Here is a 115,343-nt window from a genome sequence, read left to right as displayed (position 1 = left end):
CTATCTACTACCCAGGATTCACCATTGGCGGGATGTTCGGCGAAGCTGGCGCGATGCTCGCAATGCTCATGCTGATGTTTGTGACGCCATTCGCCAGCACCAGCTTCTGGCTAACGCTGGTCGCATTCCTTTGCCTGCTGACTGCGCATGGCGTGTTCTGGATAGCGATACAACCCTTGAACAAGGTTTGGCTCAAGGGACAGAGACTTCAGGGCGCAGGAGCCGCTCTCTTTGGCAGCACAGATGCGCGCCAAACGTCAATCGACTGCGATTGGACGACCCTACGAGATTGATGGGAGTATTCCCATGTAGCACGCGCGGTGCTCGCTATGTTCGGCCTTGTTTTGCTCGTCACGGCAGTCACCATTTGAACGCCGTGCTAGTACAACATATCGTAAATAGGTTTAATAATTATCGGGCTGCAAATATGGCTCCAGTAGGGTGACGATCACCTCGGCCATCTCGTCGAGTGTGCCGGTGCCGGGCAGAGGTTCCCAACGCCCACTATGGGTACGAAAGGCGGCGCCATAACGATTGCGGCTGAGCTCGGTCAGCCGAGCCACCACTGTCGGCTCCTCGTCGTCCATACGTTTGATCAGCAGGTGACGCCCGTAGGCCTGCGTGACGATCTGCTCGTGGCCGAGCAGGGTGCGTAGTTGCCGCTGCAGTTCGGCAGCGTAATGTTTGGCGGGTAAAGCTGGCATGTCGATCCTCGATTACGATGCGCCGGTTTGCAGCGGATAGCCCCGGAAAGTCCATTTGAACGGGCGTGCCGTCTGATTGTGCGCGCGGACAAACTGCTCGGTGCGCTCGCGCAGGTGCGCGGTGCTGGTGTGACTCGCATGGCGCAGCACTCGGCGCGTGTAGCGGGCAAACCAGAGTTCGATCTGATTGACCCAGCTCGCGTGCAACGGCGTGAAGTGGAAGTGGAACCGCTCATTGTGCCGTGCGTTGAACGCCTGCCAGACGGCCTGTGCGCGATGTGTGTTCAGGTTGTCCCAGACGACGTGCACCTGTTTGCCCGGGTACGCGGTTGCCACGCGCTCCATGAAGGCCACCAGATCGTCCTGGGTGCGTCGCTCGCGGCAGTCTGCCAGCACCTGTCCGGAATGCACATCCAGCGCGGCAATCAACGCCTGGGTGCCGTGGCGAACATATTCAAACTCACGCCGACGCAGCCGCCCCGGCGCGGGTGCACGTCCCGGGTGCTTACGCTCGATGGCCTGAATGCCGGTCTTCTCGTCAATACTGAGCACCACCGCGTTTCGAGGCGCCTTGCGGTACAGTTTGCAAATCCCCGTGACCTTCTCGCGAAAGGCCGGGTCTGGGCTGTGTAGCCATTGTTGGACCCGGTGCGGACGCACGTCGCCGGCCTGCAGAATGCGCTGCACCTGGCTGCGGCTGATCTGCCCGACGACGCCGCGCTCCACGGCGCGCGCCACAATCTCGTCGAGCGTGGGCGTGACCCGTCCCTCAGGTTCCTGCGTTTCACACGCCAGCCGTTGGACCCGGTGCGGACGCACGTCGCCGGCCTGCAGAATGCGCTGCACCTGGCTGCGGCTGATCTGCCCGACGACGCCGCGCTCCACGGCGCGCGCCACAATCTCGTCGAGCGTGGGCGTGACCCGTCCCTCAGGTTCCTGCGTTTCACACGCCAGCGCGATCAACTGCAGTCGCGCTTCCTGCGTGATACGTGGCGGACGGCCACTGCGCTCCCCTCGCGAATGCCTTTGGCACCTTGCTGGGCAATGCGCTTGCGCCACAGGCAGACCGTTTGCACCGATACGCCCAGTTCCTGCGCAATGACCGTATTGGAGTGGCCCTCGTGGGCCCACAACGCGATTCGCGCGCGCATCACATCCGCTGCGCGGCCGTCTTCCGCTCGACCAGCGATAGCAGTTCCTGTCTTTCTTTGTTCGCCAGCTTCACTGGCGTTGCATGGCGGCCTCGATTCATCCCGCCATGATAGCCGAGCCAATTAATTATTCAACCTATTTGCGGGATGTTGTACTAGGAGCCGAACTCGCCCTTCTTTGGCGGACGGGAGCTGGCTGTCGCCGAGAGTGGGAATGGCAACTCATTTCCGGCGATGCTTCCATGCTCGAGCCGGCTCCCTTGAGCGACACGACTCGAAGCGAGGGCTTCCGTCTGTCGCCTGGCACGGCTGCGGCTTATAGAGATGTACTGCGGTTGAGCTCGCCGCGCTCCCCCGAAGATATCCGTGGCTTCGGCCGATGTTAAGGAAGCCGCGATTTGCAAGGCGCTAGAGCGCTGGGCAGCTCTGATGATCCCCTACCAGGAGGCATCGCGGCAGCGCATGACACAAAGAATTCTGGCGCTGATTCCTGTTTCCATGCGTGCGGACGTTTTGGTGCTGGTAGGCCTTCCGTTGCGTCACCTCACTACCTATCCTGAATCTATCCTGATGAGTAGGGTCGATCTTCGTCCACGTCGGCTAGTCAAAAGGATCAGCGTTACTGGTAGCGGAGGCCATGAGTCTAAATGTGCACTTTTGTCTCTGCTCTGGCAGTCACCCAGGAGGGGATATGAATTGGCTCGGCTTGCTACTCGCGACGTCGCTGGCAATGATGCTGCCATCTGCCGGCGCTGTGGGGTGTCAATATGATATGCAATGCAAAGGGGAGAGGATCTGCCAGCAAGGCGTGTGTGTTGCACCCGAAGCGGAGGACCAGGCCATCGACAAAGCGCCTCCTGCAGCGAGGAGGCTTCCCCCGCCACGGAGCCTCGCTATTGCTGCACGGTCGCGGGCAAACTGAGGCTGTACCGGAGCTCACGCTCGGAAGGCGACTTCATCAAGCTGGGGGATGCTTGCCAAGGCTCGACCGCTTCCGGCAAGCCCGTTCCAGGCACGGCATGCAACTGACGTGTCCGGAAAACCTGCATAAGTGTCCACTCGACAGCCCAATGTTGGCGTTCAGTATCTAGCGAGGCTCTACCTCAGACCGACGAGTGGCATTGGTGACTGCGTGGCGCTGAGGGTAAGGTGGCTCCGGTCGAGCCGGCTGGGACAAGCCCAGCGATGTACGAGTTCAAAGCTTCAATGGGGTCCGATGACCCCATGGACGGCCGGAGCCAGAGTGATCGCGAAGGTCTGCGCGATCACTCCTACTCGAGAGCGAATGCATTATGCATCGACCGAATGCACATGAACGTCTACGTGCCGCAGTTGCAGCGCGTAGGCGGCGTGGTGTGGTACCTGCGCGGCCATCCTCGCTCAGCGCTTTGCCTCGACGGCGACGGTGGCGCCGGTGGCCTTCGTGGCAAGCAAAACCGCAGTGAAAATTGCCATAGGCTTGCCTAGCTTGCGATAGGCACCCGCATCGCGCGTGAACGCCGCCAGGCTTCGGTACGCGTCATCGAGTTACTGCCACGCTGTCGTAGGGATATACATGGCCAAGCGCGTACATGCGCTTCCGGAACGCGCCGGTAGCCCAGTTCGATCCACGCGCGCGCCCAGTGATGATGGCCTTGCCGCGAAAACTGCCGCCTTCAGTCATGACTGGGGCGCTGCGGTCGAGGAAATGCTCGAGCTCGGGGTCTTCGTTGCCGGTGCTTTCCACCACCACCGATTCCCTTGCCAGCGGGCGCTGCCAGTATTCGCCCGGGCCTCGTCCAGCGGTTCGCTGCTTGCTGCCGGTTCAAAGTCCGCCCACTGCCTGCACTCCCATTGCCCCGGGTGCGTTCCGGCAAAGGAGGCGACCCGCCAGAACTCGCCAGCCTGCTTCACGGCCGCACGCCTCGTGCAATTTTTTCAAAAGACGGCCCGGAGCTACACGCGGCGCCGTGGAACCTGCCGTCAGCCATTGACCACTTCGCCGCCGTTGATGTGCAGGATCTGCCCGGTGATATAGCTCGCCGCATCGGAGGCCAGGAATACATAACCCGCGGCCACTTCGAACGGCTGGCCGGGGCGTCCCATCGGCGTCTTCTTGCCGAATTCAGCGACTTCTTTGGCTGTGAACGTGGAAGGGATCAGCGGCGTCCAGATCGGCCCCGGTGCTACGCCATTCACGCGAATGCCGCGCTCGACCACTTGCAGCGCCAGCGAGCGCGTGAACGACACGATGGCGCCCTTCGTCGCCGAGTAGTCCAGCAGGTGCGCGCTGCCGCGATACGCCGTGACCGAGGTGGTATTGAGGATGGCCGCCCCTTTCTTCAGGTGCGGGAGCACGGCGCGGGTGAGGTGGAACATCGCAAAGACATTGGTGCGGAAAGTGGCTTCCACCTGCTCCGCCCCCACGTCCTCGATCGATTCCTGCGGATGCTGCTCTGCAGCATTGTTGACCAGGATGTCGAGCTTGCCGAAATGCTTCAACACCTTTTGCGCCACGCCGTCTGCGTGGGCGTTGTCCGCCAGGTCGCCGGCGATGGCCAGGCACTTGCGACCAGACTCCTCTACCAACGCCACGGTTTCCTTCGCATCGCCGTGCTCGTCCAAATAGGAGATGGCGACGTCCGCACCCTCACGCGCAAAGGCGACGGCAATCGCGCGGCCGATGCCGCTGTCCCCGCCGGTCACGAGTGCCACTCTGTCGTTCAGGCGGCCGCTGCCGACATAGTCATCCGCCCCGCTATCGGGCTGCGGATGCATAGGGCTTTCAAGGCCGGGCTGGCGCTTCTGGTGCTGCGGTGGCAGATCTTTGGGGGTAGACATGGCGCGCTCCTCGGCATGACCGGATGCGCTGCCTCACGCAAGTTCCGTGCCGCACACTGGCCGTTGTTGCACCTCGGCATAGGGCCCTGCCGGGCCGTAACCGATGCATCGGGCGGCAAGACTTACACCTCCGCCTGCATGGGGTATTGCGCTGCGCACCGTGTTGCAGGCACCCTGCATCGCCAGGTGACGATGGACAAGGCGGCATGTCTTTTGCGGCAGAGGTGACCATGGGCAGTCGCCCCAGCGCTCGCAATCGAGGATGCCGCCGGGCCGGCGCGGACATCGGAGGCAGAATATGTTCAGTTTCCGCAGTCACAGCAGCAGGGAGAGCGATCAACAACGTCAGCGCAACCAGGAAGCGGACCGGGAGCGCCAGCGCGAGGACCACAACCCCTGCCGCGGTTCGGAAGAGGCAGGGCGAAGATTGGCGCGGCGAGCGCGAATCACGCGGCGGCTCTGGTACCAGCAGGATAGCAGGACAGGAGCGCGGGCAATGGGGCCGGCTCAAGTACGGCGCGGCCGACATGGGTGGGGGCCATCCACCCAGATCACCATCGGCGCCTATCACGTTCGCGGTCGCGGTTGCCCACGGATTCCGGCTTGCTCACAGTGCCAAGGCACGCAAGCTGCCCGGCTACGTCGGCAGCCTTCCCTGCCGCGTCCGGCGGGCCGTGCGATAACGCGGCCCGTTGGGCTATTGCGCCGCCGCCCGTTGCGAGAGCAGTTTCAAGAGCCGCGCTTCGTCTGCACGCAGGCGGCTGATGGTGGCAATGCGCGCGCAGCCGCGCAGCTCGTCATTCATGAACGCCTCGATCACGTCGGGGTGGACATAGCACTTGCGGCATACCGCCACCGTATTGCGCAGGCGCTGCGCAACGGCCCTGATTACCTCCGCCACCTGCTTCTTGCGAGCGGTCTCGCTGCTGTCCGCGCCGGCCGTGCGCAGCATTGCCAGCGCATGCACGCTGCCGGACCAGGTGCGAAAGTCCTTGGCGGTGAAGTCTCCGCCGGTTGCCGCCTGCAGATAGGCATTGACGTCAGCCGAGCCGACCTCGCGGATCTCCCCGTCGCTGTCGCGGTACTTGAACAGATGCTGGCCGGGCAGGTCGGCGCAACTGCGCACGATGCGGGCCAGGCGAGGATCATTGACCGACACGTTGTGGGTGATGCCGCTCTTGCCGATGAACTGGAAGCGCAGGCGGCTGCCACGCACGGTGACGTGGCGGCGGCGCAGCGTGGTGAGACCGTAGGTACGGTTCTGCTGCGCGTAGCGCGGGCTGCCAACGCGCACGAGCGTGGCATCGAGCAGCAGCACCACCGCCGCGACCACTTTCTCGCGCGGCATGCCGTTGCGCCCCAGGTCGCGCGCCACGCGCGCGCGCAGCCGCGGCAGCGCGGTGCCGAAGGTCGCCAGACGCGCGTACTTGTCGGAATCCCGCAGCGCACCCCAGTCGGGATGGTAGACATACTGCTTGCGGCCCCGCGCGTCGCGTCCGGTGGCCTGGAGATGCCCCGCCGGGTCTGCGCAAATCCAGACCGCTTCATACGCCGGAGGAATCGCCAGCGTCGCGATGCGTGCTAGCGTTGCGACGTCGCGCACCCGCTTCCCGTTCGCATCGCGATACGCAAATCCGCCACCAAAGCGGCGGCGCATGATGCCCGGCGCACTGTCATCGACATAGCGCAATCCGGCCTCGTGCAGCACCGTACGCAGGGTTTCGTCGGTACCGGACGGCGGCAGGGTACTCTCCACGACAGGCGCCTCCTTCTCGCGAGTGGTGCGCAGCGGATGCCCGAAGCAACGGTGCTATGGGTCTTCGCCGCGCGGCCCGGCTTTCATCGCGGATACCGCCGTGCCTTCCAAATGGGGCGTCTCCGGCCGCACGGCATCTCCCGAACCGTGCCCGGCTTCCGGCCCGGCAGGCTCAAGCCCCGTCACTGACGGATCGTCGTGCGGCGGCGCGGCGGACGCTGGCGCAGGAGGTTCCGCCGCCCGTTCGGTCGCCACCGGACCCGCACGCGCCCCCGTGACCATCTCGCGCAGCCAGTTCACCAGCAGGCTGCTGTAGGCGCGCTGGCTCTCCTCATCGCTGAGGCCGTGGTCGGCGCCCTTGATCACGCGATAGGTCATCGAATTCGCCTGCACGCAGGCATCCACGTAGCTGGTGACGGCAGCATGCGGCACGATCTGGTCCTGCTCGGACTCGATGACCAGCACATCGCCCTGGAACGTGGTGCACGCGCGCAAGGCGCGATTGGTATCGGCCGCCACCACCTGCCGGCGGTACGCCACCAGGTCCTGGTCACGATGCAGCTGGCGCTTGGGCAGTTCCCAGCCTGCGTCCATGTACAGTGCCGGTGCGCGTAACGCCATCCAGCGCAGCGGACGCAGCGTGCTCAGCACCGCAGCCAGATAGCCGCCGTAGCTGCTGCCGACCACGGAGATCGCGTTGCGGTCCACCTCGGGCTGGCGCACCAGCACATCGTAGGCGGCCACCACATCGGCCAAGTTGCGCATGCGGCTGACGGTCTCGTACTGGCCGCTGGTGCCGGCATGCCCGGTCAGGTCGAAGGTCAGGCACACACAGCCCAGCCCGGCCACCTTGCGCGCGCGCGCCAGGTATTGCTGCTGGCTGCCGCCCCAGCCGTGCACGAACAGCACGCCGGGCAGCTTCGTGGCCGGCGTGATCAGCGTGCCGGCGATGCTGCCGCCTTCGGACTGGATTTCCACATTCTCTTCATGCGTTGCCATCTGCGTCAGGCTCCAGTAATGCGTATTTGGTCAATGCCCCGACGTGGCGGTCTTCGCCCTGGAAGTAGATCTCCGCGCCCGGCGGAACTTCAGCGTCGACGCCATAGATTTCGCGGGTCGAGGCCACCACGCGCCGGCGCTTCGGATCGGCCTGCAATGCCGCCAGCGCAGCCAGTTCGGCACCGGTGGCGCCACCAACGCGCCATGATTGCTCGAGCACGCCAAGCAATGCATGGCCATTGGCCCTCGCGCCATTGCCACCCGCTGCGCGCCCGGCGGCCACGTCATAGTTGCAGCGCGAGAGGAACATGCCCGGAAAGCAGGCCAGTGCCGCTTCGTGATAGACCATTGCCGCGCGCACCGCCGCCAGCGCGCGCGCATGAAAAGGCTGTGCGAGCAGCTCCTCAAAGCCACCCCGCACCACGGTCAGTGTCGAGCCGCCATAGACGGGGTGGCCACGGTTGTTGCTGGTCAGATCCTGCGTGCCGCAATAGCTGGCGCGCAGGCCGCTCACCTCGATCTGGCCCACACTCCAGGTCTGCGGCTCGTCCAGGTCGCGCTCGAGCACGATACCGTGCGTTTCGAGCGTCGTCCGGTCCATTTCCGCCAGTGCGCGGTCGAGCGCGGCAGCGTTTGCCACCACCTGCTGGCCCAGCCCGCCGATCCCGCAAGGCTCTTTCAGGCGCACCGGTCCGTCTTCGAGCAGCCGGCGACCGGCAAGCGCCGCATCTTCGCGGGAGAAGGTGGTAAAGCCGGGCAGCACGGCGTCCTGCGTGCGTTCCGCGAATCCGCCGCACCAGCCCTCGGGCGCAGCGGCTCCTGGCGCGACCAGCCCGTGCGTGATCGCCTTGGTCGATACGAAGGCAAACGGCACCACGCCGCCGAACAGGTCGGCTGCGCCCTGTATGCCAAGCCTGGCAGCCTGGTCGAGCCCGACCACCGTATCCAACGGAACGAAGTAGAATGGCAACGCCTTTGCCTCTGGCGTACGTTCCGCCCCACATGTCTCGAATGCCCCCGCGAATGCATAGCCGGCCACCGCAGCGACCTTGCGCGCGATCTGCGCAAGCGTCACGCACTGATGGCTGCCGGCATCGGCGTAGTTGGGGCAGCCGTACAGCACCACGCGCCGGCACATTGCATCGTTGCGTTGCTTGCTGATGTCTGGCACGGTGGTCTCCTCGCAGGGTATGGACGCCCGCTTCAGTGGGCGGGGATTTCGCTGCCGCCACGCACAACGTCGCCGCCACTCGTGGGCCGCGCCGCACGTGCCCTGTGTTTGGCCACGTGGTTCTCGCGGGCTTCGTCCAGCGAGTGGCTGCACTTGAGCCCGCCTTCCTCGTCGGCAAGTTGCGCCAGCTGGCGATAGAACGTGATCAGTTGGCGCAACTCCTCCTCGTCGAGCTCTTCGATCGAGACCAGCATGTTGCTGGCTTCCTTGTGCGAGGCCAGCAGCTCGTTGAGCTTCAGGTGGACGGCCACGGCGTCCTTGTTCTGGCTCTGCTGGATCAGGAACACCATCAGGAAGGTGATGATGGTCGTGCCGGTGTTGATCACAAGTTGCCACGTTTCGGAGAAGCCGAAGAAGGGCCCCGTGATCGCCCACGCCACCACGACGCCAACCGCCAGTACGAATGCCGTGGCCGAGCCCGCCTGCCGCGTGGCCGCCCCGGCAAAGCGGTCAAAGACATGAAGTACGGGATGTCGCCTGTGCACTGCTGCGGGCGCGCTGTCGATCCGATGCAGTGTGAATGCTGGCTTGCTCATCTTCCGCTCCTGGCTGTTGGCTGCCGCCGCCGGCAACGCGCTGCTTGCATTTTATGGAGCGCGCCGCCAATGGTTCAGCGGGCGCTGTCCTACAACGCAGGCTGCACTTGCACACCGCCCTCCGGTGCGAGGTCGCGCGTTTCTACACTGCCCGTAAAACCTGCGGACGGCGCGCAGCCCATGATGTGGAGCTCCCGCCAGCGCTGACGGGCATTCTGGCGGCAGGAACGCTTCTTGCGCTTTCCTTGCAAGCACCGCCGGCGTGCTGGCGGCCGTGTTCAATCCTACCGACTGGAGAACGCCATGATGCAATCCCCCTCTACTGTGCCCAGCGCGCCCCGGCGCGTTGCCGACGTCATGACCCGCGGGCCGGCCTATCTCAGTTCGGATGAAACCATCCTGCTTGCGGCACAGCGGATGGCTGACCTGCAGGTGGGCGCGCTGCCGATCTGCGATGGCCGCCGGCTGGTTGGCATGCTGACCGACCGCGACATCACGATTCGCTCCACTGCCAGCGGTCAGACGCCGGGCGCATCGCGCGTGGGCGATGCCATGACCGCCGATGTCAAGTGGTGCACCGAAGACGAATCGCTCGAGATTGCGCAGCACAAGATGGAAGCCGCGCGCGTGCGCCGGCTACCCGTCGTCGACCAGGATCATCACCTGGTGGGCATCGTGTCGCTCGGCGACCTGGCCAGCAAGACTGGCGATTCACGCGATTCCGGCCGCACGCTGGCCAGCATTTCCACCCCTCCGCCCCGGCGCGATAGCCGCTCAAGGAGAAGCCATGACTAGACCACGTTCTGCTGATTCAACCGAATCGCCGGACCAGGCCCTCGACACGCAGGTGCGGGAGAAGCATTCGGCTGGATCTTTCCCGTCGGCGCAATGGTAGAGGTGGCGGACCGGCGCGTCTTGCTGAATGGTTGCGTCGCCAGCCGCCGTCCAGCGGCGCGGGTGCTATGCCGGCCGGCCGAGCGCCCGTCCGGGCAGATCAACCACAAGGTCTGAGCTCTGGCGCTTGTCGTTTTTTTGGTGCTTCGCTGGATTGCGGATGTCGGCGGGCGCAAACAGACACGATATGGCTGCCCGCGATCTCTGGCTAGGTTTGCACATGGCCGTCGGTGGTGGTCACGAAGACGGCGTAGCCTTCCAGCTCGCGCCGAGCATCTGTCGATAGCGCTCGATTTCAGGATCGGGGGCCGGCGTACCCGGTTGCGGGCCCGAGTGCGCGCTCGCCTGCCTGTTTGCCTCGCCGGTTGTCTCGACACTGCCGCTGTACGTAGTTTCAGACTGAATAGCCGCAGACAGTTCCGGAAGTACGGGCCGCGCGTTGGTCAATGCCGGCAGCGATGCCGGAATCATAAAACTGCCGCCTGGTAGTTGCGCTGCATGCGGAGGCGTGTCCGTTCAGTACCCGAAACGGGGCCGCGCCGTCCGTCACAGACTGACACGCAGCCATTGCATGATAGGCGCTGGCGGCCTGTACGCCGCATGTTCAGCAAGTGAGGAAGGAGATAAGTGGTGTCAGGCCGACACCGTGCCATGTCGCAGCAGGGCGCGCCGCTAGTGGCGGCGCGCAGCCGGGCCTCATCTGTGTAACAGCCGGAATCACGCAAGGAGTGTTCCCGGCAGGGAGCCGCATCCGTTGCAGCGCTGCAGCACCAGGATTTACAACACCCGGTAAGAACCACATGCTAGCCGCATGAACGTGCCTGTAGGACCAGCGCCGATTTCCGTCGCGCCACGTACCGCATAAGCTAAATCCCATCCATGTCCAATCAACAGGCACCGCCATGCCCAGGACCACCCGTGAGAAGCTGGACAACGGCCGCGCTGCCGCCGTCCGGAAACGCCCGCCGGCCAAAAGGTCCACAGGCACCCGATCCGCTGGCACGCTGGGCAAGTACCAGCGCATGCGCGATTTCAGCGCAACGCCAGAACCGAGCGGCACACCGGCCGCGAGAAAACGCACGAGCGGCACGCGCAAGCACGAACACACCCTCTCCTTCGTGATCCAGAAACACGCCGCGCGACGGTTGCACTATGATTTCCGCCTGGAACTGGACGGCGCGCTCAAGAGCTGGGCCGTACCCAAGGGCCCGAGCCTGGACCCCGCCGACAAACGCATGGCCATCCATGTGGAAGACCACCCGCTGGACTATGCCAACTTCGAAGGCGTGATTCCGCCGGGCCACTATGGCGCCGGCACCGTCATCGTCTGGGACCGCGGCGTGTGGGTGCCTGAAGCCGATCCGGACGCCGCCTACCGCGCCGGCAAGCTGAAGTTCGAGCTGCGCGGAGAAAAGCTGCACGGACACTGGGCGCTGGTACGCATGCACGGCAGCCGGCAGAAGGAGCAGGACGCCTGGCTGCTGATCAAGGAGCGCGACGAAGACGCGCAGCCAGCATCGGAGTTTGACGTGGTGGAAGCGTTGCCAGACAGCGTGCTCGCCGGGACGGCACGCAGCGCCACACGCAAGACAACGAAAGCCGCAGGCAAGACAACCGCCAGTGGCCACAAGAAATCCGCGGCCGCGCTTGCGCTTCCGCGCGGCGCCAAAAAGGCAACGCTGCCGCTCGCGCTGGCGCCGCAACTCGCAACGCTGGTCGAGAACCCCCGCAGACGGCGATGCGTGGCGCTACGAGATCAAGTTCGACGGCTACCGCCTGCTGGCGCGCATCGACGGCCGCGATGTGCGGCTCTTCACGCGGCAGGGCCACGACTGGACCCCGAAGCTGAAGGCGCTTGCGAAGGAAGTCGGCTCGCTTGGGCTGCCGGACGGCTGGCTGGATGGCGAAATCGTGGTGATGGGCAAACACGGCGAGACGGACTTCCAGGCGTTGCAGAACGCTTTTGAGACGGCGCATGCCGACACCATCCAGTACTTCGTGTTCGACCTGCCGTTCTACGCCGGCCATGACCTGCGCAAGGTTCCGCTGGCGGAGCGGCGCGCGCTGCTCCGCCGTCTGTTCGAAAGCAATATGGCGCCGCGGCTGCGCTTCAGCGAGGAATTCGAAGCAAGTGCCGCCGACATGCTGGATGCGGCCTGCCGCATGAAGCTAGAGGGCGTCATCGGCAAACGGGCCGACGCGCCCTATGTCAGCGCGCGCACCAATACCTGGATCAAGCTCAAATGCACGCTGCGCCAGGAGTTCGTGGTGGGCGGCTTTACCGACCCAAAGGGCAGCCGCCAGGGCATCGGTGCGTTGCTGCTTGGCATTCACGATGCCAGCGGCCAGCTGCGCTACGCGGGCAACGTCGGCACCGGCTTCGACACCCGTACGCTCGGCAACCTGCGCACGCAACTGAATGCGCTACGGGCGGACAAGCCGCCGTTCCATGCGCTGCCCGCGTCGGTGAAAGGACATTGGGTGCGACCAAAACTGGTGGCCGAAGTATCGTTTGGCTCCTGGACGCGCGAAGGGCGCGTGCGGCATTCCGTGTTCCACGGGCTGCGCACCGACAAGCCCGCGGCCGGCATAGCGGTCGAACAGGCCAGGGAGCCGGCCGGTGTAAAGCGCGGTAAGGGCAAGCTCACCGCCGCAACCGGCAAGGTGGCGATCAGCCACGCCGATCGCGTGATCGACGAATCAACCGGCATCACCAAAGGCGAGCTGGTTCGCTACTACGACCGCGTCGCACCGCTGATGCTGCCGCACCTGCGCGGACGCCCAATCGCCATGGTGCGCGCACCGGGCGGCGTGCAAGGGCAGCAGTTCTTCCAGCGGCACGGCGACACGCTGCATGTCGAAGGGATCAACATGCTGAACGCAAGCTTATGGCCTGGCCATCCGGCGCTGCTGGAGATCGTGTCGGCACCGGGGCTGATTGCGGCGGCGCAGCTCAATGTCGTGGAGTTCCATACGTGGAATGCGAACAAGCGCAGCATCGATAAGCCGAACCGCATCATCTTCGATCTCGACCCCGGAGAAGGCGTGCCCTGGCCGCGCATGCGCGAGGCGGCCGCGCTGGTCAGGGCACTGTTCCTCGAGCTGGGCCTGGCCAGCTTCGTGAAGACCAGCGGCGGCAAGGGCCTGCATGTGGTCGTGCCAGTCACCCCACGCGCCGGCTGGGACGAAGTGAAGGATTTTGCGCACAAGGTGGTGCTGCATATCGCCGCAACCATCCCGCAGCGCTTTGTTGCAAAGAGCGGCGCGCGCAATCGCATTGGCAAGATTTTCATTGATTACCTGCGCAACGGCGTCGGGGCCACTACCGTGGCCGCGTTCTCGGCGCGTGCGCGCCCCGGCCTGGGCGTGTCGATCCCGATCGCATGGGATGAACTGGACGGGCTGCGCAGCGCCGCCCAGTGGAACGTCGGCAACGTCGGCCCGCGTCTCGAGGAACTGGAGTCGCACGATGCCTGGGACGGCTATGCCGACACGCGGCAGGTCATCACGCGTGCGGCTTCAGGCCTGGCGCGCGGCTGACGCTACGGCACGCTTCTTGCCACTTCCTGGCAAGAACGCCCTTTTTCGCGTCGGACCAGGAGTGGAGGGACACCCCCATGCCATACCGATTCAGCCGACTGCTTGCGGGGACTCGCCTGCTAGCCCCCACGGCCCACAGGCTTCGCGCCCGATGTGTCCGTTGCGGCATTTACTGTTGCCAGGCGCACCGTTGCCCGCCATCGGCGGCCAGGCACACGCCACGCTGGCGCCCCCGCACTGGAAGAGCAGCAGGCCGCCGATGCCAAGAGGGCTAAGGAAGCCGACAAAGCCAAACGCCAGACCAAGGAGGCGCTTGACGTCTGAACGCCATGGATACGCCCGCCATCACGAACCGCCCGCTGATCCTCAATGTGGAGGATCGCGATGGCCCTCGTTACGTCAAGAGCCGAATCCTGCACCGCGCGGAGTTCTCGGTACTCGAAGCCACCACCGGCCAGGCGGCCCTGTCGCTTGTACGCCAGCATGCGCCAGCACTCGTGTTGCTTGGCATGAGGCTCCCCGATATCGGCGGCCTCGAGGTCTGTCGGCTTCTCAAGAGTGATCCGGACACCGCGCGCACGCTGATACTGCTGACATCGAACGGGCTGGCCGATGCACGACAGCGTGTGCTGGCGCTCGACTGCGGTGCAGACAGCTATCTTGTGGAGCCGGCGGAACCAGAGGAAGTCCTGTCCAGCATCAACGCACTGCTGCGCCTGCGCGGGGCCGAGGATGCGTTTCGGCGCACGACGCAGACACTGCACGAAAGCGAGGACATGTTCCGCCAGCTGGCCGAATCCCTGGCCGATGTGGTGTGGATCCTGGACCCCGGCGAGAAACGACTGCTGTTCGTCAGTCCTTCGTTTGCCGCGCTCCTAGGCCACGCGGCCGAGGAAGTCTTGGATAATCCAGGCCGCTGTCTCGACCGCGTGCCACTGGCAGACCGGCCGCGAGTGGAAGGCGCATTCGCGGACATGCTGCGCAATGGCAGGATGGATATCGAATTTCAGCTGACACGGCCGGGCGGCGAGATTCGCGAAATCCGCGGACGCGCGTTCCCGGTCCGCAGCCGCTCCGGCGCGGATGGCCGCTCGCTGCGCGTGGCAGGCATCTGCCAGGACGTCACAACGCAGAACCGCGCATTGTGCGCGCTGCGCGACGAGGAACGCCGCAAGGACCAGTTCCTCGCCATGCTGGCGCACGAGTTGCGCAACCCGCTGGCACCGATGCGCAGCGCCGCCGACCTGCTGCAGCAGCTCTCGCCCTCGCGCGAGGACATGTTCCGCGCGCGCGACGTGATCGGGCGCCAGCTGCATCACCTGACACGGCTGGTTGACGAACTGCTCGACATCTCGCGCTTCAACCAGGGAAAGATCACGCTGCGGCAGGACCTCGTGGAATTGCGCTCGGCACTGAATACTGCCGTGGAAACCGTGCGCCCGCTCCTTGAGGCGAACGGCCACATGCTGCGCCTCTCGCTACCGGAGCAGCCGCTGCCGGTGCGGGGGACCTGGTGCGGCTCACGCAAATCTTCAGCAACCTGCTGCATAACGCGGCCACATATACGCCCGCAGGCGGGCAGATCTCCGTGGAGGCCACTACGCAGGAGGGCGATGTGACCGTGCGCGTGCGCGACAACGGCGCCGGCTTATCCGAGGCCATGCAGCGGCGGCTGTTCGACCCGCTGGCACCGGACGACGCCACCGGTGACGAAACAGGTGCCGACGCGCAGCGTGGCTCCGCCTTGCGGGACGGCCCCGGTATCGGTCTGACGCTAGTACAGAAGCTGGTGCGCCTGCATGGCGGGCGCATCCACGCGGAAAGCCCCGGCCCCGGCGAAGGCAGCACGTTCATCGTGGTGCTGCCGGTGGAACCCTGGCAGTGCTGGCATCCGCCCAGTGGCATGGGCGCGCCCCACAGAGGCCCGCGGCGCACCGTCATGCTGGTGGACGACAACATCGATGCACTCGAAGCGATGAGGATGATTCTGCAAACGCTGGGCCATACTGTGGTTACGGCTTCGGACGGCCAGAGCGCGGTGGCGCGCGCGGCCAGCGTGCGCCCCGACGTGATTCTGCTCGACCTGGGCATGCCGGCGATGGACGGTTTCGAGACCGCGCGGCGCCTGCGCGCCCTGCCCGAACTGAGCGGCGCAAAGCTGGTGGCGCTGACGGGCTTCGGCCAGCCCGAAGACAAGCGGCGCACGCTCGAAGCGGGGTTCGACCTGCATCTGGTCAAGCCCGCCGACCTCGACGAGCTGACGCGCTTGCTCGACGGGCTCGAAGGGCTCGACGCCTGAGCGTGCCGTCCGCCACTCGTCACCAAAAGCAAGGAGCCAACCCCAAGGCAGCGGGACGTTCGGGATGGCGGGCAAGATCGTGAAAAACCTTGGTGTGCAGATATTCGGTAAGCGTAGGGAACAAATCGGACAGGGGCATGAGAGCCAAGCGAGGATCGAAAAATGATCCGGACGGCGGCCGCTCAAATCTCCACACGTGTCAAGACCTTGCGTTGATCAATCGCGGCCTTCCTTGCGCTGATAACTTGGGTGGATTGGTACGCTGCCCTCCCGCCTCCCCTCCTACACTTCCTCCTCGAGCGAGCGACCGACCTTGGGCCTGGACAGTTCCTGGTCCACAAATCGCCCCGTCTCATGGAGTGCAGGCACCTACAGTGCGCGCGACGACGGACTACCGCCTCGGCGCGTCCCGGGCGTCGCAAAGAAAGCTCAGGGTATCGTCATGCTTGATCCTGACGTGCCATTCTCCAACGCAGTATTTGGCGTCGGAGAACTTCTCCCGCCATCGGCGCGAGAGCGTCTCGATGCATGCACGCCCTTGCGGTGGCATCTGCGGCGCGGCGGCCATCTGTCGCAGCATCTGCAGATAACTGGGATCTCCCCAGCGGGGCATGGCTGCGACGTGCGCGTTCCAGACAAGCACCACCGGCACAATCGGGAGAATTCGACTCGAAGATCATCGGACCGGGAAAATCTTGGAGATACATAGCCAAGAAGACCGGCGTTTCCCCTTACCTCTGCACCTTGCATCCGACCATGAAGGCCACTCTTCGCGTCGAATGAGCCCGGCGTTGGTCTTTGTCCCGTCCCGCGCTGTTAGCGCGCGCGCTCTGCCGCCGGGACGCCCTGCTCGCGGTCCGGCGCGCAGAAGATCACGTCGACGGACTGTCCGATCGTTCGAAAAGCGCTCGGCGCCCGTATTCCGGCTCAACACCAGCCCATCCGCGTCCTGCCTTGCCGCGCTACTTCATCAGGCGTGGTGTCAGGCCTCAGCCCGCGCGATAGCGGTCGCGCAGGTCGCGGATCTGGTCGTGGTTGCGCAGCACCCCTGGTACTGGCGCTCCACCAGCGCGCGAATGTCGAGGCTCAGTTCCGTTTCTTGCAGCGCATCGGCGTACTTTTTCTTGGCCACGTCCTCGCCCTTCTCGGCTTCCTCCAGGATGGCAAGGTCGTTGCGATCAGCCACCGCGGTGCGCAGGCTGACCCAACCGCGATGTAGCGCGCCGGTCACGCTGCCATGCTCCTCCGGCTTGCCGCCGAGCATAGTCACCTGCGCCTGGAGTTCCGATACTGCCGCGGCAATCTCAGCGGCACGGCTGGAAAACAGCGACTTCAATTCGGGGTTCTGCGCGTCTTCGGCTGCCTTGAGAAAGCCTTGCTGGCCATCACTCGAAACTTCAATCAGGTCATTTAATACGGAAATATTCTTGTCAGCCATGTCAGCTCCTAGAAAAGGCGGACGATTTGGAGATGCAAAACAGAATGGCGCCGTGAAGACGACAATTCGTTAAAGCGGACCCGGTACCTGGCTCTCCTGTGCGCCCTGCACTGGCCACCCCTCAATGGTACGAATGCGCGCGTTCGCATGCTGTAGGGAGATTGCGCGAATGCTTGTCGGCGCCTGCCTACAGCAACGGCACGGCTTGCTGCACAAATTACATCTCCATGTAAAACGCACGTGTCGTGCCAGGAAAAAGAAGGTGCCAAGGCCACGGACGCGCAAAGGCGAAAGTGCGCGCGACAGGCCGCCGTCGGGCATCTTGCGGATGCCGCTGCGGTGCCGGCACGCTATCTGCCTTGGATGAGGCCTCCCGGTTTTTCTCTGCCGAGCCTCATTTCAGGATTCGCCATGCCAAAGACGCCTACTTCCGACAAGACTTCGGCCGCCAGGCGGCCCAACAGCAAATCGGGCGGCAACGCAGACACGAAACTCATGTCCACCAGCAGCGGTACTGCGCCGGATAGCGTCACGGGAGCCTCGACCAGCGACGTGACGCGCACCGCAAGCCGCGCGGCTACCGGCGCGGAGGCCGCTTACGACCGTGCCGTGAAGGAGCGGCTATCTCCCCAGCCCAAGATGTTGGGCTCCGACACGGTCGGCAATGTGGTCTCCAATGAGGACCGCGTGCTGAGCACCAACCAGGGCATGCCGGTTGGCGAGGACGACAACTCGTTGCGCCTTGGCACGCGCGGGCCGGCCCTGCTGGAAGATTTCCTGCTGCGCGAGAAAATCACTCACTTCGACCATGAGCGCATTCCCGAACGCGTGGTCCATGCGCGCGGCGCCGCTGCCCACGGCTATTTCGAGTTGCACGAATCACTGGCCGACTACACCACGGCGGATTTCCTGCAACGCACAGGCGCACAGACGCCGGTGTTCGCGCGCTTCTCCACCGTAGCGGGCTCGCGCGGCTCCGCGGACCTGGCGCGCGATGTGCGCGGCTTTGCCGTCAAGTTCTATACGCGGCAAGGCAACTACGATCTGGTCGGCAACAATATGCCGGTGTTCTTTATCCAGGATGCCATCAAGTTCCCGGACTTCGTCCACGCGGTCAAGCCCGAGCCGCACAACGAGATTCCGCAAGCTGCTTTGGCGCACGACACGTTCTGGGATTTCGTGTCGCTGCAGCCGGAATCCATGCACATGGTGCTGTGGACCATGTCCGGGCGCGCGCTTCCGCGCAGTTTCCGCACCATGGAGGGCTTCGGCGTGCACACCTTCCGGCTGATCAATGCGCAGGGCCGAGCCACCTTCGTCAAGTTCCACTGGAAGCCGGTGCTGGGCGCCCATTCTCTGGTGTGGGACGAAGCCCTCAAGATCAATGGCAAGGACCCCGACTTCCACCGGCGCGACCTGTGGGAATCGATCGAGAACGGCGCCTTCCCCGAGTATGAACTGGGCGTGCAACTGGTGCCCGAGGAAGACGAGCACCGGTTCGGCTTCGACCTGCTTGACCCGACCAAGCTGATCCCCGAGGAACTGGTGCCGGTGCGCCGCGTGGGCAAGATGGTGCTGAACCGCAACCCCGACAACTTCTTCGCGGAGACCGAACAGGTCGCATTCCACCCAGGGCATTTGGTGCCAGGCCTGGATTTCACCAACGATCCGCTGCTGCAGGGCCGGCTGTTCTCTTACCTGGACACCCAGCTCACACGGCTGGGCGGACCCAACTTCCACGAGTTGCCGATCAACCGGCCGCTTTGCCCGGTGCACAATAGCCAGCGCGACGGCTTCATGCGCCAGACCGTGGTAAAGGGGCGCTCCAGTTACCAGCCCAACGCCGTGGGTGGCGGCTGCCCATTCCTGGCGGGCGAGACCGACGCCCACCTGGGCTATGCGGAAGGTGCTGCGGACGGTGCGGCCAAGATTCGCCGACGCAGCGAGACCTTCTCCGATCATTTCTCCCAGGCCAATCTGTTCTGGCGCAGCCAGTCCGACATCGAGAAGGCTCAGATCGTCGATGCCTACACCTTCGAACTCTCCAAGGTGGAGATTTCCGGCATCCGTGTCCGCGTGGTCGGTCAGTTGGCCCATGTCGCGCCCGAGCTGGCCAGCGGCGTGGCCAGCAAGCTTGGCATTGAGGTGGAGCCCGTTGGCAGGCCGGTCGAGATCGATGACTATGGCATCGAGGCTTCGCCCGCATTGAGCCTGGCGTCCCAGCCCAAGGGGGACATCCGTGGCCGCAAGATTGCGGTGCTGGTGGCGGATGGCGTCAGCGGCGCGGCGCTGGCCTCGCTCAAGGCGCGCGCCGGGGCAGCCGGGGCATCCGCCAAAGTGATCGGTCCGCGCGCCAATGGTGTCACCTCCGCGGAAGGCGAAGCGGTCGCGGTCGATCATGCGCTGCCGGCCGTGGGTTCGGTGCTGTTCGACGCCGTGTACGTGCCCGACGGCGATGTCGACGCGCTGCGTGCCGATCCCGCCGCCCTGCTTTTTGTCTGCGAGGCCTACAAGCACTACAAAGCGGTCGGTGCGGGCGGCACCGGCGCCGTGCTAGTTGCGGCGGCCGCGCGGGCGGCCGGTATCGAAGGCGGTTTTGCCGGGCCGGGCGTGGTGCTGGGCAAGCACGACGCGAGAGCCCAGCACGATGCGTTCCTGGACGCTGTCGGCCAGCATCGCTGGTGGGCGCGGCCGGACGCTGCGCGCATTATGGCGTGAAGGCAGGCGCGTTGCGGGAGCTGCCCGCGCTGCTCGTCTCGCCGCCGGAAAGGCTTTGCCGATCGAGTGGAACATCGCCTGCCGCCGCAGGCGCTGCTGCTGCGCCTGGACGAGCTATGGCAGGTCCAGGATACGCCGGCCCGGCTGTTCAAGCTCATCACCGATAGCGTGGCGTATCGCGCCTTCTGCTCACCTGCGATCGGGGCGCGGTGGCCGGTATCGGCCCAAGCTAAAGACTGCTCAGCGCGCCTGAAGATGTTCCAGCAGACGAGAGAGCAGCCAAGTTTCAGGAATGCTTCGTGAATGTCAGCGCGGCGCTCGAAGCGATTGCGACGACGACGGAAATTGTGGGGCCATGCCCTGATCGGCGCGAACCGAAAACGACGTCACCCCACAGCTGCCGCTCGTTGACGTGATTCCACCGATTCGCGGTGTGCGTGGCCGACCACTTCAGAAGCCCAAAGTCATCTACGCCGATCGCGGCTACGATTCCGAACTGCATCGTCAGAAGCTACGCGAGCGCGGCATCAAGCCAGTGCTCCCGAAACGCAGAACCGAACATGGTAGCGGTCTCGGCAAGTTTCGCCGCTGCAAACCGGTTTCCAAGAGGTCATCCGCCTCCTCCTCGTGGCACAGGCCAGGCAACGTCGTGCTCCTGAGAATAGGGTCGTTCGGCGTTTCATGCCATGAATGCATCTCCGCGGGGAGGTGCGCGGCATCCGTGATGCGATCAGAGCCAAGTCCGCGGCGAATCAGCAGTTGAACTGCATGGGGGTGCCACTACGGCGCAGAGCGACGGCGACGGTCGCGGATCCACCTTCGTGGTACGCCTGCCGCTCGCGGCGGCGCGCGCCAGCCATCCAGGTACAGTTGAAAGACACGACGTTCGTGAGGCGACGCCCGCTCACTCGGCGTTGCCCTGGTCGTAAGCGACAGCCGTGACGCGACCGCGTGCGCCATATTCGAACTGTCACGACACGACGTGCAAACTGCCAGCGATGGGGAGAAAGCACTGCAGACTGCCCACACGTTCCGGCCGGACGTCGTATTGCTCGACATCGGGGCGCCGGATATTGACGGCAAAGCCGTCGCACAGGCGCTGTGTGCCCAGCATTGGGGCGAAGAATCCGACCGGATCCGGTACCGGTACCGGTACCGGGATGCTAGGAGCGGAAACCTGGGTCGAGGGGCGGCGTAAGGACATGACGATGATCTGCACCGCGCGACCGGGCTACGTCTCTCCGTTCCGTCGGATAACGCTCACCTCCCCATTTCGTTCGAGAATTGCCGCGACCACGTTCGACATGTTGCAGGCCCCGAGTGTCTGGCGGACGCATTCCTGAATATCGGTCTCCGTGATCAGCGCAGCAGTCATTTCGCGTTCGTTGAACTTGCCATTCCGGAAGACTTCCCGTTCGATGCCCACGACCAGTCGCTCCAGCGGGCGACAGTACAGGCACGCCCATGCCAGCAGCCGATGCAGGATGACGATCACGAATGACGCAACCATCGTGGCGAAAAACGGGGATGCACCGACGATCGCCCGGCTCAGGGTGGCTCCCAGGAGGATAACCACCACATAGTCAAACGGCGCCCGCTGGCCGAACGAGCGGCGCCCAGACAGACGGATCAGCACGAGGGCAATGAAGAACACGACCAGGGCTCGCATCCCCATCTGCAGCACGTCGAGGGTGTTTCCTTCGCCGAACAGTACAACGACGGCATTCATGTCGCTCTCCTATGAAACGACTCCGCGAGAGGTCCACGCCCTGCACGTGCTTTCCCATCACCGTTAAGGGGCCCGTGAACTTCTCCATCGGCGTTTTGACCAGAAAATGCTCCACATTTCATCGACATCCCTTCATGGCATCGCTGGTCACCGCTTCGTGTGCGGCATGGGAAGACGACCTGCCCACAGTCCCATTCAGCTGAGCGGCGTATGGAGCGCATACAGCCTGCAATGCTCCAGGTAGCCAATTTCATGGCGGCTCATCAACTCGACCACGCTACGCCATAACCATGTCGGCGCATCCAGCGATTTTGGCTGGTTCGGCCGGAGTTCCGTGAGCCAGCGCTTCCGGGCCGTTACGTCCATCTGCCTCGCGTGCGCTTTTCCGACGACAAACGCAAGGAATTTTGCAGCCTTGATAGCGTCGGCCTCGGTTAGTCGGTCGGCCTCCAGCTTCAGGTCCTGTGGCAACAGTTCGCGCACGACAACGGCGCGGCCATCTACGCGGGCGGCCGCCATCCGGTCGCCCAGAAAAGGGAAACATGCCTTGCGCCTTCCACCACCCGCCTGGCATTGTTGCGCGGCATGCGAAGCCCGGCGTGTCGTGGCGCCGCCGCGGTGACGGCTTCCTTGATGTCAACCAGACAGGGGGCGCCTCCATCCGGACATGCGGCCCCGACGTCAAGCAATACCGCATACCGGCGCCTGCCGAGCGAACTGCATCCCTTCACCCAATACGCCGCGTCGAGGACCTTGATGCTCGCGTCCTGGCCGGGTTCGCGGCGCAGGACCGATCCGAGCAAAGTGCCGGCCCCAGTCTCGAAGAGGGCATGGATCTGATCCTTTTCTTCGTTTGAAAGTGGCCAGAACCGTTTGCCCAGCGGGATATGGGGTTTCGCCTCGCCGGTCTGCTGCCTGGCCAGCTGGCGCCACGAGCGGTGCAGCGCTTCTTTCATCGCGACCCGGACGACCGCTGGCCGCGGTTCGTTGCTCGTTTCTTTGCTTCGACGAAGGGCGAATGCCTGCTGATACCCGTCAATGAGCGCCCCCATCATCCGGGCGGTGAACACGCCCGGCAGATTGGCACTGCGCGCGGCAGTCGCCAGCGAAAGGCCGAGCCGAATCACGTCGTGTACCGGATTGCCAATCACTGTTTGGTCGAGATCCCGGATCTGGATGGCAACGTCTCCGGTGGCATCCGCCACCGGGCCGAGATTGCCAATATGGCAGTCGCCGCAGATCCAGATGCCTGGGCCGTCCGGCAGAGATCCCGGTCGCTGGCTCTCCAGCCATGCGTAAAAGTGTGCCGTGTTCCCGCGGACGTAGGCGTGCGCCGAGCGCGCCATCTTCCACTCGCGTATTTCGGCGAGCCGCCCTTGCCGCCCGTCGGGTGGCGGATAACGTCCAGATTTATGGTTTCCGACCACAATTGCCTCCGCTGATCTGCAGTTCGCCCGCACCTCAGGCGAGGCACAAAACGTGCCACCCGCAATATATTGTGACTGCGGACTTCGGATTACCGGAATTCGCGCCGGCGTCTTCGTGATGTCCGCCGACGTAAGTCGCTTCGAGTACTAATCTAAGGATCCGGTGACGCTAATGAACATTGGCTGTCAGTCCAGCAAAACGTCTCGGCCATGCCGTGAAAGTCAGCCAGCCAGACCATCGCCTGGATTGCCCCCACGAGCCGACGCAGCGGGTATCGCCGGCAAATGACAGAGGGGAATAGGACAGCGCCCGACGGCATTTTTTACAAGCCTCTCCTACGCTTTAGACATTTCCCTCAAGAGAAAGCTGAGATGCGACGAAACATTATGATTTGTGCAGCGCGCGCCGGTTGGGTCTTGAATACATGTGGTGCGGCCACTGCGATCCTGGAATTTGAAGAAGCGGACTAAGCCTTAAGTGTCGGAAGCGCCATTGCTGCCCGCAATGGAGTAGACCCGATCATAGAGGAACCTGGCGGCCTGCAGCGGTATGTCCGGCAGCCACTCCTGTTGGCGGTGCGTGACCGAAGTTGTTTTCTAGGAGATCGCAATGACACACAAGGGCAATTTCCACGTCATACCTCATGGCACAGGCTGGGACGTCAAGCAGGAAGGGGCGTTGCGTGCACGATCCCACTATGAAACCCAGGAAGAGGCGATCCAAGCTGGGAGTGCGCTTGCCCAGCGCGAGAAAGTGGAATTGCTGGTGCACGGTAGCGATGGTCATATCGTCTTCAAAACCGGTCCCGACAACTGAACGCCACGATCGTGACGCCACGGACTCCACGGACTCGTGTTCAAGAACGCACATCTGCAACGCATGCCCTCTGGCAAGGTGAATACCCCGCAGGCCGGACCTCTCCCCTTCGCCCTCTAGATCCACCAGGCATCGGCGGGGCGTTTTTCTTGTCAAAAGTGGTCAGGGACCCCTCATACCAGTGCGACTATTTGCCGACGACCTGCAGTCCGTCCACTACGGATTGCACACCCTCCACGGTGCGGACCGCGTTCAAGGCTGTCAGCTTCTCCGAATCGCTTTGAACTTTGCCATCGAGATGCACGACACCATTTTCAGTGCTCACTCGAATTCCGGCAGGTCTGAGCCCCTTCGCGGCAAGGAGCTCAGATTTGACCTTCGTCGTGATCGCGTTGTCGCTGCGCTTCGTCGCTAAATCGGTAGCCGACGATATGCTGTCCGAGTCGGGACGCCCCGGCGTTCCGGGTGGGCCGTTCATGGGCCGAACGCTATCTGATGCGGCAAGTGTGGGTGCATCCGCAAGACTCGTGGCACCGCACACTGCAGCGAGCAATCCAACAACGCTAGCAAGGCATACCTTTGGGACTGATTTCATGACTGTCTCCTACTGGTACTTCGGCGGGCCGCAGCGCTTAGCGAGCTGCTCACACCGCTCCCCCGCGCGCTCTATACACTGTCGCAAGAGCCGCTGAACGGCGGCCTACGGCAGACCCATTGGGGCGAACCTGCACGAGCCGCTTGCCTCAGCCGAGAGCCGGTGTGCTCCCTGCCTGCTGGCGCAGGACCCGACTGGCACGTATATGGCTGCTTGTCTGGTGTGGCCCTCGTTCGTCGCGAAACCAAAACCAGCCTTCGACGGGGGGCGACGGCAGCCATCGCCATGGTCACGCCCGTGGACCTCCTCGCGGCGGGGCTAACGCGCGCGGGCAAGTCAAGTCGTACTTTTCCCCGCCAATTCAGACCAGGCAAGGAGCGTCGCCCCCGCAACCGGGAATGCCTGCTGAGCCTCCGCGAAGTATTGGCAGCAGCCGAATGGCGAATCCTACTCGCTTCAAGGCCCAGACGCGCGCTTGCGAACAGGTTGCACAGCCTCTACGATCTGTTCCAGCGTGACTGGTTTCGTCAGGAACCCAATGAACCCCGCCTGCTGCGCCCGCGCGGGTTCGCCCGCATGCGACTGCCCTGTGCAAGCGATCACCGGAACCCCCGCCGCGTGCGTTGACGCACGCAATGCCTTCAGCAATTCGTAGCCGTCCATGCCAGGCATCTGGATGTCAGTGATTACCACATCGAAGTCGTCCGTCTCTGCGGCCGCCAGAGCCTCCGCCCCACTGGAGGCCACGCGGATCATGGCCTCTTCCGCCGTCAGCAGGTGGCCCAGCGCGTCGAGCAGGTCCTGATTATCGTCCACAAGCAGAATCCGCAGCCCCTGCAGTAGCGGGCCACTGGGACGGCCGGCGACGGTAAGTGCGGGGTCCGGACGCATTGGCAACGACACAGTGAAGCAGGCGCCGTGGCCCGGCCCCGCCGATTCAGCCCTGACGGTGCCACCCTGCAGTTCTGTTAGCTGCCGCACGAGGGACAGGCCAATACCCAGTCCCTGCCCGGCGTGCCGCCGCGCGCCCTGGCCCTGGCGGAACATCTCAAAGATATGATCCAGCGCGCTCGGTTCTATACCCTCGCCGTCGTCCTCGATTTTGACCTGCGCCCAATTAGCGTCCACCGTGACCCCGATGACCACGTGCCCGCCACGGCCCGTGAACTTGACCGCATTGCCGATTAGATTCCAGAGGATCTGCTCGACCCGGACCGGGTCGGCCCAGATCACGCAATCGCTGGCTGCGGCATCCATCGCCACCGCGACGCCACGCTGCGCCGCTGGCTGCCGGAAAGCCGCCATGACTTGCATCGCGATGGCGCGCAGGTTGATCCGCGAGGCCGCCAGCGTGAGCTTGCCGGTGCGCAGGCGCGAAAGGTCCATGAGGTCGTTGATGATGCGTGCCTGAGTGCCGACAGCTCGTACTATCGCCTTTGCGCCTTCCTGGATGCCGCGCGTCTGCTGAGCCTCCTTCAGGCGCAGCAGGGTCTCGGCCCTGAGCTGGATCACATTGAGCGGATTCTTCAGCTCATGGCTGACCATGGCCAGGAAATCGTCCTTGGCGCGCATCAGCGCCTCCGCCTGCTCGCGGGAATTGCGCTCCTGCGTGAGCTGCAGTTGCTGGATGTGCTCGGCATCGCGCTGCGCGGTCAGGTCCTGCGAGATCTTGGCGAAACCCTGGAAGTCGTTGCTGGCAACGGGTGTCACGATGCCGCTGCAATACAGCAGCGTGCCGTTCTTGCGCGTCATCCAGCGCTGGTCTTCGGCCCGACCTTCGCGGCTGGCGCGCGCGCGTTCCGCCGCCGGGATGCCCTGCTTGCGGTCGGGCGCAGAAAAAATCACGTCGGCGGACTGGCCGATCATCTCGCTGGCGGCATAGCCGAACAAGCGCTCCGCGCCCGTGTTCCAGCTCACCACCAGCCCATCCGCGTCCTGCACGATGATCGCGTAGTCACGCGTGCTTTGCGCGGCAAGCTGCAACTTGGCGAGGCTGTCGCGGGCGCGCTCCTCCGCGGCGCGGCGGGACGTGATATCGACAAAGGTCACGACCGCCCCGTCGATGCGGTCGTCCACCGTGCGATACGGGGCTACGCGGGTCAGGAACCAGCGGTTGTCCACGCTGCAGACCTCGCGCTCGACCGTGCCCAGCGTCTCGAACGCGCTGCGCGCGTCATCCGCCAGCGACGGATATTGCAGCCGGTGCGTCAGGTCGAGCAACGGCCGGCCCAGATCGGTGGGAATGATGTTGAAAAGCTCCACGACCTTCGGTGTATAGCGCTTGATGCGCATCTCGCGGTCCACGAACAGGCTCGCAATCTCGGTCGCGGAAATCAGGTTCAGCAGGTCGTCGCTGACCTTGGCGGCTTCCTCGATCCGCTCGCGAAGCTCCGCGTTGAGGGTCGCTAGTTCCTCGTTGATCGATTGCGCTTCTTCCTTGCTGGCTTCCAGCTCCTCGGTGGCCGAGCGCAACTCCTCGTTCATGGCCTGCAGTTCTTCGTTGGAGGCCTTCAGTTCCTGCCCGGAGGTTTCGGACTCCTCGATCGTGTCCTGCAACTGATCCCGGGTGTAGCGGAGCTCGTCCTCCATATGCTTGATCACCGCCTCCAGCCCGTCGGGCGCATCGGCCTTCGCCACGTCAAGGCGGAAATCGGCGATCGCATCCTGCACCTCGTCGAACATGACCAGCACGAAGCTGGTCCCCACGCTCGGCTCGCGAAATGGCCGCACGGTCATATTGACGAACGAGGTGGCCTGGCCGTCGGCAGCGGCCAGCCTGACCCGGCGCGCTTCCACGCTGCGACCCGTGCGGACGGCCTGGAACAGCGCAGCCTGCAACTCGGTGCGCAGCGGCGGATGCACCAGCGCCAGCAAGTTGCGGGTGGGTTCGCCACCCGTGTAGCGCAGGAAGTGCCCGGCGTGCTCGGACATATGCACGACGTCCGAGTCTTCGTTGATGATGACGCTCGGCGGGGCATATTGCTCCAGCACGCGCTGATGCAGCCCGGCAAACGTGAACGGCCGCACCACCGCGCCGTGCCGCGCCGCGCTTGGCTTCGGCAACGATGTCGGCGGCTGCAAGGCGACCCGCCGGTACGGCGCGAACGTGTTGCGCGCCAGCGCCTTGACCTGGTAGATCCGTTGCCGCTTGTCCACCGGCACGAAAAGGCGCTCAAGCCCATCGGCCGATTCGGAACTGCCAAGCAGCAGGTAACCGTTCGGCTGCAACGCGAAGTGAAATGTCTCCAGGACCTGCTTCTGCGCGTCGCGGTCCAGATAGATCAGCAGGTTGCGGCAGGAGATGAGATCCAGCCGTGAGAATGGCGGATCGCGCAGCACGTTATGCAGCGCGAACAGCATCGACTCGCGTACCTGCTTGTTGATCTTGGTGCCATCCTGGGCCGGCAGGAAAAACTGGCGCATCCGCGCTGGCGAGATATTGTCCACGGCGGCAGCGCTGTAATGACCGGTGCGCGCCAACGAAATGGCGCGCTCGTCGATGTCGGTGGCAAAGACCTGGATGCCGGGCCGCACCCTGCCCTCCAGCCGCTCCAGTTGCTCGTACAGCAGCATGGCGATCGAGTAAGCCTCTTCGCCCGTCGAGCAGCCCGCCACCCACGCCCGGACCTGCTCGTTCTCGTCCTTCTGCTCGAACAGACGGGGTATCACGACTTCTTGGAGCGCGGCGAACGCCTTGCTGTCGCGGAAGAATCCCGTCACGCCGATCAGCATGTCCTGCAGCAACGCCTGTGCCTCGGCACGGTCCGTGTCGAGCATGTCGCGGTAGTCGGTCAGGCGGGTCAGCGCGTGGATATACATGCGCCGCTGGATGCGCCGCATCACGGTGGGCCGCTTGTAGTGCCGGAAATCATGGTTCGTGCGGGTGCGCAACATCAACAGGATATCGCTCACCGCCTGTATGTCAGAGCGAGCGACGTCGCCATCGCCAGCGCCGGGGGAATCGTTGGCGGAGGGCACCTTGCCGCTACAATCGAGCGGGGCGCGCGACAGTTCCTCGAGCTTGCCGGCAATGGCGGCCGCGTCCAGGGTTAGGTCCACCACCTGGGCATCGATGACGCTCTGCGGCATTTCCGGATGCTTGGCATCCGCCGGGCGCTGCGCGATGACGATACCACCCTGGGCCCGGATATGCCTGGCGCCCAGTGTACCGTCCGTGCCGGTACCGGACAGCACCACCGCGACGGCGCGCTCCCGGTAGCTGGCCGCGAGGCTCTCGAAAAGCTTGTCGATGGCAACCGGATGCGCGGGGCGGCGCGTTGCCGACGACAACTCGAGCCGGCCTGGACTAACGGTAAGGACGGTGCCAGGCGCAATCAGGTAGACGTGGTCGGCCTCCAGCGACATGGGCTGGTCGACTTGGGTCACCGGCATTTGGGTGGCGTTCTGGAACACCGCCGCGGCGTTGCTCGGCTGGTCAGGTGCGAGGTGCATCGCCACCACAAACGCGGCCCCTGGAGCCTCTGGCAAGCCGGCCAGCACCTGCAGGATAGCTTCAACACCGCCGGCGGAGGCGCCGATTCCCACGACCGGCATATGCGAGGCTACCGGAGATTGCGCATCCGCAGCGGCTGGCGCATCATCTTCCGACCCCGGTATCACGGCGTGGGTGTCAGTCATTGTGATCTCGACCTCAAAGGAATATCAATGTGATTTTCCCCCAAATAAGTGCTGGCGTGAAACCTCCCTGTTTGCGAAACGCCGGGATCGCAACCTAAGGAATGCACAAAGACCCACAACCTAGACTGCGATGCATTCTCTATTCTTCCCCAGGTGGGCCGCGCCTCGCACAAATGTGCGTCTTGAGACGCATTGGTCAATCGCCTAGAGCCGTTTGCGCAGAGCCGGAAGGGCCATGTACGCATCGCGGCGGCGGCGTCGGTGGCCTACCCGTTCCCGGTCCACTCGATTGGAGCGTTCCGGCAGTCGTAGTCGGGCGTCACCTGCACGTTGGGCGACGCTGGCGCGGAGAGGCGGTAGCCGCTGGCGGTGGATGGCGAGTTGGATTCCGCCATGATCAGCACGCACAAGGGCTTGGACTGGGACAAGGAGGTGGGGGCCAGCCTGACCGCGCTCGGGGTCGACGGGGCGGGTAGGACGTCGGAGTTAGACCTTGTGCTGGAGCCGCGCCGGCCGCAATCTGCATTTTGGCGTGCGAGAGCATGCTCAAGACCGACCGTCGCGACAGCCTGAGCCTGGCCCGCCTGCATCGGGCCGGCGAGCTGACAGCGTTCTGGATACCAGGCGAAACGCAAGAGGCATTGCGCGACCTCACCCGTGCGCGCGACGACATGAAGCATCTGCAACGGCAGGCCAAGCAAAGATTGCTGTCGTTCCTATTGCGGCATGGCCATCGCTATACCGGCAAGTGTCGCTGGGCCCAGGCGCATTGGCGTTGGCTCGAAGGGGTGAAATTTGCGCAACCGGTGCAGCAAATCGTATTGCAGGAATACATGGATACGGTCAAGGCTTGCAGCCAACGTGTAGCGAGCCTGGAGCAGGAAATCGACCGCGCGGTGCAAGACTGCCCGGTGCGGCCGGTGATCGAGGCATTGATGGCCTTGCGGGGTGTCAGCCTGATTGCTGCGGTAACCGTAGTCGCCGAGCTTGGCGATCTGCGACGCTTCTCCGAAGCGCCGCAACTGATGGCGTATCTGGGCCTGGTGCCAAGCGAGCATTCCAGCGGCAAGCGAGAGCGACGAGGCACCGCCGGGCCTGGCCTAAACACACTGGGGATTTAACCGATCATGAACAGGAAACAGAGCACTTGACACGGTCAGTACATATCAGTGTCCTGAGTCAGAAATTCGTAGACAAAATCGCCTGATGCTGGCGAGGATGTCATCGGCTGACTTCGTCCACACGAAAGGGTTGGGGTTGGCGTTGTTCAGGTCAACGTATTGGCGGATGGCTTGCTCAAGTTGTCGGGTTGAGCGATGCGTGCCGCGGCGGATGTATTGTTCGGTGATGGTTGCAAACCAGCGTTCCACCTGATTGATCCGTGAGGCAGAGGTCGGTGTGAAATGAACGTGGAAGCGCGGATGGCGAGCGAACCAAGCCTTGATCGCGCTTGGGCGCCCAGGCCGCTGGCGACGAGTTGCTTGGTCGCCGCGGCGCCTCAGAACATGAGCCACGCGTAGAAGAAGAAGGTATTGTTGTCCGCTGCGCGTCTCAATGTTCCATCGTAGTTGGAGTGGCTACCATTGAACTTGGTATAGCCCGTATATTGAAGACCGAAGCGAACGTTCATCTGGGGGTCCCACACAAACTTGAACTTCGGCCAGTAGTTCAGCTCGACGATATAGCCCGTCGTATCCGGCGTCCCGGATGTCGTGCCATACCGTGCGAAATCGGGGACGCCCGTCACCTTGAACGCGCCGGCAGTGATGCCGTAGGTGCGCTCGAACAGATAGGTGACCTTGGCCCGGGCCGAACGCAGTGTGGAATTGGGGTTGTCATTGCTGCCGTTAGGGAAGCCAGACCGCCAGTCGGTCTTCTCGTGGATCAGGGCAGCCTGCGCGCTGACGATATGGCGGTCGTCCTTGCTGAAGAACTGGTATTGGGCATCGAATCCGAGATCGCGGAACCGGTCCCCGGCTTTCGCGCTGTCCGGCACTTCCACTGTCACTATCAATCCAAAGTGGCCGATCGTGAAATTTTGATGCTCGCTGCCGAAGGTATAGGCGATGCGCCAGTATGGGTTGGCGCCATTAAGTGAAACTCTTTGATTGTCCGGCGTGCCGGCGCGGAGAACCGATAGCGCGCCTTTCGCCGTTTGATAGGAAGTCGCCTCCGGGTAAAGCGAATCCAGCAGGTAGGCATAGCCGCCAATCCCGGCTACCCGCACGCCCGACTCCAGGAACGTTGAGGTGCCTCGGCCTGGCGCCGCGATACTCGGGCTCCAGTACGGAAAGCTCCATGCAGGGATGGTGTTGAAGACGTCCTGAACGGTGGGGTTGTTATGCAGGGTCAGACCGAAGAGCGTTGGTTTCTCCTCCGACCCGAACAGTTTCACCAGGCGCAGATCGGTACTGTCGAGCGCGCTATGGCCGGAGAACGTCTGGTTATCCGTGGTGCTGACATTGTTGTAGGTCCACTGGATGAAGGCCCCGGCGTTATCCGTGATCTTTCCGCCGGAAAACAGGCTGACGGCCTCCGCAACAAACTCGTTGTTCTTGCCGAAGAGCTTCTCGCCGGTCGACTTGTCGGTATTGTCATTGATCGAATTGCGTGAGACCACTGCCATCAGGGCAAGCGGCACCTTTTCGCGTTCCCCCAGGGTGTAACCTGTAAGTTTGAACTTCCGTCCGAATGGTGTCAGCTCTGGATAGACCGTATGGCAGGCGGAGCAGTTCAATCCGGTTTGTCTGGCAAAAAGGGGATTGGCTTCCGTACGCTGAACGAGGCAAAGACTGGCAATCGCCCATAGTATGGCGATGGCGCCCCTGATGCATGCGCGATGGGTGTGCATTCCGCTGCTCCAGTTCTGGGCTTGGCTCCAGCTTGCAGGCAAATCTTAGGTCGGCCGGTCACGATCTTTTAGGTTTAGGGGAGATCTACTCCCGTGTGGCTGGGTGTGTCACTACGGATCTCGCAACTAATTGCGCCGCCTTCGGAGCGCGCCGCCGCCTCTAGAGCCGAACGCGCTGACCTGTCCTACCGCGGCGGTAGGGAACCAATCCATGCTGCCTCGCGTTACTTGCCTGCCCCAATGCAGGCGGGCGATATCCAGATTAGTCAACTCGGGGCCCCACTTGGCGTTCAGACGAATCGGAGCGGAGCGAGCGACAGGAATCAACATGGTGCACAGCGATGTGCACGCCGCTTCCTGATGACACAGAGTCGCGATCTACCGCCGGATGAAGATTGTCGCCTCGGTACCAGACCAAGCCACGCCGCGAGGTGGCGGCCCTTTGAATCCCTTGGCCTCGCCAGCGGCCAGGCAACCATCGCCGTCGTGGGAAATACCATCCCTGCAGCTCTGGAATCGCACTGCAGCGGCACGCATAGCCGTCGATGATGGCGCAGCGCGTCGGCAACGTGGCCGTAGCCGAACACCGGCGGCGTCAGGCCGTCTGCATTGCATGGCGACGATGCCGCGCAGAGCGTGCCTTCGGCACGGTTCGCCGCTGACTGCCGGACGGATCGCCACCGCCGCCGCCGTCCCCGGTGCCGATGGCAGGCATACCGTCGGCCCGAACAGGACCAGGCCGCCTTTCTGATTGCTGATGGCGTTGTGGGGGATCGACAGCAACATGGTCCCGGTGAGGTCGGCGGCGTCCGCGCTGGCGGCCGAACGGCGTAGTTGGGGTCGAATGCCCGGGCGAGATATTCAGGAATGACGTGGCAGCCACCACACCATGGGATGCCCGCTGTAACGCCGGCGGAACCCCAATACTGTCCCTTGCGGAAGAAAATAGCATCACGTTGCACCCCCAGCGAACCCATGATCCGCCGCACCGTCTCGTTGGCTAAGTGAACGCCGTGTCGCTCGCGCCGCTTTTCGCAGGCCAGCGTCGGGCAATCGGCGGCCTATCAGTGCGAGCTGCTCTTTGTATGATGGGGGCCACTTCGGGAGATGGAGCCGGCCGGACACGACGGAGGCTTTTTTAGCGTGGAGAAGGACCGGGACCGGCCACACGCCGCCTTCCGGCACATTCGCCAATAGCAGTCGTCGCAAGCGACCGGGCCAGTCACGACACCGGGGTTACCAGAAATACTGCTACCCCGCGAATGTCCTATTATGTCCTATAGGGAATTCGGACTTTGCGTGCACTTATCAAACCTTGGAATCTTTGCTTTTTCTTAATATCGGCTGGAGCCTCGAACCCTGCGTGATCGCCGCAGTCGATCTGAATCAGTTCGCCGAGACACGTTCCAGGGTTGCGCGGATATGAAGCCAATGGGATCGGCAAACTGCTCAGCTTCGTGCATCGTGATGGCACGGGCAGCAAGCAGGTGGACTGGCAGGTCCGCGTCGGCGGCGGCGCGTTCTCGTTTGGGCAGGGCGCCGGGCAGGAACTCTACGTGCTGGCCGAATACGTCGACCTAACGTGGGTCGGCGCAGGCATCTGGGTGCCGCGCAGGCTACGCCCGCCCAAGTCCCCTTTTGGAGCGGACCCTATGAAAACGATGACGTGCAGGGAACTCGGCGGGAAATGCGACGAAAAGTTGTCGGCCAGTTCTTGGGACGAGATGGTCAATGTCATGACGAAGCACGTCTTGGAGAAGCATCCGGACGTAGCAAAAATGATGGAGAAAATGCACAACGAAGATCCGACGAAATGGGGCAAGGAAATGAGGCCAAAATGGGATGCGGCTCCAGAAACCTAATGCAGATATCGTGGAGATCTTGGCGGGACTCCTTGCCGCTTGACGTCGGTTCACGGTAGGGGCATTGTCGCAGGCCACCGTCCGGCCGAAATCGGCGTAATCTCCGGGATTACCATGCGTGCCTTAGCTTCGCGCATCCTTGGCGTCGGCGTTGGCCTGGCTGTCCACGCTGGCGCGACAGCAAGCCCCCATGGGGCCATCGGCTCGCAAGCGTTGGACGCCCGGATCAAATCAAGGCGCTCCGCGGCACGCCATTGCGCCAGCAGGCCCTCGGCCGTTGCCTGAATGACCTTGAAGCGGTCAATTTCGCGCAGACTCATGGTGATCAACCCTCGATCCTCCCTGGCGCGCTCCCGTCCGATAAAGGCGTTACGCGTATAGGTCTATCGAGAGGAAATTCTGATGTGTCTGGAAGCGGACATTCTAAATAGCCCCCGCGAGTACGCCCCCGATCAGGTCTGTACCTGTCACATGTGCTCATCGGTAAGCCTGCTGCCCGAGCTCTTGGGCGAGGCCGATGAGAATTCCTTCGGGGCCCCGGATGTAGCAGAGCCGATACGTGTCTTGGTACTGGACCACTTCGCCGACGAGCTCCGCGCCGCGTTTGCCGAGCCGGGCGAGCGTATCGTCGATGTCCTCCACGGTGAACATGACGCGTAGGTAACCGAGAGCGTTCACCGGGGCGCTGCGGTGATCGGCAACCACAGGCGGCGCAAGGAATCGGGACATCTCGATCCGGCTGTGACCGTCCGGCGTACGCATCATGGCAATCTCGACGCGCATGTTGCGCAATCCAGTTACGCCATCTGCCCAGTCTCCTTCGATTGGGGCGCGCCCCTCGAGCTCGAGGCCAAGTTCGGTGAAAAACTCAATGGCGGCATCGATGTCTTCTACAACGATGCCGACGTTGTCCATACGCTTGACCGTCATGATGTCTCCTTGAGTTCTAACGAATGAAAGGGACGGACTTCCCGGTCCCGGGCAAGCGGCACGGCACAGAATGCCTGCCATAGCGGTCTAACGATGAGGATCTCATTCAACATCATTGGCCAATCGAAAGAGGAAATTATGAGGTTGGTGCCGGGGCGATGGGGGCAGAGCGGTGGCCGCAACAGTTGGCGCGCTGCCCGTGAGCAGCCCACCTGAAACCCCGGGGCGGCCTGAAGTACGTAGTGATAGGGCAAGACACTGACAGCGTGTTTATGAGGGTTAGAGCCCAGCTTCTTGTCGTCGGGGCCTATGCGCAGTGACGACAGCGCGGGTAAGTCGCGCAAGCGGTCGATCTGGTCTTCCTGCAGTTCAGCTTGAGTTCACGTTCCATGGCATGGCCTCGCGTGTGGCGGCGAGCATCGGGATGCGAATCGCAATCCCAATGTTCCCTACGTCCATATCTATCCACGATCTGATAAAAGCCATCGCGCTGCCGCGCAGCGTCATCGCAGATCGCGAATTCCGGGTTCAAGATATCCGGCTACTTCTCCCCGATGAAGTTTCGTATTTCCGCGGCCGGTGGATCGCAACCCAGAGATTGCCTATGCGATTTCTGAACGCGCGCGACCTGCTCGATGGCGCCAGAGGCTGACGAACACAGGCCGCGCGACGCTATCGGCTGTCGCTACCTGTTGGCGGAGATCGGCGTCGACATGACGCGTTTTCCCGATGCCGGCCATCTGGTGTCTTGGGCGGGCCTGTGCCCGCGCAATGACGAGAGCGCCGGCAAACGCCTCAGCACACAGGTGCGCAAGAGCGGCACCTGGCTCAAAACCGCTTTGGTGACCGCCGCCTGGGCCGCGGTGCGCGTCAAGACCAGCTATCTGCGCGCCCAGTTCCTGCGCATCAAGGGCCGACGCGGCGCGGCGCCAAGAGGGCCTCCTCGCCGTAGCTGCTTCCATGCTCACCGCCGCTTACCACATGCTTCGGGATGGCGTTGAGTACGCCGACCTTGGCCCTGGTTACTTCGACCGCCATCATGCCGAGAAGACCATCCGCCGCCTGCTCAAACGCCTTGCCAATCTCGGGTGTCATATGGATCCGATTGCTCATGCCGTCTAGCGCTATTGGCCGCCACCATGACCTACCGAATTGATGGACTCGAGCCGACGCTGACGGTATGCCAGAGACAAGGCAGGTGCAGTCCACTTGGTAGGACGGTGTCCGACGGCATTTTTTACAAGCCTCGCCTACGCTTTAGGCATCTCCCTTCAAGAGGAAGTGAGATGCGAAGAGGCATTATGGTTTGTGCAGTGCTCACCGGTTGGGTCGTGAAAACATATGGTGCGGCCACTGCGATTGAAGCAGGCGAAGCTTTAAGTGTCGGAAGCGCCATAGCGGCCCGCAACGGAGCAGACCTGATCATCGAGGATCCGAGCGGCCTGCTGCGGTACATTCGGCAGCCACTTCCGTGGGCGGCGTCACGGAGGTTGTTTTCTAGGAGATCGCCATGACACACAAGGGCAATTTCCATGTCATACCTCACGGCAGAGGCTGGGACGTTAGGCAGGAAGGGGCGCTGCGTGCACGATTCCATTATGAAACCCAGGAAGACGCGATCAAAGCGCTCTTGCCGAGCGCGAAAAAGTGGAGTTGCTGGTGCATGGTAGCGATGGCCAAGTCCGCTTCAATAGTGGCCCCGACAACTGACCGTTAAGATAGATTGTGATGCCACCAGCCCCTCGTGTGTGAGGGATGGGTGAGAGAGGACGGAAGCTACGGGGGCCACTTTTGACGGCCCCGCCGATGTCAAGACTGTCAGCTTCAGATGAGGGACCCCTCATACCAGCGCGGTTATTCCGACCCACTGATTGCACACCATCCAGTGCACGGACCACGTAGGATCGACGGGGCGAGGTGGACGGACCGCAGGCTCTCTGAATCGCTTTGAACGTTGCCATCCAGATGCACTACCCCATTTTCAGTTCTCACTCGAACACTATCAACATGACCTCGTTCGCTTGCGTTCGCGGCGCGATTGCCTATTAATGTGAAAGGGAGCTTGCCGCGCACGCAAAGTGCCAACGATTTCTCGATAGGAGGTGCAACCATGACTACTCGACGAACATTTCTAAAGGGCATATCAGGCGTCGTAACGGTCGCGGTGGCCGGGATTGAGACCCCCGCAGGCGCGCAAGCGGCGAAGCTTGACGAAAACGATCCGCAAGCCGTTTCGCTTGGATACAAGCACGACACAGGAAAAGTCGATAGGGCTAAGTTTCCAAAACACGAGGTAAGTCAGAAGTGCAGCAACTGCCAATTGTTTCAAGGAAAGGCCAGCGATGCATGGGGACCGTGCCCCATCTTCGGCGGCAAACAAGTTGCGGCAAACGGCTGGTGCAACTCTTATGTAAAAAAGGCTTGAGAAATCCATGAGGAGTGATCTTTTAGCCCGCATACGAGCGCGCGGCGGATGACGCGTCGCTTCTCCACCGGGCCGCGTTAGCGGCGCCCGCCGGCCGTGCGCAACGGTGCCAGGGAAAATCCACGCGTCACGCGGCAGTAGCTCTGTCTGCCGCAAATCACCATCTCGGCCGTCCAGCCAGGCAGATGACATTGGTAGCGCATTGGCACACAACGAGACGGGTGCGTAGGAGCGAAAGATGCTGACTGGTTCCGGCAGGGAGTCCAATCACGCAAGCATCGACACCATCGCCGGCGGGAGGCACGCTATGACGAGGCCGGTGAGTGTCAGCACGTCCGCGATGCGCGTAGCGCCATGGTCCGAAGCCTGCGGCTCGATTGCGTCGCCGGAGTCCGCGAGATTGTTCATTCGCATTCGAACTCCGGTAGGGTAAGGCCTTCAATGAGGGGGACTAGCAATTTACGCGCCAGAAACTATGCAGCGGTAGTCCTCTGACTCGCAACGCGCAGTAGGCCCTCGGCAGAAATGTGCAATCGCAGCATTTTTGACTGCCACCTCCTTTCGGGCGGCGCGGCTGGTCCTTCCAAATGCTGCCGTCAAACCGACGGCTATTGCTTCGGAGCTGGGCTCGGCGAGTCGCCTTTAGGCCCCGAAGGAGAATCAGCGGTGGGGGCCGGCGCGGCGTCCTGCTGACGGGGCTTCTTGGCGGGGAGTGCTTCTTCTGCTTCGGCTGGGACATCTTCATGCGGCCTGGAGTGCCCATGTCGCTAGCCGCAGGAGTATTCCCGCGGGCGGCGCCAGCAGCAGTTCCCCCTTCAGGAGGCGCACTGGGGTTAGGTGCATTTTGCGGCGCTTGCTGAGCCATTACTGGCATCGCAAGAACGACCGTCAATGCAAGGATACGGGAAAGGAGAAGAGCGTTTTTCATTTTGGCCTCTTGTCATCAAAATACAGGTGTGCTCAGGAAAATTCTCAGTTGCGAAGGCAGTCCCCTTTCCCCCTTTCCGGATACGCATTCACCGCGTTGCCGCCGGCAAGCCGTGCTGTCGGACTCACCGACCGGAGAGACGCCGGGCCATCGGCCTCTACTGCCACTCCGGCGGTACCGCCGAGTCAATCACCCCTTCCTCCCGTCTATCCTGCGTCGCAACATGGTTGAGCGGCAACATGTCGTCACAATCTAGGATAGCGATGCCTCGCTTTCAAGTACACAGTGCATGGCAGTTCGGCAATGGCGCAGGGAGGTCCGGAAGGCGTAAGGCGATCCAGGGCGCCACACGAGGGTGGACGCCGATCTGGCGAAGGCTGTCTTAAAATTTTCATGTCACGCCTTGATAATTCGTATAGGGCGGTATTGAATGAACATTCCCGGAACGCGCGGTAGGCGTCCGGTGGTCAAGGACCTCGCAGCGAGGTCGAAGCCTTCACCGCACGGGCCAAGCGCCCGGCGCGACGACGGTCATTGACGCTTCCCAGCAGACCTAACATTTCAAACATCGGAGACAAGGATGCTGAGCCCTCATGAAGTGGCAACCCTCATGCTGATCAACGACGTCCAAGATCACACTGAACTGGATCGCGCGGATCTTGACACCCTCCTCGAACACCAGCTTGTCAGCCTGGAGAGATTCGAATCTGGGCACCGACGGCCCTGCATCACCGCCCGGGGCGGTGCCGTCCCCAACGCCATCGCGCGAATCCGCTAAGCGGCTGGAGATGCCGTACGCGCCTCGCATGACAACGCGACAGGCGAGTGCTTCGCTTGATGCCCGTACTGATGGTGGCCTTAGCGCCTGAACTCGCGCGAGTGTTCGCCTCCAATCGATCCATGAACACAACCTGTCGCAGAAGCGCATCGTCGTCCAATATCCCAGGACGCGCGTCGGGTCGAATTTCAGGAGCTTCATGATGAATCCGTCCCCCGAGCAAATCGCCGCCGCGCAACAAGCCAGTCTCGCCATCCTGTTTGGTTTGACGAACAAGGCCTTCACAGGCTTCGAGAAACTGCTCGACCTGAATCTGCAAGTGATGAAGTCCGCGCTGGCGGAAGCGCAGGAAAACACGCAGAAAGCGTTATTCGTGAAAGATCAGCAAGAGCTGCTCGCACTGCAAATCAGTCTGTTACAGCCGATCGGCGAGCGGGTGCTGTCGTACAGCCGTCATCTGTACGACATCGCGTCGGCCACGCAAGCCGAAGTCGCCAAGGTCGCCAAGGCGCAATACGAAGCACACAACCGCAGGATGCAAGAGCTCGTCGACAACCTCGCGAACAGCGCGCCGGCGGGTTCGGAACCCGCCGTTGCGGCACTGACGTCGGTGATCAGCGCCAACAACCAGTTGTCCGAAACAATGTACCAGACCGTGAAGCAGGCGATCGAAGTTGCCGAACATAACTTCAACGCTGCTAGCAGCGCTGCGTCAAGAGGGGCTAAGCAAGGAATTGATGACGCGTCGCGCGCCGCCAGGAAGTAACGATCGGCTCTCTTCGGGTGCGCCCGCATCCGGTGTAACCGGCACCGGGGATTGTTAACGAAAGGATTAGGCATACCGAATCGATCGTTCCGATGCGGCGTCGCGGCGGCTATGCCGTTTCAGGGAAGACGAGGTGGTCCGCGAGTCCAGGCAGCAGGGCCCGTCGGCGCGATCGGCTGCGGGGGCGCGGCCGAATTACTTCCGTGGCGCCCATGCCGTCAGCAGGACGCAGCGCCGTCCCCCCACCGCTGATTCTCCTTCGGGACCCAAGGGCGATTTGCCGAACCCCGCACCGAAACGGTCTAGAAGCTGATCGCGAAGGATGGCAATGGCGCGGTTAGCATGCCCGCGAGACGCGTGCAAGCGGGCCATGGGATCGCTTCGCCACGCATCTTAAGCCGGGGAGAGCCTGCGTGTAGATCGTTCAGTTCCTTCTCAGTCCTGACATATGAGGCCACGAATGTATGGCGATAGCGGTAGTGGCACCATGACAAATTTTGACGCCTTCCCAACTGAAGAACGAGAGGCCTTTTCGCGCGCGTGCCGCCGTTGTGGCTTCATTGCGGGCGATTTCGCAGTATGGGATTCGATAGATGGCGCCACGGGGAAGTCCGGCTCATTAGCGTACGTCTGGCCAAGACTAGCGTGTGCATGCTGTATGCGGCCGGCCTTCGTGAGTTTTGGCCGGTGGAGTTTGAGCATGACCTGAGGGCCGAAATCTACGACTCTGCGCCCGACTGAAGCGCAAGGAAGTCATCCTGTCAGATGCATCTATCCGAATGCACGTAGCCCCTGAACTGGACGCTTTAGGCACGTGTAGAGTTTAATTTACTCCTCAAGGATGGACAGGCCACCGACGAATGGATCGGCGGGATCATTGGTATCGGACGGGGTGATGAAGCTATCATCACATTTGATGGGTTGGAGATGGGTGACAGGGCCGAAATCTCCCGAGCGGAGATCGCCGGGATTATTCGTGCAACGAAGAAATGAACACTGGCCTTGCCCAATTGCGTCATACCATACCTGCAGCTCTCCCCGTTTGCTAAAGCAGCCGCGAAAGCTGCAGCCGGCCCGCAATTCCGAGCTGTATTGACTCTCTACGCGGAATCCAGTGGGTCGCTGTCGAACTATCGCGTCATGCAGGACGAAGCATTGCTGAAGGTCCCGTAAACACTCCTGGCGGCGGCGCTTGGGTTGGCTCGTTCCCGGTTGTAAATAGAGGCGACCGAGGTCTGAGATATTGCTTAATACGAAGGCTAATCGCGGCCGATTGTCAGGCGGCAGTTTCTGCTGATCCGGCGGATTGCGGCCAGTGCCTATACGGGCGGTAAGGCTACCGCGCCACCGTGCGCGGGACGAGCGGCGCGGGGAGATAGACCTTTACCCTTTGGGCGGTCTTCTTGCAGTGCCCGCTCACCGACGTCAGCCGGGATCGACAAGCGTTCCTATAAGCCGTAACAACTCGGCATGCTGTGGTCCGTGCGCGCCGCATACGAGGAAATCGCCGACGGCAGTTTCGGATGTCTGGCCCCCCGATGACAGGTTGGGCTCATGTCGGATGAACACGCGTCCTGAATCTAGGTCGCGAACTAGTGACCACCGGTCGCCATTGGAACTCCGATAAAGATCCCGTGCTCGCTGCGTCATAGACCTACCCCTCAATTTTGCCTGGCGACAGCGCCAAGGATGCATCTATTCGATGCCGTGCGCTAGAGGTAATGTGCAAACGCACGGCCAAACTGAACCCAGGCTCGTTGTGGTCTGGAGTCCCGTGATTGCCTGCCTGCCCCCTGGTAGGACTCGATGGCGCGCGGGCCCAGACAGGGAGCGTAGAAGTACGCGGCAAAGCGCTTTCGGGACCGCTCCGGAATGGTATGTCACAGTTGCGGGCAAGATCACTGCTCCGCGCTGGTAGGGCATGGAGCTGATCAGCTTTTGCTGGCGGCCGGCGAGTGGCCCGCGTGCCGCTGGCGATGCTGACCCTGCTATGCGGACTCAGCCACACGTATTCCGCGACGCGGCGGGTAGCCCCGCGCCGTAGGAACGGCCTGCGCGTAGACCGAGATCTTCGAGCGGCCAGGCCGGGCCAGTTGGCACGTCCTTTGCGGACGCGAACGGTCGCATACCGGCGGCCAGTGGGCCGTGTATCACGGTCCTTGCTGGTACTGCCGCTTGGCCGTGCCTGTACCGCGCTAGGGGCAGGTTCGGTACAAGAGGTCCAGCGGAGCCGTGTCATTGTTCGCGGTGTGCCGAACCTTCGGTTGATTCGATGAAGCGACCTGGAAGGACCTCGACTGTAGGCGGCGAAGCTGCTTCCCCTCGGAGCGAGCCGAAGCGGTGCGCATATAACCAGGTAAACTCTGCGCCCAGCAGGAAAATCTGGGCTGAATAATACACCCACAGAAGCAATACCACCAAAGAGCCTGCGGCCCCATAGGCGTTGGCCACGCCGCTCTTTCCGATATAGAGACCGATCAAGACCTTACCGATCGCAAAGAGCACGGAGGTGACGAAGGCACCCAGCCATACGTCTCGCCAGTGCACTCTGGCGCGCGGCATGACCTTGTAGATCATGGCGAACACCGTAGTCACCAGAGCGAGGCTGACGAGGAAGTCCACGGCATGCGCGATTGCCTCTACCTCGCCGAAAAGAGGCCACCAAACGCCGCCCAGCGCCGCCACGCCGGCACTGGCGAGCAACGAGACGATCAGGAGAAAGCCGATGCCTAGGATCATGCCGAATGACAGCACGCGGGCGCGCAGCAACTCCCAGAGACCGGCATACTTCTGGCGCTCCGGCACCCGCCAGATTCGGTCAAGGGCGCTCTGCAACTCGGCGAAGACGGTCGTGGCGCCCACCAGCAAAGCCACGAATCCCAGCAGCGCCGTCAAGGTGCTGGCGCGGGGTTCGCTGACCGCCAGCAACATGGCCTCCACGGCCTGCGCACCGTCGGTGCCCAGTAAGTCCTGCAACTGGGCAGCGACCGCGCCACGCGCCGCATCCGCTCCGTAGACAACACCTGCGACCGATATCACGATCAATAGCAGCGGGGCGATCGAGAACACAGTGTAGTACGCAATGGCGGCTCCCATGCTGGGCGCGTAATCCTCGCGCCACGCAGTGACCGTGTCCTTGAGCAGAACTAAGCACTGTCGGTATATCAGTCGGGGAATTGGCGTCATGATCGGCTCCTTCGGAACACGAAACAACAGGGCAGCGCCCAGAACAAGGACGTCCAACCGCCTTTCCCTCACCATCGACTACCCCACCATGCCTAAGTAGCGGCGTGCATCCTACGTGTATGCAAGCGGGCGAGCGCGTGGCGCCATATTTGTGGGGGAGACTGGGACGACGGTTCGAAAATTTGGTACGCCGGCTGAACCGGGAGCCCGGCTCCGATCCCACATCGGACGATGGCATCCCTCAATGCCCGTGAATGCGTTCCGCCTGTCGCCGCGAAGCCCCCGGCTTGGTGCGCTCTCCCGGTCGTAGGGTCGTAGCATACGAACCGGCGTCGTTCGCCGGAAACTGCTGTCATGAGAGTGGTTGGCTCGTTCGATTTTGAGGCTGCTCCCCGCAGGGATGGGACAAAGCGCTTGCTGACCGCCCGACAAAACTGGATGCAATTGGCTCTCCATCGCAATAATGGTCGCCGTAGTTCACGAGGAAGCGCTGGTTGGGCGATTGCGACCTTTGCAAGCCGGCCGCGCCCCCACACACAGGGCAGACGCTACATTGAGCGAGGCAGCCCGGATTGCGGAAGTACGTGCGCTTGCTGTGAGCGCCAAGCCATCTGTTGCCGCTTGGTCAAGCCACCGCAAATCACCAGGAGGATCGCACGGACCACCCATGCATCGCGTCGGACGGATCACGAACGAGTCCTACGGTACAACCCTTGCTGCCTTACACCGTTCTGACCAGGAGTCCACTGTCGACGGGGGTCGCGTAATTATTCGGGTTTTCTGCGGTGAATATCGCGATCGGGCGAAGTTCGTGGCGAAGAATGGGAAAGCAGCATCAGACAAGCCAACGCTATCACCACACGCCACATTCGTCCACTCGCAAGCGCTTCAGTCAAGCTCTGCATTACAGCCTGGACCAAAGCGATATTCGTGTTTCTGTCGGAGAGAGTATTCGCCTGCGGCGTGATATGGGTTCCGCCATTGGGCTGCCGTGTCTTGCGTTCCATAGAGAATCCCCTCAGAGATCCAGGGCCCCGTTTTGAGTGCCTGTTGATGCACTGAAAACGCTTGAAACTTTGAGAACCTATCCCTTCGAGGCTTCGAGGCTTCGCGGATGCCTTCGCGCGTGTTATTGAGGCTACTTCTATTTTGCTCTCATCTCCCCCAACGCGATCGGCCCCGGTCGTGCGGGAATAGCTCACCGGCCCTCGTCCCACTTCGGCGGGTGGTGAGGCTATGGCGCTTGCACGGATACAAGAAGTGCTTTTGATCAAGCGGCAACGCCGATGTTGGTCAAGAGCGATCCTGACCACACGGGCCTGGTGGTTTCCGCCCGCCGCGGGGAGACTCATTCAGTCCCGCCCGACACAAAATATCAAGATTTGACATGACTTTTTTAGTACCGCCTCCGCCGGATCAGCGTCCACCCCACCTGCGCCGCCATGGCCCCCTTACGTCTTGTGGCTACTGCACCGCGTGCTGGAACGCTAGGTGCATGTTTCGGTGATCGCCAGGCGCGACCACACCCCAAGCATGTTTGCCGCACCGCGGCAAGGGCGCTCGGCAGTTAGCTGGTGGCGGGAACGCGGCATATAGATTTGCAACACTTAAAATACAAACTCGGCTGGATTTGCCGAACATTTCTGCAAACGGAGGACCTCAAAGCTCCCTAGTGCGAGCGGGACTCCGGAGCAAGGTCTCCCCGGATGGGTGAGAATGACAGTCGCAGGAACGCTGGTGTATCGATACGGATAGTCGCATCTGCAGAGTCGCTGGCGCGTAAATTGCTGGCTCCCTTCGTACAAGGCCCGCCAATGGCACGAGGCGCGTCGTCGACGCCCTGACGCATCGGCTTGCTGTAGTGAAGGAGAAGAATATGCAACGTATGCTGCTATTTGCCAGCATCTCCGCTCTGCTAGGTGCGGCAGGCCTTGCCGTGGCCCAGCCATCAGAGGTACGTACCGACCAGGGCCCCAAGGGAAGCAACATCACTCCCGGTCCCGGCCGGCCGCCCGGTAACACGCCGGGCGGAGCCACGTCCACCAACCCCGGTGGGCTCGCCAAAAATCCCCACGATGTGCCGGCAGTACCCTACACGGCAAGCCAAAGCCGGCATCGGAGAGCGCCGGGAAGGCCGACAGAGATGGCCTCCACGGGTGGGAACGCAAAGGCACCGGTGGGGGCGCTATCGACCAGACCAGAGTTCCGGATGCCAAGGCCCGCTAAGGTCAACATCAACCCCTTGGCCTGCCCGCGGTCATTTCCGACCAAGCATTTTTCTACGCATACCGGCGCCACGGCCCATGCAGCCGGAATCAGCGACTTCTGGCCTACGGAGTTCGAGCATAGCGTGGCCACAGCGTCGCCGGGGAGCCTTGGATAGGTGTACTACACGTCCTCCCCGATCCAGCGGGCTCTGCCGCCTGCGGATTGACTGGGCGTGGGGGATCGCCGATAGCTCGTGCGGCAAGGACGCGGAGCATCGACATCGATGCGAGCGGGATATCGTCGAGGGCTTCAAATAAGCGGGGACCCGCCCAAAACAAGGGCAATTCCCGCCGCGTGGGGCCCTCAGCCACGGCCAGCAGGATTCCGCCAGCGCCGACCCCGGACTCTCACTCTGAACCCAAAGTGATTCCCGATCCCGGCGGCATCAGGCCAGCCAAATTCCCCAGGGGTGGCTTCGACGGCCGCTTTACGTCATGGTGCGGATTCCAGCGTGGCTTCCGTCATCAGTTTCACCCGGCTAACCTCCGCCAGGAGACCTGAATGGAACCGAATGACGATGCATTTCACCGTGAGCCGGCCGACCACGGGAACCGGAACGCCCTTCTCGAAACCGCATTGGACGACTTCCTACAGCGCGTCCACTCGCTATCTGGAGCGTCATTGCAACAAGCGAAGCAGGATCTTCTAAAAACGGTGGTAGGGGTGAATTCGGTGGGGTCTATCGCCGAACGATGGGGAATTGGGTGATCCCAATGCAATGAGCGCGTTACCGCGCTGATCACGGATCAGCCGGCGAGGGCAATTGGGCTTGCGCTTGGCCTTAGCATCATACTTGGAGCCCGCTGCTTCCTCGATCGTCATCCATCGACGATTAGGCAGCCTCAAAGTCGGTATCGAGAATGCCCCATAGCCACCGGGGCGCCGGGATCATCGCAGGAAGTGCTCCCCGGCGTGTAGCAGCACGAGGAACGAGATACAGCCAGACGGGCGGGGACCCGACCAGCATCACCTCATACCAGCCCTCTTCTGACTGGATCACAAAATCGATGTGGTGTGTGTGGAACGCAGCCACGGTCTGCTAGAAATCGGCGCTCTGCCAATTGAGGACCGCTGTGATAGTCTCGGATGCCATGCTCACGCTCTCCCTGATAGGAAGGAGATTGCCTTCGAAAGGTTTGCGCATGCAATTAGCCACTTGGACTAGGGATGAGGAGTGAGGCCGCTCGATAGACTTCGCATGGAGCCTAGAAGGCCGATGGCGTGCCTCTGGCGCCCGGCAAACTCTTGTTTTGAATGTGGAGGGCCGGCATCTCGTCGCCTGGTCGAGCAGAGCATTCTGGCGCTGCCCCACTGGTCAATGAGCTCAGCCGACACGGTTACGTTACTAATGCTGCGATGGCAAGGTGCGCAGCCGATCGAGTACTTCGAGGGCGGTATCGCATTCGTCGCCACCCTGTTGCCGTTGAGTGTCGATGTAATCGACGATCGATCTCGCAATGCGATTCTTTTCCGCGCAGAAAGAGACGGCCGTGGGTAGGCACACCGCCTCAAGGTCCGATAGCAGGCTGTCCCGGGCGATATCTACCAAGGCTTTGCAGCCTGAGGCCCGAGCCATGCCTTCGGAGGGAGTCGCTGCGATAGCGCCATCATTAACCGCTGGCCCTATCGTACAAAACAGGAGTGCCAAGGTGATCAAACGTGTTTCCAGGGGAAGCATAAACTGAGCGCCTCTAGCTGGATGCGGGGGCGTACGGAGTAGGTTAAACATAGGGTTAAACATCGCCCAGCGAGTTTGCAAAGGGCAACGCGCTCGCTAACTCGAAGCGCACCGCGCGCGGTCCGGTGCCGGTAGGCAGTTCCCGGAGACAAAAGGTCCATAGCTGCGCGAATTCTGGAACACTGAAAGAGATCCGGTCCGGTGTCCAGCTAAGCGCGCTCACGTGGCGCGCCGTAATACCTCGAACCGTTAGCCTTGGATTGACCAAGTTCAGATCCATCTCGATGACTTCACAGGGGAAACGGGCCTCTTCGCGATGCCCGTCGACGTGGCTCGCCTCGAGCAGCACGGATCCAGTGACGGTAGTGAGCATGACTGATAGGCCAAATATGCGGATGTGGGTGAGAAGGCGCTCGCCTTTGGCGAACCTCAGTTGACCAGCGAGTCCGAAGGTTTTGTTAGATTAGCGGTTCCAGGCCGTAAGCGAGCCGAACGCAAGCGACAGAACCGCCTTCCAGCTTTTACAATACGTGTAGAAAATCCGTCACCCGAAAAATCTGGCCTGCTTCGGCTGTCGGCGATGCCAACATTGCGCGCAGCCTCATCGCGCCGCAGCATGATGGAAGCGCGAGGCGGTTTGGTTGGCACCCTACCGCGCCGGTAGACGGCTTTGGCGCTGCCTCTAGGAACGGCCAGGGCGCCCGTCCCCGGCTTTCTTCGGAAAAAATCCTTCCACCAGTCGAACTGACCGTTGCCCTGATGCACATATAGCACCACTCCAGCAGCGATGGCGCGGTCGGTTGCCAAGCGGATGGCCATTTCGCGCGACGGGCACTCCATGATTCGGCCCAATCCCTCAACGGCAATGCTCCAGCTCCCATCATCGTTCCGCACGACATGGACATTGCAGTTCGACGCTCGCCGACTCACTTAGCGTCTCCAGGATAAAGAAAATCGATTCGCTCGACAAGGCCATGGAGAACCCAGTGGATTAGGCAACTCGCACGGACCGCATCCCCCAGCCATAAGACCTAACACGAATGACGACCCCATCCCAAGGAGACCCCCTGGGCCGCAGCGCAACGCAAGCGGCGTTATCCCGCCTGCTCTCAATGCCGAGGGGTTCCCTTGAGAACCGAAACTATGTTTCCGGCCGTGATTTCCACCTCGTCGTCCAGCCCCAAGCCGTCAGACGCATATCGAATTCGACCAAGGGATCCACGCGGCTGCGCACCGCGACCAAGTCACCCACTTCTGGATAAACTGGGCCCTCGGCGATCGCATCGCCCAAGACAGTTTGACCGGGAGGGAATGGAGCACAAGCAAATTCTTCTCGGGGCATGGCAGCGTCTGCAGATGTTTCCTCCATGGTAGAAAACCGCGCAGATTTTTCCAAACGTTTTGAAGGAACCCTAAAGACGCCTGTGCGTCCACCATCGTCACCCGTCCCGACCGTGCAAGTATCGGAGATTCCGGCTGAAACGACTTTGCTCGTAGTGGGCCACCTCTTGCTCCTACGCCGCTGGGAGTGAGCGGAGGCAGCGAGGTGAAAGAATGGTTCCGAGCAAACTTCCAATGGATCTCTAGGTTGCATTCCCGTTTTGCGGGCGTATGTCCGGGACCGCACAGAGAGGCGATGCCGAGCGAGCGTTTTGGGGCCCGGCCATCTCATCCGCGTCGCAGCCGCCGGTATTCATTAAAATGCCGGATCGCTCGCATTCCGCGACGCTCTCTTAGATACGGGCCACGTGGAAGTACGCGTCGGCGAATTCCGGCGCTTATGGGACGCAACGCTCATAGCTGGTGATTGCCTCCCCCTCATCCCTGGTCGCCACCTCGTTGCCCATCGCCCGAATCCTCACGCCGGTCAGCGGCTGGCGGGGCGCCGGCGGAAATGCTGAGTTACTTTCCGCGCTTGGATCCTGAGAAGGCCACCAGAATTCCATGCTACGGGCGAAGCAGCAAAGCCGCCCGCCTGCAAACGTTCTCGACGGTAAAGCCGTATTCGCGCATCACGATCTCGCCCGCGGCCGATGCGCCGAAGCGGTCGACCGCCAGCACATCGCCGCGGTCGCCGACATAGCGGTGCCAGCCTTGCGAGGCGCCTGCTTCGACCGCCAACCGGGCAGCGACCTCAGGGGAAATACCGCCTCACGGTACGCCTTCGGCTGGGCATCGAACAGTTCCCAACTTGGCATCGAGACAATACGTGCCTGGATGTTCTCCTGCGCCAGCTTGATCTGGGCAGCGACGATCAGCGAGACTTCCGAGCCGCTGGCTATCAGGATCAATTCCGGATTGCCGTTCGGGGCGTCGGCCAGAATGTAAGCGCCTCGCTGCAAGCCGTCGGCGGCGGCGAATCGCGTACGGTCCAAGGTGGGAACGTTCTGCCGCGTGAGCACCAGCGCCACCGGCCGGTCGCAAGTTGCCAGCGCGACGCGCCAGGCGATGGCGGTTTCGTTGGCATCCGCAGGACGAATCACGACCAGGCGCGGCAAAGCCCGCAGGCTGGCAAGCTGCTCCACTGGTTGATGCGTGGAGCCGTCCTCGCCCAGCGCGATGCTGTCGTGAGTGAAGACGTAGATAGTCTGCAGGCCCATCAGTGCGGCAAGGCGAATCGCCGGGCGCATGTAATCGGAAAAAATCAGGAATGTCGCGCCGAACGGCACCACTGCGCCGTGCGCCGCCATGCCGTTCATGATCGCGCCCATGGCATGCTCTCGCACGCCAAAATGCAGATTACGGCCGGCGCGGCTCCAGCCCCCACCGTTGGAACCCTGCCCGTCACCTGCGTGAATGTTGGCCGGCTCAAAGTCCCCCAACCCTTTCAGCGCGGTATAGGTCGACGGATCCAGATCCGCCGAGCCGCCGATCAGCGCGGGGAACTGCGGCGCGATGGCATTCATAATCTTTCCCGAGGCGGAGCGCGTGGCCATGCCTTTGTCGTCCGCGGGAAACTGGGGGATCGCCGCTTCCCAGCCATCAGAGCCCCCAGTGACTCCGCCAGGCATGCGTTGTCCGAGCTCCACCGCAAGTTCAGGGAATTGCTTTTCGTAGGCGGAGAATTTGCGGCGCCATTCCCCCTCGGCCCGCTCTCCCTCCTCGCTCGCCTCAAGAAAATGCAAGCGCGCCGGTTCGGGGATGTGGAATGGCGGATCCACCGGCCAGCGCAGGTTCCGCTTGGTCAGTCGGACCTCTTCCACGCCGAGCGGTGAGCCGTGTGCTTCGAACGTGTCTTGCTTGTTGGGCGACCCGTAACCGAGATGCGTGCGCACGAGGATCAGAGACGGTCGCCCGGTCTCGGCGCGAGCGGCATGCAGTGCCTGCTCGATGGACGGCAGGTCGTTGCCGTCCTCCACCAAATGGGTATGCCAGCCATAGGCCTCAAAGCGCTGCGCAGCATCCTCGGTAAACGTGATCGCCGTGCTTGCGGAGAGCGTGACGCCATTGTTGTCGTACAGGTAGATCAGCTTGCCCAAACGCAAATGGCCCGCCAGCGAAGCGGCTTCGGACGCGATGCCTTCCATCAGGTCGCCATCGCTCACGATGCCGTAGGTAAAGTGGTTGATGATATCGAAGCCATCGCGATTGTAGCGAGCGGCCAGATTCGCTTCCGCCATCGCCATGCCCACACCATTGCCAAAGCCTTGGCCGAGCGGTCCGGTTGTCACTTCGACGCCGGGCGTCAGGCCTCGCTCCGGGTGCCCCGGTGTGACGCTGCCCCACTGTCGAAATTGCCGAAGCTGTTCGAGCGGCAGATCATATCCAGTGAGGTGGAGAAGGCTGTATAGCAGCGCCGAGCCGTGGCCTGCGGATAGCACGAAACGGTCCCGGTCGAACCAAAGCGGATTGGCCGGATGATGCTTGAGAAAGCGGGTCCAAAGCACATAGGCCATCGGCGCCGCGCCCAGCGGCATGCCGGGGTGGCCACTGTTGGCGTTCTGCACGGCGTCGACGGACAGGAAGCGCAGCGTATTGACGCAAAGGTCATCCAGTGCGCCCGTCGAGAGGTCGGTAGAGAGCATGGAGTTCAATCTGGAGCCTCTGGATCCTGACGGAATGCAGCGCCCATCTCGCGCCGCGGCAGAAATCATTCGATTATTCAGCGCAGAGAGCATTCTCCTGCTTGCACAAGATTAGTGCGGCCGGTACGCCATTTCAAGGCTAGCACCGTTGCCACCATCGCTGGGATTGGGGTAGGCGGCGTCCCGCATCGGATCGATCGAGTTCGCGCCAATATCAGGCCGTCGACGATGCCACGAGCCAACCTGAGCGCCGCCGCCAGCGGTGTTCACGGGGGCTCCAATGACCGTTCTCCCAAGGCGCACAGCGAGAGCACTCTTCCTTGATGGCGGCCGCCGCGACGAGGGACGAGAAAAGCCCCGCCGGCACCAGGACGAGCGGCGAGGCGAATGAAAGGTTGAGAGGAACCTTCCAGTGGGGCTTCTAGGATGCACGTGGCTCGGCAGTGCGAATGTCTGCTAACGCACCTAGCGAAGACTGGTTTCGGCGAGTTCCTCTTCTGGCTATACCGAAAGCACGGTCTCCCCTCCAAGGAGGCCGTCCATGATTGGTTCTGCTGGACCCAGGCACCGCGCGTCGCCCCCGTCCACGGTGCTCTTTGTGGGACGGCTTCCCATCGAAGCCCTCGTGGCACCAGCCGCAATAACGGCAAAGGCCCATTATCGATACTGCCCGCCGGGCCGTCCCCTATCGCGATTTCATCCGCTCCCCATCGGCAGGACCTCATTCTCAGTGGGCTCGGGGGCAATGCATGTGGGCGCCTCGCTGATGGTCTCGATAGCTTCTCTGCCTTCGACCGTATCGTCGGGGGCAATCCGACTTCGCGCGCGAACGCCGCCGCGCGGCCTATACCGGAATCGCCGCCAGTGATGAGTGCCTTGCGTCCAGCGAGTCGGCCCGAACCCCGATAGCTAACTTCGCCATGGTCCGGCCGCGGCGTCATCTTTGCCCGCAAGAAACGTGTGGAGAGCCAGCCGACAGAGCCAGCCGACGGAGCGATGCCAAAGCGCCGGGGCCGTCAGATCACTAGGCGCCCAAATAGCCTGGGAGCTTGCGGGCTGCGCGGCTGCGCGCAAGCCGCGTGGCGTCAGCCAGCGCCTGAGCGAAGCCGTGACGGGTGCGCAAATCGCCCTTCACATGCTTGCGGAAGAATGCCGCCCACTGAAAATCAGCGTAGGCGCATTTCGGCTTTCTGTACCCGCCTGCGTTCCGCGCGAACGCCGCGAGGCTGCGATAGGGGTCATCGATCATTCCTTCCACCGTTGGCGGCAACGCGGAGATCGATCGGCGAACACCGTGCTCGTCGTAGGGATGGACATCGCCCAACTCTGACATTCGTTGCCAGAAGGCACTCGTTCCAAGCTTGTGCAGGTCTCGCACAACAACAATCGGTGTCTGTTCCTTACCGAGTTCCAGCCATGCGCGGGCCCAGTGGTGGTGGTCAATGATATAGAGTTGACCATTCGGACCCAAAACGGCCTTGACGGGATGTCGCTCCATGAACTCCTGGCGTGTCGCTTCATGAGCCTGGCTCGCGTCCATTTTTTGTCGAACATGATCCATACCTAAGGTGAGCTGGGTGGGATGAAGAGCCTTGATCAGCTCCATCTTTCTGTGAGATCCCATGACGTCTCCTTGTTCGCCACCACTTGCATCGTCCCATGCGACGCGAAGTGCAACGTTCGTGCCACAAGGCGACCTAGATCTCGCGCGGGATTGCGCCGCGCACGATCGGAGCCAGCTCGACATCCGGCTGCTTGGCATAGCGCCACAAGCAAGCGCATGCCATCTAACGATGAGTAGTGCATCGTCCAGCCACGTCGACAGCAGTTCCAGCCGCTTCAGCTTGCCTCCGAGTACTCCCATGCAAATGTCGGTGGTGGAGGCGGATTGTGCGGTGAGGCGGGCGAACCTGCGCGCCTCGTTCTCGAACCCCGGCGGGACGTTGCCCACGAGCCACGCGTGGACCAGACCGCCCCAGAAACTGTGCAACAGGTGGCGGCCAAGCCCAAGCACGGCGTCGCCGAGCGCAATGGCGTTGCGTTGTTCGACGGCCTGGATTTCCTTCAGCACAGGGGATGGCAGCGCACGGCGCCCTGCCTGCGTGCTCGTGCAGACACTACTTGGCGAGGACGAATTGGATCCTTTTCGCATGCGCCAAATGACCCAAATATCCTGGACGCACGGCAATCAGCAGCGCCTTGAGTTCCGCGTTCTGGGCACTGGGAATTAGAGTTTTTTCGAGTGCCTCGATCATTTGCTCGTGATATGCGACTTCCTGGTCGATATACGCCTTGTCGAAGTCCGCAGCCTTGAGTTCCTTCAGGGCCTTCAGGTTCTCCACGCCGCCAGACTGCAGGCTCTCGCTCATTGGATTCTCTTCCGGTGTGAGCTTCAGCTTTTTGACCAATGCCATCGCCTGCTTCTTCACACCTGTATGGTCTGTGACCATCTGGTTACCGAAGGCCTTTACCTCCCGAGCGTGGCCGCTCTTCTCAGCCGTCCTTCCTGCTTCAATGGCAACTTGGTTTGCTGTTACGATGATCGCTACAATCTGGGCGTCGGTGGGTGTTTGCGCCGCAGCGCCAATCCCGACGAGGGCCAAGAGCGCCCCAAGCACTACGGAGATGTTTTTCATTGTTCTGCTCCTCAGTGAATGGGATTTGTGGCCTATGCATAGCGCGCATGGCGGCGGGATTTTATTGCCGCTCGGAGCGGCTGTCCCTAAAAGGCGGCGATGGCAACACTTTGAATATAGGCTAGCCGAACGCAATTTACATTCCGGTGCTTCCGGTGCGCAGTCGCCCCAGTAGGCAAGCGTTCCGTATGTGAAGAAGGCCTGACAAATTTGCACTTCAGCGTTCGGCACCAGCTGAGCTGATTCTGGCAAGCGCCGGAATTCAACGCTGTGTGATGAGCCAAGCCAGGATCTGCAGGAGGTTGTCGTGACCTTGACCTATCCCATAAGAAGCACTGCTCGGCTTGCGAGCAGTGTCGCAGGCGTGCTGGCCATCTCGATCGCCTGCCTGCTTGGGCTGCCGGTGCCGTCGGCTGGGCAGCCGTTTGCAGTCGTCCCAAATTCCCCTGCGTCGCGGCCGCCTCCTGATTCGGCTCTATCTACCGACGACCTGCGCTTCATCGATGAGGTTGCCCTAACCGAGACCATGGAGATTCAAGCCGCGGAAATGGCCCTTGAGCTTTCCGGGGACCCGACCATCCTCGCCTACGCGCGCCTAATGCTAAAGGACCACCGTGCCCTGGCGGCGGATCTGGATCGCGTGGCCAGAGCGGAAGGCATCACCCCCGACACGCGACTACCAGAAGCCCCTGAAATCGCACGACTACGCCATCTCAAGGGTGCCGAATTCGACCGCGTGTATCTACAGGTGGTGGCCGTGGACGCACATCGACAGGCGGTAACGTTATTTCAGCGGCAGGCCAGCCAGGGAACGAGCCCTAAGCTACGGGCGTTCGCCATGCGCAATATGCCAATGTTGAAGCAACATTTAGAGCGAGCGACAAATTTGGCAGCCCGGATGACAGCGACAAGCTGACGAGCTGCCCGCCGGCGCGGTACGGTTCTTGCTCGCACAAGGATATGCGCCGGGGCGGCAGCCCTGGGACGCGGAATCCACAGGGAGCGAAACATGGCTAACCAGAGCAGCGATCGCTATCGCGGCGACCCGGGGCAATATCGCGGATCACACCAGGAAGATCCCGCGTGGCGGCGCGAACGCCGCGGTAGCAGCGAAGAGTCGGGCAACCGTCCCGACGAATGGGGCCGGGAATGGGGCGAGGACTGGCGCGGAGAGAGCAGTCAAGGACCGCGTGGCGGGCACTGGTTTGAGCATGAGCGGCCGCCCGATGTGCGCGACCCGCCGGGTGGCGCACATCGTTATGGCGCCTCCGACTATGCCCGCTCTGGCTATCCCTATAGCAGTGGCTATGGCGGCTACGACCCGTCCGGCGGCGAGGAACCCCAGGGCCTCCAGCAAGGCGGGCGGGCCCTCCGCTGGCGCGAGCAGGAGGCGCGCGACCGTTCGCGCCGCGGCGGCGAGCCCAGCTATGGCGGCGGCTACTTTGGCAGCAGCGAACGCGGCGGCCAGTCTTATAGCGGCGCCCAGCGCCTCTACCCGGGCGATCCGGGCTACCGCAGCCGTTTTAGCGAGGGCTACAACCAAGGCGAGCGGCAACCATCCCGCATGCGCGATCGCGGCTACGACCCCGGCGCGGGGACGAGCGGCGCGGCGCGTCCCGAGGCAGCACCTAGCCGGCGCAAGGGTCCCAAGGGCTATACCCGGTCTGACGAGCGCATCCGCGACGACGTGTGCGAGCGCCTCGCCAACACCGACGGAATCGATGTCAGCGAGGTCACGGTGGAGGTCAGCGGAGGAATTGTGACGCTCGTCGGCACCGTGCACGATCGCCGCGAGAAATACAATATCGAGGAGATCGCTGACAATGTGTTCGGTGTGAAGGAAGTGCACAACAGTATCCGGGTCCAACGCCGTGGAAACGCTGATGCGGCCGGGTCAGACGTGGGTGGCGAGGAGACAGAGTAACGCGGGTACTGCGGACAAATCGTCGGATAAGACACTTAACAAAAGTTAGGCTGCTGTTCCAGGGCTTCCCCGTGAGCGCCGGAGGCGCGTCCGACAGAACCTCGCGGGCATCTGCGATATTAGTCTGCCTTCAAAATTCCGCGTGGACTCGCACCCCATAGACTTTCACGGGGCCGCGGTCTCGGTTGTAACCCGGATGACGGATGTACTGGATATCCGGGCTGACAAAGAGGCGGGCGATGGGCTGGAAGCTATAGAAGGCTTCGAAGATTTGCTCCGGGCCGTAGTTGAGCGCGCCGTCGCCGAGAAACCCGCCCAGTCCGCCGGCCGCCAGGTAGGCGCGATGGCCTTGCCCCAGTCCGTTGAAGGCAACTCCGATGCCAAGTGCGTCCTCAGGACGATGCCAGGCCGCGCCGCGCAGAATCCCGCCGACGGAAGCACTGCGGCCGACTTCTGTGAAGGCGTAGCTCTCCGTCTTGTCGTCCGACCAGTCGACTCGCACAAACAGGCCCAAATACTTGCCCGCTTTCTGCTCAAGGCTTAGCCCAACCCCGACTTTTGCGTGCTCGCGCCTGACGTTTGCCACATCCGGCGCTGTGGCACTGGTGTTCCTCAGCGTGAGGGCATCATGAAAGGCGCCCATGTGCGCTTTGTTCCGCCATATCAACAGGCGCATCTTGCCGTCTTGGCCAGCGAAGCGGTAGCCTTTCTCCAGTTCCAGCATATCCCCATAGTGCTCAAACAGACGATAGTCCAGGGGCAGCCCGTTGGGCTCCTTCGGCTGCAGGAACCTGCCTGCCCGAATTGCCCAGTCATCATGGATGTACTCGACTGCGACGCCCCAGGTGTAGCCGCGCGCGTCGGCCGGATAATCGAAGGAGGCGTGCGAAGCAAAGGCCGTATTCAGGAACTCGGTGCGGGGATCATGGGCGTACTCGAGACTGTTGAAGACATCGAGCGTGGACAGGTTCCCGGCAGTCACCACCAGGCGGTGCTTGTCCACCGTCATGCCTAGTTTGTTGAAGGCGGGCTCAATTTTGTCTTCACCGCCGCCCAGGCCGATAGTTTGGCGAAGGAAGGCACGCGCCCGGTATAGCGTTGGATTGGGACCCGATAGCTTTGCTAGTTCCGCATTCGCCAGGCCTCCGAGCCCCTGCAGGCCGGAAAACGCGACGCCCTGTACGAGCTCGGGATTCAGGTGCAATTCCGCGCCAGGCCAAAGACGCCCGCCAAGGCCGAGCGTGGCGGTCCAGGAATAGCCCTTTTCGCGCTCGGGTCCCAGGCTCTTTGCTCCCGAGTATTCCGCGGGAAAGGCCGGCTTACGCTGCCAGCCGTAGGTAGTCTGCCCATGCAAGGAAAACGCCTCGTCCTTGCGGGCGTCTTTTTCTCGCCGGCGAGGGGTTCGCTGTCCGGCGCAATGGTCTCGAGCGTCGAGCCGGCAGCGGCCGTTTCCGCTCGGCACGGTGATGCCATCGCCCAGAGAGCGCATGGCCACAACGCTGCTGCGCAAATGCGCCTCCATGCCCATGGCAGCACGCCTTTGCTGCTCAGTGCACGCGTAGGAGAGCGAGGGCGTGTCCCATCCATGGTCAGGGGTCGCGAGGGAACGGAGGACGCGCCATGTTCGTCACAGGAACATGCTCGCCGCTAACCCGGCGATCGCCAAGCACATCGCAGCAGTCGCAATCCATGCGACGGCCTGCAAGCCCCTGGGAGAATCGAACTGGCCCATGACGGCGCGGCTGCGCGACAGAGGCTGCAGCATCACCATGACCGGCGCTGCAGCCACCCCGTTCAGCACGGCGCTCCAGTAGAGCATCTTGAACGGGTCAAGGGGCAACAGACACAGCATCGTGCCAATTACCATGACCGCCGCCAGGACAAGATAAAATGCCTTCGCTTTCGATGGTGTTGCTTCAAGACTGCGATGCCAACGGAACGCCTCCGCGACCGCGTACGGATTGTGTTGGCCACGGTTACCAAGAGAACAAAGGGATAGGCCAACCGCGCCGAGTAGTGGTGCTGATGTTTGACACGATACCTCTTCCGGACACCCTGCCCAGGCGGGCACTAACCAGCTGAATCGCAATCATGAGCGGAAGGGTCATGAAGCACGCTCCACAGCATCGCAGTGCCGAATTGCGCGCCTGCTTGCGAATATGTTGCAATACCGCTCGGGTCGTCATCGGATGCGCCCGTGACCACGCCCGGACCGAGGCGATTGAGCCATCGCGATCTTGCTTGTACTGGCAGACGACCTGACTCCATAGCATCGCTCCCAAGGCGAACCGTGGAAATCAGATTGGTCCGTTGGAGCAAGTGTAAGGAACCGAGGCGGCCACGCAGTCAGACGGCTGCAGGCGTCGGCTTACCGTCCAAGGCGGGTTGCAACTTGGTCAAGCAAAGATTGAGAGTCTACTCTCGCCCGCCATTCTGCCTTCGTGCGGGGCCTGCGCCGCCGAAGATCATCGACAACATTCACGTTCAGAGCACTGTCAGGGTTGGGATCAGCTGGCAGGCGTCGCGGCCAATAACTCAATAAGCAGGGCCGGGTCCACCGGTTTGACGAGATGAGCGTCGAACCCAGCTTGGCGAGCTTTTTCCCGATCGGCGTCGTTGCCCCACCCGGTCACGGCCACCAACAACATACCCTTGCCCCACGGCTGCGCGCGTATCCGCCGAGCCGTCTCATAGCCACTAACAACCGGTAGGCCGATATCTAGCAGGACCACTTCCGGCCGGAGCGTCGCCGCACGTTCGACCGCTTCATCACCATCAAACACGGTGGATACCTGATGACCGGCCAGCTTGAGCAATGTGCTGAGAGATTCTGCCGAGTCCCGATCATCATCGACAACAAGGATGCGGCGCGGCGTGATCTCCCTTCTGTCGCCAACGGCTGGCATCGCCGACTTTGTGGGTGGGGCACCCGCAACCGGCAGGCGCACAGTAAATTCGCTTCCCTGGCCGATGCCAGCACTGTGGGCTTCGACCGTCCCGCCGTGTTGTTCGACCAGGCCTTTCACCAGTGTCAGGCCGAGACCGAGTCCGCCCTGCGGCCGTTCCGGAAACGAATCGACCTGGGTGAACCTGTCAAAGATAGGGAGCAGCATGCCGCTGGCGATGCCAATGCCGGTGTCGCGCACGCGGAGAACAGCCTGTCCACCTTCTTGCTTCACGGTGAGCCAAATCCGGCCACCCTGGCCCGTGAACTTGCAGGCGTTGCTCAATAGGTTGCTTATGACCTCCACCAGCCGTACGGAGTCCGCGTCAAGGTACAGAGGCTTGGCCGGCAACCTGACCACAAGTTTCTGATTCGCTTCCTCGATAGAGGGGCGGCAGGCCTCCACCGCATGATGTACCACCGATGTCAGTTCGACCCGCTCTTTGCAAAGCTCTAACTTGCCGCGGCTGATACGGTGAACGTCTAGCAGGTCGTCCACGAGGCGTACGATCTGCCCGATTTGACGCTGCATCATCTCGATGACCGGTTTCACTTTTTGCGCATCGCCGCCTACCTCTCGCAGGATGTCTACGCCATTTCGGATCGGCGCGAGAGGGTGACGTAGCTCATGGCCCAGTAGCACCAGGAACTCGCTCCTGCGGCGGTCGGCCTCCAAGAGTGCCTGGACAGCACGCTGACGCTCAGCGATTTCCGCCTGCAAGTGCTCGTTGGCCATCCAGACCTGGTATGCGGCTGCGGCAAAGCTCGCGAGGCTCTCGAGCAGTCGCCTGTCTTCACGATCGAATTTGCGGCTTTCATCATGCGCGACAACCCAGACAGTACCGACGGCTTGCCCATCGATGTGGAAGGGCGCCAGCAACCCTTCCACCAGTATCGGATGAACACCCGCGAACTGGGTGTAATAGCGATGCGGATAGGAGAATAGCAATACGCTGTTGCGATCGACGACCGTGCCGCAGGGACCATCGCCGCGTGGCGTGGTTGTGTGCCAAACCAGCGGTGCCCATTGCCCGGCAACGGCGTACCAGCGGAAATGGTCCCCCGGGCACTCAATCGCCCAGGGAGGCCGGCTTCCTCTAACAGGCTGATTCCCGCAGAATGTCCCTTGCACAAGCTCAATGCGAAGTCTACGAGCCTTTGCAGAACATCACGTGGGGAGTTGGCCAGATCCTGAACCATTATCCGGAGCGCCGCGTTTTCGGCTTCGAAATCGGGCGACCGAGACGGTCGCCGCGCTAATTCCTCGGTACACAACACCGATTCAAGTGATCCCGTTGCCCCGCCAGCATTGAATATGTCCACAAGACCTTTCCCGAAGCGTTTGAGATGCTGCGCGCATTTCTCAATGCTGCAAGCGCGCCGCGCACCGCATAACTAGTCTAGGTTACCCAGAGCGGAGCCACGCAGCGGAAGGCTGGTCGCCGGCCCGGTCTGACCATGCAATGGAGACAACGCCCTTCCCGAGGCACCTCTGGACCGGCGGTTTTGCCTGCGTCCAATCCGCAAGCCAAAACCGACTTGGCGTGCAATTTGCGTCAGACGGATCCTTAGGGGCGCCCACATGAAAGTACTGATTGCGGACGACGATCCACCGTCGCGTGAAGCATTAGGCACACTAGCGGCCTGCTATGGCCATGAGGTGTTCGTGTGTGCGGACGGAATCGAGGCTGTTGCCGCAGTTTCCTGGTTCTCGCCGGACTTAATAATTCTTGACGTGGAGATGCCCAGGATGGACGGCATCTCCGCGGCTCGGAGCCTCATTGAGCTGTTTCCCCTTGCTCAATGGCGGCTGGTTGCGTACACCGGTCAAACCTCTCCGGAACAGCGCGAAGCTACAATCGCAGCCGGATTTACCGAGCATTTCTGCAAGCCATACGACTTAGCAAAGCTCGAGCACATCCTGGGTACCGGCGCATAACCTGCAGTGCATATAGCGCTTCAATCGGCGTGTCCAGCCTGGACGCTTGGGCGCAATTCCCGCTGTTGAGCGATGCAGAGCCTGGTTTGTCGGCGCGCAGGGTCCAGATACGAGCGCCGACGAATTTCGCAGGGAGGCATAAAAAGTGCATCAGGAGACATTTGCAGCGTTTGAGTGCGCCGCATTTTCCAATTTGCGGGCGCCATGGCTTTATCGCGGCCGACTTCAGCTTATGCGAAGGTGCGGGGCCCATCTGGGGTTCGGCTGGTCAGTGTGCTTCGCCCTGAAACTGGCGTATCCATGTATAAGCCGCCGGACGCGGCAACTTCTGGCCAACAGAGTTCGAGCACGACTTGATGACGCACGCTTTTCGGTCTCCACCAGATTGAAGGCCGTCACTCCGGACGCGACCAGGGCGTCGCAGGGAGCCGGCTCTCCTCGGAGTCAGCGTATCGGGGGCGTGCGGCGAGTGCCCAAAGCCGGCTTCCTTCTCGAAACAAGGGGGCGGTTCGAGTTGGTATAGAAGCTGCCTCGGTGTGTAGCCCGGCGACTGGCGTCATCGCTTCGACCCCGGGGCTAACCTGAGTGAGGAGACGACAATGGAACAGAATAACGATGCACCTCACGGCGAGTCGGCCGACAACAAGCGCCGGATTGCCACTCTCGAAACCGCTTTGGACGATCTCATCCGGCGCCTCCCTCGCTGTCTGGGGAGTCACTGCAACAAGCGAAGCAGGATTTTCTACAGACGGCTGCAGGGGCGAATGCGGATCGCTCTATCGCCGAACGATGGCAAGACTGTTGGACTCGCTGCAATGAACGGGTTACAACGCTGATCACCGATCAGCCGGCGAGGGCGATTGGCATCGCACTAGGCCTTGGCATAATACTGGGAGCCCGCTGCTTCCTCGGCCGTCACTCAACTGACGACTAAGGGACTGCTCGTGAGCGGGGGTCGCTCGCGAAGGTCGCACAACCAGTTGGGCGCTGCAATCATCGCAGGAAGCGCTCTTCCGGGTGTTGCTGCGCGAGGAACGAGGTGCAGCCAGACGACGACGGACCGGACCAGCGTCGCTTCGTACCAGGCATCTTCTGACTGGACAACAAAATCGATGTTGTATGTGTCAAACTTGGCCACGGCTTCCCAGAAATCTGCGCTCTGCCAGTTGAGGACCGCTTTGATCGTGTCGGATGCCATGGCCAATCCCTCCCTGATAGGAGAAGATTGCTTCGGAAGGATTGCTCCTGCAATTAGCCAATCGGACTAGGGAGTAGGCACTAGGCCGCCGATGGACCTCGCTCGGGTCCTATCCGAACGCCTCTCTCCCCGCCTGCGGAATCTTGTTCTTAGACGTGAGGCAGCCCTGCGCGTCACCCTGGGCGAGCAACTGCATTTTGGATTTGCCCACGTCTGAAAAAACGAGTCTGACTGGTCAATTCCCCTGGTTTGAGCTGGCGAGTTGGCCAGGGCCGCGCCCACTGTCGGCGGCGGGTGGCGGGGTGGAACCAAGTCGGCCGGGCTCATGCTTTCGCCGCGCGCCTAGCCGCCGCGGCGTTCACGGTGTACGGCTTGGGCCCCGCCGCCGCGAGCCCTGCGCGCAACATCTCATCGAACTGGGTGCGCTGGCTGGCGTTCACCGCCTTCAAAGCACTGGCCTCGCCGGGGCGCTCTGCCGCGCGGCCCGTTCGCTCGGCAGGCCCGCCTCAGGGCGATGCGCTCCTGTTCCAGCGCCGCGACGCGGCGTTCGGCGAGCTTGAGCTGGGCGGCCAGCTGGCCGCGCTCGGCGTGCACCGCGTCGCGCTGGTGCGCGGTCTCCTGCAGCAGTTGCTGCGACAACCCTCGTGGCGCGCCTGTATCGAGGCGATCGCCTCGGCGTGGGCACGTTCTTCGGCCGCCTGGCGCTCGTGGGCAGCGGTCAGCGCCGCTTCAAGCCGGCCCAGCCGCCGACCCTAGCGTGCGGACCCCTCCAGATCTGTGGCTCGACACGCTGGCTACTCCCATGCCCCGCCTGAGCGCCACCCTCGAACAGATCCGCGCGGCCCACCGGCGAGCGCTTCCGCCACGTGGTGTCGGTGCGCAAGCTACCCCGCGCGCTGGCGCCGGCGGTGGTGGCGAGCCTCTAACGCTACTGCTACTACGGGTACGACACCGGCTGTCTGCACGCCTACCCGGCGTCTGGCCTGTCCGGCGGCAGCCGGGCTCGGACCGGGTTCGTGCCGACGCGGTTGGTCAGACCGATGCGGCGCAGGAGCTGTGCAGCAAGCTACGGTCCAATCTGAAATCCCACGGCGCCGGACACTACGGCGTGTTCGCCGGACGGCGCTGGGCGACGCAGATCTATCCGCTCCTGCGCAAGCATATCCACGAAACGGAACAGCGCTGCGTGGCCGCCGGTGCCCGGCTGATGCCAACGCGCGCACAGACGCACCCTCCCCGCCCCACATAAGGAAAGCGGCCAGCCCGTGCCTGCCACGTGCCCGCATTTCCCCGTCGGGCCGATAGCCGCGGCGCTAGTCCGCTAGGCGTGTTGCGGCCTATAGGGATAGACCTCACTGGTGGCACCGGGCGCAAAACGTTCCTTACTCAATGACAAGCGCCAGCGCGTTGAGCAATGTCTACCACTTGGTGTCACGCTCCCAAGCTTTCATTTCTTCCTCAGCCTGTTCCTTCGTGTAGCCATAGCGTTCCTGGATTCTTCCAGCGAGTTGATCGCGCTTACCTTCTATCCAGGTCAGGTCATCGTCAGTCAGCTTTCCCCACTTTTCCTTGACCTTGCCTTTTGCTTGCTCCCACTTGCCTTCGATCTGATCCCAGTTCATGGTCAACTCCTATTCGGGTTCCTGATGGTGAGTCCGCTGCCGGACCTGCCCACCTCCTCAACAAGCGGCGACGGCATGCCCCGCCCACCGAGCCAATGACTACGTGCCGTATCTGGCCTTTGCGTCCGAAATGCATTTGTCCTTGGCGCTGCCGAACATCGCGTCGCACTTGTCCTTATCAGCCAGATAGTTAGCGTCCGAGACCCCCGTCTGTGACTTGCCCGATTACTTGCCGTACCTTGCCTTCACGTCCGCCGTGCACTTGTCCTTGGCATCGCCGGACAGGGCATCGCATTTCTCCTTGTCGGCCTTGTACTTGGCGTCCATGGTGTCCTTCTTGGCTTCGCGACGAGCCTCCGCGACATCTGTGCTGGTTCCCGTGGCGGCCGCCTTCTCGACCTTGGACGCGCCAAGCGCCTTCTCGTGAGCAACCTTGGCTTCCTTCACGCAAACATCTTTGTCGTTGCCCATCTTGTCGCCGCACATTTGCTTAGCCACGTCGTAGTCTCGGTCGGCCTTAACCTTGTGCGCCTTCGCTTGCGCCTTGGCGGTGCCGTCGCGCGAGGCTTCCGCGGTGGCCTTCGCAACATCGCGATCCCGCTTGGCTTCGGCCTGGCAGACATCCTTGGCGTTGGCCGTCATGTCGCCACACCTGGCGCTGGCTGCCTTGTAATCAGCGTCGGCCTGTTTCACCGCGGCGTCGTAATCCGCCTTTGAACCCGCTGCGGACGCGCTTATTGCAAGTACCAAGCTCGTCGGCACAGTAACCATCAGCGAAAAGATGGCAGCGAACAACCATTTCGTCATCATGTCGACCTCCTTATCAGTCGTCGGATTCTTCTGCTTCGCGTACCGACCGTTCCTGGCGCGGTTCTGCGAAGACTAGGCAGAAAACTGTGCCGCCCAAAGGCATGGAGTCAGCTCGAGCACGAAGCATTTGCTTTGCAGGTCGAAGGTCGGCGCAGGCCGGGGCACCGCGAACAGCTTCCCGCCAAAGCCGAGGATTCGGCTGAAAGACCCCACCGGACAGGCTACCGCGTCCACCAGGCTACAGCATGGCCTCTCCGGCGGAACCGCCGAGTCAACAGCCCCTCCGGTGATCCCGCACTGCAACATCGATTGGCATAAGATCTAGTCACAATTTAGGATGGCGATGTCAGGTATTCAAGCATGCGGTGCATGGCAGAAGACCCGCGATGGAGTCGGGCGGTCTGGACGATGTACAAGCGATAGGGCGAACGCTGTCCTAAAAGAACATGTCACATCTTGAGAATGCGTTTGTGACGGTATTGAATTAGTCTTCCGCGCGCGCGGTAACAAGGATGCAGAGTCCTCATGAATTGGCGACCCTCATGCTGATCAAGGACGGCCCGGCCCCCCTGAACTGGAATCGCGCGGATCTTGACACCCTCCCCGAACACCAGTTCGTCAACCTAGAGGAGCTCCCCTCCGGAGACCGACGTCCCCGCATCACAGGGGCGGTGGCGTCCTCAATTCCATCGCGGGAATTCGCAGAAGGAGCTGGTGGCGTTGTATGGGTCCCTCATGACGGCACTGTAGGCGAGTGGTTCGCTTGATCGTTATCGCTAATGGGTGCCTCGATGCGTTTAATCCGCACGAGGTTGCGTGATACGCGGTAGTCCCACACACCTGTCCCACAAACATAGTCGTCCGATTCTCTCGGACACGCGTTGAGTCGAATTTCAGCAGCTTCATGATGAATCCGCTACCCCCCGAGCAAATCGCGGCACCTGAACAAGCCAACCTCGCCATCCTCTTCGGATTGGCGAACGAGGCCTTCGCAGGCTTCGAGAGACTGGTTGCGCTGAATCTGCAGGTAATGAAGTCGATGCTGGCGGATTACCCAAGAGCTCGCACAGAAGTCGTTAGCTGTCAAAGCCCGGCAAGAACTACTCGCCTTGCAAGCCATTCTGATGCAGCCGATCGGCGAGAAGGTGGTGTCGTACAGCGGTCAACTGTACGACATTGGGTCCGCCACGCAATCCGCATTCGCCAAGGTCATCGGGGTGCAATGCGAGGCACTCGTCGAGAATCTTGCGAACAGTGCGTCCGCGGGTTCGGAGCCCGCCGTTACCGCGCTGACGTCGGTGATCACCGCCAACAACAAGCTGTCAGAAACAATGTACCAGACCGTGAAACAGGCGATCGAAGTCGCCGAAAGAAACTTCAAAGCGGCGAGCAGGACGGCGTCGAAGGCGGCCAAGCAGACCATCGAGCATGCGTCGCGCGCCGCCAAGACGTAACGCCTGAGGCCTGCTGTATCGCCAATCGCTTCCTCCTTCGCGCAGAGTGCAGCTGAAGCTAAATTCTCGGCCAGCCACTCGGCTCCGCTGGTCTTTCTGGCTATCTGGACTCGTCTCGCTGGGGCGACCTCGCGGCCAAGTTCGAGGGTTGGAGCCTGGCAAGCGCAGCTGCTAAGCTGAAATCATTGAGGTCGAAACCAGGAGTGGTGATCAAGTACTGAAGACATTCCTGCGCGACAAGGCCCATAGACGCATTCGGCGAGTTCGACGATGGCGCCGAGTGCACACGATCGGAGACATTGCCATGCGCAACATCAAGACCGATTCGCGATATGCAAGCGCTAGTGAAATCCGCGAGATTATTGGTCCCTTTGAAGGCGAAGTGATTGCACGGATTCTGGAGATCGAGCCAACCCTTGAGGATGTGCAGCGGGCATATAGATGGCTGCGCTCCGATGAACACTTGTTGCGAAATCTTGAATCCAATCTAGGAGGAAAGGCGGAAGAGGTGTTCGAGATACTTGACGACGAATTTCCTGATTTCGATTCATCTGGCCATCCAGGTTAGCCAGAGGTGAGTCCGGATGGATCCTCCAATAGTCCTCGCTTACTGTGACAAAACCCCAGCACACCCGCTCCGACGGCGTCCAACCCAATTGGTATCTCGGGTGGACATTGGGCCCCGTCTCTGAAGGAAGGGAGTAAGGTCTGTGCAACCTCCGACAAGGGTCAATGGCGTGGCAACGGTGACGAATATCGAGCCGGAATAAGCGCGCTACGGGTCAGGCAATCCGGCCTGCGGCCCGTCCGACACCACCTCGTGCACGAAACGCAGCTTATCGACCACGACAGGGCTCAGCGCGAACGGGTAGACATCCGACACGCCCAGGCTCCGATTCAGGCTGTTGAGCACGTAGGTGAGAGGAAACCACCGGTTCATCAGGCTTTGGAAGCTGGCATCCTCGACGGGCGTCTGGTCCGTCAGGGTAGGCTCTCCGGCCGTGCCTGGCTTGAGCGCAAGCCCGCATGCCGCGGCGGTGTCCACGGTATCGACGATGTGGAGATAGTGTGCCCAGGTTTCGGCCCAGTCCTCCCACGGGTGCGTGGCCGCGTAGGCGCTGACGTAGTTTTGCTCCCAGCCCTCCTGCGCGCCCTTGTCGTAGTGCGCCTTCAACGCTTCGCCATAGTCCGCGCGCTCATCGCCAAAGCGCTCGCGAAACGGTGCCTGCCAGCGGGTGCCGGCGATCAGGCGATCGAAATAGTAGTGGCCGATCTCATGCCGGAAATGGCCCAGCAAGGTGCGGTACGGCTCGCCCATCAGCGAACGCGTCCTTTCCCGATGGGCGTCGTCGGCCTCGGCAATGTTCATGGTGATGAGGCCGTTGTCGTGCCCGGTCATCACGCGCTCCTCGCCAACGTCTTCCAGGAAGTCGAATTGCAGGCCGAATTCCGGATCGGCTTCGCGGGACACGTGCGGCAGACCCAGGGCGGCTAGCGTATAGAGCACGCGACGCTTGGCGACCTCAAGCCGGGCCCAGTAGAGCCGGTTGTTCGGCTTATCCAGGCATGGCGTGGTGCGCGTCAGCTTGCATGACTCGCAAAGCACGTCTTCCGAAGTGGCCGGGATCATGCCGTTGCACACACCTTCCACAGCGTAGTTCTGGCATTGCTTGTAAAGCTTGTCTTGCGCGCCGGCATTCAAACTGCGCAACAGATTGCCTTGCGCGGGTTGGAACGCGCAGATCTGCGAGATGTCGTAGACGTATCCAAGCAGCGCCTGGCAGCGCTCGCAGGTGACGTTCTCAAAAAACCAGGTTGGAGCAACTGCCGCAGTGAAAGGTCTTCATGGATTCTTTTACCTTGCGAAGAATATTTACACGCCCCACCTGCTGCAAGTGCCGCCGCTAGCGCTCCAGCATCTGTTCGCGGGAGGTGCTCACCAGATCCGCGGGTTGCTCGCTTTGCGGGTCGCGCTCGTCTGGCTGCGTGGTTTTACGGTTTTCTCCCGGCTGTTCGATATGGCCGCGGGCACAGGGCTTGGCCTGTGGCTTCGAATCGGGCCTGCCATTCTCGTTTGTCATCGTCGAGCTCCTGTGCGGTGACGGTTACGAACCGTTTGAGCCATGCTCCAACCCGCAAAATATGTGCCTGGCGCAGGGCACTTGCAAACCGGCACCGATGACAAGCTCGGACCAAGAAAAGCTGCTGGGAATAGTCCAGCGGCTCATGTAACGCTTGTCACGGGCCTGACGACAAGCGAGGAGAATCCGGAGCAAAGATTTGGCGCGGCGTAGCCGGAGGATTCTGGGGTGATGAGTGTCGCGAAGCGGCGCCTGTCTGCTCTCGGGAGTCGCAGGGGGCTGCGTCGAGAGCCGTCACCTCCTCGGAATCGGCCTACCATTGCAGCGAGAGCTTGCGGACGTGAGCGGGCGTGCCAAGCGTCGCCGCCCACATGCCGACGGAGGCTCTGGTGACGGCGGCCCACACGGACCGGTCGGGTTGCTCGGCTGACGCGCCGTTGTGAAGCGCACTGCCACGCGCGCTCGACGACCAAGGTAGCCCCAAATCCGGACGGCCCATGCCGCAGGCTTGCGTCGTGGTTTCGGCCACCGCGGTTCTGCATGGTTCCGTTACGACCCAAAGGCGGTGTGCCTCCAAAAGCAATAAATTGGCAATGCGCTGCGCAAGCCCCCTTGCCCGCCGAACCGAAATCCGTTCGCCCCCCTGCGCCAAAGTCCTCGCATTCGAGAGATGGGGGCGGCTAGATGCCTTCAAGAGGAAATTGAATGCCTCCTCCTTGAAAACCGGCAACAGATTGCCTATTTTAATTTTGCTCAGGCAGTCGCGATGTTGCGCGCTGCGTGTTTCTGTTTGTTTGCCAGCGGCTTGGCAGGCGGGTGGGAGCGCGTTGCCCGTTCGCCTCCTTGCTGCATCAGGAGGATACGACCATGAGTGATCTCTTTTTCGGAACCGACCTCTTCAGCGAGTTCGACCGCCTGCAGCGGCAGATGGCGAGCTTATTCGGTGGTTTCCCGTCCAGCATCCGCTCCGGCCGCTTCGGGGCGTTCCCAGCGGTCAACATTGGCGCGACGGACGACTCGATCGAAATCGTCGGGTTTGCCCCGGGCATCAAGCAAGACAAGCTTGAGGTCTCGATCGACAAGGGCTTGCTGACGATCAGCGGCGAGCGCGAAGCGGTGCAGTCGGAGGATGACCCCGAGGTGCGGCCGTATGCGCAGGAGCGCTTCGTCGGCACCTTCCGGCGCGTCGTCGAACTGCCGCAGAACGCCGATCCCGACAAGGTGCAGGCGCGCTACGCCAACGGCTGCCTGTCGATCAGCATTGGCAAGCACGAATCCTCGAAGCCACGGGCGATCACCGTCCAGTAATGTGAGGAGAATGCCATGAGCGACACTACCCAAGTCGTTGAACGCGACCAGAGCGCGGTAGCAAGACGCCAGGAAGACAGGCCAACGCCCAGAGTCACGCTGCTTCCCGCAGTTGACATCTTCGAGGACAGCAATGGTGTCACTGTCTGGGCCGACCTGCCGGGCGTCACCAAGGACAAGCTCATTGTGAATGTCCACGATGGCAACCTCCACATCGAGGCGGAAGCCATGGTGCCGACACCGTCTGGCCTGCGGGTGCAGCACGCGGAAATCCGCGAGCCGCACTTCGCACGCGCGTTCTCTCTGAGTCCCGAGTTCGATACGTCGAAGATTGATGCGCAGCTGCAGGATGGCGTGCTGAAGCTGACGATCCCGCACCGTGACGAAGCGCGGCCACGTCGCATTGCGGTTACCGCCGGGTGAATGCTGGAGGGCCATCCGCGGCACCGGAAACGGTGGCGTCCGGGTGGGCGCCACCGTCGCCCCCAAGAATATGCGGATGACCGTATCGGCGGCCCCACGACTATGGCTGGGCCTTGCGGCGTCGCCGATGGCCGGGCGCGACCGGTCGTTGCCGGCGGTCATTCGTACCCATCAAATGAGCATTCGGCAGGAGGGTAAGATGAAAACGGAACTGGGCAAATGGAATCCCTTCAAGTTCCTACGGAAGACGACAACTGAAAAGCAACCGATGGAGGATGCGTCCAACGTTCCCGCGTCGAGGCACGGCACGCCCGACTGGCCTGACGTTTCGCGGCTGTTTTCTAGCGATCCCTGGCGAGCGATGGGAGAATTTCTGCACGAACCGTTCGCGGACTTCGGTGGTTTGGATCGATGGTTCGGCGACTTCAGCTCGTCTCGCTTCCAACCTCGGATCGATGTGGTCGACGATGGCGAGGCCCTGAGGATCACGGCTGAGCTGCCCGGTATGGACCGCGAAGACCTGCAGACCACCATCGAAGATGGCGCACTGCTCTTGCGGGGTGAGAAGAAGCAGGACATTCAGAGCGAAGAGAACGGCTGCTACCGCCTGGAGCGAGCGTACGGCGCATTCATGCGCAGTATTCCTCTGCCGGATGGTGTCGACGTGGATCACGTTGATGCGAAATTCGAAAGAGGACTGTTGACACTACGTCTACCTAAGACGGGGTCGTCGCAGTCTGCCGTGAGGACGATCGAAGTGAAGTGAGCTGATGTCTGCAATCCTGAGGCATCGCATGTATTGCGCGAAGCTGCTGCCCGCAGATGGGCAATCCTGGCGGTCGTGGAAGGGGGCGGCTGACGCGGAACGCCAGAGGCGGGCGCAGCCCCCTTTGGCGCGCGCGGTGCTTGGGGCTGCACGCTACTGGCTTCCAATGGGGCTCATTGCAGCGGCGAACCACGGCGCGACGTTGCGTTCTTGAAATCGCCGGCCTCGCCCTTATCTTGGCGGCAATGTACTGTCGGATGGAGACTTCCATGGAGTTCGATTCTGAGTGGCTGACGCTGGGCAAGCATCGGGTGCAGCTCAAGTGCGCGCGCGGCTTCCCTACCGAGCGAACGCGGAGTGTGGCGGAGCTGGCCAAGATGGCCATTGAGAACAACCTGAGCGCGGGGGCCCGCTTGGTCGAGGTCACCGCAGAAGGCGAGAAGGCCTATGTGATCAGTGTCGGCACGACCTTCGCGAAAGACAGGGAGGCGGCGCCCCACCTGGAAGTGGCATTGGCCACAATGTTCGGCTTAGCGCCCGAGCAAGTCAACATAGACGTCGTCGTGGTCAGTCAAACGGAGGTGGATATGCACTTTGGCGTGTATGAGCGGATGCTGGCTGAAAAGCTTGGCGCCGTGCCACCAATCCAGTGAAGCGCGGTCCTGGCATCCGGCGCTACCTGCCGCGCGCCGAGGATCGGCTCGTTGGGTGCACGCGGCCGTGCATTGTGCACAACAGCGCGGCGGGGATGACTAGCGCGTCCTCGCGGAACGCTCGGAAGGCCTTTCAATCAGCGCTCCCTGCGCTTGAAAACCAACCCGCCGCTTCCATAATATGAACAGGCGCCGGTCTGGCTGGCCGAGTCAAGCTCGTCATTGCGTTGAATGGGGAACAAGGCCATGAACATTCGTCCTTTACACGATCGCGTGATCGTCAAGCGGCTGGACGCAGAACATAAGACTGCTGCCGGCCTCGTCATTCCCGATATCGCCGCGGAAAAGTCGGATCAGGGCGAAGTCCTGGCGGTCGGCAGCGGCAAGCGGCTGGGCGATGGCGGTGTCAGCGCACCCAGCGTGAAGGTCGGCGAGCGCGTGCTATTCGGCAAGTATGCAGGCACCACCGTCAAGCTCGAAGGCGAGGAACTGCTGGTCATGCGCGAGGAAGACATTCTGTGCGTCGTCGAATAGAGAAAGAGAGAAAGCTAGAATCTCGCGAGGAGTCTCATCATTGCAGCCAAGGAGATCCGATTTCAGGAGTCCGCGCGCGCCGCATCGTGGCGGGTGTCAACCTGCTGGCCAACGCGGTCAAGGTCACGCTTGGTCCCAAGGGACGCAATGTTGTTCTTGAGCGGTCGTACGGGGCCGCGCTGATCACCAAGGATGGCGTATCGGTCGCCAAGGAAATTGAACTGCGCGACAAGTTCGAATACATGGGGGCGTAGTTGGTCAAGCAGGGCGCTGCCAAGACCTCCAACGTGGCCGGTGACGGCACCACCGCCGCCACCGTGCTGGCCCAGGCGACGGTTCAGGAAGGCATGAAGGACTGGTGGTGGGCCTGAACCCGATCGATCTGAAGCAACGGCATGGACCTGGCCGTGAGCGTTGTAGTCGAGGAACTGCACAAGCTTAGCCGGCCCTGCACCACCGGCGGTGCTGCTGGCGCGCGTGGAGGCCGCCCCATTGAGCGACATTGCCCGCTTGCTGGACGCACCGGTAGAGGAGGTCCGGCGCTGGCTGGATCACGCCGATGCCTTCTCAAGGCCAGGCTGGAAGAGGTTGGGCTGAAGCCCGAGCGGGCGCGCGAGCCTGCCGGCTACATCGTATCGCGCGGAGGGGGCTGGAAGCAGCATCGGTGGGCAAGCGCCCGCGCAGCAAAAATGCTGGGCGGCCCGGTATCTGAGCGCCGGCCAGGATGGGGCGCGGGCCGAGCGTCGCGGCTACGTCAGACGTCATGACCGGCCTTACCCGAGGAGGTTAACCGCGCCGGGAATACCGTCAATCTATCCATCTCGGTTCGTTGCCCGGACCTGACGAGACGCATTTCGTGATCAGGTCTTTAATTCTCGAGCGATGGCAGTGCTCGACCAGGCCAACAAGGGCGCGCCCAAGCGCTACCACTCTGGCGTGCCGTTGAGCATGGCCGGCCTGGTCGATCTCCAGCGCTCCTACCCCTGCCGCTGGCGCTGCCTGCCGGGTAGCGGGCTTGTCCTCGCAATTAAGCCCGGCCGACGCACGCAATGGCCATGCCGCTATGCGCTATCGCTGCAGCTTCCGATATTCGTTGAAATGCCGGATCGCTCGCATCCCGTTGCCGAGGGTCTCGTAGATGTGGGCCGCGTTGAAGTGCGCGTCGGCAAAGTCCGGCGCTAATTGGATGCAGCGCTCATAGCTGGTGAGTGCCTCCCCGGGGCGTTCCTGATCCTCCAACGCTACGGCCAAGTTGAAGTGGAGCAACGGCTCGCTCGGCAGCTGTGAGATGCCAGAGCGGTACAGTTCGGCCGCGTCGCCAAACCGGCGCGCGTCGCACATCATGCAGCCCAGGTTGAGATACGGATCCAGAAACGTTGGTTCTGCCGCCAAGGCCCGCCGGTATGCGGCCTCGGCATCGATCGGCTTCTCCGTTTCCAGTTCGGCACCGATGAGAAACCAATCCTGCGCGTCGGCAGCTGGTGGCCGCGCGTCGTGCAGTGATTGCACCATCGCGGCGCCCGGGTCGCCGGGCTCAAAATCCATCAGCATCTGGCCAGACACGGCCTGCCATCCTTCTCTGCCCTCATCCCTTGTCGCCACCTCGTTGCCCATCGCGCGAATCCGCACGCCGGTCAGCGGCTGGCCGGCGCCGCGAGAGGCCTTCACCCTCGCCAGGGCGCGGACAATCAGCCGCGTTGGGATCTTCGCGTCATGCAGGGAATTTGCTGTCCGGAGCAGCACCATGTCCTGAAACGTGAAGAGGAGCGCCCGGCGCGGCCCGCGTGTGGGCGTGATGATCCCCTCGGAGACCAGCCTCGTGGCCACCGAGCGCGGGATGCCCAGCAACGCCTCGGCGTCCTTCAGGGTGTACGTCGGCATTGGCCCTTCACTTTTTCCCCGCTGAAGCGCGCTTGGCGGGAGTTGGCGCCGGTGCGGGCGCCGCAGAGGCACGCTTCGCAGTCTTCTTGGTCCTGCCCTCCGCTGCAGCCGCTGAGGTCGCTGCCTTCGTTCCGCCCTGTTTGCGCTGGTTCATGCTTGCGCGCAGCGCCTCCATCAGGTCGATCACTTCTGCGCCCTGACGCAGCTCGCTTCGCTCCTCGCTCACGGCGATCTTCTTGCCGGCGATCTTCTTGTCGATGGCCGCCAGGATGCGGTCTTTCTCCTCATCCTTGTAGGCCGAGGGGTCGTATCCTTCTACCGAGTTCTGCTCGATCAGTTGCTGGGCCAATGCCAGTTCGGCGGGCTGGACCGGGGCCTTCTCCACATGCAGGTCCACCATCGATCGGACTTCGTCGGCGTAGAGTAGTTGCTGTAGTACCAAGCCCTCGTCGGTCGCCCGCACCTGCACCATGTATTGCTTGCCTTTCCAAGTCCACTGCGCGAGCGCACACGTCCCTGTCTTTCGCATTGCCTCGGCCAGCAAGTTATATGGCTTGCCGCCACGCTTGTCTGGCCCCAGGTAGTAAGCCTTGTCGAAATAGATCGGATCGATGGCCCCAGATGGCATAAACGACACGATATCGACCGTGTGCTTCGCCTCGTCCTCCAGCGCCTTCAATTCGTCTGGCTCAAACACCGCGTAGTGATCCGGCTCGAACTCATAGCCCTTGACCATCTCGGACCGCTCGACCACCACATCCTCGCGGATGCAGACGTATTGTTGCTTGAGCCTGGAGCCGCAACCCTTGTGCAGCAGATTGAAGCCAATCCCAGACTTGCTTTCGGTGGCGCTGAAGATCTTCACTGGGATAGACACCAGGCCGAAGCTGAGGGAAAGAGAGGCAATGGAACGGGCGGCCATAGCGATCACCGTGCTGGGCGGAAGTACACCAATCCAAGCTTAGATCGTGCCCGCAGGAATGACGACGCTGCGGGTTCCCCTTGGGGATAGGCAAGCACTTGCGGAAAGGCATGTGCAGGGCGCGACGCTCGTGTGCGTGTAGTTTTTGGTTTGCATGCACAGCACCCTTGCAAGCCAATGTCGGACATCGGCTTATTGTCTTCCCCGGCCCCGGGGAAAATACTTCGATCACAGCCATCCACCGGAGACAGACTCATGGCAAACAAGAATGTGCACGTCGTTCCACACGGCGATAAATGGCACGTGATTCGCGAGGGCGCTAATCAACCGTCCTCCCAGCATGACGACCAGGAGCAGGCGATCGCCGCCGGCACTGCCGAGGCAGAGCAAGACAAGGTCGAACTGCTCGTGCATGGGCGAGATGGGAAAATCCGGATGCGCAACAGCTACGGACACGATCCCCGCGACGTGAAAGGCTAGCTTCAATCCGTGGCCAAGTCTGCGTCTACCAAAGCGCGCAGCCTGGAGCGGTATCGCCAGAAGCGTGACTTCGCGGCCACGACGGAGCCGAGCGGCGAGGCCGCGGGGTCGCTCGCGTCCGCCGCCGGCGGCGCGATGAACTTTGTCGTGCAGAAGCATGCGGCTCGCCGGCTCCACTATGACTTTCGTCTCGAACTGGAGGGTACCCTCAAGAGCTGGGCGATCCCCAAGGGACCCAGCTTGGATCCTGCTGAGAAGCGAATGGCCGTACATGTCGAGGATCACCCGCTGGATTATGCGAGCTTCGAGGGCGTGATCCCGCCCAAGCAGTACGGGGCCGGCACCGTCATCGTTTGGGATCGAGGGACGTGGACGCCGGTTGGCGATCCAGTGGCCGGCTACCACAGCGGCAAGCTGAAGTTCGAGCTGCAAGGTGAGAAGCTACATGGCCATTGGACCTTGGTCAGGATGCACGGCCGCGGCGACGAGCGTCAGGAACCGTGGCTCTTGATCAAAGAGCGGGATGCGTTTGCGCGCTCCGCCGCGGAGTACGACATCACCGAAGCCCTGCCGGACAGCGTGCTGGACAAGGTCAACAGCAGATCGGGTGCCGGTGGTAAAGCGACGACTGCCGTGCCAAAGCAGCGTCGCTCGCGCCCGGCGCAGGGCCGCCAGGCACTACCCGCTGCAGCACGCCCTGCCCCCTTCCGCTTGCCTTGGCCCCGCAACTCGCGATGCTCGCTTCAGCGGTGCCGCGCAACGCCGAACAATGGGCCTATGAGATCAAGTTCGACGGATACCGGCTGCTGGCCCGCGTCGACGGCAAGGACATCCGCCTCTTTACCAGAAACGGTCATGACTGGACCGCTCGCCTCAAATCGCTCGCGACGGAAATCGGGACTCTCGACCTTGGCTCAGGTTGGCTAGATGGTGAGATTGTCATTCTGAGCGACAAGGGCGCCACGGATTTCCAGGCGCTGCAGAATGCCTTTGAAAGGTCGCGGGTGGAGGACATCCAGTACTTCGTCTTTGACCTCCCCTTCTTCGAGGGCCACGACCTACGGCAAGTTCCCTTGGCCGAACGCAGGGCGCTGCTGAAGGAGGTGGTGGCCGTGCCAGTTGCAATGCGAGTCAGGTACAGCGAGGCCTTTGAGGGCACGCCGGACGACCTTCTTGCCGCAGCGTGCCAGATGGGCCTGGAGGGGCTGATTGGCAAGCGCGTCGACGCGCCATACGTCTCGGCCCGGGCGCCGAGTTGGATCAAGCTCAAATGCGCGAAGCGGCAAGAGTTCGTCATCTGCGGATTCACGGCCCCGAAGGGAAGCCGGCATGGCCTGGGCGCGCTTTTGCTTGGCGTGCACGATGAAGCCGGCAAGTTGCGCTATGCGGGCAGCGTGGGAAGCGGCCTCGATTCGCGCATGCTGACCAAGCTGCTCGCACTGCTGAGCGAGCTTGAAGTGCCAGCCTGTCCCTTCGAGAAGCCGCCACCGCGTTTAGCCGGCCGATGGGTCAAGCCGAAGCTGGTCGCCGAGATCTCGTTCGCCGAGTGGACCGAAGAGGGTCGAGTACGGCATGCGGTCTTCCATGCCCTGCGCGCGGACAAGGAACCGGGCAGCGTGACGCGGGAGCGGCCAGTGGAGGTGGAGCCACCGCGGCCGCGCCCGGCTCTCTCGGTGAAGGTCACCAACGCGGAACGCGTGATTGACCCAACGACCGGGCTGACGAAAGGCGACCTGGTCGGCTTCTACGAGGCCATCGCGCCGCACCTGCTCCCGCACCTGCGCGGCCGACCCGTCTCCCTGGTGCGCGGCCCCTCCGGTATCGGTGGTGAGCTATTCTTCCAGAAGCATACGGAGGCAAGCAAGATCCCGGGCATGAACGTGCTGGACCCGTCCCTATGGGCAGACCATCCGGCCCTGCTTGAGGTGGGAAGTGTGTCGGCCATCGTCTCAGCTGCTCAGCTGAACGTGATCGAGTTCCACACCTGGAACGCGACCAAACGCAGCATCGATAAGCCGGATCGCATCATCTTTGACCTGGACCCCGGCGAGGGTGCGCCCTGGCAGCATATGCTCGAGGCAGCAATGCTGACGAAGGCTATGCTGGATGAGCTTGGCCTGGTGAGCTTTCTCAAGACCAGCGGAGGCAAGGGCCTACACGTCGTCGTGCCGATCGCTCCTCGCCTGCCATGGGACACCGTCAAGACATTCTCGCAGGACGTCGTCGTCCATATTGCGCGGACCATCCCCCAGCGCTTCGTCGCTAAAAGCGGGCCACGCAATCGGGTGGGAAAGATCTTTATCGACTACCTGCGCAACGGGCACGGCGCAACCACAGCATCCCCGTTCTCGGCTCGCGCCAGGCCCGGGCTTGGGGTCTCGATGCCTGTAGCCTGGGAGGAGCTGGAGGAGCTGACAGGAGGCGATCATTGGACGATCCGGACTGCCGTGCAGCGCGTTGAAGCCGTCGGCTATGTCGATCCGTGGGCCGGATATTCTGATACCGGAAAGAAGCAACAACTGAGTTCCGCCATCCGGAAAATGGCAAGTTAGGCGGGATGGAAATGTGTGGAGGCTTTCTTATGACAAATCTTGAGACGTTTCCTACTGCGGAGCGCGAAGCCTTTGCCCACGCCTGCCGGCGGCACGGATTCATCGCCGCGGACTTCAGCGTCTGTGACTCCACTGAAACCCAGGTCCGATTGGTCAGTGTCCTTAGGCCCGAGACAGGAGCGCTAATGCAATATGCGGCAGGCCCTCGTGAGTTTTGGCCGGCAGAGTTCGAACAGGACCTGATCTCCGAGATCTTTGGCAGCGCTCCCGATTGATGAAGGGATACAGGGAAGCCGAATTCGCTGGGTTAGAGTCCTAACGAATCGATGGATTGCCCAACATGTAACGTTGCCGGGAGCGCTCCGGGCTGCTGCTACGCAGAATCGCCCATCCTTGAATTATCAGACGGGCTCTCAGCCGGCAGTGGGTGGACGCGCAGCAGGCGGTAGCGGAAAGGCAGGTGGCGCGGGAGCGCGCCTGCGGTCCGAACTCGAGGTGGCGCGGCGGTGGGCAGAGCGTGGACGGGGAGGCGTACAACCTGCGCTATCACAACAGTGCGGACAAGGCATGGTTGTTCGCAGCGCGCGGCGTCTATGCCTTCACCAAACGCACAATCGATGGCGCTCGTCTCGAAGCCCTTCTGGCGGACGAAGAAGCCATCTCCTAAATGCAGGGAACCTTGCCGAACCTGATGCGCCCGCCGTGCGGGTGGGTCCGAAAGCGGCCGTCCATCGTCACCGTTGAGCATCACGCGCCTGCATCGGCTGCGCGGCAATCCAGCTAATTCCGGATTTCCGGCCCAGCAAAAACGCACGTAGCCCAGCTAATTCCGATTTCCCACAGCTATTAAGGGCCTCTACCAGCACTTTCAATATTGGGCGTGACCACTGTATAAATGTACAGTACACTGGTTCTTAGCTACTCACGAATCCGTCATGACCTGCCCTGCCCCTGAATCCATCCACCCCGCCTTATGGCGAGCCTCGCAGTTGGCTCGGGCAGCCGGGCGAACCGTCACCACCGGCTACCCGATGCTGTCGCGTGCGCTCCCGGGCGGCGGCTGGCCGACCGGCACGCTGGTGGAACTGCTCGTCCAGCAAGCTGGTGTGGGGGAGATGCGGCTACTGCGCCCTGCCTTGGTCGAGGTCTCGAAGCGGCCAATCGCAATGATCCAGCCGCCACATACGCCGCAGGCGCTCGCTTTCGCGAATCTGGGGCTACCGCCGCAGCAACTGCTCTGGATTCGCGGCCAACGGACGGCCGACGCCCTATGGGCGGCGGAGCAGCTGCTGCGTGCCGGTACCTGTGGCGCCCTCCTCCTTTGGCAACCGAACGTCCGCAACGACGCCCTGCGCCGCCTACATCTGGCCGCGCAGAGCGGCGAGACGCTGTTCTGCCTGGTGCGGCCAATGGCCTGCGCGCGCGACGCGTCGCCCGCCTCCTTGCGCATCGGCGTGACGCCGGCCGAGGGCGGCGTCGACCTCACCTTCATTAAGCGGCGCGGCCCCCAACAGGATGAGCCATTGCGCGTCCAGCTGGAGCCGTCGCCGATCCTGCTTCATCGTCATGCTGCGCCTCTGGATCTGCCTGTACCTGCCCAACCTGTCCATCGAAGTGTTCCGGCCGAACTGGTCCATTGAACTGGCGGTGGCCGTGCTGGACAAGGACCGCGTGCACCTCGCCTCGCGCCTCGCCCTTGCTGGTGGCGTGCGGCCAGCGATGCGCCGCGGCGGCGTCCAAACGATGGCGCCGCAAACGCTGCTCCTCGATCGCGCCCCTGAAAAAGAGGGCGATGCGCTGAGTCGCGTGGCAATGACCCTGCTGCAATTCTCACCTAGCGTGGTGGAGGCCGAGGAAGCCACCGTACTGGTGGACGTCTCGGCCAGCCTTCGCCTGTTCGGCGGCGTGCGCCGGCTGCGACGCAGGATCCGGGACGCTGCGATGGCGCTCGGCTTTACGACAGCACTGGGCTGTGCGCCGACCGCCCAGGGGGCGTGGCTACTGGCCCGCGCCGGCGGCGGCCAGGCGCTCAAGGCGACCTCCCTGGAGCGGCAAGTGGTCGAGCTGCCCGTCGCGACACTACCGGCAGCACGTCCCTATCTGGAATGGCTTGATGGCCTGGGGTGTCGCACCCTCGGTGACCTGCGCCGCTTGCCGCGCGCTGGCCTGCAACGTCGGTGCGGCGCCGGGGTAAACGAGGCCATGGACCGGGCACTCGGACAGGCCCCGGAGATCTTTGACTGGCTCGAAGCGCCGCCCGCCTTCAGTGCGCGCGTCGAGTTGCCGGACCGCATTGAGCACGCGGAGGCCACCCTACTCTACGCCCGCGGCCTGATCGTCCAGATGATCGGGTGGCTGACAGCCCATCAGCTGGCGGTGACGAAGATCACGCTCGACCTGCAGCACGAGCGTGGCCGGGAAGCCCTGCCGCCCACGGTGATCGAAATCGCGCTGGCCGAGCCCAGTTGGAGCGAGGATCACCTGGTGCGACTGCTGCGCGAGCGGCTGGCGCAGTTGCAGGTCGAGGCGCCAATGATTGCGGTGCGCCTGACCGTGACCGACGTCCAGGCCAAGGCACCGCCCAGCGAGACCTTGTTCCCGGAGCCGGGCGGCACGCCGGAAGACCACGCGCTCGTGATGGAGCTGCTTGCGGCGCGTCTCGGTGCGGAGAACATCCTGCGCCCCGAGATGCGGGCGGACTATCGCCCCGAGGTCGCCAATGCGTGGGTATCAGCCGTCGGCAAGCCTGGGCCCACCATCGAGGCGCCGCGACTGCCCCGCCCGACCTGGTTGCTCGACAAGCCGATCGCACTGCTGATCCGCGATCACCGGCCGTTCTACGGCTCGCCGCTGCGCATGGTCTCGCCGCCGGAGCGCATCGAGGCGGGATGGTGGGCGGGCGAGGTGGTGACGCGGGACTACTACGTGGCCGAGGGCCGGGATCACGCTCACTACTGGGTGTACCAGGAGCGCAGGGGTAGCCGCGAGGGCGACGAGGCGCAGTGGTACCTGCACGGCCTGTTCGGGTGAGGCAACGCCATGGATTCCCTGCTGACCGGCGGCGGCCTACCCGACTACGCCGAGCTTCATTGCCTCTCGAATTTCTCGTTCCTTGAAGGTGCTTCGCGCGCCGAGGAACTGGTCGAGCGCGCGGTCCAACTCGGTTACAGCGCCCTGGCCATCACCGACGAATGTTCCCTGGCCGGAATCGTCCGCGCCCACACCGAGGCCAAGAAGCATGGCCTCAAGCTGCTGGTCGGCGCCTTCTTCCGGCTGGTCAATGCCGATGGCAGCCCGGCGGTGTCGTTTATCGCGATCGCCCGCAACCGCGAGGGATACGGCAACCTGTGCGAACTCATCACGCTGGCGCGTACGCGCACCAGCAAGGGCGCCTACCTACTGACCCGTCGCGACCTGGATGCGCCCGAGGGCGACTACGCTCATCTGCGCGGGCTGCCGGACTGCACCATCCTCTTCACGCCGGACTATTGCGCGCCGGCGGACAGGCTTGATGCCCAGGCCGCGTGGATCACGTCGACTTTCGCGGGCCGCGCCTGGATCGGCCTGACGCTGCTGTACCGTGCGATGGACGACATGCACCGGGCAGCCGTGATGCAGGCGGCCGCGGCGAATCACTTGCGGGTGGTGGCCACCGGCCACGTGCTGATGCATGTGCGCTCGCGCAAACCGCTCCATGACGTCCTGAGTGCCATCCGGCTGCGCAAGCCTGTGCCAGAGTGCGGCTACCGGCTGACGCCCAACGCCGAGCAGCACCTGCGCTCCCGCCTGCGGCTGTCCAACATCTACCCGCACCGCCTACTGACGGAATCCTTGCATATCGCCAACCTCAGCCGGTTCTCGTTGGACGAATTGCGCTACGAGTACCCCGATGAGGTGGTGCCCAAGGGAGCTAGCCCACAGGACTATCTGCGCGACGAGACCTATATCGGCGCCCACCGCCGCTTTCCCAAAGGCATCCCGGCGCCGGTCCAGGCGCAGATCGAGCACGAACTGGCTCTGATCGGCGAAATGCAGTACGAGCGATTTTTTCTGACGGTATACGACATTGTCCGCTTCGCCCGCGCCAATCGCATCCTGTGCCAGGGTCGCGGCTCCGCGGCCAATTCCGCGGTCTGCTACTGCCTCGGCATCACCGAAGTGGACCCGGCGCGCGGCAACCTGCTGTTTGAGCGCTTCATCAGCAAGGAACGCGGCGAGCCACCCGATATCGACGTCGATTTTGAGCATCAGCGGCGCGAGGAGGTCATCCAGTATCTGTACACCAAGTATGGACGGACCCGCGCGGCGCTGGCAGCGGCGGTGGCAACCTACCGCCCGCGCAGTGCGCTGCGTGAATCTGGCAAGGCCTTGGGCATCGACCCGGCCATCGTTGACATGGTCGCGAAGGCCCATCACTGGTTTGACGGCAAAGCGGACCTGCTCAAGCGCTTTGCGGAAAGTGGCGTCGATATCGAGAGCGAGCTGACCCAGCGGTGGGCCAACATGGCGACGCAGCTGCTGGGCTTTCCGCGACATCTGTCGCAGCATTCCGGCGGTTTCGTGCTAGCCCGAGGAAAGCTCTCGCGTCTCGTGCCGATCGAGAACGCGGCGATGCCGGATCGCAGTGTGATCCAGTGGGACAAGGATGATCTGGATGCCGTAGGGTTGCTCAAGGTCGATGTGCTGGCGCTGGGCATGCTGTCCGCCATCCACCGCGCGCTAGACCTCGTCTCGGAGCAGCGCGGTGAGGTGTTCGAGCTGCAGGACATCCCCGCCGAGGATCCGGAAACCTACGAGATGCTCTGCCACGCCGACACCGTTGGGGTGTTCCAGGTCGAATCCCGGGCGCAAATGTCGATGCTGCCCCGGCTGCAGCCGCGCACCTTCTATGACCTGGTCGTTGAGGTCGCCATCGTGCGACCGGGTCCGGTGCAGGGCGGCATGGTGCACCCCTACCTGCGTCGCCGGCAAGGCAAGGAACCGGTGACCTATCCCAGCCCAGAAATGGAGAAAGCCCTATCGCGCACGCTCGGCGTGCCGATCTTTCAGGAACAGGTGATGCAGGTCGCTATGCTCGCGGCCGGCTTCTCGGCCGGCGAGGCTGACCAGTTGCGTCGGGCCATGGCCGCCTGGAAGCGCAAGGGCGGACTCGAGCGCTATTACGACCGCATCATCTCCGGCATGTTGGAGCGTGGCTACGAGCGCGAATTCGCCGAGAGCATCTTCCGGCAGATCCAGGGTTTCGGGGAATATGGCTTCCCGGAAAGCCACTCGGCCAGCTTTGCACTACTGGTCTACGCCAGTGCCTGGCTCAAACGCCATGAGCCAGCGGCTTTCCTCTGCGCCATGCTCAACAGCCAACCCATGGGCTTCTACAGCCCCTCTCAGCTCGTGCAGGATGCCAAGCGGCATGGCGTCGAGGTCCTGCCAGCGGACATCACCGTCAGTTGCTGGGATTCGGCGCTGGAGACGCACGAGAGCAGGCCGCCGGCGGTCCGGCTTGGCCTGTCCCTGCTGCGTGGCATGCGGCAAGAAGCCGCTCTGCGCATCGAAGACGCTCGCTCGGTGCGCGCATTCACAAGCGCCATGGATCTGGCCCGCCGCGGGTCATTGGACCGGCACGACATCCAGGTGCTCGCCGCCGGGAACACCCTGCGCGCCCTCACGGGAGACCGACGCCAGGCCCTGTGGCAGGCCTGCGTTGCTGTGCCCGACAAGGACTTGTTGCGTCCCGCGGACCTGATGGAGGAGCTGCCCACCCTTGCGCCGCCAAGCGAGGGCGAGGAGATCGTGGGGGATTACCGGTCCATGGGGCTGACGCTGAACCGGCACCCGCTCGCCCTGCTTCGCGCACAACTCGCCGCGCAACGCTTCGAGCCGGCATCGACCCTTTTTGGCTACCAGAACCGCCAGCTGGCGCGCGGCGCCGGCATCGTCACGGTGCGGCAGCGACCAGGGACCGCGAACGGGGTCCTGTTCATGACCATTGAGGACGAAACCGGCACGGTGAACGTCATCGTGTGGCCATCGGTATTGGAGCGGTACCGCAAGGAAGTCCTGGGGGCACGCCTGATCGGTGTCCTCGGGCAATGGCAATGCGAGGGCGAGGTTCGGCACCTTGTCGCGCAGCGGATGGTAGACCTCACGCCGCTATTGGGGCGGTTGCCGACCAGCGGGCGAGATTTTTGCTGACGGGGCTAGATATAGCGCGCTTCCTTATACGATTTCGAGGACTCCTGGAGAACGGACAATGTGCAACAACTACCTTCCGGTTCAATCCCAGCTTCTGTGCGACGTCTACGGTGTCGAGCCACCCCTCGACTAGCGGCTGCCTTTGCAAAAAGAGAAGGTGTGAGACCGGCGCATCGGCGCACTAATCCATCTGGCTAATGGCTCGGTACGTGATTGTGAGTATGATTTTTTCCGGGGACTGATTCACCGCGATTCACGCAGCAATGGTGAGGGGAAGGTCCCGACCGATACATCAGACTTTACGGCGTCAAGACACGTGCGGCCTGTCCGGATATCACGGTGTTTTGGCAGAGTAAGCGCGGGTTCCCATTCGAGGAGGCACGATGCATTGGATCGCGACTTTCAACGCCGGTCATGACCTTGCGAGGGGCGCCCCTTGCATACCCGGGAACATATCGGAAGCCGATTCCGGACCAAGCCGGACAATCATCCTGTTCCGGATTGTGGTCAACGGGCGCGGCACCTATTACGGTTTTTTCCAGCACGCCTGCGATGCCATTGCGGATGCGCTGGATCACGGCGCGTTCAGCGTCGCGGTGGTCAGGGCCTAGCCAGGCGCGGGCGGCTCGCCAGCCGCCTGCCCGCGCGGCAGACTGCGCGGCCAGAAGACACTGAGACCTACTCAAAAGGCAGCTATCGCGTGCCAGAAGCAATGCTTATCCTGGGCGGCCTCAAATCTGAAGTGCAACACCTTGCTTCGGGTAAGGTGCTCAGATGCAAAGCAGAACTTCGTACCAACAACTTCAGCCTGAGGAGCGCATGACGATTGCGAGCATGAGCCAGAGCGGTTCGAGTGTGCGGGCCATGGCCCGCACACTCGGGCGCTCGGCGGGCACCGTCAGCCGTGAACTGAGGCGAAACAGCTGTGCGCTGCGTGGCTACGCGAGCCTGCCGGCGCAGGCCATGAGGCAGGCGCGGCGGGTTCAGGCGCGCCCGGTAGCGAAGCTCGATCCGCAACACGCTCGGTGGGGCGCGGTGCTGACTTTGTTGGATTGGAAGTGGTCGCCGCAACAGATCGCCGGTATCCTTAAGCGAGTGTGGCCCGAGGACCCCAGCATGCATGTATCTCACGAGACGATCTACACGGCCATTTACGCGCAGCCCAGGGGCGAGTTGCGCCGCCAGCTCATCGCCTGCCTGCGCCATGGCCGCAGCACACGCATGCCACGCAAGCGCGGGGTTGATCGACGCGGGCAGATTCCTGAGATGGTCAGCATCCATGTGCGCCCGCCCGAGGTCGAGGACCGCGTCATGCCGGGCCACTGGGAGGGTGACTTCATCAAGGGCGCGGGCAACAAGTCTTCGGTGGGCGTGCTGGTCGAACGCAGCAGTCGTCTGGTGCTGTTGGCCAAGATGGATGACGCTACTGCGGCCTCGGCGCTGGCCGGCTTTTCTGCCAAGCTCAATTCGATTGCTGAGCCGCTGCGCCAGAGCCTGACGTACGACCAGGGAAAGGAGATGACGCGCCACAGTGAGCTCAGCGCCAACACTGGCGTCAAGGTGTACTTCTGCGATCCGCACAGCCCCTGGCAGCGCGGCACTTGTGAGAACACCAACGGGCTGCTGCGCCAGTACCTGCCCAAGGGCACCGACTTGTCCGTGCACACACAAGAAGAACTCGACGCAATTGCCGACAGCTTGAACAAGCGACCTCGTGCTACGCACGCGTTCCACTCCCCACTGGAGGTGTTCGCTCGTATGCTCAAACAAGTTTCTCACCCCCAACTTCAATTCACTGACGCGGGTGTTGCACTTGGGACTTGAAACCGCCCTGTTATATGCAGGCGCATTGGGCGATTGGAACCGAGCTCAGCTGCACGCCCGGCACGGCGAAGGGACAGGAGGAAAGCATGGATTACTACGTCTTTAAGTCGCCTCAAGATAACCATGCGGCGGTTGCGCGTATGGGGGAGGGCGGCACTGCAGGCTGGCCCGCTATTTATGGCCCAGCTACTTTTCAGCAATGTTGGGACTGGATTCGCGCAAACTGTGCTGGCGGTCCCACCTACATATGTCCATAGCGGGCGAGGCGCCTGATTGCGATCTGGATACAGACGTTTGGGCCGCGCGTTAATGGCGCTTCGAGCACGCAGTTCGGCGCCATTTCGAGACCGCGTTCAGCAATCCGGATTTGTGTCGGAGTGGGACGGAGATAGTGAGCGCACGTATCGCAATGTCCGCAGCGACGCTTGGCCGGGACGAGGCGTTCTGTGGTTCGCTCGTGAAGTCGGCGGTGCGCGGTCAGGCCAATTCGTCCGGAAAAACTTAGCACTGTTCCCGACGCAGGCAAGCCACCGCTCACAACGGCCCGCGAAGTGCCTTCAGGCCGATCCAGAGCACGCCGATGACGACATTGACCGGCACGCTGAGCACACTGGGCACATAGAAGAGCGCGGACAGGCATGGCGCGCGCAGCATCAGTTCGACCACGCCACCTAAGGCATAGAAGAGCAATCCGCACCCGAACCAGCGCCGCATATAGGTCAGCAGCCAGTGCGCGTGTGCCTGTTGAAACGCCAAGCGGCAGACCGTTCGACCAGATCGCCCCGGCTCGCGTCCCTGAACAGCCAGCCGAAAAAGAAGTAGCGATACAGCATGAGGGTTGGTCGCTATTCGCAAAAAATCCGCCACATCTCCGCTAAGTGGCTGATCTAAATACAAAATCTACCGTGCGCGCTAATTTCATGGCACTCGTGGCGAGTGAAGTCAGAGCGAGCGCGGCGGCGGCAATCAGAACGGCATGTCCTCGAATTCAGGTACCGGCGGTCGGTACCGCAAGTTCTTCAGCCAGGCCTTGAACTTCTTGATGTCGTCGAACACGAGCAAATCTTCTTCAAGGTTACGTACGCTCTGTTGGAGGCCGACGATTTCACTGGCAAGATTGCGCATGATTGTGCTGGGCGACAGTTCAACGAAAGGAGGAATGCCATAACTGAGCCGGAAGCCGGTTTCGACATGTCCAATTTCGTGGTCCAGTTCGCGCAGTTGCCCCTTCAGGATCTTGTTATAGTGCCTGAGCCGGTCTTCACTGATGCTATTGATCGCGCTCTGGTCGATGTGCTCCAGTTCCAGTTGTAGCTCTAGCAGTTGCAACAGGTTGTTCTTGCTGTAGGCCTGATTGACACGCTGCATCAGCGCGGTTTTCCGGTCCCGCTCCAGCGGATCGGTTTCGCGATCAGGATGCAGGGCGCTGGCCAGTTTGCGGTAGATTTCGCGGATAGAAAGGCTGATCTGGGCTTGTTCCGCGTGCGCCCGCGCTTCGGCCGCGATCTGCCTGGGTGACTTTTTCCGTTCGGTGCGACGTTCTTCCCGCGCCCGGTGATCGGCGTCTTCTTTCGCCTGCCTCTGTTGTACCTGTGCGTGAGCGCGCTGCAGCACCTCTTCTGGTGAGCTCATGTCCAGGTTGTCGCCCAGTTCGACACCGAGCATGGCTTCCAGCGCCGATTTCATGTCCTCAAGCTCGGCGGCCGCTTCGCTGTCGTAGTCGGACTGGCTGTATCTGTTGTAGATCGCCTTCAACTCTGTATCGTCACGCTCGGCTACCAGGTCACCAGCCAACTCGGGAATGAGGCGTGCGATCTTGTGTCGCTCCGACTTGGTCAATCCCTTCTGGCCGTGGACCTGGTCCAGACAATGCACCATTCTGATTTGCAAGTCCGTATAGGTTTGTTCGAGAGGCAGCAATGTGCTGTTGTATTTTTGCTGGAAAGCTGGGGTCACTGCTTCCCAGGCGCCCAGCCGCGCGCGTCGCTTTTCGAGTTGCTTGATTAGCGCATTGAACGCCTTCTGTCCTTTCGACAGGATCGGCCTGTTGAGGCCGGGGGCAATGCTGACGGACTTGAGGTTTGTCCTGGTCATGGTATGCGTGTCCTATGAATGAGGCGGGAAACGTAGGCAGAGGGTATTTTAGCGGATGCGCGGCACGCATCCATGTCCGGCAAACGTCTGCGCACCGCGCACGCTCATGCTCCACATGCATGCGGTGGCAAGCAGTTTGCACCAACGCGTATCGTTTACATTGGCCCTATATCGATAACCGGTCTTAGCGATATGGGCACATTTTTCTGGCAAACTGCCGTCTTGCGATTTGCGCCTCAACTGCGGCACGCCGCTTGACCACCGTCAGATAGGACTTATCGCGCTCCAATCGACGCTCGATGCCAGACTCTTCCATCCCATCCGATTTCCCCGACACAACTTCCCTGGCCGCTCTGCGTGCCTGGTACGCAGGTGCATCATCGCGGCAGGCGGTCGAACGGTACTTTCCCGACGCGCTGGGATCAGGCCGCACGTCGCGCAGCGTGATCGGCGATATCCGCCGTCAGCTTGCGGAGTTCGCCCGACGCCGGCGGCGCGAAGACCTGGCGGCACTGTTCGGCTGTGCCCCGGCGAATCGCGCCGGTCACGGTGTGCCGCGCTGCCGAATAGCTCCAACGCGACAATAGCGCTTAGACGTCCGGATTTGATCGATGCCGCGAGCCGCAGCAAGCCATCGAGTCGGGACGTTCGCTGCTACCGGCTGCGGCGCCGCGCTGCTCAGCCTCGTTCCACTTCGGGGAAACCGGGACAGTTTGCGGTGACGGCGGTCAGATCGTGCGATATAACCGGCAATTGTGTCCAACCCCGCGGTTGGGAGAATCAGGAGCCGAAAGCCGTGAGGGCATTTCAGACCTCGGCATGGCCGCAGTGTCGCGCCGTCGCCTGACCGCGCTAGCCGTTCGATGTCCAATCGTCGTCGGTTGGCGCGAGGCCAATTTGATTGGCCGCCAGATAGGGACCCAATCCGAGAAAGTCGAACAGCCGAGTTGGCATACCTGCTGGTACCAGTTGGGCACGGTCATCGAAAATAGCGACGCTAGGCTCCCCGCCAGGCGGGACTGAAAATACAAGCCGTCGATCCGGGGAAATGCCGCATGCAACGCCGAACTCCACAGGTTCGGGCCAAGGTAATCAGTGACCGAAAACACGCGAGCGTCCATGCCAAGGGTAGTCAGCGGACCGGTAAGCTCAGCGAGCACTAAAGGTCGACGATCGGCCACGGCCAGCCGGCAAATGCATCGGCTGCTCAGTTCATGCTGCATCGAGCAGTAGCGGCAGGTGCTGTCCTTGGAAGCGCTCCCGAATGACCGCTTCGGCCATACACGCGGAAAAGCTGGGAGCTGCATAAAGGACGCCGAACTCGCCGCCGGCCGCATCGAACCGGTAATGGGTCACGCCCGGCGCGCGGCGGTTGTAGAAAATAGGGTTCAGGTGCGCGCGATGGATCCGCCAGAGCGCTATCCTCTCGAGATCGAGCATCTTTGTGGTAAGCCGACGGTCGGCCAGGTCGGCCGGCGGCAGCGGACACCCCAAATCTTCTGCGCTAAAGGTCATGCGGCGCCCTGCTCGTCGCGGTACCGCGCGTCGACGAGCCGCACAACGGCGTCTATCGGGGCCGCTGCATCGGCGATCCAATCTGCCGGCGTGCGTCCCTCCAGGCCTTCTTGCGGGCGATGCAGAAAATTATGGATAACCCAACTGCTCGCGCCGGCAGCCACAAATGGTGCAAGCACAGCGGCCAGCCGCTCGGAATCGACGTGGAACTGCCACGACGGATAGCGAAACCCTCGCTCGCGCCCCGGCAGCACGAGGGCATAGAGGCGACCCGCCTGGCGGTCCTGGTTGATGGCGCGGTCCGAACGTCCCGCATAAAGCGCGGCGTCCTTAAGAGACAGGTTCTCCGGCCGTTCCCACTCCCGGGCGGCTGCCAGTCGCATAATGTACCGTATGCAACACATAAATAGTCACTTCGTCCGTCCCGTCTTCTGCTCGGCCTTGGCGACTACTTGCTGGATCTGCAGCGCTATGCACTGACCACTTGGACGAGTATGGCAGTAATCGGATCGTGGACGGGCTTGCGGTAGCCATCCGCAATCACTCGGTCCGACCGACGCGGAAATGCTCCACGCTCTGCCCGGCGTGGATCGCCCGCTGCAGCCAGTCGGGCATGGCGTCGGCCGTCCCAGCCTTGATCCGCCGCCAAACCGGTGGGCTCAAGCCCGGTAGGCTAATTCGCAACTGGAGGACGGAGATCGCCGGTTGAGGACGAAGGACATGAGCACATTGTAGGTGGCTCATTATTCTCTTGAGAGACGGCTGACCACAGCCCCCGCTTTGGCGCGCTCTCCTGCCACGAATGCTGAACGTGTGCAGATGTTCGTCGGCCCAGCCCATGACTACCTGGATGACATTGTGCAATTGTCCGAGCGTCAAGTGCTCGGGAACGTGGACGCGTCGCCAAACCGGCGGGCTCAGACCGCGCAGAGCAATTCGAAGTTGAAGGACGGAGATCGCCGGCCCACGATTGGAAGCCATGCGCGCATTGTAGGTGCATCATTGGCCTCTCGGCAGCGATCCGGTCGTCTGCCCCGCGTTGGTGCGCTCTCCGCCAACTGCGGGCCGGCATTGAGAAGGCCAACGCGCGGCTCGGATGGATCTACTGGATGAGCGCTGGTACCTTGCTGGTGGCTTGGCGTCACCTCTGACGTCTCGCGTTTTACTCCCAGGGGAGCGGTTCTGCTCGGATGACCAACTGTCGGTACTCCTCCAAAACGTCGAGCAGCGTCTGGGTCGGGGAGACCCCGGCGGCCACACGGGCCTGCATCAGGAGCAGCTCGCGGTCCACGTCCGGCCGCGCCAGCTGGATCTGCTTCAGGATCGCGTCGCCGCGGACGGCGACGTCGATCTGGGCCTGCGTCAGAGCCATCACCGCCGGCCGCTCTTGATCATCTCAGCACGCAGGATGGCATTCATGCGGGTCTGGTAGCCATCGCCCTGCCCCTTCAGCCAGGCCAGGATGTCGGAGTCGAGCCGAACCGTGAGCTGCTGCTTGATCGGGCGATAGAACTTGCCCCGCTCCGCGTCCAGCCACTGCGCGGAGGTCGTCTCCGGCATGTCGGAGAGGTCGATCTCGGCCTCGGGCTTTGCAGCCAACGCGGCGAGCTCCTTGCGAACTTTTTCAGGCACCTTGCTCATAGATTTTCCTTTCCAACTTGGTGGCGCGTCGCGCCGATATGATGCGGATGTGCTCCTCTCCGCTATCGTCCTGTGACCAGGTGTGGGCCACCAGCAGCACCACCACACCTTCGACCATGCCGAGCGTCTGCCAGCGCTCTTTCGTTCTGGATCCGATCCTGATGGCTAAGATGGTAGGGATCCTCGAACACGAGCTGCGCAACTTCGAAGCTCACCCCGTGTTTGGCCAGGTTGGTCGCGGCCTTATTGTGATCCCAAGAATACAAAATTGTAACCCCCATTTCTGTAGTTACATAATTGTAGTTCACTTCTGCATGCAGGTCAAAGTTGCTGGTGTTCCAGCTAGCCTCGATATGGCGTGTTCGACGCGAAAACGCGGTCCGTCACCCAACCAGCCCGAGTGCGACAGCGAGACGCCGCGCGCCTCAATGGCGGCGCGCAGGATGGTCTAGATCTGGTCGTCCAGCGCCGGCCCGTATATAGACGCATGCCCTTCTCGACAGGTGATCAGCTCGGAGCTTGTTCATCGTCCGCCTCCTCGCTGATCGCCTCGGCCACCGACCGCATTGCGGGCCGTTTCGGACCGGCCGGCCGCACCCTTGGTGCTGACCGCCTTCTCGGCGCGGCGCGCTTCCGACAAGCCGATCGCTATGGTCCTGCTTGGCCGAGCGCACGCCATGCTTGCCCCGGCGCACGACTTCGGATCTCGTCGCGAATGAAATGAGCGGCCCGGGTGCTCGGCGCCTTACCCGCCCGCTTGTGGAGACGCCATGGTGCCCGCAGTCATCCGGCATGGGCATGGCAGATGCGATGTCCGCGGCGCTGACAGAGGCCGGCGGGCTCAAAGAAGTTCGACGCAAATGCCATACCAGGGGGCGAGCTGTCCACGCATAAGGAGGTCCAACCGCCGCAGCTTGCTAAATCTGCACGCGTAAAATTTCCCCCGTAAGCTTTCGACCTTAGCTCAGGACCAACTCAGGGCTGGCTCTTGGGCGTCGACGCAGGGTGGTTTTGCGTTGCCGCGGCGGAAGCGCCTTGGCCGCCGACATGCCCCATACTGCGGTTAACCTTGCCGTGCGCTTCGCTCTTGTCCTTTTTGGCATTCTCGCCGGAAGCACCGCTGGCGGCCTGCACAGCCGGCTCTGCACGCCTGCCAGTGTCAGTCCCTGGTGTTGGAGGGGAACCGTATCGACCGCCCTGGGCCCAAGCCGCAACGGCCGTTAACGAAAGGACGGCGAGGAAGGCTAGCTTTTTCATTGCTGTCTCCTGTCATGTGGGATCGCGCGCTCAAAGGGAGACGCGTCTTAGGCTTCTCAGACCTTTTCACATCAGAGTTGCACCAACCATTTGCCGCGGCCTGCGCTTACCACCGAAGATGGGGCAGGGTCCCCACGCATAGCTGTAAACATTGGCAGTTGCTGCACTTCTGACTTACCTCGTCTTGGGAAAATTTGGTCTTATTGACCGTCGTTGTGTCGTGCTTATATCCAAGCGAAACGGCTTGCGGATCGATTTCATCAAGCTTCACCGCTTCTGCGTTTGCCGGGGATTCGATGCTGGCTAAGGGCGCTTTCAGCAGTCAGTGGTCTGCAGAATGCGCCAGCCATCGATTATGGCCGCGGGTGTGCGCCATTCCCGGGGTGTCCTCCCCTCACGCAAAGCGGTCATGCAGGATCGACGCGGTCAATTCGCGCTGCTTCCAATACATATGATGGATGCGCTCCTGCAGCTTGGTCAGTACCATGGGATCAAGGTTGCCGTAGGTCAGCAGCACGGCCGGTTGCGAACCATCACCCTCCTCGTGTTCGAGGTTGTCGAACGGGGGAACCCGTACTTTTCCAGGAAGACCCGGATTTCCTCGTCCGAGGTGCCGGGTTCGATATTGCTTAGCAGCAAACGACTCATGATCGCTTCTCGCAGTCGATGGAGGTGCGCCGGGTCGGGCGCCCTGCGTCAGCCCCCCGTTGAGGTTAGCACAGCGACACCGCCATTGCCGCCTGGCATGGACCCGATCCAATCCGGGCGCGGCGGCCCGGCGCTGGCGGCCGATACAGGGCAGAAGGCAAATAGGGTTGCGGCGAGGGCAGACATGGAGCCAGCCGACCCTTTCGGCATTCACCTCTCCATGCTGCTGCTGGCGAACAAGACCGATCTCGCCGACCCGGACGACGCGGCCGTGCTCGAAGACCTGCTCGGGGTACGCTTTCCGGCACTCGCAACCTCCACCACCAGCGGGCATGGACTGGCCGAGATTGGCACGTTCCTCTTCAGTGCCCTGGGCATCGTGCGCGTCTACACCAAAGCGCCAACACTGTGCTGGATGTCGCGCTTCGGGTGCATCCGGATCTCGCACGCTCGTTCAAATTCGCCCGCATTTGGGGGGCCAGCAGGTGGGCGATGATCATCCGGTGGCCGATGTAGACGTGGTGGAACTGCATATCAGTGTTCCTGCTCCTCAGCAGGACACACTAACCATCGCCCGCCCTATAGTGAGGTGAAAAGGGATGGGGATGGCGGCGATCCCAAGGCGACGAAGGTTGAAGCGCCATCTGATGGAAGGTAGCGGCATGGCGATTGGTTCAGATGCAAGGGAAGTTGTGCTCCCGGCGGGGGCGTGGAACTGCAGGGCATACTCACGCTGCCGCCGGGTGCAGGCTCCCTGGTATTGTTCGCCCACGGCAGCGGCAGTTCCCGGCATAGCCCGCGCAACAGGTACGTGGCCGCCGAACTCAATCGAAGCGGCATCGGCACGCTGCTGATGGACCTGCTCTTGCCGGAAGAAGACCGCGTGCAGGCCACCCGATTCGATGTCGAGCTTCTGGCTACGCGGCTGGCGCAGACGACAACCTGGGTGCAGCAGCAGGCCATACTGCTGCCGTTGGGCTACTTCGGCGCCAGCATTGGCGCGGCTGCGGCGATCCATGCCGCGAGCAGGTCTCCAATTCCGATCCAGGCTGTCGTTTCGCGAGGCGGCAGAGTCGATTTGGCCGGGCCCGAGGCCCTTGCAAAGTTGCTTGCGCCCACCCTGTTGATTATTGGCGGGCTCGATCCAGGCGTCATCGAACGGAACGAGTCGGCTTTTGCCCTCCTCACATGCCGTAAGGAACTGGTGATTGTGCCCGGCGCCACCCACTTGTTCGAGGAGCGCGGCACACTTGAGGCGGTCGCGCGGCTGGCGGCCCAGTGGTTCCAATGCTATCTCGGCACTGCATGAGGCCGTGCTACGGGCGGCTTCCGGTCTGCCACCAACCCCGCCATCGCCGTCCACCAAACGGCGACGCCTGATCAACCGGCTTGACCTGGAGCGAGTCATCACGGGCACCTCTCTCTACCCTGAACCGCGCCGTTTGCATACCTCTGGACGGCCGCTTTGGCACCGAACCTCGCCGCCTTGAAAGCGTCGCAGTAGCGGCGCCGGACTATCTCAGCGAACTGGATCGCTGGCCCAAGCTCAAGAGCTTGGTGCGCATTGAGCGCACGCGCGACATCGGCGGCCAAGTGAGCGTGCAGACGCAGTACCTGATCAGTTCCGCCGCACCTGATGCCAAGCTCTTACTTGAGGCGAGCCGCATGCACTGGGCCATCGGGAACGGCTTGCATCATTGCCTGGACGTGATCTTCCGCGAGGACGCCAGCACCGTGCGCTTGCGCAATGCAACGGCCAATTTCGCCACCTTGCGCCGCATCACCTTGAATTTGCTGCGCATGCGGCCCGAATCCGGCAAGAAAAAGCGCAGCCTGGCCGCACGTCGCAAGATCGCGGGTTGGAATCCTGACTATTCGAGTTACTCCAACTCACGCCACGGCCGAGAATTTGATGCTCTGGCCCTGGACTCAGACCGTAAGCGCTTGAATAGTTTAGGATTTCTGTTCGTTGCCTGACCCGCCGGAAACCCGCATGTTTATTGGACTGATTTTGCACGCGGAGAACTTGCGTCGAGCACGCAAAGACGCGGGTTTCCGGCCGATTCGGAAGCGAACAGCAAGTATTTGAATATGCAGTGATTGATGCGCTGCACACCGCCGAGACCCGCATCAATCCAAGGCCTGCCCACCGTCACTCTGTGCACGGAATACAAGGGGGCCCCGAACCGGACCAGAGCAACCCATAGTCGGAGGTACGCCAGGCATGCCCGGTACGCCTGGCGTCGCTTAACGGCAAGGGCCCGTTTTTGTCGACTTTCCGTCAACCATTCATTGTCACGGCTAGCTTCTCAACATATACTGCCCTTTAAGGTTCACTTTCTGTAGAGCAAAATGTTAGTTCGTGACTTGATCGCCGCAATGGATCGCTGGGACAAAGCAGGCATTTGGGCGTTTTCGTCGAGCACCCTAAGCCTGCTGTTTCCGGAGGACAGCCGCACCATGCTGAAAGCCTTAGCCAGACACCAGCAAGCCGGGCTCATCGAGCGCATTGCCCGCGGGCTCTATGTGAACCCACGTGCGCGCTCCCTCCCCCAGAACTTGCTAAGCGCCCTAGTGCCCTTTATGCGGCCGTGGGACTTCAGTTATCTCAGCCTGGAGTCTGCGCTGTCTGAGGCCGGCTGGATCTCCCAAATCCCCTCGCGGCTCACCCTGATGACCACAGGCCGCAGCCAGACCTTCAAGACGCCCTACGGGACGTTAGAGTTCGTACACACAAGCCAGACTCCAGACAAACTGCGGGACGAAATGGTGTTCGACAGCCGACGCGAACTTTACGTGGCCACACCGTCTCGCGCGCTGCGAGACCTCAAGCGAGTCGGCCGCAATCTGGACCTAGTCATGAACATGGAATACGTCAATGCAACTTCGAACTCGAACTGACCTTCTGGCCCTCGCGGGCAAATACGCAAACGAACGCAAGGTCCCCGCCAACACCATCGTAAAGGAAATCCTGCACTATGAGATCCTCTACGCGCTCACACAGAGCGGCGCGGCCGCGCAGCTCACGTTCCAAGGCGGCACCGCGTTGCGGCTCTGCTACCAGGGAACCCGTTACTCCGAGGATCTCGACTTCGCCGCCGGCGACGCCTTCAAGCCCGATGCCATGGTGCCGTTCGCCGATCTGCTGCGACGGGAAATCGGCGACGCCTACGGCCTCCAGGTCGACATCAAGGCCCCCAAGGCCAAGGAGCCGGCTGGGGGTGTTCATGTCGCCCGCTGGAGTGCCAAGGTCCAGGTGCCCCAGGTCGACCCGAGCGTTCCGCAGAACCAGGTCATCAACATTGAGGTGGCCAGCGTTCCGGCACACGATGTTGACCTGGTGTCCGTCGCGGCCAACTACCCTCATCTGCCGGCACCTCACCGCCAGCTGATCATTGCGGCCGAGACCCCAAAGGAGATCCTTGCGGACAAGCTGGTAGCCCTTGGCGCGCGCCCGTTCCTCAAGGCACGCGACATCTGGGACATCAAATTTCTGACGGATCGGCAAATCGCCCTGGATATAGAGTTGATCGGACAGAAGCTGGTCGACTACGGCTGGTCCGAAGACGACTTCAAGGAGAAGCTGCAGGCCAAGTTGATCGAGCTGACCGACCCGGCCACGGCAAAGGCATTCCACAAGGAAATGAGCCGATTCGTCGACGCCGGCGTCGCCGCTCAACTTGAAAACCCGTCGCTCGCCGGCGGCTTCCTCAAACGCGCCAAAGAACAAGGCCTTGCGGTGCTGAACGCGGATCTCGCAGCGGATAATAGTTTCCGCCCAAGGCCCTAGACGGACTGCTCAAGCCATTCTCGACGCCCGCCGACAGCGCGGGTGTCCCTTACAAAAAACGACCTCATGTTCGCCTTTTTGCAAAGGGCGCCGCGCGACACCGTTGCGCTTAACGTGACTCCATACCAACTCATCTGGATTTAAGGTTGAGTACTCTGTTATGTGGAGTAGCGGAGCGCACGCCCCGACAGCGGGGCCATGCCAGTATTCACTACGACTTGCAAACTGATCCGCATAGCGGCCTCCCACGCATGTCCGGGCAGCCAGTCTATGCCAGGATCTGTTGCAAGCGATCATTGGCGGTCCGACGGTCGAAGTGCCGATCCAGCCAAACCAGCCATTGGTCGACCTCGTCGCGCAAATGGTCCAGCACGATTGGGCCCTCGCGCGGCGACTCGAGCCATTCGAGGAACTCGTACTCACTGCGTTCGTCCCAGGCCTCCAGATACCTCTCGATCCCAGCCGATGTCCTCTGGCGGTCAAGGCCCGCAACCCGCCACACAAAGTGGCAGCTGGCCAGGACGCTGCCGCAGCCTACGCCGCTCGACGCGTATATCGTGTCGCCACCACGCGTTGAAGTCGTACACATAGACGAAGCCTTCGCGCTCTCGCAGACTAAACGCGGCCAGCGTCAGCTCGTTTGCCACCGTGGAATATTGCAGGACGCCCTCATGGGCTTCGCCATAACGCCTGCCTCGGATCGTGAACTGGTGTAGATGTTCGTCCGTCCAGCCCATGACTACCTGGATGACACTGTGCAAGTGCGCGAGCGTCAAGCGCTCGGGAACGAGGACGCGTCGCCAAACCGGCGGGCTGGCTCATTATCCCCTTTAGGTAGGACTGATCTCAGCCCCCGCTTTGGCGCCGTTTCCAGCAGCGTCAACCCAGGCGCTAAAAATCAGCGTTTGGCTGCATGAATGAGGCGACAACTAGTGCAGTGTTTCGTTCTGTTTGGAGCTTAAGCGACTATTGGCGCGGATGACCTTCTGCAAGATGTCATGCGCGCTCTTGGTCCAGATGAACGGCTTGGGGTCGGTATTGTGGTGAGCCACGTTTAAGGCAACGCTGAAAAAGGTCAACGCCGTTGGGCGGTGAATCGTTAAATGCGGATGAAACAACAGACCCTTGCGATGGCGGCCGATCAAGGCGTCGGATTCGAACAGTACCGTCGGCCAACCAAACGTGATGTGTTCCTTGAGACGATGGAGCAGATCGTGCCGTGGACGCAGTTGTGCGAGGTTGTCGAGCCGCACTATCCGAAGGGTCAAGGCGGTCGCCCGCCAGTTGGTCTGGAGCGCATGCTGCGCATGCACTTTGTGCAGCACTGGTTCAACCTGGCGGATGAAGCGTGCGAGGAGGCGCTGCTGGACAGCACTGCATTGCGGCGATTCGTTGGGATTGACCTGGGGCGCGAGCGCGTTCCCGATGGCACGACGCTGTTGAAGTTTCGCCGGCTGCTGGAGCGCAACAAGCTCGGCGAGCAGTTGTTCGCCAAGGTCGGCGAAGTACTGCAAGGGCGGGGGCTGAAGGTTGGCACCGGCACGATCGTGGATGCCACCATCATCGGGGCGCCCAGTTCCACGAAGAATGCGGACAAGGCGCGAGACCCCGAAATGCATCAGACGAGGAAAGGCCAGCAGTGGTACTTCGGCATGAAGCTGCACATCGGCGTGGATAGCCAGACGGGACTGGCACACAGCGCGGTAGTGACGGCTGCGAACGTGCATGACAAGCATCCGCTGCCGGCTCTGCTGCACGGCGCCGAGCGGCGTGTGTACGGCGACAGCGCCTATGCGAGCCAGAAGGAACTCATTGCCAGCAAGGCACCGCACGCGAAGGACTTTACCAACCAGCGTGTGCGCAGGCGCAGTGTTGAAGTCGATGACGCCAGACGCTCGAAGAACCGCAACAAGTCGAAGATACGTGCGCGGGTCGAGCACGTCTTTGCGGTGGTCAAGCGGCTATGGGGTTTCGTCAAGGTGCGCTATCGCGGCCTGGCGAAGAACGCCACGCGCGCCTTCACAGCACTGGCGTTGAGCAACATCTACATGAGCCGCGAGCGGCTCATGGCACAGGTGCGTCCATGAGCGGCCAAAGTGGGTCGGGAGACCCGCTTACAAGGCCCTTCGGGGCAAGAAAATCGAACCAATCGCGTCGCTGATCTCTCATTCCGAAATTCAGCAGCAGGCCGTCGACGAAAACGGCGGCTTCTTCAGCGTAGCCTTAATCCGTATTCATGTATCAGGCTGGCACGATATTTTTCGATCTCTTACGGCCAGGGAGCGCAGCGTCCTGAAGCTGGTTGCTGAGCCGATCCAATAAGCAGGCCGCGCAATATCTGAACTTTAGCTCAAAGACTGCTTGCGCAAGACCGCATGAGCGTCGCCACCCAGTCCCGGTAGCAACAGCAGTACTGTGTGTACTGGTAGTAGGCGCGTGCCCGGACGACAGGTCGACGCGGGTACGTTGCCGTTTCTCGTGGCGGATCATGTTCTCCACGTTGCCGAGACGCGGGTACCGCTGGACTCGCTTGACTGGAGCGAGAAAGCGAGAAAGTCCCACCGTTCGTTTCGACTCGTTCTTGCATTCCGATCAGGCCCAGCCCGGAGAAAGATGCATCGTCGGCTGACAGGGGAAGCTGTTCAAAGCCGATGCCGTTGTCCTGTATCGTCAACAGGATGTCGTTGGCGTCGCGTTGCAATGTCACTCTGATCTCGGTTGCCACCGCGTGCTTCACGACGTTGTTCATGGCCTCCTGGGCCAACGCCAGTCAGACGCTTGGCATGTCGGCCGTTCAGTTCCAGCGCCAACTCGGCCTGTCGCGTTACGAGACCGCCTTCCAGATACTCCACAAGTTGCGCGCCGGCATGGTGCGCCCCGACCAGGATCGGATCGGTGGCAAGCCTGAGGAACACGTCGAGGCCGATGAGGCCTACGTCGGTGGGCGTACTCGCGGCAAAGGCAGGGGCGTGCACGACATGGTTCTTGTGGCCGGCGCTGTCGAGGTTCGGCAACGCAAGCTTGTCGGCAGCCGCGACAAACGCAAGAGCGGACGGTATGCCGGACGAGTTCGGCTCGCTCTGGTTCCTGACCGAAGTGCCCGGTCGCTGGGCGGATTCATCGAGCGTACCGTTGCACCATCATCACCGACGACTGGAGTGGTTATGCCAAGCTGGGCGAGCGCGGCTATGGCCATATCGCCATCGCGCAGCGCGGTGACATGCAAGTGGTCGAAACCCCTTCCTGCCGATCATTCACCTTGTGTTCTCCAATCTCAAGTCTTGGCTGCGCGGTATTCATCACGGTGTCAGCCCGCAGCACCTACAAGCCTATCTCAACGAATTCACCTTCCGCTTCAACCGCCGTTTCTATCCCTTCAACGCGTTTCGGGGTAATCGTCCTTTTGCTGCAGATTGATACGGTCAGGCTTAAAAAGACGTTTGCAGATACTCGCGGTGCGAGTTTCGATAGCCCTGCATCCGGGCCAGCGCCACCAGGATCGCCTTGTCCTGAGAACTCTCGCACTTTCTGGAGACGGAAGATGTCAGCAATGCCGTCGTCCTGCAGAACCTGCAGCACGTCGCGGAACTGGCTGACCAGGCCTTCCAGCGCGTCGGCATGCGCGAGCTGATATTGCTGCAGCCGACTCTTGGCGATGGGCTCGAATTTGCGCATCACCTTGATGAAAATCTCCGCCACATCGTCGAGCGCCTTCTGCAGTTGCGCCTGAATGGGGGTCATTGTATTTTTTGTGCGAATTCTGGCGGATTGAATCGAAAAGGCTATGTAATTCAAAGGCTTGTGTTTCGTGATATATCACAGTTAGTCAGCAACGACTAACCCTTGCTGCGCCAGGCTTTCCAGCCACCGACCGCCAGCTTCTGGACAAAAAGTACGATGACCTCGTCTTGAGGCTGATGCCCAGGGAGTGCGCTGCCAGCCGCTTGTCGCCGGCGAAGCGTACCAGCGTGACCAGGATAATGTGCTCGCCCATGGACGGCAGCGCGGTCACGATTCCGCTGCTGTCTCTCTTTGCGCACCCGCCCGCCGCAAATGCAACCCGCTGCGCAGCGCGCGTGCGCGTTTCTGCCAGAACTGCCGCCGCCCCACTATAGTTTTTACACGGCCTACCGCGCCCGGCGCTACCCGTTTCCCTCAGGCCCTCGCGCCGCGCCTGGCACGCGCTTCGCGTAGCACCAGAGGCGCAGGGGCCTGCGGCAGCGCCGCGGTGACGTGCGGGGCCGTGCCAGTGATGCGTCACCAGGCCATCACTTTTCATCACCGGGGGATATTCCAACTGACATCGAAGGAGTTCCATCTTGATCCCGAGCATGCTATTCGTCGCCGCAGAGGCGATCCCGCTGGCTAAAACCGGCGGACTGGGCGATGTGGTCAGCGGCCTGGCACGCGCGCTGCAAGCGCGGGGCTGCGACATCACCATCCTGATGCCCGGCTACCCGGACGCCATCGCCCGCGCGCAGGACCTGCGCAACCTCGGTGGATTGCGACTTCCGCTGGACCTGCCCGCCGGCCACGGCGCTACGCGCCTGCTGAGCGGCCGGCTGCCCGGCAGCAGCGTCAAGGTGGTACTGCTCGACTGCGCCGCGCTCTACGATCGCGGCGGCTCGATTTATATGGACGGCGCCGGCCGCGACTTCGTCGACAACCCGCTGCGTTTCGCCACACTTAGCCACGCGGCCGCCGCCGTCGCCGCAGGCCGCACCGCGCTGCCGATCCCGGACGTGGTCCACGCGCACGACTGGCACGCCGCGCTGACGCCGCTGTTGATGCAGCGCGCCGGCGTGACGGTGCCTAGCATACTGACCATCCACAACCTGGCATTCCAGGGTCTGTGCCCGCTGGCAATGGCGCCCCTGCTCGGCCTTCCCGATGATTGCCTCGGCCCGGACGGCATGGAATTCTGGGGTCAGCTCAACTTCCTGAAAGCCGGCATCCGCTACGCCAACCGCGTCACCACGGTCAGCCGCGCCTATGCGGGCGAAATCCTTACGCCCCGTTTCGGCCACGGGCTGGACGGCCTGCTGCAGTCACGGCGCGACGTATTGAGCGCGATACCCAATGGCGTGGACACACACGCCTGGGACCCCGCCACCGACGCGCTGTTGCCCCAGACCTACCGCGTCGACGCGCTCGCCGGCAAGCGCGCCTGCAAGGCGGCGCTGCAGCAACGTCTCGGCCTGCCAGCGGACCCGTTCGCACCCTTGGTGGCGCAGGGCAGCCGCCTGACGCACCAGAAGATGGCCGATGTGGCGCTGAACGCGATCGAGGCCGTGCTGGCGGCGCGCCCCAACGTTCAGTTCGCCATCCTCGGCTGCGGCGACCCGCGCCTGGAGCAGGGCTACCGCGAGTTGGCCGAGCGCCATCCGGCGCGCGTCGGCGTGGCCATTGGCTATCGCGAGGAATGCGCGCACTTGCTCCACGCCGGCGCCGACATCCTGCTGCATGGCAGCCGCTTCGAACCGTTCGGCCTGACCCCCGTCTATGCCATGCGCTACGGCACCGTGCCCGTGGTATCGCGCGTGGGCGGCATGATCGATACCGTGCGCGATGCCGGCGACGACCTGGCAGCGCCAACACCGGGCTCGACCGGCTTCAGCTTCGAGGGCGAAACCGCTGAGGACATGACCGCCGCCCTGCATAGGGCACTGCATTGGTTCGGGCACGCCACGCCCTGGCACGGGTTGCAGTCGGCGGGCATGCGGATGCCCTGTGGCTGGGATGAACCGGCCCGCGGCTACCTGGATATCTACAGCACGCTGGCCCCTCGGCGGACACCCATCGTCGTCCAGCATGCCGCCCGGCTGGACGGCGGTCCGGCCACCTGCTCGACCGCGCAACTGGCTGAACTCCCCGCCGGTGCCATGCCCGCCCCTGGCGCCTTGCCCGCCCTTCCGGAAAATGTCCCGCGCCGGCAGTCCCAGCGCCGCCCGGCACGCCCGCTTGGCGACGGGCTGCCCGCAGTCACTCCAGCCTGACGGCAACAGGCGGGAACAAGACGTGCGAATCTGCCAGATAGACCTGTCTCCCACCCAGCTTGACGGCGCCCCCGTTGCCGATGCGCTGGCCCGCGCCGCGGCGCTTGGCTTCGACCATGTCCTGCTGGCAGGCTGGCCGGTCCTGCACGCGCAGGGCGCGGCGCTGGCGCAGGCCGTGGCAGCCTGCGGCGCGCACGGCCTGTCGTGCCTGCTGGAGCTTGCCCTGGACCGCTATCCCGAAGGCAGCGCCGGCCTGGATCCCGGCTGGCGCGAGCCCGCCGGCCTGGCCGCGGATCTGCGCGACACCGACAACCACTTGCCGGGCGTGCGCCTGCGCTGGCACGATCCGCATACCGCATCGGCGCTGGTGCCGTGGTGGGAAGACCGGCTGCGCACCCCTGTCGCCGCCGGCATTGCCGGCTTTGTCTGCCGCGCGCCGGCCCGCGTGGCCGGACGCCACTGGGCGGCATTGATTGCCGGCGCCCGCCGTGCCGCGCCCGGGCGCAGCGTGGCCTTCCTGGCGTGGACCCCGGGCCTGGGCCCCACGCAGCTCGATGACCTGCGCGAAGGCGGGTTCGACGGCGCCTTCTGCTCGCTGCCGTGGTGGGACTACCGCAGCGCCTGGCTCACCGAGGAGATCGCGCGCCTGCGCCCCTTGGCAAGGTGCTGGCTGCGCCGGCGCTGGACGGCGCAGGCACCGACGTGCTGGCCGCGCGCCGCGCGCTATGGGCCGCGGCCGCCATCGGCGACGGCATGCTGGTGCCGGCCGGCTTCGAGGCCGGCGGCGACGGCGAGAGCACGCCGCCCTACGACCTGTCCCATGAGGTAACCCACGCCAATGCCTGGCTGGCCGCGCGTGGCACCGCACCGGCCCGCGCTTTGCGGCTGGTAAGCGGCGGCAACGCGCCTTTGACCGTGCTGGCCCGCACGGCCGGCGCCCCGGGCGAGGAGCCCGCGGCGCTGGCTATCGTGATCAACCCCGATGCGCGCGAGGCGGCATCGCTGGGGGCGGACCGCATCCTGGCCGCCTTGCCCCACGGCGCCGGCGCGCTGGTGCAGGCCGAGGGCGGCCCAGGTGGCGCCGACCCGGCCGGTGCCGTGCTGGATGCGATGGCAACCATTGCGCTGGCGCCAGCCGGCATCCAGCTCTACCACCCGATACCCAGCGCCGCGCAGGCCGCGCCCGCGCGGCGCAATGGCAAGCGCATCGCGGCGGCCGTGCGCGCCGCGCTGGAAAAAGCGTAGCCGCGGCCTTGCAGGCGCCCCGCATCGCCATCGAGAACATCACCCCTGCCTGCGATGCGGGGCGCTTCGCGGTACGCCGCGTGGCCGGCGAACGGGTGGAGGTGGAAGCGGACATCTGGATGGATGGCCACGACAAGCTGGCCGCCGTCCTGCTGTGGCGCGGCCCGGGCGAGCAGGAATGGCAGCAGTCGCCGCTGACACCCGGCGTCAACGACCGCTGGAGCGGCAGCTTTCCGCTGCGCGCCTTGGGCCGCCACACCTTCACGGTGGAAGCCTGGCGCGACACCTTTGCCAGCTGGTGCGACGAGGTCACCAAAAGAAGCAGGCGGGCGTGGATGTCACGCTGGAGATCGAGGAAGGCGCGCGCCTGGTGGCGGCAGCGAGCGGCACGGCGGCAGCGGATGCCGATGTGCGCGCCATCGCCAGCCAACTGGAAGCCACCCGGGGCAATCCCGACGGCGACGTGCACCGGCTGGAGCTGCTGCTCTCCCCGCGGACCCGCGCCGCCATGCAGGCGGCCGACCCGCGCCCGTTTGGCACCCGTCACCCGGTGGCGCTGCCGGTGGAGGCCGACAGGCTGGCCGGGCGCTACGCGAGCTGGTACGAGCTGTTCCCGCGTTCGCAAAGCGGCGACACCCAGCGCCACGGTACCTTCGACGACGTGATCGCGCGGCTGCCGGCGATTCGCGCCATGGGCTTCGACGTGCTGTATCTCACGCCGATCCATCCTATCGGCCTTACCCATCGCAAGGGGCGCAACAACAGCTTGCGGGCCAACCCGGGCGACCCTGGCAGCCCGTACGCCATCGGCTCGGACGAAGGCGGCCATGATGCCATCCATCCTGAGCTAGGCAGCTTCGATGATTTCCGCCGCCTGCGCGACGCCGCCGCCGCCGAGGGCCTGGAGCTGGCGCTGGACTTCGCCATCCAGTGTTCGCCAGACCATCCCTGGCTGCGCGAGCACCCGGAGTGGTTCGCGCACCGGCCGGATGGCTCGCTGCGCTACGCGGAGAATCCGCCCAAGAAGTACGAGGACATCGTCAACGTCGATTACTACTGCGCCCCGCCGGCCGACGCCGCGCTGTGGACGGCGCTGCGCGACGTGGTGATGTTCTGGGCGGAGCAAGGCGTGCGCATCTTCCGCGTGGACAACCCGCACACCAAGCCGCTGCCGTTCTGGGAATGGATGATTGCCGACGTGCGCTCGTGCTTTCCCGATGTGCTGTTCCTGGCCGAGGCGTTCACGCGGCCCAAGATGATGGCGCGCCTGGCCAAGCTGGGCTTCAACCAGTCGTATACGTACTTCACCTGGCGCAACCACAAGCGCGAACTGACGGAATACATGACGGAGCTGACGCAAAGCCCGTTGCGCGAGTTCTATCGCCCGCATTTCTTCGTCAACACGCCGGACATCAATCCCTATTTCCTGCACGACAGCGGGCGGCCCGGCTTCCTGATCCGTGCCGCGCTGGCCGCGCTGCTGTCCGGGCTGTGGGGCATGTACAGCGGCTTTGAGCTGTGCGAAGGCACGCCGGTGATGAAGGACGGCGTGCCCAAGGAAGAGTATCAAGATTCCGAGAAATACCAGCTGCGCGCCTGGGACTGGCAGCAGCCCGGCAACATCGTTGCCGAGATCACTCGCCTGAACGCCATCCGCGCCAGCCACCCCGCCCTGCAGAACCACCTTGGCCTGCGCTTCTTCCACGCCAGCGACGACGCGGTGCTGTACTTCGCCCGCTTCGTCCCGCGCGCGACCGGCGCCGTGGGCAGCAGCGAACGTGCCACCCGCTTTGGCGACGACGTGCTGCTGGCGGCCATCAGCCTGGACCCGCGCGCGGCGCGCGAGTCGGCCATCGAGCTGCCGCTGTGGGAATGGGGCTTGCCCGATCACGGCGCGCTGCACGCCGAAGACCTGATGCACGGATCCCGCTTTGCCTGGCGGGGCAAGCACCAGCGTATCCGGCTGGACCCGCACGCCCTGCCCTTCGCCGTGTGGCGAGTGCAGCCGCTGCGCGAGGAGCCAGCATGAAACGTCTGACCGAGCCGGCAAGCGCCGCATTGCTCAATGCCGACCCCCTCTGGTACAAGGACGCGGTCATCTACCAGTTGCACATCAAGTCCTTCTACGACGCCAACGGCGACGGCGTGGGCGATTTTGCCGGCCTGTCCGCCAAGCTCGACTACCTCGTCAACCTGGGCGTGGACACCGTCTGGCTGCTACCGTTCTATCCCTCGCCGCGCCGCGACGACGGCTACGACATCGCCGACTACCGCAACGTCCACCCCGACTACGGCACCATGAGCGAGGCGCGCCGCTTTGTCGCCGCGGCGCACGCGCGCAGCCTGCGCGTGATCACCGAGCTGGTCATCAACCACACCTCCGACCAGCACCCGTGGTTCCAGCGCGCGCGCCGCGCCAAGCCGGGCTCGGCGGCCCGCAATTACTACGTGTGGTCCGACAGCGACCAGACCTACGCCGGCACGCGCATCATCTTCTGCGACACGGAGAAATCCAACTGGAGCTGGGACCCGGTGGCCGGCGCCTACTTCTGGCACCGCTTCTACTCGCACCAGCCTGACCTGAACTTCGATAACCCGCAGGTGCTGCGCGAGGTAATGTCGGTGATGCGCTTCTGGCTCGATATCGGCGTGGACGGCCTGCGGCTGGACGCGGTGCCCTACCTGGTCGAGCGCGAGGGCACCAGCAACGAGAACCTGCCCGAGACCCACGCGGTCATCAAGCAGATCCGCGCGCACCTGGATGCCGAATACAGCGGCCGCCTGCTGCTGGCCGAGGCGAATATGTGGCCCGAGGATGCCCAGCAGTACTTCGGCGGCCCGGGCGCACCGGCCGAGTCCACGTCGCCGATCTCGCCGGTGCTCACGGGGCAGGCGCACCCCGCGGTCCCCGCCATGAGTAACGCCGGCGAGTTGAGCAACGAGGGCACCGCCGAGCTGGGCGACGAGTGCCATATGTCGTTCCACTTCCCGCTGATGCCGCGCATGTACATGGCCATCGCCCGGGAGGATCGCTTTCCCATCACCGACATCATGCGGCAGACGCCGGAGATCCCGCCCAACTGCCAGTGGGCGATCTTCCTGCGCAACCACGACGAACTGACGCTGGAGATGGTCACCAGCGCCGAGCGCGACTACCTGTGGGAGGTCTACGCCTCCGATCGCCGCGCCCGCATCAATCTCGGGATCCGGCGCCGCCTGGCGCCGTTGATGGAACGCGACCGCCGCCGCATTGAGCTGATGAACAGCCTGCTGTTCTCGATGCCGGGCACGCCGGTGATCTATTACGGCGACGAGATCGGCATGGGCGACAACATCCACCTGGGCGACCGCGACGGCGTGCGCACGCCCATGCAATGGTCGCCCGACCGCAACGGCGGCTTCTCCCACGCCGACCCCGAGCGCCTGGTGCTGCCGCCGCTGCAAGGCCCGCTCTACGGCTATGACGCCGTCAACGTGGAGGCACAGGCCCGCGACCCGCATTCGATGCTCAACTGGATGCGCCGCATGCTGGCGCTGCGCCGCCAGCACCGCGCCTTCGGGCGGGGCACGCTGCGCTTCCTGTTTCCGGGCAACCGCAAGATCCTTGCCTACCTGCGCGAGTTCGAAGGCGAGCACATCCTGTGCGTGGCCAACCTGGCGCGGGCGCCGCAGGCCGTGGAACTCGACCTGTCCGCCTTTGCCGGCCGCGTGCCGGTGGAAATGATGGGCGCCACCCCTTCCCCGCGATCGGCCAGCTCACCTACCTGCTGACGCTGCCGCCTTACGGGTTCTACTGGTTCGTGCTGAGCGAAGAAGCCCAGCCGCCTTCCTGGCATGTCGATGCCCCCGAACAAATGCCTGATCAAATCACGCTGGTGATACACAGCGCCGCCCAGAGCGAGCTGACCGAAGCTTCGCGCCGGACGCTGGCCAACGAGGTATTGCCGCACTACATCGGGCGGCGGCGCTGGTATGGCGCCAAGGGTGAGCGCATCGGCAGCGTGAACATCGCCTACGCCATTCCGTTCGGCCGGGGCCCGGCCGGCGAGGAAACCTACCTGTGCGAAATGGAGCTGGCGCTGGACAGCCGCGCCGATTGCTACCAGTTGCCGGTTGGGCTGCTGTGGGACCGCGAGGACACGGGCGAAGGCGCCTCGCAGCTGGCGCATTCGCTGGCCATGGCGCGCGTGCGCAAGGGCAGCCGGGTGGGCCTGGTCACCGATGGCTTTGCGGTGGAGTGTTTTGCCCGCGAGGTGGTGCGCGCGCTGCGCGGCGGGACCGAGCTGTCCAGCCCGCGCGGCCCGATCCGCTTCCTCGGCGAACCTGGCCTGGCCGATCTGCCAATGGAAACGGATGAGGTCCAATGGATGTCGGCCGAGCAATCCAATAGTTCGCTGTCCTATGGCAACTCGGCAGTGCTCAAGCTGGTGCGCCGCATCGCCGCGGGCATCCACCCCGAGGCCGAGATGACCCGCTACCTGACCATCCGGGGCTATCGCAATTCGGCCCCGCTGCTGGGCGAGGTGGTGCGCACCGGCACCGATGGCACGCCGCGCACGCTGATGCTGCTGCAGGGCTACATCCTCAACCAGGGCGATGCGTGGGGCTGGACGCTCGATTATCTCGGCCGGGCCATCGACGATGCCGTGCCGTCCGAGGACAGCGAGGCGGAGTTCGCCGAGGCCTTGACCGGGTATGCCACGGTCGCCAGCACGCTGGGCCAGCGCCTGGCGGAACTGCACGCGGTGCTGGCGCGTCCGTCCGATGATCCCGCCTTCGCGCCCGAAGCGGCCGACGAGGCACAGGCGCTGCAGTGGGCCGATGAAGCCATGACCGAGCTGGATCGCGCCGTGACCCTGCTGGAAAAGCGCGCCGGCGAACTCGGGCGCCTGGCCCGCGACGATCGCTTCGCCGCCGATATCGACACCCTGCTCGCTGCGCGCGAACAGTTGCCCGGGCTGGTGGCCCGGCTCGCCGCGGCGGCCCCCGGCAGCCTGCAGACGCGCATCCACGGCGACTTCCACCTGGGCCAGGTGCTGATCGCGCAGAACGATACCTACCTGGTCGACTTCGAAGGCGAACCGGGCCTGCCGCTGGACTGGCGCCGGCGCAAGACTTCGCCGCTGCGCGATGTGGCGGGCCTGCTGCGCTCGCTCGACTATGCCGCCGCCACGGTCGGCACCGACCGCCACGAGCGCACCCACGCCGCGCTGCCGCCGGCCCTGACCCAGCGCCGCGAGACGCTGCTCGACCGCTTCCGCGAGACCGCCAGCGAAGCCTTCGTGGCCGGCTACCGGGAGGTTGCCGAGGCCGCCCCGCAGCCGTGGGTGCAACCGGAGCAGGCGCAGGCCTTGCTCGACCTCTTCCTGCTGGAGCGGGCCGCCTACGAGGTAGGCTACGAGGCCGCCAACCGCGTGGCGTGGATCGACCTGCCGGTCAATGGCCTGGCGCGCCTGGTCCGCAAACTCACCGACCCCGCCGAGGACGGCAATGAACACGCCTGAGAGCGCCCCGCCCCGCGACGGCCAGAAGGACAAGCGGGCCCCTCGGGACACGCCTGGCGCACCGCCCGCCACGCCACCGCTGGCGGTGCCGGGCCTGGAAGCCCTACTGGCGGCGCGCCATGCCGACCCCTTCGCCGTCCTCGGGCCGCATCCCGCAGGGGGCCATACCGTGGTGCGAGCCTGCCTGCCGGGCGCGCAATCGGCCTGGCTCGCCACCGCCGACGGCACGCGGCTGGCCGAACTGGAGCGCCTCCACCCCGGCGGCATCTTCGCCGGGGCCCTGCCCGGCACCGCGGGCGCACGTGACTATCGCCTGGGCATGCGCTGGCCGGACGGCAGCGAGCAGCTCAGCGCCGATCCCTATGCCTTTGGCACCTTGCTGGGCGACCTCGACCTGCACCTGATCGCCGAGGGGCGCCACTTCGAGCTGGGCCGCTGCCTGGGCGCGCAGGCACAGGTCCTGGACGGCGTCAACGGCGTGCGCTTTGCCGTATGGGCGCCCAATGCACGGCGGGTTTCGGTGATCGGCGACTTCAACGGCTGGAACCCGGTGCGGCATCCGATGCGACTGCGTCATGGCGCCGGCATCTGGGAGCTGTTCATTCCCGGCGCGATGGGCGCCGCCCCGGGCAGCCGCTACAAATTCGACCTGCTCGGCGCGCACGGCGAGCCGCTACCCGACAAGGCCGATCCGGTGGCACTGGCTACGGAGGCGCCGCCTGCCACCGCCTCGGTGGTAGCGCAGCCGGGCACGTCGGCGCCGCCGTATACCTGGAACGACCAGGCCTGGATGCGCCATCGCGCCGCCACCGACGCGCACGCCGCGCCCATGTCCATCTACGAGATGCACGTCACCTCATGGCTCGCCGAGGCCAACGATCCCGTGCACGGCTGGGAGCGCCTGGCCGGCCGGCTGATCCCGTATGTGCGCGAACTGGGCTTCACCCATATCGAGCTGCTGCCAGTGATGGAGCATCCCTTTGGCGGCTCCTGGGGCTACCAGCCGCTGTCGCTGTTCGCGCCCACCGCGCGGCTGGGACCGCCGCAGGCGTTCGCCGCCTTTGTCGACCGCTGCCACGAGGCCGGTATCGGCGTCATCCTGGACTGGGTGCCGGCGCATTTCCCCACCGATCCGCACGGCCTGGCCGAATTCGACGGCACCGCGCTCTACGAGTACCGGGACCCGCGCGAGGGCTTCCACCAGGACTGGAACACGCTGATCTACAACCTGGGCCGCAACGAAGTGCGCGGCTTCATGCTAGCCAGCGCCCTGCACTGGCTGGAGCACTACCATATCGACGGCCTGCGCGTGGATGCGGTGGCGTCGATGCTGTACCGCGACTACAGCCGCGAGCCCGGCCAGTGGGTCCCCAACCGCTTCGGCGGACGCGAGAACCTGGAGGCGGTGGCCTTCCTGCGCGAGCTCAACACCGTGGTGCGCGACCGCTGCCGGGGCGCCATGACCATCGCCGAGGAATCCACCGCCTGGCCCGGCGTGACCACGTCAGTGGAAAGTGGCGGGCTGGGCTTCAGCTTCAAGTGGAATATGGGGTGGATGCACGACACGCTGCGTTATCTCACGCATGATCCCGTGCACCGTGCCTGGCACCACCAGGACATGACCTTCGGCATGATCTATGCTTGGTCCGAGGCCTTCGTGCTGCCGATCTCGCACGACGAAGTCGTGCATGGCAAGGGCTCGATGATCGGCAAGACGCCCGGCGACAACTGGCAGCGCTTTGCCAACCTGCGTGCCTACTACGGCTTTATGTGGACGCACCCCGGCAAGAAGCTGCTCTACATGGGCGCCGAGTTCGCCCAATGGCGGGAGTGGAACCACGACACCGAGCTGGACTGGTTCCTGCTGGAGCAGCCCGAGCATCGCGGCATGCAGGCGCTGATACGCGATCTCAACCACCTGCACCGGAAACTGCCGGCACTGCATGCGCTGGACCACCGGCCCGAGGGCTTTAGCTGGGTGGTGGGCGACGACAGCCACAACAGCGTGTTCGCCTACCTGCGCCGGGCTGCGCCCGGCGGCCGCGAAGTGGTGCTGGCGGTGGTCAACATGACGCCGGTGGTGCGCCCCGGCTACCGCCTGGGCGTCCCATTCGCGGGCCGCTGGCAGGAGTGCGTCAACACCGACGCCGCCTGCTATGGCGGCAGCAACGTGGGCAACGGCGGCGAAGTCCTTGCCAGCGCCACGCCCTCGCACGGCCTGCCCGCATCGCTCACGCTCACCCTCCCGCCGCTGACCACGCTGGTCCTGCGCTTCATCCCGGAAGGAGCCTGACTTGCCCCTGGTCCCCGCCACCCGCATGCTGCCCGGCAAACCCTACCCGCTCGGCGCGCACTGGGACGCGCTCGGGCTCAACTTTGCCGTGTTCTCAGCCAATGCCGCGCGCATCGACCTGTGCCTGTTCTCGGCCAACGGCCGCAAGGAGCTGGCGCGGACCACGCTGCCGGAATGCTGCAGATGGTGATGGATTCGCTGCGCTACTGGGCCGAGTGCTTCCATGTCGACGGCTTCCGCTTCGATCTCGACAGCACGCTGGGGCGCGAGGGCACCGGCTTCGACCCCGGCGCGGGCTTCTTCGAGTATTCGCGACCTCAAACTCGGACATCGGAAGAACTGATCGATTCCGTGTGGGCTACGCGTTTTTCGTAACCGTTCGCGCCGAGCATAGCGGTGTATCGGTTCATCGATACGTTGTATGTCGGGCCTGTCCATCATGAAACTTGCAGCGACCCGAGTGACCGTTTGTCTCGACCTTCCGGACGGTCGCGCTATATTTCTGGTCGGCTTTTTAGGGTCGCTCAGCGACATTCGAACGCCCGCCCTGAACGCCTGGCATACGAAAAAGTCCGAATCTTGAGCGCACCCCGAATCGAGGGTTGTGCCGTCTTCTGAGAGCGCTGGACTTCAAGGTTGTTCGAGAGATTACGGCTGTGGAGATCCGCGCCGGCGGGAGGACGTGGTTGCCCCTCTATGCATCAATTTTAATCAAGTCGGCAGAGGCCGTCGGCTAACTGGCCGCGCGCCGCTTATCCACAGGCCAACCCTCGTCAAGGAGCCCGTCCTAGAACTTGTCTCTGCCTTCGAAAGATCGAGTGACCACAAGGTCAGCCTGATCTGGGGTGGTACTGAAGGCATCGCTAAGAACGTCAATGACGGTGCGACGTTCGACATCATCATCATCGCCTCACCCACCATCGACAAGCTGAGTTCGGACGGCAAGCTGGTCGCCGGCAGTCGGGCAGACTTCGCGAAGGCGGGCGTCGGCATTGCGGTGCGCAGTGGCCTGCCAAGGCCCGACATCTCGTCCAGCGACGCGGTCAAGAGGGCGGTGTTGGCAGCCAGAACGGTCGCGTACTCGGCAGGGCCGAGCGGGTTCAATATCGCAGAGCTGTTTAAGAGAATGGGCATCGCCGATCAGGTCAAGGACAAGGTAATGCAACCCGTGTCGGGCACTCAAGCCGGCGAGTTGGTGGCGGGCGGTGAGGCTGATCTTGGCTTCCAGCAGATCAGCGAACTTGTGCGCTTCAAAGGCATCGACTATTTAGGGCCGTTGCCTGCCGCCCTTCTCGGTCCGGTCCTGGGCCACGTGCCCCCTGGCGCCTTACCAGCGCAGTTGCGCGTTGTAGGTGCCCGTATTCACGTTGATCGACTTGGTCTGTCCCTTATAAGTCGCTTCGATATTGTAGCTGCCTTGCGGGGCCTTGATCAGGCACTTGGGCCCGGACGCGGTAAAGCTGGCCACTTCATGACCTTCGCGGGTCATCTTGACGGCAACGTCGGCGAGGTATTCACCGCGCTCGCCCTGGGTGAACAGCAGGCCGATGTTGAAGTTCCTCTGCTGCGCGGCCAGTTGCTGCTGTTCGTCCGCGGCAATGCCCCCGCAGATGTAGCTGACGGGGCCCATGGTGCGGATCACCATTTCGTCGGCGGCGAGCGCGGGGCCCGCGAGCAGCGAGAAGGCGGCAATCGTGATGCTGCCGGCCAGCGCGAGCCGCAGCGGTGTGTGATGCAGGTGGTTGTCCATCAATGTCTCCATTGATCCAAAAGCCGGGAGGGGCAAAAAAAGCGCCCACCAGGCGCCGGCACGTGAGGTGCCGAAATGGCGGGCGCTCCGGATGCTTTGATGCTAGGCCACGCCGGCAGGCAAATCTGCCGGTCGTGATCCTACAAGGGCATCCGATGGTTCCAGAGGGTGCAGAGGGTGCAGAGGGTGCAGAGGGTGCAGAGCTTAGGGCAATGCTGATCAAGTCCTCCGATTCGTGAGAAGGCGCGTTATTTGAAGAATCACGAGCGCAAAGAGATGAACATGAAGCAGATGACGTTGGCAGCGGGTGCAGATCAATGTGCAGGTTTCGAGCAACACCGCAAGCCAACGCGACGTGAAGAGTTTCTGGCGACGATGGATCAGATCGTGCCGTGGGCGGCATTGTGCGCCGTGATTGAGCCCTACTATCCGAAGGCAGGCAATGGCCGGCGGCCCATTGGTCTGGAGCGGATGCTGCGCATCCACTTTCTGCAGCACTGGTTCAACCTGGCAGATCTGGCTTGCGAGGAAGCGCTATATGACAGCGCCAGCCTGCGCCGCTTCGTAGGAATTGACCTGGGTCGTGAGCCGGTGCCGGACGCCACCACGGTATTGAAGTTTCGGCGGCTGCTGGAGAAACATCAGCTTGCCGAACGGCTGTTCGCGGAGGTTGGCCGACTCCTGCAAGCCAATGGCGTGAAGCTGAAGACCGGCACAATTGTCGATGCCACAATTATTGGTGCGCCCAGCTCGACGAAAAATGAAGAGAAGTCGCGCGACCCCGAGATGCATCAGACCCGCAAAGGCCAGCAGTGGTACTTTGGCATGAAGTTGCACATTGGCGTGGATAGTCAGAGCGGGTTGGCCCATTCCGCGGTGGTGACGCCGGCCAACGTTCACGACAAGCATGCGCTGCCCCAGCTTCTGCATGGGGAGGAGCGGCGTGTGTACGGTGACAGCGCATACGCCAGTCAGCAGGAGCTGATCGCATCGAAGGCGCCGCACGCCAAGGACTTCACCAATCAGCGGACCCGCAGAAACGGGGAGATTGACGAAGTGCAACGCGGGAAGAACCGTAACAAATCGAAGATCCGGGCCCGGGTTGAGCATGTCTTCGCCGTGGTTAAGCGCCTGTGGGGCTTCACGAAAGTCCGCTACCGCGGCCTGAAGAAGAATGCCGGCCGAGCCTTCACGGCGCTGGCGCTGGCCAATCTCTATTTGAGTCGAGGGCATCTGATGGGAGCAGTCCGCCCGTAAAGGGCGAATGCGGGGCGGGCACCCCGCCAACACACCCCAATTGGGGCGCGCGAGGGCAAATTCTCGTCGCCACAGCTATTTTTCCGGCCGAACGGGCTCCTGATCAACCTGCGTAACTCAATTTGCCCAGCTTGTTCAGCGTAGCCTTAGTCTTCCTTGCACACGGAATCGCTATCGGCGGTGGATCGGGTTGTCATGGAACGCGATGGGAAAATCAGCTTCGTGCGTCGATCCAAAGTGCCGGGGTCGTCAGATCACTAGGCGCCCAGATAGCCTGGAAGCTAGATGTGGATCGCATCCTGGCACTTGATCGGAATGCATGTCTCTCACCCAAGGGTGTCATCGCTGAGAGCTGTCCCTCCTGCTTAGTCGATGAGGTCTTGCGGTCCCTCCGCCTTACCTGCTGCGTATATTCAGCTCACGGCAGCGGCCAGTTCGGTTTGCCAAGATGCCCGCTCCTGCCGGAGTTTCCGGCTTCGTCGAGAATTGGGTACGCGGAAACGGCGGTTTATTGCGTGATTGAGTTGCGCCAGTCCCCGTCGCACCGCACCATCCTGCGAAGCGGCGCAAATGAGTTCGGGGGCCGTCAACACCATGATTATTGCCTTCGGTCCTCGGTGCCCAGCAGTAGCGCAACGATGTTCGGCTAGCAACTCGCGCGGGCGAGAGCTTCAGACCGGCAAAGACCCCCGGGCTTCGCCTGCGGTCAAAAAATGCCAGGTCCACTCGTGGCTTGTTTTGTGCGGAATCGAGCATAAATCAAAATCTCACTGCAACAATTCATCAAGATGCGTTCTTGATGAACCAAGCCATGGACTATGTGTGCAGCACCGCATTCGCCGCGGTTTACCCTATTTTGTTGCGGCGCCGCGATGGGTATAAAGCGAGCTAGCCGTAGCGATTCGGTTGGTGCGACGATGTCCGAAGACTATCCGCGGGGTCCCATGGGGGTGATAGCCAGGATCACCGCCACCACAATCGGCAGGCGGACGTCTTGCGATATCTCTGCCGCCACGATAGGTCTCGCTTCACGCGTGCCATGATGAGGGAATTCCCGGCTCCCTCGCCATGAAGGAGGCCCCCCGAGTTGCCATTATTGCGCCGAAGTGTGCCTAATGATCCCTGAAATCTCTTCCAGCGAGATTTGCACTTGGTCCCCTAGATCTAGGCCGTCAAACGTGGCCAATGACTCAAGCCCGCATCCAATGCCAAAGACCTCTG

General features: G+C 62.9%; 92 protein-coding genes and 26 pseudogenes (1 of these 118 cut by a window edge). 59 read left to right on the top strand and 59 right to left on the bottom strand.

Annotated features, from left to right (window positions below; translation table 11 throughout):
* On the top strand, positions 1-293 hold the 3' portion of the coding sequence (locus OMK73_RS05485; RefSeq protein ID WP_267601101.1) for a hypothetical protein. The gene continues 322 nt to the left of window position 1, outside the view; 293 of the gene's 615 nt are visible here — the last part of the coding sequence; the start codon falls outside the window, past its left edge; the stop codon is at positions 291-293.
* Between the two features lie 111 nt (positions 294-404).
* On the opposite strand, the gene OMK73_RS05480 is transcribed toward OMK73_RS05485, so the two are convergent.
* Together OMK73_RS05480 and OMK73_RS38850 are read right to left on the bottom strand one after the other, a co-directional pair.
* A complete protein-coding gene (locus OMK73_RS05480; protein WP_267601100.1) occupies positions 405-704 on the bottom strand; it encodes a hypothetical protein in 300 nt (99 codons plus the stop codon).
* Positions 705-716: 12 nt separating this feature from the next.
* Positions 717-1,956, bottom strand: a pseudogene (locus OMK73_RS38850) (IS630 family transposase).
* Positions 1,957-3,040: 1,084 nt separating this feature from the next.
* On the opposite strand from OMK73_RS38850, the gene OMK73_RS05455 reads away from it, so the two are divergent.
* Positions 3,041-3,322: a hypothetical protein gene (locus tag OMK73_RS05455; protein ID WP_267601098.1), complete on the top strand. Its 282-nt coding sequence runs from the start codon at positions 3,041-3,043 to the stop codon at positions 3,320-3,322.
* A gap of 52 nt (positions 3,323-3,374) precedes the next feature.
* On the opposite strand, the gene OMK73_RS05450 is transcribed toward OMK73_RS05455, so the two are convergent.
* The 6 genes from OMK73_RS05450 to OMK73_RS05425 all read right to left on the bottom strand — a co-directional run bounded on the left by OMK73_RS05450 (position 3,375) and on the right by OMK73_RS05425 (position 9,197).
* On the bottom strand, positions 3,375-3,584 hold the full coding sequence (locus OMK73_RS05450; protein WP_267601097.1) for a hypothetical protein: 210 nt from the start codon (positions 3,582-3,584) through the stop codon (positions 3,375-3,377).
* Positions 3,585-3,817: 233 nt separating this feature from the next.
* Positions 3,818-4,675 carry an SDR family oxidoreductase gene (locus tag OMK73_RS05445; RefSeq protein WP_267601096.1) on the bottom strand — a complete coding sequence of 286 codons (858 nt, stop codon included), beginning with the start codon at positions 4,673-4,675 and terminating at the stop codon, positions 3,818-3,820.
* Between the two features lie 697 nt (positions 4,676-5,372).
* Entirely contained in the window at positions 5,373-6,431 is a 1,059-nt protein-coding gene (locus OMK73_RS05440) for a DNA topoisomerase IB (RefSeq protein WP_420715463.1), read from the bottom strand.
* A 54-nt stretch (positions 6,432-6,485) separates the two neighbouring features.
* Positions 6,486-7,430, bottom strand: a complete 945-nt coding sequence (locus tag OMK73_RS05435) for an alpha/beta hydrolase family protein (protein ID WP_267601095.1) — start codon at positions 7,428-7,430, stop codon at positions 6,486-6,488.
* Positions 7,417-8,601, bottom strand: a complete 1,185-nt coding sequence (locus tag OMK73_RS05430; RefSeq protein ID WP_420715462.1) for a DUF3182 family protein — start codon at positions 8,599-8,601, stop codon at positions 7,417-7,419. Before OMK73_RS05430 ends, OMK73_RS05435 begins: the two co-directional genes overlap by 14 nt.
* Positions 8,602-8,633: 32 nt before the next feature.
* A complete protein-coding gene (locus OMK73_RS05425) occupies positions 8,634-9,197 on the bottom strand; it encodes a low affinity iron permease family protein (RefSeq protein ID WP_267601094.1) in 564 nt (187 codons plus the stop codon).
* Positions 9,198-9,500: 303 nt separating this feature from the next.
* Here OMK73_RS05425 and OMK73_RS05420 point away from each other — a divergent pair, with 303 nt between their 5' ends.
* Positions 9,501-9,992, top strand: coding sequence for a CBS domain-containing protein (locus tag OMK73_RS05420; RefSeq protein ID WP_267601093.1), 492 nt, complete (start codon positions 9,501-9,503; stop codon positions 9,990-9,992).
* Positions 9,993-10,328: 336 nt separating this feature from the next.
* Here OMK73_RS05420 and OMK73_RS05415 read toward each other — a convergent pair whose 3' ends face one another.
* Positions 10,329-10,562 (bottom strand): hypothetical protein, encoded by a 234-nt coding sequence (locus tag OMK73_RS05415; RefSeq protein ID WP_267601092.1) that lies wholly within the window; start codon positions 10,560-10,562, stop codon positions 10,329-10,331.
* A 431-nt stretch (positions 10,563-10,993) separates the two neighbouring features.
* Here OMK73_RS05415 and ligD (OMK73_RS05410) point away from each other — a divergent pair.
* Together ligD (OMK73_RS05410) and OMK73_RS05405 are read left to right on the top strand one after the other, a co-directional pair.
* Positions 10,994-13,631, top strand: a pseudogene (gene ligD / locus OMK73_RS05410) (DNA ligase D).
* A gap of 329 nt (positions 13,632-13,960) precedes the next feature.
* Positions 13,961-15,930 (top strand): annotated as a pseudogene (locus OMK73_RS05405) (response regulator).
* A 391-nt stretch (positions 15,931-16,321) separates the two neighbouring features.
* On the opposite strand, the gene OMK73_RS05400 reads toward OMK73_RS05405, so the two are convergent.
* Both OMK73_RS05400 and OMK73_RS05395 read right to left on the bottom strand, forming a co-directional pair.
* Positions 16,322-16,543 (bottom strand): hypothetical protein, encoded by a 222-nt coding sequence (locus tag OMK73_RS05400; RefSeq protein WP_267601091.1) that lies wholly within the window; start codon positions 16,541-16,543, stop codon positions 16,322-16,324.
* A 376-nt stretch (positions 16,544-16,919) separates the two neighbouring features.
* Positions 16,920-17,368 (bottom strand): annotated as a pseudogene (locus tag OMK73_RS05395) (PA2169 family four-helix-bundle protein).
* 411 nt (positions 17,369-17,779) lie between these two features.
* Between OMK73_RS05395 and OMK73_RS05390 the strand changes: the two are divergent.
* Positions 17,780-20,086 carry a catalase gene (locus OMK73_RS05390; RefSeq protein ID WP_267601090.1) on the top strand — a complete coding sequence of 769 codons (2,307 nt, stop codon included), beginning with the start codon at positions 17,780-17,782 and terminating at the stop codon, positions 20,084-20,086.
* Between the two features lie 233 nt (positions 20,087-20,319).
* Here the strand turns inward: OMK73_RS05390 and OMK73_RS05385 are convergent.
* A pseudogene (locus OMK73_RS05385) lies at positions 20,320-20,445 on the bottom strand (IS5/IS1182 family transposase); the annotation flags it as partial.
* A gap of 20 nt (positions 20,446-20,465) precedes the next feature.
* On the opposite strand from OMK73_RS05385, the pseudogene OMK73_RS05380 reads away from it, so the two are divergent.
* Together OMK73_RS05380 and OMK73_RS38845 are read left to right on the top strand one after the other, a co-directional pair.
* Positions 20,466-20,672: pseudogene (locus tag OMK73_RS05380) on the top strand (transposase); the annotation flags it as partial.
* A 396-nt stretch (positions 20,673-21,068) separates the two neighbouring features.
* The gene (locus OMK73_RS38845; protein ID WP_420715461.1) at positions 21,069-21,284 is read left to right on the top strand and encodes a hypothetical protein; all 216 of its coding nucleotides are present in this window, start codon (positions 21,069-21,071) and stop codon (positions 21,282-21,284) included.
* 33 nt (positions 21,285-21,317) lie between these two features.
* Here OMK73_RS38845 and OMK73_RS05370 read toward each other — a convergent pair whose 3' ends face one another.
* Both OMK73_RS05370 and OMK73_RS05365 read right to left on the bottom strand, forming a co-directional pair.
* Positions 21,318-21,815, bottom strand: a complete 498-nt coding sequence (locus tag OMK73_RS05370; protein ID WP_267601088.1) for a DUF421 domain-containing protein — start codon at positions 21,813-21,815, stop codon at positions 21,318-21,320.
* A 195-nt stretch (positions 21,816-22,010) separates the two neighbouring features.
* A pseudogene (locus OMK73_RS05365) lies at positions 22,011-23,245 on the bottom strand (DUF2252 family protein).
* A gap of 607 nt (positions 23,246-23,852) precedes the next feature.
* Here OMK73_RS05365 and OMK73_RS05360 point away from each other — a divergent pair.
* Positions 23,853-24,059, top strand: a complete 207-nt coding sequence (locus tag OMK73_RS05360) for a DUF2188 domain-containing protein (RefSeq protein WP_267601087.1) — start codon at positions 23,853-23,855, stop codon at positions 24,057-24,059.
* Between the two features lie 187 nt (positions 24,060-24,246).
* On the opposite strand, the gene OMK73_RS05355 is transcribed toward OMK73_RS05360, so the two are convergent.
* The 3 genes from OMK73_RS05355 to OMK73_RS05345 all read right to left on the bottom strand — a co-directional run bounded on the left by OMK73_RS05355 (position 24,247) and on the right by OMK73_RS05345 (position 29,720).
* Complete coding sequence (locus OMK73_RS05355; RefSeq protein WP_267601086.1) at positions 24,247-24,654, bottom strand: BON domain-containing protein; 408 nt, start codon at positions 24,652-24,654, stop codon at positions 24,247-24,249.
* A gap of 456 nt (positions 24,655-25,110) precedes the next feature.
* On the bottom strand, positions 25,111-29,292 hold the full coding sequence (locus OMK73_RS05350; protein ID WP_267601085.1) for a CheR family methyltransferase: 4,182 nt from the start codon (positions 29,290-29,292) through the stop codon (positions 25,111-25,113).
* A gap of 266 nt (positions 29,293-29,558) precedes the next feature.
* The gene (locus OMK73_RS05345) at positions 29,559-29,720 is read right to left on the bottom strand and encodes a hypothetical protein (protein ID WP_267601084.1); all 162 of its coding nucleotides are present in this window, start codon (positions 29,718-29,720) and stop codon (positions 29,559-29,561) included.
* 114 nt (positions 29,721-29,834) lie between these two features.
* Between OMK73_RS05345 and OMK73_RS05340 the strand changes: the two genes are divergently transcribed.
* Positions 29,835-30,413 carry an IS110 family transposase gene (locus OMK73_RS05340; RefSeq protein WP_267601083.1) on the top strand — a complete coding sequence of 193 codons (579 nt, stop codon included), beginning with the start codon at positions 29,835-29,837 and terminating at the stop codon, positions 30,411-30,413.
* Between the two features lie 45 nt (positions 30,414-30,458).
* On the opposite strand, the pseudogene OMK73_RS05335 reads toward OMK73_RS05340, so the two are convergent.
* From OMK73_RS05335 to OMK73_RS38840, 3 genes and pseudogenes are all read right to left on the bottom strand, one after another.
* Positions 30,459-30,737 (bottom strand): annotated as a pseudogene (locus tag OMK73_RS05335) (IS630 family transposase); the annotation flags it as partial.
* 53 nt (positions 30,738-30,790) lie between these two features.
* Entirely contained in the window at positions 30,791-32,143 is a 1,353-nt protein-coding gene (locus tag OMK73_RS05330; protein WP_267601082.1) for a cytochrome C, read from the bottom strand.
* Between the two features lie 350 nt (positions 32,144-32,493).
* A pseudogene (locus OMK73_RS38840) lies at positions 32,494-32,611 on the bottom strand (transposase); the annotation flags it as partial.
* Positions 32,612-33,555: 944 nt separating this feature from the next.
* On the opposite strand from OMK73_RS38840, the gene OMK73_RS05325 reads away from it, so the two are divergent.
* Positions 33,556-34,005, top strand: coding sequence for a hypothetical protein (locus tag OMK73_RS05325; RefSeq protein ID WP_267601081.1), 450 nt, complete (start codon positions 33,556-33,558; stop codon positions 34,003-34,005).
* 477 nt (positions 34,006-34,482) lie between these two features.
* Here the strand turns inward: OMK73_RS05325 and OMK73_RS05320 are convergent, their stop codons facing one another.
* On the bottom strand, positions 34,483-34,935 hold the full coding sequence (locus OMK73_RS05320; RefSeq protein ID WP_267601080.1) for a VOC family protein: 453 nt from the start codon (positions 34,933-34,935) through the stop codon (positions 34,483-34,485).
* Between the two features lie 671 nt (positions 34,936-35,606).
* On the opposite strand from OMK73_RS05320, the pseudogene OMK73_RS05315 reads away from it, so the two are divergent.
* The 3 genes and pseudogenes from OMK73_RS05315 to OMK73_RS05305 all read left to right on the top strand — a co-directional run.
* Positions 35,607-36,057: pseudogene (locus tag OMK73_RS05315) on the top strand (transposase); the annotation flags it as partial.
* 388 nt (positions 36,058-36,445) lie between these two features.
* Positions 36,446-36,652, top strand: coding sequence for a DUF2188 domain-containing protein (locus OMK73_RS05310; RefSeq protein ID WP_324291664.1), 207 nt, complete (start codon positions 36,446-36,448; stop codon positions 36,650-36,652).
* 393 nt (positions 36,653-37,045) lie between these two features.
* Positions 37,046-37,360, top strand: a complete 315-nt coding sequence (locus OMK73_RS05305) for a high-potential iron-sulfur protein (protein ID WP_267601079.1) — start codon at positions 37,046-37,048, stop codon at positions 37,358-37,360.
* 267 nt (positions 37,361-37,627) lie between these two features.
* Here the strand turns inward: OMK73_RS05305 and OMK73_RS05300 are convergent, their stop codons facing one another.
* Positions 37,628-37,768, bottom strand: a complete 141-nt coding sequence (locus OMK73_RS05300; protein ID WP_267601078.1) for a hypothetical protein — start codon at positions 37,766-37,768, stop codon at positions 37,628-37,630.
* Between the two features lie 1,130 nt (positions 37,769-38,898).
* Between OMK73_RS05300 and OMK73_RS05295 the strand changes: the two genes are divergently transcribed.
* Together OMK73_RS05295 and OMK73_RS05290 are read left to right on the top strand one after the other, a co-directional pair.
* Positions 38,899-39,066, top strand: a complete 168-nt coding sequence (locus OMK73_RS05295; protein WP_267601077.1) for a hypothetical protein — start codon at positions 38,899-38,901, stop codon at positions 39,064-39,066.
* 202 nt (positions 39,067-39,268) lie between these two features.
* Positions 39,269-39,832, top strand: coding sequence for a phasin family protein (locus OMK73_RS05290; RefSeq protein WP_267601076.1), 564 nt, complete (start codon positions 39,269-39,271; stop codon positions 39,830-39,832).
* A 2,235-nt stretch (positions 39,833-42,067) separates the two neighbouring features.
* Here the strand turns inward: OMK73_RS05290 and OMK73_RS05285 are convergent.
* Positions 42,068-43,018, bottom strand: a complete 951-nt coding sequence (locus tag OMK73_RS05285) for a YihY/virulence factor BrkB family protein (RefSeq protein ID WP_267601352.1) — start codon at positions 43,016-43,018, stop codon at positions 42,068-42,070.
* Positions 43,019-45,787: 2,769 nt separating this feature from the next.
* Here OMK73_RS05285 and OMK73_RS05280 point away from each other — a divergent pair.
* Entirely contained in the window at positions 45,788-45,994 is a 207-nt protein-coding gene (locus OMK73_RS05280; RefSeq protein ID WP_267601075.1) for a hypothetical protein, read from the top strand.
* A gap of 637 nt (positions 45,995-46,631) precedes the next feature.
* On the opposite strand, the gene OMK73_RS05275 is transcribed toward OMK73_RS05280, so the two are convergent.
* From OMK73_RS05275 to OMK73_RS05250, 7 genes and pseudogenes are all read right to left on the bottom strand, one after another.
* Positions 46,632-46,964: a hypothetical protein gene (locus tag OMK73_RS05275; protein WP_267601074.1), complete on the bottom strand. Its 333-nt coding sequence runs from the start codon at positions 46,962-46,964 to the stop codon at positions 46,632-46,634.
* Between the two features lie 55 nt (positions 46,965-47,019).
* Complete coding sequence (locus OMK73_RS05270; protein WP_267601073.1) at positions 47,020-47,337, bottom strand: hypothetical protein; 318 nt, start codon at positions 47,335-47,337, stop codon at positions 47,020-47,022.
* Between the two features lie 56 nt (positions 47,338-47,393).
* Positions 47,394-47,858, bottom strand: a complete 465-nt coding sequence (locus tag OMK73_RS38835; protein WP_420715477.1) for a hypothetical protein — start codon at positions 47,856-47,858, stop codon at positions 47,394-47,396.
* Between the two features lie 1,053 nt (positions 47,859-48,911).
* A pseudogene (tkt, locus tag OMK73_RS05265) lies at positions 48,912-50,989 on the bottom strand (transketolase).
* Positions 50,990-51,807: 818 nt separating this feature from the next.
* Positions 51,808-51,942 (bottom strand): annotated as a pseudogene (locus tag OMK73_RS05260) (NAD(P)-dependent oxidoreductase); the annotation flags it as partial.
* A gap of 71 nt (positions 51,943-52,013) precedes the next feature.
* Entirely contained in the window at positions 52,014-53,060 is a 1,047-nt protein-coding gene (locus tag OMK73_RS05255; RefSeq protein WP_267601072.1) for a ParB-like protein, read from the bottom strand.
* 46 nt (positions 53,061-53,106) lie between these two features.
* Positions 53,107-53,625 carry a DUF4142 domain-containing protein gene (locus OMK73_RS05250; RefSeq protein WP_267601071.1) on the bottom strand — a complete coding sequence of 173 codons (519 nt, stop codon included), beginning with the start codon at positions 53,623-53,625 and terminating at the stop codon, positions 53,107-53,109.
* Positions 53,626-53,932: 307 nt separating this feature from the next.
* Between OMK73_RS05250 and OMK73_RS05245 the strand changes: the two genes are divergently transcribed.
* Together OMK73_RS05245 and OMK73_RS05240 are read left to right on the top strand one after the other, a co-directional pair.
* A complete protein-coding gene (locus tag OMK73_RS05245) occupies positions 53,933-54,541 on the top strand; it encodes a DUF4142 domain-containing protein (protein ID WP_267601070.1) in 609 nt (202 codons plus the stop codon).
* A 93-nt stretch (positions 54,542-54,634) separates the two neighbouring features.
* The gene (locus OMK73_RS05240) at positions 54,635-55,549 is read left to right on the top strand and encodes a BON domain-containing protein (protein WP_267601069.1); all 915 of its coding nucleotides are present in this window, start codon (positions 54,635-54,637) and stop codon (positions 55,547-55,549) included.
* Between the two features lie 130 nt (positions 55,550-55,679).
* On the opposite strand, the gene OMK73_RS05235 is transcribed toward OMK73_RS05240, so the two are convergent.
* The 3 genes from OMK73_RS05235 to OMK73_RS05225 all read right to left on the bottom strand — a co-directional run bounded on the left by OMK73_RS05235 (position 55,680) and on the right by OMK73_RS05225 (position 59,625).
* The gene (locus tag OMK73_RS05235; protein WP_267601068.1) at positions 55,680-57,077 is read right to left on the bottom strand and encodes a carbohydrate porin; all 1,398 of its coding nucleotides are present in this window, start codon (positions 57,075-57,077) and stop codon (positions 55,680-55,682) included.
* Positions 57,078-57,176: 99 nt separating this feature from the next.
* Positions 57,177-57,620 carry a divalent metal cation transporter gene (locus tag OMK73_RS05230; RefSeq protein WP_324291662.1) on the bottom strand — a complete coding sequence of 148 codons (444 nt, stop codon included), beginning with the start codon at positions 57,618-57,620 and terminating at the stop codon, positions 57,177-57,179.
* 436 nt (positions 57,621-58,056) lie between these two features.
* Positions 58,057-59,625, bottom strand: coding sequence for an ATP-binding protein (locus tag OMK73_RS05225; protein ID WP_267601067.1), 1,569 nt, complete (start codon positions 59,623-59,625; stop codon positions 58,057-58,059).
* Between the two features lie 450 nt (positions 59,626-60,075).
* Between OMK73_RS05225 and OMK73_RS05220 the strand changes: the two genes are divergently transcribed.
* Positions 60,076-60,432: a response regulator gene (locus tag OMK73_RS05220; RefSeq protein ID WP_267601066.1), complete on the top strand. Its 357-nt coding sequence runs from the start codon at positions 60,076-60,078 to the stop codon at positions 60,430-60,432.
* A 599-nt stretch (positions 60,433-61,031) separates the two neighbouring features.
* Positions 61,032-61,268, top strand: a complete 237-nt coding sequence (locus OMK73_RS05215; RefSeq protein WP_267601065.1) for a hypothetical protein — start codon at positions 61,032-61,034, stop codon at positions 61,266-61,268.
* Positions 61,269-61,351: 83 nt separating this feature from the next.
* On the opposite strand, the gene OMK73_RS05210 is transcribed toward OMK73_RS05215, so the two are convergent.
* Positions 61,352-61,630: a hypothetical protein gene (locus tag OMK73_RS05210; protein ID WP_267601064.1), complete on the bottom strand. Its 279-nt coding sequence runs from the start codon at positions 61,628-61,630 to the stop codon at positions 61,352-61,354.
* 363 nt (positions 61,631-61,993) lie between these two features.
* Here OMK73_RS05210 and OMK73_RS05205 point away from each other — a divergent pair, with 363 nt between their 5' ends.
* Complete coding sequence (locus OMK73_RS05205; protein ID WP_267601063.1) at positions 61,994-62,386, top strand: hypothetical protein; 393 nt, start codon at positions 61,994-61,996, stop codon at positions 62,384-62,386.
* A gap of 268 nt (positions 62,387-62,654) precedes the next feature.
* Positions 62,655-62,825, top strand: a pseudogene (locus tag OMK73_RS05200) (polyhydroxyalkanoate depolymerase); the annotation flags it as partial.
* 223 nt (positions 62,826-63,048) lie between these two features.
* Here the strand turns inward: OMK73_RS05200 and OMK73_RS05195 are convergent.
* Positions 63,049-63,252, bottom strand: a complete 204-nt coding sequence (locus OMK73_RS05195) for a CsbD family protein (RefSeq protein ID WP_267601062.1) — start codon at positions 63,250-63,252, stop codon at positions 63,049-63,051.
* A gap of 225 nt (positions 63,253-63,477) precedes the next feature.
* On the bottom strand, positions 63,478-64,062 hold the full coding sequence (locus tag OMK73_RS05190; RefSeq protein WP_267601061.1) for a hypothetical protein: 585 nt from the start codon (positions 64,060-64,062) through the stop codon (positions 63,478-63,480).
* A 907-nt stretch (positions 64,063-64,969) separates the two neighbouring features.
* On the opposite strand from OMK73_RS05190, the pseudogene OMK73_RS05185 reads away from it, so the two are divergent.
* Both OMK73_RS05185 and OMK73_RS05180 read left to right on the top strand, forming a co-directional pair.
* A pseudogene (locus tag OMK73_RS05185) lies at positions 64,970-65,516 on the top strand (phasin family protein).
* A 304-nt stretch (positions 65,517-65,820) separates the two neighbouring features.
* Complete coding sequence (locus OMK73_RS05180; protein WP_267601060.1) at positions 65,821-66,084, top strand: hypothetical protein; 264 nt, start codon at positions 65,821-65,823, stop codon at positions 66,082-66,084.
* A gap of 207 nt (positions 66,085-66,291) precedes the next feature.
* Here OMK73_RS05180 and OMK73_RS05175 read toward each other — a convergent pair.
* Both OMK73_RS05175 and OMK73_RS05170 read right to left on the bottom strand, forming a co-directional pair.
* Positions 66,292-67,363: pseudogene (locus tag OMK73_RS05175) on the bottom strand (zinc-binding metallopeptidase family protein).
* Positions 67,364-67,420: 57 nt separating this feature from the next.
* Positions 67,421-67,597 (bottom strand): hypothetical protein, encoded by a 177-nt coding sequence (locus tag OMK73_RS05170; protein WP_267601059.1) that lies wholly within the window; start codon positions 67,595-67,597, stop codon positions 67,421-67,423.
* Positions 67,598-68,464: 867 nt separating this feature from the next.
* Between OMK73_RS05170 and OMK73_RS05165 the strand changes: the two genes are divergently transcribed.
* From OMK73_RS05165 to OMK73_RS05140, 6 genes and pseudogenes are all read left to right on the top strand, one after another.
* Positions 68,465-68,905: an Hsp20/alpha crystallin family protein gene (locus OMK73_RS05165; RefSeq protein WP_267601058.1), complete on the top strand. Its 441-nt coding sequence runs from the start codon at positions 68,465-68,467 to the stop codon at positions 68,903-68,905.
* Between the two features lie 15 nt (positions 68,906-68,920).
* Entirely contained in the window at positions 68,921-69,328 is a 408-nt protein-coding gene (locus OMK73_RS05160; RefSeq protein ID WP_267601057.1) for an Hsp20/alpha crystallin family protein, read from the top strand.
* A 199-nt stretch (positions 69,329-69,527) separates the two neighbouring features.
* Positions 69,528-70,094 (top strand): Hsp20/alpha crystallin family protein, encoded by a 567-nt coding sequence (locus OMK73_RS05155; protein WP_267601349.1) that lies wholly within the window; start codon positions 69,528-69,530, stop codon positions 70,092-70,094.
* Positions 70,095-70,363: 269 nt separating this feature from the next.
* Positions 70,364-70,747, top strand: a complete 384-nt coding sequence (locus tag OMK73_RS05150; RefSeq protein ID WP_035866346.1) for a hypothetical protein — start codon at positions 70,364-70,366, stop codon at positions 70,745-70,747.
* A 246-nt stretch (positions 70,748-70,993) separates the two neighbouring features.
* Positions 70,994-71,281, top strand: coding sequence for a co-chaperone GroES (locus OMK73_RS05145; RefSeq protein WP_267601056.1), 288 nt, complete (start codon positions 70,994-70,996; stop codon positions 71,279-71,281).
* Positions 71,282-71,320: 39 nt separating this feature from the next.
* A pseudogene (locus tag OMK73_RS05140) lies at positions 71,321-71,739 on the top strand (TCP-1/cpn60 chaperonin family protein); the annotation flags it as partial.
* 610 nt (positions 71,740-72,349) lie between these two features.
* On the opposite strand, the gene OMK73_RS05135 reads toward OMK73_RS05140, so the two are convergent.
* Positions 72,350-73,162 (bottom strand): tetratricopeptide repeat protein, encoded by an 813-nt coding sequence (locus OMK73_RS05135; protein WP_267601055.1) that lies wholly within the window; start codon positions 73,160-73,162, stop codon positions 72,350-72,352.
* A 7-nt stretch (positions 73,163-73,169) separates the two neighbouring features.
* Entirely contained in the window at positions 73,170-74,084 is a 915-nt protein-coding gene (locus tag OMK73_RS05130) for a Ku protein (RefSeq protein WP_267601054.1), read from the bottom strand.
* 255 nt (positions 74,085-74,339) lie between these two features.
* Here OMK73_RS05130 and OMK73_RS05125 point away from each other — a divergent pair, with 255 nt between their 5' ends.
* From OMK73_RS05125 to OMK73_RS05085, 10 genes and pseudogenes are all read left to right on the top strand, one after another.
* A complete protein-coding gene (locus OMK73_RS05125) occupies positions 74,340-74,564 on the top strand; it encodes a DUF2188 domain-containing protein (RefSeq protein WP_267601053.1) in 225 nt (74 codons plus the stop codon).
* A gap of 9 nt (positions 74,565-74,573) precedes the next feature.
* Positions 74,574-75,029 (top strand): annotated as a pseudogene (locus tag OMK73_RS38125) (DNA polymerase ligase N-terminal domain-containing protein); the annotation flags it as partial.
* A gap of 251 nt (positions 75,030-75,280) precedes the next feature.
* On the top strand, positions 75,281-77,116 hold the full coding sequence (gene ligD / locus OMK73_RS05120; RefSeq protein WP_324291661.1) for a DNA ligase D: 1,836 nt from the start codon (positions 75,281-75,283) through the stop codon (positions 77,114-77,116).
* 29 nt (positions 77,117-77,145) lie between these two features.
* Entirely contained in the window at positions 77,146-77,391 is a 246-nt protein-coding gene (locus OMK73_RS05115; protein ID WP_267601052.1) for a hypothetical protein, read from the top strand.
* Between the two features lie 152 nt (positions 77,392-77,543).
* Positions 77,544-77,783, top strand: a complete 240-nt coding sequence (locus OMK73_RS05110) for a hypothetical protein (protein WP_267601381.1) — start codon at positions 77,544-77,546, stop codon at positions 77,781-77,783.
* A gap of 268 nt (positions 77,784-78,051) precedes the next feature.
* Positions 78,052-78,756 (top strand): translesion DNA synthesis-associated protein ImuA, encoded by a 705-nt coding sequence (gene imuA, locus OMK73_RS05105; protein ID WP_267601051.1) that lies wholly within the window; start codon positions 78,052-78,054, stop codon positions 78,754-78,756.
* Positions 78,683-80,146, top strand: coding sequence for a Y-family DNA polymerase (locus OMK73_RS05100; protein ID WP_267601050.1), 1,464 nt, complete (start codon positions 78,683-78,685; stop codon positions 80,144-80,146). The genes imuA and OMK73_RS05100 overlap by 74 nt, the downstream gene beginning before the upstream one ends.
* A 9-nt stretch (positions 80,147-80,155) precedes the next feature.
* Entirely contained in the window at positions 80,156-83,308 is a 3,153-nt protein-coding gene (locus OMK73_RS05095) for an error-prone DNA polymerase (RefSeq protein ID WP_267601049.1), read from the top strand.
* A 383-nt stretch (positions 83,309-83,691) separates the two neighbouring features.
* Complete coding sequence (locus tag OMK73_RS05090) at positions 83,692-83,919, top strand: hypothetical protein (protein WP_267601048.1); 228 nt, start codon at positions 83,692-83,694, stop codon at positions 83,917-83,919.
* Positions 83,920-84,082: 163 nt separating this feature from the next.
* Entirely contained in the window at positions 84,083-85,132 is a 1,050-nt protein-coding gene (locus OMK73_RS05085) for an IS30 family transposase (RefSeq protein ID WP_267601047.1), read from the top strand.
* A 534-nt stretch (positions 85,133-85,666) separates the two neighbouring features.
* Here OMK73_RS05085 and OMK73_RS05080 read toward each other — a convergent pair.
* From OMK73_RS05080 to OMK73_RS38815, 13 genes and pseudogenes are all read right to left on the bottom strand, one after another.
* Positions 85,667-85,965, bottom strand: a pseudogene (locus OMK73_RS05080) (hypothetical protein).
* Positions 85,966-86,098: 133 nt separating this feature from the next.
* Complete coding sequence (locus OMK73_RS05075) at positions 86,099-87,226, bottom strand: J domain-containing protein (RefSeq protein WP_267601046.1); 1,128 nt, start codon at positions 87,224-87,226, stop codon at positions 86,099-86,101.
* Between the two features lie 1,212 nt (positions 87,227-88,438).
* Positions 88,439-88,741, bottom strand: a complete 303-nt coding sequence (locus tag OMK73_RS05070; protein WP_267601045.1) for an RES domain-containing protein — start codon at positions 88,739-88,741, stop codon at positions 88,439-88,441.
* Positions 88,738-89,124 (bottom strand): integrase, encoded by a 387-nt coding sequence (locus tag OMK73_RS05065; RefSeq protein ID WP_267601044.1) that lies wholly within the window; start codon positions 89,122-89,124, stop codon positions 88,738-88,740. The genes OMK73_RS05070 and OMK73_RS05065 overlap by 4 nt, the downstream gene beginning before the upstream one ends.
* A gap of 157 nt (positions 89,125-89,281) precedes the next feature.
* Positions 89,282-89,387: pseudogene (locus tag OMK73_RS38830) on the bottom strand (histidine biosynthesis protein); the annotation flags it as partial.
* A gap of 194 nt (positions 89,388-89,581) precedes the next feature.
* Positions 89,582-89,722, bottom strand: a pseudogene (locus OMK73_RS38825) (IS1096 element passenger TnpR family protein); the annotation flags it as partial.
* Between the two features lie 181 nt (positions 89,723-89,903).
* Positions 89,904-90,113, bottom strand: a complete 210-nt coding sequence (locus OMK73_RS05055) for a hypothetical protein (RefSeq protein WP_267601042.1) — start codon at positions 90,111-90,113, stop codon at positions 89,904-89,906.
* Complete coding sequence (locus tag OMK73_RS05050; RefSeq protein ID WP_267601041.1) at positions 90,113-90,382, bottom strand: BrnA antitoxin family protein; 270 nt, start codon at positions 90,380-90,382, stop codon at positions 90,113-90,115. Before OMK73_RS05050 ends, OMK73_RS05055 begins: the two co-directional genes overlap by 1 nt.
* Positions 90,366-90,500, bottom strand: coding sequence for a hypothetical protein (locus tag OMK73_RS38820; protein WP_420715460.1), 135 nt, complete (start codon positions 90,498-90,500; stop codon positions 90,366-90,368). Before OMK73_RS38820 ends, OMK73_RS05050 begins: the two co-directional genes overlap by 17 nt.
* The gene (locus tag OMK73_RS05045; RefSeq protein WP_420715476.1) at positions 90,445-90,663 is read right to left on the bottom strand and encodes a BrnT family toxin; all 219 of its coding nucleotides are present in this window, start codon (positions 90,661-90,663) and stop codon (positions 90,445-90,447) included. Before OMK73_RS05045 ends, OMK73_RS38820 begins: the two co-directional genes overlap by 56 nt.
* A gap of 694 nt (positions 90,664-91,357) precedes the next feature.
* The gene (locus OMK73_RS05040; RefSeq protein WP_267601040.1) at positions 91,358-91,639 is read right to left on the bottom strand and encodes a hypothetical protein; all 282 of its coding nucleotides are present in this window, start codon (positions 91,637-91,639) and stop codon (positions 91,358-91,360) included.
* 106 nt (positions 91,640-91,745) lie between these two features.
* Positions 91,746-91,910 (bottom strand): high-potential iron-sulfur protein, encoded by a 165-nt coding sequence (locus tag OMK73_RS05035; protein WP_267601039.1) that lies wholly within the window; start codon positions 91,908-91,910, stop codon positions 91,746-91,748.
* 123 nt (positions 91,911-92,033) lie between these two features.
* The gene (locus OMK73_RS38815; RefSeq protein WP_267601038.1) at positions 92,034-92,156 is read right to left on the bottom strand and encodes a hypothetical protein; all 123 of its coding nucleotides are present in this window, start codon (positions 92,154-92,156) and stop codon (positions 92,034-92,036) included.
* A 539-nt stretch (positions 92,157-92,695) separates the two neighbouring features.
* On the opposite strand from OMK73_RS38815, the gene OMK73_RS05025 reads away from it, so the two are divergent.
* From OMK73_RS05025 to OMK73_RS05005, 5 genes are all read left to right on the top strand, one after another.
* Entirely contained in the window at positions 92,696-92,803 is a 108-nt protein-coding gene (locus tag OMK73_RS05025; RefSeq protein WP_267601037.1) for a TGS domain-containing protein, read from the top strand.
* Between the two features lie 193 nt (positions 92,804-92,996).
* Positions 92,997-93,596: a dienelactone hydrolase family protein gene (locus OMK73_RS05020; protein WP_267601036.1), complete on the top strand. Its 600-nt coding sequence runs from the start codon at positions 92,997-92,999 to the stop codon at positions 93,594-93,596.
* Between the two features lie 80 nt (positions 93,597-93,676).
* A complete protein-coding gene (locus tag OMK73_RS05015; protein ID WP_267601035.1) occupies positions 93,677-94,264 on the top strand; it encodes an ISAs1 family transposase in 588 nt (195 codons plus the stop codon).
* 375 nt (positions 94,265-94,639) lie between these two features.
* Positions 94,640-95,188, top strand: a complete 549-nt coding sequence (gene abiEi / locus OMK73_RS05010; protein WP_267601034.1) for a type IV toxin-antitoxin system AbiEi family antitoxin — start codon at positions 94,640-94,642, stop codon at positions 95,186-95,188.
* On the top strand, positions 95,166-96,077 hold the full coding sequence (locus OMK73_RS05005) for a nucleotidyl transferase AbiEii/AbiGii toxin family protein (RefSeq protein WP_267601033.1): 912 nt from the start codon (positions 95,166-95,168) through the stop codon (positions 96,075-96,077). Before abiEi ends, OMK73_RS05005 begins: the two co-directional genes overlap by 23 nt.
* A gap of 268 nt (positions 96,078-96,345) precedes the next feature.
* On the opposite strand, the gene OMK73_RS05000 is transcribed toward OMK73_RS05005, so the two are convergent.
* Complete coding sequence (locus OMK73_RS05000; protein WP_267601032.1) at positions 96,346-96,666, bottom strand: hypothetical protein; 321 nt, start codon at positions 96,664-96,666, stop codon at positions 96,346-96,348.
* A complete protein-coding gene (locus OMK73_RS38810) occupies positions 96,557-96,838 on the bottom strand; it encodes an IS1096 element passenger TnpR family protein (protein WP_420715475.1) in 282 nt (93 codons plus the stop codon). The genes OMK73_RS05000 and OMK73_RS38810 overlap by 110 nt, the downstream gene beginning before the upstream one ends.
* Before the next feature lie 348 nt (positions 96,839-97,186).
* Here OMK73_RS38810 and OMK73_RS04995 point away from each other — a divergent pair, with 348 nt between their 5' ends.
* Positions 97,187-98,164, top strand: coding sequence for an IS5 family transposase (locus OMK73_RS04995; protein ID WP_267601031.1), 978 nt, complete (start codon positions 97,187-97,189; stop codon positions 98,162-98,164).
* Between the two features lie 263 nt (positions 98,165-98,427).
* Here the strand turns inward: OMK73_RS04995 and OMK73_RS04990 are convergent, their stop codons facing one another.
* Positions 98,428-98,826: a sensor histidine kinase gene (locus OMK73_RS04990; protein WP_267601030.1), complete on the bottom strand. Its 399-nt coding sequence runs from the start codon at positions 98,824-98,826 to the stop codon at positions 98,428-98,430.
* Positions 98,827-98,836: 10 nt separating this feature from the next.
* Here OMK73_RS04990 and OMK73_RS04985 point away from each other — a divergent pair.
* Positions 98,837-99,491: pseudogene (locus OMK73_RS04985) on the top strand (IS1595 family transposase); the annotation flags it as partial.
* Between the two features lie 72 nt (positions 99,492-99,563).
* Here OMK73_RS04985 and OMK73_RS38805 read toward each other — a convergent pair.
* Together OMK73_RS38805 and OMK73_RS04975 are read right to left on the bottom strand one after the other, a co-directional pair.
* A pseudogene (locus tag OMK73_RS38805) lies at positions 99,564-99,809 on the bottom strand (hypothetical protein); the annotation flags it as partial.
* A 94-nt stretch (positions 99,810-99,903) separates the two neighbouring features.
* Entirely contained in the window at positions 99,904-100,089 is a 186-nt protein-coding gene (locus OMK73_RS04975; protein ID WP_267601029.1) for a hypothetical protein, read from the bottom strand.
* A 307-nt stretch (positions 100,090-100,396) separates the two neighbouring features.
* On the opposite strand from OMK73_RS04975, the gene glgA reads away from it, so the two are divergent.
* The 10 genes and pseudogenes from glgA to OMK73_RS38800 all read left to right on the top strand — a co-directional run.
* The gene (gene glgA / locus OMK73_RS04970; protein ID WP_267601028.1) at positions 100,397-102,073 is read left to right on the top strand and encodes a glycogen synthase GlgA; all 1,677 of its coding nucleotides are present in this window, start codon (positions 100,397-100,399) and stop codon (positions 102,071-102,073) included.
* Positions 102,074-102,095: 22 nt separating this feature from the next.
* Positions 102,096-102,902 carry a hypothetical protein gene (locus tag OMK73_RS38115; RefSeq protein ID WP_324291660.1) on the top strand — a complete coding sequence of 269 codons (807 nt, stop codon included), beginning with the start codon at positions 102,096-102,098 and terminating at the stop codon, positions 102,900-102,902.
* Positions 102,827-103,318 (top strand): hypothetical protein, encoded by a 492-nt coding sequence (locus tag OMK73_RS38110; RefSeq protein WP_324291659.1) that lies wholly within the window; start codon positions 102,827-102,829, stop codon positions 103,316-103,318. The genes OMK73_RS38115 and OMK73_RS38110 overlap by 76 nt, the downstream gene beginning before the upstream one ends.
* Positions 103,319-103,320: 2 nt before the next feature.
* A pseudogene (locus OMK73_RS38100) lies at positions 103,321-105,347 on the top strand (alpha-1,4-glucan--maltose-1-phosphate maltosyltransferase); the annotation flags it as partial.
* Positions 105,344-107,089, top strand: coding sequence for an alpha-amylase family glycosyl hydrolase (locus OMK73_RS04960; protein ID WP_267601027.1), 1,746 nt, complete (start codon positions 105,344-105,346; stop codon positions 107,087-107,089). The pseudogene OMK73_RS38100 and the gene OMK73_RS04960, both read left to right, overlap by 4 nt.
* Before the next feature lie 83 nt (positions 107,090-107,172).
* Complete coding sequence (locus OMK73_RS04955; RefSeq protein WP_267601348.1) at positions 107,173-108,822, top strand: putative maltokinase; 1,650 nt, start codon at positions 107,173-107,175, stop codon at positions 108,820-108,822.
* On the top strand, positions 108,809-111,115 hold the full coding sequence (gene glgB, locus OMK73_RS04950; RefSeq protein WP_267601026.1) for a 1,4-alpha-glucan branching protein GlgB: 2,307 nt from the start codon (positions 108,809-108,811) through the stop codon (positions 111,113-111,115). Before OMK73_RS04955 ends, glgB begins: the two co-directional genes overlap by 14 nt.
* 25 nt (positions 111,116-111,140) lie before the next feature.
* Positions 111,141-111,293, top strand: a pseudogene (locus OMK73_RS04945) (hypothetical protein); the annotation flags it as partial.
* Positions 111,290-111,472: pseudogene (locus tag OMK73_RS04940) on the top strand (hypothetical protein); the annotation flags it as partial. The pseudogenes OMK73_RS04945 and OMK73_RS04940, both read left to right, overlap by 4 nt.
* A 247-nt stretch (positions 111,473-111,719) precedes the next feature.
* Positions 111,720-112,400, top strand: a pseudogene (locus OMK73_RS38800) (molybdate ABC transporter substrate-binding protein); the annotation flags it as partial.
* 42 nt (positions 112,401-112,442) lie between these two features.
* Here the strand turns inward: OMK73_RS38800 and OMK73_RS04935 are convergent.
* Positions 112,443-112,865, bottom strand: coding sequence for a hypothetical protein (locus OMK73_RS04935; protein ID WP_267601023.1), 423 nt, complete (start codon positions 112,863-112,865; stop codon positions 112,443-112,445).
* Between the two features lie 282 nt (positions 112,866-113,147).
* On the opposite strand from OMK73_RS04935, the gene OMK73_RS04930 reads away from it, so the two are divergent.
* Complete coding sequence (locus tag OMK73_RS04930; protein ID WP_267601347.1) at positions 113,148-114,122, top strand: IS5 family transposase; 975 nt, start codon at positions 113,148-113,150, stop codon at positions 114,120-114,122.
* The last annotated feature ends 1,221 nt before the right edge of the window (positions 114,123-115,343 follow it).

This window comes from Cupriavidus sp. D39, from assembly GCF_026627925.1.
Taxonomy (GTDB): domain Bacteria; phylum Pseudomonadota; class Gammaproteobacteria; order Burkholderiales; family Burkholderiaceae; genus Cupriavidus; species Cupriavidus ulmosensis.
This window is presented reverse-complemented; position numbering and strand designations above follow the sequence as displayed.

What these genes read in the sequence shown, in the direction of transcription:
- OMK73_RS05170 (WP_267601059.1), bottom strand. Translation starts at nt 67,597, where the DNA reads ATGACAAACGAGAATGGCAGGCCCGATTCGAAGCCACAGGCCAAGCCC.
- OMK73_RS05280 (WP_267601075.1), top strand. Translation starts at nt 45,788, where the DNA reads ATGGAACCGAATGACGATGCATTTCACCGTGAGCCGGCCGACCACGGG.
- OMK73_RS05420 (WP_267601093.1), top strand. Translation starts at nt 9,501, where the DNA reads ATGATGCAATCCCCCTCTACTGTGCCCAGCGCGCCCCGGCGCGTTGCC.
- abiEi (WP_267601034.1), top strand. Translation starts at nt 94,640, where the DNA reads ATGTTAGTTCGTGACTTGATCGCCGCAATGGATCGCTGGGACAAAGCA.
- OMK73_RS05100 (WP_267601050.1), top strand. Translation starts at nt 78,683, where the DNA reads ATGCTGCGCCTCTGGATCTGCCTGTACCTGCCCAACCTGTCCATCGAA.
- OMK73_RS05390 (WP_267601090.1), top strand. Translation starts at nt 17,780, where the DNA reads ATGCCAAAGACGCCTACTTCCGACAAGACTTCGGCCGCCAGGCGGCCC.
- OMK73_RS05095 (WP_267601049.1), top strand. Translation starts at nt 80,156, where the DNA reads ATGGATTCCCTGCTGACCGGCGGCGGCCTACCCGACTACGCCGAGCTT.
- OMK73_RS05455 (WP_267601098.1), top strand. Translation starts at nt 3,041, where the DNA reads ATGTACGAGTTCAAAGCTTCAATGGGGTCCGATGACCCCATGGACGGC.
- OMK73_RS05445 (WP_267601096.1), bottom strand. Translation starts at nt 4,675, where the DNA reads ATGTCTACCCCCAAAGATCTGCCACCGCAGCACCAGAAGCGCCAGCCC.
- OMK73_RS05075 (WP_267601046.1), bottom strand. Translation starts at nt 87,226, where the DNA reads ATGACCAGGACAAACCTCAAGTCCGTCAGCATTGCCCCCGGCCTCAAC.
- OMK73_RS05055 (WP_267601042.1), bottom strand. Translation starts at nt 90,113, where the DNA reads ATGGCTCTGACGCAGGCCCAGATCGACGTCGCCGTCCGCGGCGACGCG.
- OMK73_RS05115 (WP_267601052.1), top strand. Translation starts at nt 77,146, where the DNA reads ATGACAAATCTTGAGACGTTTCCTACTGCGGAGCGCGAAGCCTTTGCC.
- OMK73_RS05240 (WP_267601069.1), top strand. Translation starts at nt 54,635, where the DNA reads ATGGCTAACCAGAGCAGCGATCGCTATCGCGGCGACCCGGGGCAATAT.
- OMK73_RS04955 (WP_267601348.1), top strand. Translation starts at nt 107,173, where the DNA reads ATGCCTGATCAAATCACGCTGGTGATACACAGCGCCGCCCAGAGCGAG.
- OMK73_RS04995 (WP_267601031.1), top strand. Translation starts at nt 97,187, where the DNA reads ATGAAACAACAGACCCTTGCGATGGCGGCCGATCAAGGCGTCGGATTC.
- OMK73_RS05340 (WP_267601083.1), top strand. Translation starts at nt 29,835, where the DNA reads ATGCTCAAGACCGACCGTCGCGACAGCCTGAGCCTGGCCCGCCTGCAT.
- OMK73_RS05090 (WP_267601048.1), top strand. Translation starts at nt 83,692, where the DNA reads ATGCATTGGATCGCGACTTTCAACGCCGGTCATGACCTTGCGAGGGGC.
- OMK73_RS04935 (WP_267601023.1), bottom strand. Translation starts at nt 112,865, where the DNA reads ATGGACAACCACCTGCATCACACACCGCTGCGGCTCGCGCTGGCCGGC.
- OMK73_RS05190 (WP_267601061.1), bottom strand. Translation starts at nt 64,062, where the DNA reads ATGATGACGAAATGGTTGTTCGCTGCCATCTTTTCGCTGATGGTTACT.
- OMK73_RS05130 (WP_267601054.1), bottom strand. Translation starts at nt 74,084, where the DNA reads ATGGCCGCCCGTTCCATTGCCTCTCTTTCCCTCAGCTTCGGCCTGGTG.
- OMK73_RS04960 (WP_267601027.1), top strand. Translation starts at nt 105,344, where the DNA reads ATGAAACGTCTGACCGAGCCGGCAAGCGCCGCATTGCTCAATGCCGAC.
- OMK73_RS05290 (WP_267601076.1), top strand. Translation starts at nt 39,269, where the DNA reads ATGAATCCGTCCCCCGAGCAAATCGCCGCCGCGCAACAAGCCAGTCTC.
- OMK73_RS05295 (WP_267601077.1), top strand. Translation starts at nt 38,899, where the DNA reads ATGCTGATCAACGACGTCCAAGATCACACTGAACTGGATCGCGCGGAT.
- OMK73_RS05150 (WP_035866346.1), top strand. Translation starts at nt 70,364, where the DNA reads ATGGAGTTCGATTCTGAGTGGCTGACGCTGGGCAAGCATCGGGTGCAG.
- OMK73_RS38820 (WP_420715460.1), bottom strand. Translation starts at nt 90,500, where the DNA reads ATGGTCGAAGGTGTGGTGGTGCTGCTGGTGGCCCACACCTGGTCACAG.
- OMK73_RS38110 (WP_324291659.1), top strand. Translation starts at nt 102,827, where the DNA reads ATGCTGGTGCCGGCCGGCTTCGAGGCCGGCGGCGACGGCGAGAGCACG.
- OMK73_RS05160 (WP_267601057.1), top strand. Translation starts at nt 68,921, where the DNA reads ATGAGCGACACTACCCAAGTCGTTGAACGCGACCAGAGCGCGGTAGCA.
- OMK73_RS05305 (WP_267601079.1), top strand. Translation starts at nt 37,046, where the DNA reads ATGACTACTCGACGAACATTTCTAAAGGGCATATCAGGCGTCGTAACG.
- OMK73_RS05300 (WP_267601078.1), bottom strand. Translation starts at nt 37,768, where the DNA reads ATGAACAATCTCGCGGACTCCGGCGACGCAATCGAGCCGCAGGCTTCG.
- OMK73_RS05370 (WP_267601088.1), bottom strand. Translation starts at nt 21,815, where the DNA reads ATGAATGCCGTCGTTGTACTGTTCGGCGAAGGAAACACCCTCGACGTG.
- OMK73_RS05480 (WP_267601100.1), bottom strand. Translation starts at nt 704, where the DNA reads ATGCCAGCTTTACCCGCCAAACATTACGCTGCCGAACTGCAGCGGCAA.
- OMK73_RS05355 (WP_267601086.1), bottom strand. Translation starts at nt 24,654, where the DNA reads ATGAAATCAGTCCCAAAGGTATGCCTTGCTAGCGTTGTTGGATTGCTC.
- OMK73_RS05215 (WP_267601065.1), top strand. Translation starts at nt 61,032, where the DNA reads ATGGAACAGAATAACGATGCACCTCACGGCGAGTCGGCCGACAACAAG.
- OMK73_RS05220 (WP_267601066.1), top strand. Translation starts at nt 60,076, where the DNA reads ATGAAAGTACTGATTGCGGACGACGATCCACCGTCGCGTGAAGCATTA.
- OMK73_RS04990 (WP_267601030.1), bottom strand. Translation starts at nt 98,826, where the DNA reads ATGAACAACGTCGTGAAGCACGCGGTGGCAACCGAGATCAGAGTGACA.
- glgB (WP_267601026.1), top strand. Translation starts at nt 108,809, where the DNA reads ATGAACACGCCTGAGAGCGCCCCGCCCCGCGACGGCCAGAAGGACAAG.
- OMK73_RS05270 (WP_267601073.1), bottom strand. Translation starts at nt 47,337, where the DNA reads ATGCTCACTACCGTCACTGGATCCGTGCTGCTCGAGGCGAGCCACGTC.
- OMK73_RS04930 (WP_267601347.1), top strand. Translation starts at nt 113,148, where the DNA reads ATGAAGCAGATGACGTTGGCAGCGGGTGCAGATCAATGTGCAGGTTTC.
- OMK73_RS05425 (WP_267601094.1), bottom strand. Translation starts at nt 9,197, where the DNA reads ATGAGCAAGCCAGCATTCACACTGCATCGGATCGACAGCGCGCCCGCA.
- OMK73_RS05210 (WP_267601064.1), bottom strand. Translation starts at nt 61,630, where the DNA reads ATGGCATCCGACACGATCAAAGCGGTCCTCAACTGGCAGAGCGCAGAT.
- imuA (WP_267601051.1), top strand. Translation starts at nt 78,052, where the DNA reads ATGACCTGCCCTGCCCCTGAATCCATCCACCCCGCCTTATGGCGAGCC.
- OMK73_RS05250 (WP_267601071.1), bottom strand. Translation starts at nt 53,625, where the DNA reads ATGAAAAACATCTCCGTAGTGCTTGGGGCGCTCTTGGCCCTCGTCGGG.
- OMK73_RS05135 (WP_267601055.1), bottom strand. Translation starts at nt 73,162, where the DNA reads ATGCCGACGTACACCCTGAAGGACGCCGAGGCGTTGCTGGGCATCCCG.
- OMK73_RS05275 (WP_267601074.1), bottom strand. Translation starts at nt 46,964, where the DNA reads ATGCTTCCCCTGGAAACACGTTTGATCACCTTGGCACTCCTGTTTTGT.
- OMK73_RS05070 (WP_267601045.1), bottom strand. Translation starts at nt 88,741, where the DNA reads ATGACCTTTAGCGCAGAAGATTTGGGGTGTCCGCTGCCGCCGGCCGAC.
- OMK73_RS05435 (WP_267601095.1), bottom strand. Translation starts at nt 7,430, where the DNA reads ATGGCAACGCATGAAGAGAATGTGGAAATCCAGTCCGAAGGCGGCAGC.
- OMK73_RS05040 (WP_267601040.1), bottom strand. Translation starts at nt 91,639, where the DNA reads ATGAAAAAGCTAGCCTTCCTCGCCGTCCTTTCGTTAACGGCCGTTGCG.
- OMK73_RS05235 (WP_267601068.1), bottom strand. Translation starts at nt 57,077, where the DNA reads ATGGGCATGGAGGCGCATTTGCGCAGCAGCGTTGTGGCCATGCGCTCT.
- OMK73_RS05085 (WP_267601047.1), top strand. Translation starts at nt 84,083, where the DNA reads ATGCAAAGCAGAACTTCGTACCAACAACTTCAGCCTGAGGAGCGCATG.
- OMK73_RS05155 (WP_267601349.1), top strand. Translation starts at nt 69,528, where the DNA reads ATGAAAACGGAACTGGGCAAATGGAATCCCTTCAAGTTCCTACGGAAG.
- OMK73_RS05145 (WP_267601056.1), top strand. Translation starts at nt 70,994, where the DNA reads ATGAACATTCGTCCTTTACACGATCGCGTGATCGTCAAGCGGCTGGAC.
- OMK73_RS05065 (WP_267601044.1), bottom strand. Translation starts at nt 89,124, where the DNA reads ATGCGACTGGCAGCCGCCCGGGAGTGGGAACGGCCGGAGAACCTGTCT.
- OMK73_RS05125 (WP_267601053.1), top strand. Translation starts at nt 74,340, where the DNA reads ATGGCAAACAAGAATGTGCACGTCGTTCCACACGGCGATAAATGGCAC.
- OMK73_RS05310 (WP_324291664.1), top strand. Translation starts at nt 36,446, where the DNA reads ATGACACACAAGGGCAATTTCCATGTCATACCTCACGGCAGAGGCTGG.
- OMK73_RS05195 (WP_267601062.1), bottom strand. Translation starts at nt 63,252, where the DNA reads ATGAACTGGGATCAGATCGAAGGCAAGTGGGAGCAAGCAAAAGGCAAG.
- OMK73_RS05165 (WP_267601058.1), top strand. Translation starts at nt 68,465, where the DNA reads ATGAGTGATCTCTTTTTCGGAACCGACCTCTTCAGCGAGTTCGACCGC.
- OMK73_RS05050 (WP_267601041.1), bottom strand. Translation starts at nt 90,382, where the DNA reads ATGAGCAAGGTGCCTGAAAAAGTTCGCAAGGAGCTCGCCGCGTTGGCT.
- OMK73_RS05350 (WP_267601085.1), bottom strand. Translation starts at nt 29,292, where the DNA reads ATGACTGACACCCACGCCGTGATACCGGGGTCGGAAGATGATGCGCCA.
- OMK73_RS05285 (WP_267601352.1), bottom strand. Translation starts at nt 43,018, where the DNA reads ATGACGCCAATTCCCCGACTGATATACCGACAGTGCTTAGTTCTGCTC.
- OMK73_RS05045 (WP_420715476.1), bottom strand. Translation starts at nt 90,663, where the DNA reads ATGGGGGTTACAATTTTGTATTCTTGGGATCACAATAAGGCCGCGACC.
- OMK73_RS05415 (WP_267601092.1), bottom strand. Translation starts at nt 10,562, where the DNA reads ATGATTCCGGCATCGCTGCCGGCATTGACCAACGCGCGGCCCGTACTT.
- OMK73_RS05000 (WP_267601032.1), bottom strand. Translation starts at nt 96,666, where the DNA reads ATGTGTACGACTTCAACGCGTGGTGGCGACACGATATACGCGTCGAGC.
- OMK73_RS05360 (WP_267601087.1), top strand. Translation starts at nt 23,853, where the DNA reads ATGACACACAAGGGCAATTTCCACGTCATACCTCATGGCACAGGCTGG.
- OMK73_RS05330 (WP_267601082.1), bottom strand. Translation starts at nt 32,143, where the DNA reads ATGCACACCCATCGCGCATGCATCAGGGGCGCCATCGCCATACTATGG.
- OMK73_RS05400 (WP_267601091.1), bottom strand. Translation starts at nt 16,543, where the DNA reads ATGCCCCGCTGGGGAGATCCCAGTTATCTGCAGATGCTGCGACAGATG.
- OMK73_RS05320 (WP_267601080.1), bottom strand. Translation starts at nt 34,935, where the DNA reads ATGACGGTCAAGCGTATGGACAACGTCGGCATCGTTGTAGAAGACATC.
- OMK73_RS05180 (WP_267601060.1), top strand. Translation starts at nt 65,821, where the DNA reads ATGCGCAACATCAAGACCGATTCGCGATATGCAAGCGCTAGTGAAATC.
- OMK73_RS05005 (WP_267601033.1), top strand. Translation starts at nt 95,166, where the DNA reads ATGCAACTTCGAACTCGAACTGACCTTCTGGCCCTCGCGGGCAAATAC.